Origin of the sequence: Amycolatopsis plumensis (assembly GCF_042652605.1) — a bacterium.
GTDB lineage: Bacteria > Actinomycetota > Actinomycetes > Mycobacteriales > Pseudonocardiaceae > Amycolatopsis > Amycolatopsis plumensis.
Map to the genome: position 1 here is coordinate 8,487,772 of NZ_JBHSJY010000001.1, position 111,751 is coordinate 8,599,522.

Below are 111,751 nucleotides of genomic sequence, written 5' to 3' on the forward strand. Positions count from 1 at the left end.
GGCTGCGTGATCGCCCGGAACTGCGTCCACCAGCCGGCGCCGTCGATCGAGGCCGCTTCGTAGAGCTCGCCGGGGATGTTCTGCAGCCCCGCCATGACGATGAGGAACGCGAACGGCCAGTTCCGCCACACCGACACGGTCAGCAGCGACCAGAAGCTGTTGTCGCCGATCAGCCAGAACGAGTGGGTGCCGAGCAGGCTGTTCACCAGGCCGGTGTCGCGCTGGAACATGAACGACCAGGTGATGACGGCGGCGTACATCGGCAACGCGTACGGAACGAGGAACAACGTCCGCAGCAGCCCGCGCCCGCGGAAGCTGCGCTGCATCAGGACGGCGGCGGACGTGCCGAAGAGCCAGCAGAACCCCACCGACAGCACCGTGTACTCGACGGTGATCCCGAACGAGTGCGCCAGCGCCTTGCCCGTGGCGGTGTCGAAGTCGAGGACGAACTTGTAGTTGTCTAGCCCGGCGCCCGGGGCCGCCGACCAGTTGCGGATGTAGTACTGGGTCAGCTTGACGAAGCTCATCACGACGCCGACGACCATCGGGACGACGTGGATGAGCAGCTCGAGCAGCAGGGCGGGCAGCAGCAGGAGGTACGGGAGGGCCGGCCGGCGGCGGGTGCGCCGCGGGCTCCCGGGCCGGGGGGCACCGGACGCCTTCGCGGCCGGCGCCCCCCGCACAGCGGTCGTCATCTCGGGTTAGCTCCCGGCCGCGATCTGCTGGTCGGCCTGAGCCAGCTGATCCTTGATCTTGCCGGGCTCGACCGTCCGGCCCGCCGCGACGTCGGCGAACATCGTCTTCATGGCGGTGCCGATCAGTGTCTCGAACTGCGACTCCTGGGGGACCTGCGGCATGGGCTCGGCCGTGGTGCTCAGGACGGACTGGAACACCTTGACGTCCTCGGTCTGGAAAGCCGGGTCACCGTAGGCGTCCTGGACGGTGGGCAGCGAGCCGTAGGTCTTGTTCAGCTGGGCCTGCTCGGGTGCCGACACCATGAACTTCACGAAATCCAGCGCGGCTTGCTGGTTCTTGGTGGACTTGAAGACCGCCAGGTTGATGCCCGCGACGAAGCTGGTGACCTTCCGGCTGTTCGCGGGCGGATTGGCCGGCAGCGGGATCGGCGCGACACCGATGTTGGCCAGGTCCGCGCCGATGTTCTTGAACGAACCGGCGGACGCCTGGTTCATGAACATCGCGGCCTTGCCGTCCGCCAGGTCCTTGAGGGACTTGGCCGTGTCGGCGTACTCCGCGTTCGACGGGTTGACGATCTTGTCCTTCTGCATGAGGTCGACGAACTGCTGGACGGCCGCGACGGCCGGATCCGACGCCAGCTGCGGCTTGCCGTCCGGGGTGAAGAAGTTCGCCCCGTGCTGGGCGCCGAGGATCGCGGCGTGGTGGCTGTTTTCGGTCACCTGGCCCGCCTGCAGCGACAGCCCCCACTGCCCCTTCTGCGGATCGGTGAGCTTCTTGCCGTCCGCGACGAGCTCTTCCCACGTCGCCGGAGGCGCGGAGATACCGGCGTCGGAGAACAGCTTCTTGTTGTAGTAGAGACCGTAGGCCTGGCCGTAGAGCGGAACGCCCACGGGAGGCTGGCCGCTCGCGCCGGTCGCGGCCAGCGAAGGTCCGAGGAACCGGGACTTGCCGCCCACCTTCTCGAGGGCGGCGTCGTCGAAGGGCAGGAACGCGCCGGTCGCCTGGAGCGAAGCCGACCACGTGTTGCCGATGTTGAGGACGTCGGGCCCCTGGCCGGAGGTCGTGGCGGCCAGGATCCGGTTGAGCAGATCCGACCAGGGCACGACCTCGAGCTTGACCTTGACGCCGGTGGCCTTCTCGAACTTGTCGAGCTCGGGCTGCAGGACCGCTTTGTCGTTGTCGAGGCTCGTGCCCTGGTTGGAGGCCCAGTAGGTGAGTTCCTTGGGGCCGTCGGCCGACGTGGAGTCACCGCCACCACAGGCGGCGGTGGTGGCGGCGGCCAGCGCCAGGACGAGCGCTGACGCGGTGGTTCTCATTCGCATCTGAAGTCCTCGGGGTGCGTGGACGAGCCACGAAGGGTCTCTGTGACTCAGGACACAGCTTAATTCGCGCCTTGATTTAACTCGTGTGACCAACAGGAGTCAAGGGTGTGAACGGTCTTCGTTCACGCCGGGGAAGAAGTGGTTACCGGGAGAGTCCAAGTCATGACGCAGCGCCAGCCGAGCACGGTGGGCGCTGCCGGCTCGCTGGACTCCGACGGCGGCCGGCCGCGCAAGCTGTTGCGCATCGACCCTCGCCGGCACGGTCCGGAAATCGACCTGTGCGGCCTCGGCCCGGACGCCACCACCCGTGGTGCCGCCACCCTCCCCCTCGAGCACTTCCTGAACGGCTGACGTCCGGCCGGATCGACTTCGGCCTGTCCGCGCGAAAACCATTGGTGCTCGGCATGCTCCGCTGGTGGACTGACGTCCCGCCGGGAGCCTGCTGCGTGACGGAGGTCGTGGTTGTGACGGATTATGACGTGCTCGCCGACGTGTACGAATGGCTCATCTCGGACGCGAAGTTGCCTCCGGCCGAGTTCGCTGCGTCGTTCGAGGACGTCCTCCGTCTCCTGCCGTCGAACGCCCACGTGCTCGACTGTTCGTGCGGAACCGGACAGTTGGCGGTGGGCCTCGCCGGTCGTGGCATCCAGGTTGTCGCCACTGACGCCAGCGACGCGATGGTTCGACGGACTGCCGAGCTGGCCGAGGAGTTCGGGGCCTCCGTCCGGGCCGTGCGGGCGAGCTGGGAAGAGTTGCCCGGCCATTTCGAGGACGGCACGTTCGACATGGTGTTCTGCGTGGGCAACTCGCTGCACCATGCCGAGGGCGCGAGAGGCAGGGTTGCCGCTCTGGAGTCGATGTCCCGGCTCTTGCGCCCTGGCGGGCGTTTGGTGCTCACCTCTCGCACGTGGGAACTCGTGCGGGCCAGAGGTTCCCGGTTGGACATCGGTGACCGGCTCGTCCGCAGGAACGGTCGCGATGCCCTCGTGGTCTACCGCTGGGACATTGCGCCGAACTGGGAGGACGAGCACCACATCGAGATTGCGATCGCCCAGGTTGATGCGGCCGGGTCGGTTCTTGTCCGCTCGGAACTGCTGTCCTGCTGGCCCTACCGGTACGAGGAACTCGAAGTCGAGCTGCACCGGGCCGGACTCCGGCCGGAGGTGAGCACCTTCGATCGTGAGGCCGAGAACTACCTGGTGGTCTCGAGCAAGGTCTAGACACCAGGCTTCCAGCCTCCGGTCAGGCGGCGGACGGGACGAGGACGACTTTGCCGCGCACCGAACCTTCGGCGGCTCGAGCGTGCAGCGCCGGCAGTTCCGGCAGCGGCACCCGCTCGGCGACCTCGACCCGCAGCTCACCGGACTCGACCAGCGCCACCAGCGTCGCCAGCTGCCCGGCGTCGCTGCGGACGAACAGGTCGATGCCCCGCACGCCGCGGTCCTCATCGGACGGTGCGGGCATCCACACCGTGGTGTTCACCAGCGCCCCGCCCGGCCGCACCAGCGCGCCGAGCGCGGCCAGCTGCTCCGGGGCGACCGGCGCGAGGTTGAGCGCCAGGTCGACGGGCTCGGTCACCGCGTCGGTCACGCTCGTGGCCGTGTGGTCGAGCACCTCGTCGGCACCGGCGGACTTCACCGCGTCGGCGCTGCGGGGGCTCGCGGTGGCGATGACGTGCGCGCCGGCCCGCTTGGCCAGCTGCACCGCGTAGCCGCCGACCGCGCCGCCGGCCCCGTTGACCAGCACACGCTGGCCCGCGGTCAGCTTGCCGTGGTCGAACAGCGCCTGGTACGCCGTCAGCCCCACCAGCGGCAACGCGGCCGCGTCGGCCAGCGGGACGTTCGTCGGCGCGGCGGTCAGCACCTCGGCCGGGGCGATCACGTACTCGGCCGCCGCGCCGGTCTTGTCCATCGGCAGGAAGCCGACGACCCGGTCACCGACCGCGAAGCCGTCGACACCCGCGCCCAGAGCGTCGACGACGCCGGCGACGTCGAGACCGGGGGTGTGCGGCAGCGCCACCGGGATGGGGCCCCGCATGAAACCGCCGCGGATGTTGCCGTCGACGGAGTTGAACGACGTCGCCGCCACCCGGACCCGGACCTGCCCCGCCCCGGGAACCGGCACCGCCACCTCCTCGTAGCGCAGGACCTCGGGGTTGCCGTACTCGTGGAATCGCACTGCCTTCATCGGACTCTCTCCTCGTCTTGCTTCGATTTCGAAGCAACTGGTGACAACCGTACATCCGCTTCGAATTCGAAGCAAGCGAGGTGGCTCACCCCACGCCGCGACCAGGCAGACCCGGCATTTCGAATTCGAAGCAGTAGACTGCGGACATGCCCGCTTCCCTCGATCCCGTGCAGCTCGGTACCTACTTCGACCTGATCGAGGTGACCAGCCTGCTGCGCCACGCGGTCGAGCAGCAGCTGAAGGAGGCCGGGGACCTCAGCTACGTGCAGTTCCAGCTCCTGGCCCGGCTCGGCGACTCCCCCACCGGCAGCCACCGCATGACCGACCTCGCCGACGGCGTCGTCTACAGCCGCAGCGGCCTGACCTACCAGGCCGGCCTGCTGGAGAAGGCGGGCCTGGTCGAGCGGTCCCCTTCCCCGGACGACGAACGCAGCGTCACGGTGACCATCACCGACGCCGGACGCGCGCTGCTCGCGAAGGTGCTGCCAGGGCACGTCGAGGTGGTCAGCGGCCTGCTGTTCGAGCCGCTCTCCCGTTCCGACGTCGAAACCCTCGCGGCGTTGCTCGCCCCGGTACGCGACCACATGCGCTCGTCACCACCCCGGTCGGCCGCACCGCGGCGCCGCAAGACCGGAGCCTGACGGACCCGCCGAAGCCAGGTTCCCTGCCGCCCGCGACAACCCCCGGCCCGAAGGCCGGGGAACCGCGGCGGCCGAGGGCGATCACGCCGGCCTGACGTCCTCGACGTGCTCGGCCAGCCAGGCGCGGAAGGTCTGCAGCCGCGGGTTGAGCGACCGCACCACGTCCAGGTCGCGGGCCGCCACGAAGTCACGCTCGCCCTCGACGTAGAACTGGAACATGTTGCCGAACTCCTCGCCCGCCGGAAGCCCGAGCGAGCGGAACCGGTCGTGCGTGAGCGGCCGGTACTCGACCGGTTCGCCCAGTGCGTCGGCGAACGCGGCGGCGTACTCGGCGCCGGTCAGGTGCTCACCCGCGATGCTCACCGTCTCCCCCACGTACTGCTCGCCCGCGGCGAACACCCCGTAGGCGCTGCGGCCGATGTCCTCGGCCGCGATGCCCGACAGCCGGGCCTGCCCGATGGGCAGCGTGAGCACGAGCCGGCCGTCTTCGCCCCGCATCGGCCCGGTGCCCTGGGTGAACCCTTCCCAGTAGAACGTGCTCCGCAGGTAGGTCGTCGGGACACCCGCATCGCGGAAGAACGCGTCCGCCTCGGCCTTGGCGTCGAAGTGCGGGACCGTGTAGCGCTCCTGCAGGACCGGAACCCGGTGGTCGGACACGGGAAGCACCTCGCGGGTGTCCTCCAGGGTCGACCAGACGACGTGGGCGACACCGGCCGCCTTCGCGGCCCGGGCGGCGGCCGCGGCCTGGGCCAGTTCGACGTCGGCGGACATGGACTCCCAGAAGTTGGTCACCACGTAGGCGCCGTGCGCGCCCGCGAAGGCCTGGCGCAGGGACTCCTCGTCGTCCAGGGTCGCCTCCACCACCTCGGCGCCCCGCTCGGCCAGCGCGCGGGCTTTCGCCGAGCCCGCGTTCCTGGTGACGGCGCGCGCGGCGAACGGGCCGTCGGGATCGTCCAGGATCGCCCGGACGAGACCGCCGCCCTGCGCACCCGTCGCCCCCAGCACCACGATGATCTTCTTGTCGCTCATGACTTTCCTCTGCGATCGACATATGCTTCGAAGTTGAAGCATCTACCGACGACAGTACAACCGCTTCGAATTCGAAGCAAGTGAGGCCGCTCACCCTGCGGCGCGGGTGACCGTCTCCAGGACGAATCCGCGGGGCGGCCCCAACAGCGCGGCCTTCGCTTCCGCGCCGAACCGGTCGGCGATGATCTCGGTCGTGCCCGCCTCGATCCCGTCGAGCGCGGTCCGGACGATGTCCACCGGGTCGTTCATCACCGCGTCGCTCGCGTGCGTGCGCATGGTCTCGGTCGCGGTGGGGCCGAAGACCAGCCCGCTGACGAGCGTGCCCTGGCCGGCCAGCTCGAGCCGGACGCCGTTCGTCAGGCTCCACTCCGCGGACTTGGCGACGGCGTAGGCGTTGTTCCCGTCGTAGCTCAGCCACGACAGGTTCGACAGCACGTTGAGGATCGCGCCGCCGCCGTTGCCGCCCAGCACCGGCGCGAACGCCCGGATCATCGCCAGGGTGCCGTAGAAGTGGACGTCGAGGGTGGCCCGGATCTTGCTCAGATCCCCGTCGACGAGGTTGACTCCGTGGGAAACTCCGGCGTTGTTGACCAGCAGGGTGACGTCCCCGGCCACGGCAGCGGCCGCCGCGACCGACGCGGGGTCGGTGACGTCCAGCGGCAGCACCTCGACGCCCGGAAGATCGACCAGCTCCGGCCGGCGTGCGGTGGCGTAGACCTTGGCCGCGCCCCGGTCCAGCAGTTCCCGGGCGAAGTGCCTGCCGAGGTCCCGGTTGGCTCCGGTGACGAGTGCGGTGGCTCCGCTCAGTTGCATTGTTCCCTCTTTTCGCAGTGGTGCCGTATCGCCAACGTAGGGGCCTGCGAAGCGGCGAACGATGCCTGATCGAGTCAGATTGTTAGCCGTCTGCCTCACCTTGCGAGAGTCATCCGTACAGTGCGGGTCATGGACGTACTGGCCGACGTGCTCGCCGTTTCCGGGGTCCGGGGCACGATCGGTACCCGGATCGAGGCCGGTGGCACGTGGGGCATCCGCCTGGAGGACTGCCCCGGTGAAACGATGCACGCCATCACGTCCGGCAGCGCGTGGCTGATCGTGGACGGCGCCCAGCCGCGCGAGCTCGCCACCGGCGATGTCGTGCTGCTGGCGGCCGGAACCGTGCACACGCTCGCGAGCGCGCCCGGCGCCACGGCCCAGGTCTGCGACGCGGCGGGTGCCGCTCGTGCCCGCGGGTCCGGCGAGACGGTCACGATCGGGTCGGCGCCGGCGCGGACCCGGCTGGTGACCATGCACTACGACCACGACCCGGCGGTGCGCACCCAGGTGCTCCGCGCGCTTCCGCCACTGGTCCACGTGCGCACCGATGCCGGCGCGGCGTGCTTCGACGACGCGGTGCGCCTGCTCGGCCGCGAACTCGCCCACCCGCAGCTGGCGACGGCCGCGGTGCTGAACAGCCTCACCGACATCATGCTCATCCAGGTGCTGCGGGCCTGGCTGGCGACCCGGCCCGCCGAGCAGCACGGGACGTGGCTCGGCATGCTGGCCGATCCGGTCGTCGGAGAGGCGCTGGAACGCATCCACCGCGAGCCGTCCCGCCCCTGGACCGCGACCACGTTGGCCTCGGCGATCTCGGTGTCCCGCGCGACGCTCGCCCGCCGGTTCCCGGCGGCGATCGGGCAGAGTCCCGGGGCCTACCTGACGCAGTGGCGGATGGACCTCGCCGCGGTCCGGCTGCGCGACACCGACGACACGGTCGAAAGCGTCGCCGCCGGAGTTGGTTACACCTCGCTTCCCGCGTTCAGCAGGGCCTTCAGCCGCGCCCACGGCAACGCGCCGGGCCGGTACCGCGCGCGGGCGCGCGAGACCTCGGCCTGAAGCCCGCGGGCGTGACCGGCCGCGCCTGCATTGCCGAAGTCGCAGTGCAGTCCGCGCAGGACCTATTTCTTCCCTTTCACGACGCGCGCGGCCCGCGAAAACGATCTTCGGAGCGACTCATCACGTCACACTGTCGGAACTTTCACAACAAGTAGGCTATAAACGAAAAGGTGACGGGACGGTCCGAGGTACCCCCGGGAGGGCGACACCGATCGCACGCCGAGCAGCGAGGCCGCCGCGGATTCAAGTGCACGACGGTAAACCCACCCATCAGAACCATGCACTTGTCGTCAACAATGGGCGATCGTATGTTTGAGGGCAGCGGCCGGGCCGACCCGAGAGAAACCGGCGCTCACCAGGAGAAACGTCCCTGCACCGGGGAGCACCCGTCATGAGCACGACCGGCGTCCACCGCACCGGCCGCTCGTTCGGCCGCGCCCTCGCCCGTCCCGGGCTTTCCGCCATTCGCGGCGGCCGCGTCACCAAGAGAGCGGTTTCCGACGACCATCGCCGCTTCACAACGGCCTTTGACATCGTTGTCAATGTGACTTCACCGCGCCTTCCCCCTGCTTTCCGCGAACGGATCCCCGTAAAGATCACCCAACTGGACCAGACCATTGACATCTGGCTGCCCAGTGTCACGTCAGCATTTCCGGCGCCACGAATTCCGGCCGCTCGCCGTCCCGTTGGCGGGCTGACGACCGCACACGAGGAAGGATTCCACGATGGTCCAGGAACAGACCCGGGAACGGGACCTGGCGAAACACGTGCTGACGGTGGATCAGCGGGTGAGCAGCGGCGGCAGCGACACCCTGCTGTACCAGCCCTCGGGCGACTGGTTCACCATCCTGACGCTCTTGCGAGGATCGTGCCGGATCGAAGGCCAGGACTCGCGCGGCCAGCGAAGCAGCACCCTTGCGCCCGGCGACATTTCCCGGATCGCGCCCAACAACCTGGTCCGGCTCAGCCCGGCCTCGCCGGGGCTGCGCCCCTTCGAAGTCGCCAACATCCGGCTGCCCGTGAAGCTGCTCCGCTCGGAGATCGGCACCCGCTCCGGCACCACCGCCCAGGATCTGACCGCGCTGCACAGCCTCCGTTCCTTCGACCCTCATGTCGCATCGATGGCTTCCGCCCTGCTGCACGCTCGAGGATTGAGCGAAGCCGATCCGTACACGACCAGCGCAACTCGTTACCTGGCCGCGTACCTGCTCCTGCCGCAACGCGCCACTCGTTCACGCAGCGGCTGCCTGAGCCCGAAACAGCTGCGCGCGGTGACCGGGTACATGCACGAGCACCTGGCTTCCGCGATCACCCTCGACCAGTTGGCCAGGGAAGCCGGACTGAGCCGCTACCACTTCATCCGCCGGTTCGCTGCCTCGACGGAGAAAACTCCGTTGCAGTACCTGGCGGAGCTGCGCATCGACACCGCACGTCAGCACCTCGCCGTCGGCACCGAGCCGATATCGCAGGTCGGGCGGCGATGCGGCTTTCCCACCCCGGAGAACTTCGCCCGGGTGTTCCGACGGCACGTGGGGTGCTCGCCATCGCAGTACCGGCGGCGTGCGGCGCACGACCGATGTCCGCCGATCAGCTCGTCGACGACGAGTTGATCGCGATTGCCCAGTCGATGTCCGATGTTGCGGAAGCCGCTTTCTCACCCGCTTCCGGGGATGTTCGTTCGGATATGGTCAATTGATCAATCGGTGACTGGACGGTGAGGGTCGCCGCGGGGAGGGAGCGTCCGTGTTCGGTTCGTCAAGTGCAGCGACGTGACCGGGAAGAACATCATCAGAGTGGTCGTCGCCGACCGCCAGGAATTCGCTCGCGCGGGGGTCAGGGAGATCCTCGGCCGGGACGACGACGTGGCGGTGGTCGGGGAGGCCGACAACGTTCCTCAAGTACTCGACACCGTCCGCGGTGAACAGCCGCACGTGGTGCTGGTCGATTCCGCGTTTCCCCCGCTCGGTGGCCTGGACCTCTGCCGGAAGCTGCTCGAACGGCCGCCGGCGTCGCTGGCGGGCGTGGTCATCACCACCGAAACGCACACCGACGAACTTCTGCTGCGGGCGGTGCGGGCGGGGGCACGGGGCTACATCCTCAAGGATTCGCCGGCGTGGTCGTGGTCGACGGCGCTGCGCGCGGTGGCCTCGGGTGAAGCCTTTCTCGCCGCGCAGATCACCAGCCGGGTGTTCAGCAGTTTCACCCTGCTGCCGGGTTACGACCCCGGCAACCTGCCCAGTGAGCTGGACCGGCTCAACGACCGGGAGATCCAGGTCCTCAAGGCCATCGCCAAGGGGTTGTACAACCGGGAGATCGCGCAGCTGCTCGCCGTCTCGGAGAGCACGGTGAAGGCGTGCGCGTCCAGCATCATCGGCAAGCTCGGGGTGCGCAACCGGGTGGAGGTCGCCCTGGTCGCGGTCCGCCTCGGTCTCGCCACGCCGATCCGCCCGGCCGACTCCGGCCGGCGGCCCGGCCGGAAAACCGGTCGGGCGCGCCAGGAAATCGGATAGGAGCAGCTCTGTGGCACCGCTGTGGACGACTCCCCTCCTCGGGCAGCGACGTCTCTGGATCGCGGAGGAAATGACCCCTGACGGCGTCTACCACGTTCCCATCGGGCTGCGTGTCCGGGGAAACCTCGACGAGCAGGCGATGGTCAGGGCGATCCGGGGCATCGTCGCCCGGCACGAATCGCTCCGCTGCTCGCTACTGCTGGCCGACGACGGGGAATTGACCTGTGTGGTCCGGGAGCCGGACTCCTTCGCCGTCGAACGCGTCGACCTGACCGGGACCGGCGCGGCGGCGGACCGGCTGGCGGACTTCGCGGTCTCGTTCTCCCGGCGTCGGTTCGACCTGGCCGAAGAGGTCCTCCGGATCGCGCTGGTCAAGCTGGCCGAGCAGGAACACGTCCTGCTGGTCGTCGGTCACCACGTCGTCTTCGACGACTGGGCGGTGGCGCAGTTCCTCCGAGAGCTGGAGATCGGCTACGCGGCTGCCCGCCACGGGCGCGATCCGGATCGCTTGCTCCCGCCGCTGGACTTCGGCTACGCGGATCTCGCCGCCGCGGAGCAGGCGGCCGCCGACAGCGGTCACCTGGAAAAGCAGACCGCGTACTGGGCGGACCAGCTCGCCGGCGCCCTGCCGTGCGAACTGCCCCCGGACCGGCCACGGCCGGCCGCGCCGAGCGGATCGGGCGCCTCGCTGGGCTTCTCCGTCCCGGACCCGTACGCGGCGCAGCTGATGCAGATCGGCCGGGCACACGGGGCCACCGGCTTCATGACCGCGGTCGCGGTCTTCCACGCCCTGCTCCGCCGCCGGACCGGGCGCGCGGACATCACGGTCGGAATTCCGGTGTCCGGGCGTACCTCGGCCGAACGCGAGCGGTTGATCATCAACCTGATGAACGTGCTCGCCATCCGGTCACGGCTCCCCGGACGCCCGCGATTCGCCGATCTGCTGGGCGAGGTCCGCACCTCGGTGCTGGGGGCTTTCGCCAACCAGGACGCCACCCTGAGCGACGCACTCGGCCGGCTGCGGGCGCAGCACCCGCAGGAAAAGCCGCCGCACATCGGCATTCTCTTCGAACTGCAGAACACCGGCTCCCACATCGGGGCTTTCCTCGGGGTCACCGACGACGGCCTCCCGGCGTTTCCCGGGTTGGACACTTCGGCGTACCCGATCCCCGACGTGACGATCCGGTACGACCTGGAGCTGAAGATCGCCGCCGGCGAGCCGGGCCGGCTCGCCGGGGTGCTGGTCTATTCGCCGGACCTGTTCGAGGAGGCCACGATGCGGGCGATGCTCGACGAGTTCCAGGCGATCATCCGTGCCGTCGTGCGCGACCCGTTCGTCGTGCTCGACGACGCGCACCTGCTGTCGGAAAGGGCGCACTCGTGACCGATCGGCCGCCCCACCCGGAAACCACGGCGTCGGGCACCGGCGCCTGGCTGCGGCGATACCGCGCCGCGCCCACCGCCCACGTCCGGCTGATCTGCTTCCCCCACGCGGGCGGCTCGGCCTCCTACTTCATGCGGGTGGCCCGGCAGCTGCCGCCGAAGATCGACGTCCTGGCGGTCCAGTACCCCGGCCGTCAGGACCGTCGCCACGAGCCGTGCGTCGAGGACATCGGCGGCCTCGCCGACCGGATCCTCCCGGAACTGCTGCCGCTCGCGGACCGGCCCCTGGCCCTGTTCGGGCACAGCATGGGAGCCGCGGTCGCGTTCGAGACGGCGAGGCGGCTGGAGGAGAACGGAGTCGAACCGAAGGTCCTGTTCGCCTCGAGCCGGCCCTCCCCCGCGACCGTCCTCGGCGGCAACCTGCACCGATCCGGCGACCAGGCCCTCATCGCCGAGATGCGCCGCCTGAACGCCACCGCCGCGGACGTGCTCGAGGACCCGGCGTTCCTCGACATGGTCCTCCCCGTCCTCCGCAGCGACTACACGGCGGTGGAGACCTACCGGTGCCGCCCGACGCACGCCGCGGTCGCCTGCCCGGTGGTCGCCCTGGCCGGCGACGACGATCCTCAGGCGCCCCAAGCGGACTGCCTGCGCTGGAAGGAGCACACGCGCGGCCAGTTCGACCTGCACGTCTTCGCGGGCGGCCACTTCTACCTCGACGACCACGCCGACGCCGTCCTGCGCATCGTCACCGAACGCCTCACTTAGCGCTGGAGACCGCGATGAGACGTCCGATGCCGAGCGCGGGCAGCGCGGTGAGCACGGATCCGACACCCCCGATCCACAGCGCGGGTACCACCCCGAGCAGCGAGGACAGCCAGCCCGCCAGCAGCGCGGAAACCGGAATACTGCCCCACACGACGAATCTGATCGACGCGTTCATCCGGCCGAGCAGGCGCCGGGGGCACAACCGCTGGCGGAGGCTGACCTGCGTGACGTTGTAGGCCAGCGCCGCCGCCGTCATGCCGAACTCCGCGGTCGTCAGCAGCGCCGTGGCCAGGGCCCGGTGCTGCGGCAGCAGGCCGGCCACCGGATTGACGGCGACGAACAGGGCCGCGGTGAGGAGACCGCCCGCGATGACGGTCCCCTCGGAAAGCCGGCGCCGCAGCAGCGGGACGACTCCCGCTCCGAGTACCCCGCCGATCGAGCCACCGGTCATCACCACCCCGAGCACGAAGGCGTCGAGGCCGAGCGTGCGCAGCACCAGGATGGGCATCAGCGTCACGACCATGCCCATGAAGAGGTTGGAGAACCCCATCGCGAGGACGAGCCGCCTGATGACCGGCTGGTCACGCACGAAGCGGAGCCCTTCACCGATCTCCGTGACCAGGGACCGCCGCCGTCCCGCCGTCCGCGGCGGCCGGACTTCCGAGTCCTCGACCAGAGCCAGGCAGCAGAAGCTGACGACGTAGGAAAGCGCATCCGCGAGCAGGAGCACAGGCACGCTCACCACCCGCAGCAGCAGGCCGCTCAGCGCCGGTCCCCCGGTGGCCGCGAGCTGCGCCGTGGCCTCCAGCCGGGCGTTGGCCCTTCCGACGTCGCGCTCCCGCACCAGGAAGGGCACGTACGACTGGTAGGCCACGTCGAAGAAGACCGTCGCCAGGCCGACGAGCGCCGCGACCACGTAGAGGTGCCAGATCGCGAGCCGGCCGGCGAACCACAGGCACGGGATCGCCAGGACGACCAGTGACCGCAGCAGCGCCGCCACCATCATCGTCCGGCGTTTGGGCCATCGATCGACCCAGGTTCCGGCCGGCAGGCCGATCAGCAGGAAACTCACGGTGGAAGCGGCGCCGAGGATGCCGACCTGCGTGCTGCCGGCGTGCAGGGTGTCGACCGCGACGACCGGCATGGCCAGCGTTCCGACGCGCGCGCCGAACTGGGAGAACGTCTGGCCGCACCAGAATCGCCGGAAGCCGCGGCTCGGCACCGCAACGGTGCCGTCCGCGGCTTCTGCCGGTGCCGTCATGCCGGACCGGAGTCCCGGACGGCCGCCGCGGGGTTCACGCGGAGACGACGGCGCCCTTGCGGCGCAGCAACTCGGCCAGCTCGTCCACAGTGGTCTGCGGGGTCACCTCTTCGTCGTCGATCGTCACCTTGAACCTGTCCTCGAGGTTGGCGCAGATCTCGGCGGTGGTCAGCGAGTCGATGTCGAGATCGGCGAAGCTCTTGCCCGGCTCGACTTCGCCGTCGACCCGGAACGTCTCCTGGAACAGTTCGCGCAGGTAGTCGTACATGACGTGGTTTCCTCTCAGAGTTCGGAACGTACGGTCGTGATATCGGGCCAGACCAGTCCGGCCGAGGCCCACGCGAGCCCGGCGCCGAAGGCGGTGAGCACCACCCGGTCACCGGCTCCGAGCGTGCCGGCTTCCTGCCCGTGCGCCAGTGCGAGGGGAATCGACGCGGCCGCGGTGTTCCCGGTCCGTTCCAGCGCGCACACCGCCTTGCGCTCGGGCAACGACAGCCGCTGCGCCACGGCCTGGATGATCCGCTTGTTGGCCTGGTGCGGGACGAGGGCGTCGACGTCGCCGATCGCCCAGCCGCACCGGTCGAGCACCCGCAGCGTCGAACCCGCCATGTGCTCGACCGCTTTGAGGTAGACCCGTTTGCCGGCCATGGCAAGAAAACCGTCGTACCGCTCGGGCACGCTGATCAGCTCGCGGCCGGTTCCGTCGCTTCCCCAGTCGACGCCGAGCAGTGCGCCGGGGTCGCCGCGCCGGCCGCTCCGCAGCACGGCCGCTCCGGCGCCGTCGCCGAAGAGCACGGCCGTCGCCCGGTCCGCCGGATCGACGATGTCCGAGTACTTCTCCGTGGCCACCAGCAGAACGTCGCCGGCTACGCCGGTCGCGACCAGGCCGGCCGACACCGCCAGCGCGTAGAGGAACCCGCTGCACGCGGCGGACACGTCGAACGCCGGTACGGCACCGAGCCCGAGCGTGGTGGCGATCCGCGGGGCCACGGCCGGCAGCGGGCGATCGGGCGTCGACGTCGCCACCACGACCGCGTCGACCGTGGCGAGCCCGGCGGCCTTCAGGGCGTTCTCCCCCGCCGCGTGGCCCAGGTCGCCCACCGACACGTCGGCGCCGGCGATCCGCCGTGCCGCGATGCCGGTCCGCTCGCGGATCCAGGAATCGCTGGTGTCCAGGCGCGCGAGCAGAGCCGCGTTGTCCACTTCCTGCCGGGGCAGGCAGGTGCCGAGCCCCGCGAGCACCGCTGTCCGTTCTCCGCCGTTCATCGGTCACCTCCTGCCGCGGCCGGCTCGGCGAGATCCCCGGCACAGTTCGCCTCGATGAAGGCGAAGCACCGGTCCCGGCTGTCCGGCCCCTCGGCCACCCGCCACCCGGCTGGCACGTCCAGGGTGTCCGGCCACAGCGAGTACCGCTTTTCGTCGTTCACCAGCACCAGGAATGCGCCGTCCGGGTCGTCGAAACAGTTCATGCGCACCGCACCTCCCGCGTCATGTCCGGCTCAGCAGGAACTCGCCGACCAGCTCCCCGGCGAGTTCGGCCACGGTCGGATGTCCCATGAGGACCGTCATCGGCACGTCCATCGTCAACTCGGTCAGGATCGACTTCCGGATCCGGATCAGGTCCATGGAACTGCCGCCCAAGGCGTAGAAGTTGTCGTCGCGCCGCACCGCCGGGACGTTCAGCGTGCTCGCCCAGATCTCGGCGAGCCGCCGCTCCAGCAGAGCGGCCTCGTCGTCCGGGGCTTCGGGCGGTGCGTGGCCGCCGCCGGGAAGCGGCCGCGGATCACCGGGCAGCCGCGAACGGTCGATCTTCCCGTTCGTGGTCAGGGGAAGCTCGTCGAGCAGCGCGTACCGGGCCGGCCACAGCGCACTCGGCAGCTTGGCCTCGACGTGCGCGCTCAGCTCGGCGGCCGTCGGCGGCCTCCGGTGATCGGCGGGCCAGAGGTGGGCCAGCAGGAACTGCGCCGGTTCGGCGCCGGCCACCACCACCGCGGCCGCCGCCACCGACGGGTGGCTCATCAGCACCTGCTCGATCTCGTTGAGCTCGATCCGCACCCCGCGGAGTTTGACCTGGTGATCGCGCCGTCCGACGAACTCCAGGCGGCCGTCTTCGGTGCGCCGCGCGTGGTCCCCGGTGCGGTACACGCGGGCCCCCGGTCTCCCGGAGAACGGGTCGGCGACGAACCTGGCGGCGGTCAGGGCCGGCAGCCGGGGGTAGCCGTTGCTGACGCCGGCGCCGCCGATGATCAGCTCACCGACGGTCCCGTCCGGTACCGGCCGGAAGCTGTCGTCGACCAGGTAAATGTCGACTCCGGACACGGGGTCTCCGAGCGAGACCACCCGATCGGTGTCGGCCCGGGTGAGGTAGGCGGAGGTGGCGACCACGGTGGTCTCGGTCGGCCCGTACACGTTGCGCAGCAGCGGGACGCCGCTGTCGAGCAGCCTCGCGACCAGGCTGGGTGGCACGGGTTCGCCGCCGAGGGTCACCAGCCGCACGCTGCTCGGCAGCGGCCGGTCGCGGATGACGTCGCTCAGCACGCTGGGCACCCCGTTCACCTGCGTCGGCCGCAGGTGCTCCGGCAGGTCCAGGACCTCCACGTGGTTGTCCAGCACCAGCACCGAGCCGCCGGCGACCAGCGCCGGCAGGATTTCGGCGACGGAGAAGTCGAAGCAGAGCGAGGTCGCGGCCACGCTGCACGCGAACGTCTCACGCGGGCAGTGGCCGACGGTCCACCGGACGAAGTTGTCCAGGCTCCGGTGGGTGATCCAGCACCCCTTCGGCAGGCCGGTGGTGCCCGAGGTGTAGATGACGAGCGCCGCCGACGCCGGATCCGTCGGGCGGAAGGGCGGTTCGCCCTCGTGCTCGTCCAGGCACGCGCCGGTGTCGATCGGCGTCCACGGCCCCGGTGGCAGCACCGCGGCGCAGTCCTCGTCGACCAGCACGCGCCGCGCGCCCGAATCCGTCAGCAGGAAGGTGATCCGGTCCGCGGGGTGGGCGGGATCCAGGGGGAGGTAGGTCCGGCCGGACAGCAGCACCGCGAGCAGGGCCGCGATCAGGTTGGGCGTGCGCCGCAGCAGCAGGCCGACGGGTTCGCCGGCCGGTACGCCCAGCACGTCCAGCCGCCGGGCGATCGCACCCGCCCGGGCCAGCAGTTCACGGTAGGTGAGCTCGCTGTCCAGCGAGCGGACCGCGACCGCGCCGGGCTCGCGGGCCGCCGCCGACCTCAGCAGGCTGCCGATGCTCTCGTCGCTCCGCCGGGCCATCAGGACGCTCCGTCGGCGTAGGCGATCTCGCGCACCAGCTCCAGCCAGCACTTCCAGAGCCGCTCGACGTCTTCGGCGGGCACCTGGTCGCGGTGCACGATTTCCACGTACACCTTGTCTTCCATGGGGACGACGTCGAAGAGCAGATCGAACATCGCGTCCACAGTGGACGGCAGATGCACGCGGACGTCCAAGTCGCCCATCGCCGGCGGGAGCATCGGACGGTTCAGGTTGAAGACCACCGAGGTGAGCCGCTGCCGGGCGAGCCAGGCGTCGTCGATCGCTCCCCGGTCGGCGAGCTCGCCGAGGACGTCTTCCAGCGGCAGCGTCCCGTGGGACAGGTCGTCGCCGAGGAGCCGGCTGAACCGCTCGCGGTGCGCCGGGAAGCCGCCGTCGGTGAGCCGGCTGCGCACCGGGACGTAACTGACGTAGTGCCCCACCAGGCCCTGGTCCGTCGCACCCCGGGACTGGTCGACCGGAGTGCTGACCACGAGGTCGTCGCGCCGGGTGACGTCGTGCAGCGCCGCGGTGAACGCGCTGAAGGCCGCCATGAACGGCGTGCAGCGCAGGTGCGCGCACCGCTTCACCAGCGTCGCCCAGAGATCCGTGTCGAACTCCAGCGCCCGCCGGACCCCCGGAGCTTCGGCCGGCCGGCCGGGGGTGTCCCACGCCGCCGCGGGAGGTGCTTGCAGCCGCCGCTGCCAGTGGTCGAGCGCCGCCTGCCGGTCACCGGGCGGCAGGTCCCGGGACGTCGGCTGCCACCGCGCACCCCGCATCGTCACCGGGGCCAGTCCCCGCGCCGCCCGGGTGTAGCCCTCGGCGAGGTCGTCGAGCACCGCGACCATCGAGGTGCCGTCGAACACCACGTGGTGCGCGGAGACGAGCAGGTGGTGGTGGGTGTCCGAGTGCCGCAGCACCGTGGGCCGGAACAGCGGCCCCGCGGTGAGGTCGAACGGGGTGTTGGCGTACTCGTCGATCACGGCCTGCAGGCCGGGTCCGGCGGGCACCTCGTGCACCGGGGTGGTGGTCTCGACGCCGTCCTCGAGGACCAGCTCGCGCCCGTCGGCGGAGCAGACCGCGCGCAGGGCGGGGTGCCGTTCCCGCACCGCCGCCAACGCGGCTTCCAGGGCCGGCAGGTTCAGCGCTCCGGTCAGCTCCAGCACCGCGGTCTCGTTGTACACGGCCGAATCCGGCCGGAGCCGCCGGTCGATCCGCCACACTTCGCGCTGCTGGGCGGACATCGGGTGGCGGGGCGCCGACCGCACCGGCGGCGGCGTGGCGACGGGGTCCAGGAACTCCGCCTCCCGCAGCGCGTGCAGGCCGCGGTCCACCGCGTCGAGCAGGTGCTCGGCGTCGCCGTCGGTGTGCGCGGCGGACATGAAGAACGTCCGGCCCTCCCACATGAAGATCCCGTCCGCCAGCAGGTTGTGGTAGAGCATTTCCAGCGGCAGCGGGTGGTACAGGTTGGACATCCCGCGGTACTGGAACCGCCACAGGGACCCGATGGAGGCCAGCGAGTACGGCACCTCGTGCCGTCCGAACAGGTCGGAGAGCGCGCCGACCAGCCGCGCGGTCCGGTCGTTCACTTCGGCGTACACGGTGTCCTGGTGCTCTTCCAGGTAGCCGAGGGTGGCGTTGGCCGCCGCCATCGCCAGCGGGTGCTTCTGGAACGTGCCCCCGAAGAACGTGGTCTCCGCGGTGGGAGCGCTGCGGTCGCCGTAGGTCCAGCTGCCGCCGTCGAGCCCGTCCATCAGCGCCTGCTTGCCGGCGATCGCCGCCACCGGGAGGCCGCCGCCCAGCACCTTCCCGTAGGTGGCCAGGTCCGGCATCACCCCGAGCAGTCCCTGCGCGCCGCGGATGTGCATCCGGAACCCGGTGATCATCTCGTCGAAGATCAGCACCGTCCCGGTGTCCTCGGTCAGCCGGCGCAGCTTGCGCAGGAATTCGGCCGGCCGCGAGACCGGGTTCCGCGCCTGGATCGGTTCGCTCACCACAGCGGCGATCTCGTGGCTGTTGGCCGCCAGGTAGTCCAACGCGGCCTGGTCGTCGTAGGGCAGGACGACCACGTCGTGCAGCGCGCCGGGCGGGAGCCCGTCCACCATCGCCGTCACACTGCCGAGTTCCTCACCGCGCCGGGCGAGCATCCCGTCGGTGATGCCGTGGTAGGACTTCTCGAAGTAGGCCACCTTCCGCCGTCCGGTCGCGAGCCGGGCCAGGCGCACCGCGCCCATCACCGCCTCCGATCCGGTGTTGCAGAAGGAAACCCGGTCGTGCCCGGTGATCCGGCAGAACGTCTCGGCGACCTGGTAGGTGAGTTCCACCTGCGGTCCCAGGGTGAACGAACGCGACAGCTGCGCGGCGATCGCGTCCTGGACGAACGGCGGGTTGTGGCCGAGGAAGTGCACGCCGAAACCGACGCAATAGTCGATGTACTCGCTGCCGTCGGGATCCCAGAAGTGCGAGCCCCGGCCCCGGTCGATGACGATGGGGAAGTTGAGCTCCTTCGTCTCGGCGCGGAAGTTGGCCCACGGACGGCTTTCCACCATGCGGCGGCGGTGCCGGCCGGCGAGCTTCTTCGACTGCGGGCTGCGCTCCTCCATGCGCCGCACCAGAGCGTCCACGTGGGACTTCTGCCGCTCGGTCAGCCTGGCGGCGGCCGCGGCCGGGCCGGGCGCGGCGGCCGTGGGGACCGTGGCCGCGGTGACGGGCGCGGCGCGCTGCGGGGCCGGTTCCTCGACGGCCGGGGAATCCTGCGCCGGGGCTTCGACGGCGGGCGTCCCGCCGAGCAGGGCCAGCTGCTGCTGCATGATCGCGAGCTGGTTCTGCACCACCGCGTCGAGCCCGGTCCGAGCGGCTTCGGGGACCGGCGACCGCACCGCGTCGACGACGACGGGTGCGGTGACCGGTGCGGCCGGGGCTTCGGGCGCACCCGCGTCGTCCGGGAAGGTACCGGTCTGCGCCAGCGCGTCGGCGAGGTCACCGACGGACTGGTACTTCTCGAACAGGTCGGTCGCCTTGAAGGCCGTCCCGTGCCGTTTGTTCAGCTTGTTGACCAGCTGGAGCAACAGGATGCTGTCCGCGCCCAGCTCGAGGAAGAACGCGTGCGGGGTGATCTGCTCGCGCGGGTACTTCAGGACCGCGGCGACCTCGTCGGCCACCGCCGTCAGGGCCTGTTCCGGTGCTGCTGGCATTGCACGACTCCTGACTGTTTCCGGTGGAAGTTCGGCCGGGTCCTGGCCGTCCAGCGCCCAGTGGCGGACGCGCTGCCAGGGATAGGTCGGCGTGCCCGGCAGGAACCGGCCGCCCGGGTAAACCGCCTCCCAGTCGAGGTCGGCGCGGCGCCGGTACAACTCGGGCAGCACCGCTCGCGGGCTCGCGGTGCCGGCCCCGTCGTCGCCGAGCGCGTGCACCACGCTCGCCCGCACGCCGACGGCGGCCGCGCTCGTGTGCACCGGGCCGAGCAGCACCTGCTGCGGGCTGATTTCGAGGAAGCTGGTGAAGCCCATGGTGGCGGCCTGCTGCACGGCTTCCCGGAACCGGACCCGCTCGACCACGCCCCGGCCCCAGTGCCGGGCGTCCATCTGCGCGGGGTCGAGCAGCGCACCGGTGATCGAGGAGAACAGCGGGAGGGACCCGGGACCGGTCGCGACACCGGCGCCGCGGCGCGCCAGCTCCTCGCCCACCGGGGCGAGATCGGGGTGGTGGGAACCGAACCGGATGGACAGCAGCCGGGCCCGGTGGCCGTCGGCCTGCAGCCGGGCGGCCAGCTGCTCGACCGACGCGGTCGGGCCGGACAGCGTCACGTTGCGCGGGCCGTTGTCCACCGCCAGCACGACGTCCTCCGGGCAGCGGGCGAGCAGGTCGGCGATCTCGTCCGGGGCGGCGGCGACGGCGACCATGCGACGGTCCGCGGCGGCGTGCTGCATGACCGCCCCGCGGGTGGCGACCAGCGCCACCGCGGCGTCGAAGTCCAGCATGCCGGAGACGTACGCGGCGGTCGGCTCCCCCGCGCTGTGCCCGATCACGGCGGCCGGGCGGAGGCCGAACGACGACCACAGTGCCGCGAGCCCGCTCTGCACCGTGAAGTGCAGCGCCTGGGCGATGTCCGTCCGGGTCAGCGTCACCTCGCCGGCCTCGGGACGGCCGTCGTCCAGCAGCTCGAGGAGGGAGACGCCCAGGAACGGTTCGAACGCGGCGGAACAGCGGTGGACGTGCTCGGCCAGGGTGGGCTCCGAGCGCAGGAGCTGCGCGCCCAGCTCGCTCGTCTGCGGCCCCAGTCCCGGGAACACGAGAACGGTGTCGCGCCAGACCGGGGTGTCCTGCGGGCCGGGCGTTCCTCCGCCGGACAGGAACGATTCCAGCGTTTGACGCAGCTCGGCGCCGTCTCGTCCGCTGAACGCCACGCGCGCCGGGTGGTGGGCCCGCCGCGCGGACGCGCTGTAGCACAGGTCCCCCGCCGTCGCGCCGTCGTCCTCGGCCAGCCGGGACAGGTACCGGCCGGCCAGCTCCCGCAGCGGCACCTCGCCCTTGGCCGACAGCGGAAGCACCAGCACCGGTGGGGCTGGCGTGGCGGGCCGGGCCGGGCGGGGTTCGGCCTGCTGCACGATCACGTGCGCGTTGGTGCCGCCGAACCCGAAGGAACTGACCCCGCCCGTCCGGCGGCCGAGCTCGTCGGACCAGGTCGTGTTCTGCTGGGCGACCACCAACCGCGTCCGGTACGCGGCCAGGCGCGGGTTGAGGTCCTCGGTGTGCAGGGAGGCCGGGACGGACCCGGCTCGCAGGCACGCCGTCAGCCGGATGAGGCCGGCCATGCCCGCCGCCGCCTCGGTGTGCCCGATGGTGGACTTCACCGAACCGACGTAGCAGGGCGGGCTTCCCGCCGGCACCTGCCCGTACGTGGCGGCGAGCGCACCGAACTCGATCGGATCTCCGAGCGGCGTGCCGGACCCGTGCGCTTCCACGAAGCCGACTTCTTCGGGGCGTACCCCGGCGTCGGCCAGCGCGGCACGGATGACCGCTTCTTGAGCCGGGCCGTTGGGCGCGGTGAGCCCGTTGCTGGTCCCGTCCTGGTTCGTCGCGCTGCCCCGGATCACGGCGAGGACCTCGTCGCCGTCTTCCCGGGCCCGGGCCAGGGTCTTGAGCACCACGACGCCGCAGCCGTCCGCGCGGACGAACCCGTCGGCCGCCGCGCCGAAGGCCCGGCAGCGCCCGGTCGGCGACAGCATCCCGGCCTGGGACGCGGACACCCAGTTGTCGGGCGCGAGCACCAGGTTCACGCCGGCGGCCAGCGCGACCGGGCAGTCCCCGTCCCGCAGCGCCCGGACCGCGAGGTGCACGGCCACCAGCGAGGACGAGCAGGCGGTGTCGACGGCCATGCTGGGGCCGCCCATGTCCAGCAGGTACGACACGCGGTTGGCCACGATCGACGCGGCGTGCCCGGTGATGAAGTGCCCGCCGAGTTCGGTCAGCCGCCGGCCGAGCAGCCGTCCGTAGTCGCTACCGCTGACGCCGACGTACACCCCGCCGCGCGCCAGCTGACGGCTCCCCGGTGCCACCCCGGCCGACTCGAGCGCCTCGTACGCCGTCTCCAGCAGGATTCGCTGCTGGGGATCCATCTGCTCGGCCTCGCGGGCGGTGATCCCGAAGAACTCCGCGTCGAACCGGTCGATCCCGTCGACGGCGCCGACCCAGCGGGTGCTGATCCGGCCCGGTTCGGTCATGTCGGGCGAGAAGAGCTCGCCGAGCCGCCGGTCCTCCGGCATCTCGGTGATCGCGTCGACACCGTCGACCGAGAGCTTCAGGAGGTCCTCGGCGGTGCGCACCGAGCCGGGGAACCGGCAGGCGGTGCCGATGATCGCGATGTCGCGGCCGTCCCGGCCGCCGGCGGTCGAATCATCCATTCCTACACCGTCTCTTCCGCACGGCCCAGCGCCTGGGTGAGCTCCTCGACGGTGGGGTGGTTGAGCACCAGGGTGACGTCGATCGGCCGGCCGACGATCACCTCCGCCGCGGCGGCGAGCTGGTGCGCGCCCCGGGAGGTCAGCCCGTAGTGCGCGAACGGCTGGTCGTCGGTGATCTGCTCGGCGGGGACGCCGACGATCCGGGACAGCGTCAGCCGCACCATTGGCCGGACCAGGCTCGCCGCCGGGGCCGGCTGGGCGTCGGGGACGCCCGGCACGGCCTGAGGCCGTTCGGCGCGCAGGTGAGCCAGGAGGTCGCCGTCGAAGGCACCGGTCTCCAGCAGGCGCCGGTTCTCGGAGCGCTGGATCTTGCCGCTGGAGGTCTTGGCCAGCGATCCCCTGCGGACCACCGCCACCTCGGCGACCGGCAACCGGCACCGGTCCCAGACCACTTCCCTGACCCGTTCGGCGAACCTCTCGGCGGTGGTCGCGGCCAGGGTGCGCGGCGTGATCTCGACGACCACCGCGGCCTGCTCCGCGCCGTCCCGGTCGACGGCGAAGGCGGCGCAGGACACGGTGGCCAGTGATGGATCGCAGGTCTCCACGGCGGACTCGACGTCCTCGGGGTGGTGGTTCTCCCCGTCCACGATGATCAGGTCCTTCATCCGGCCGGCCACGTACAGTTCCCCGTCGCTGAGGAACGCCAGGTCGCCGGTACGCAGGAAGACGCCGTCGCGCTCCCGGCCGGCGATACGCGCCTCGAAGGTCTCGCGGGTCGCGTCCGGCCGGTTCCAGTAGCCCTGCGCGACGCACGAACCCCGCACCCACACCTCGCCGATCTCGTCGCCCGGCCGCTCGCGCCGGGTCTCCGGATCCACGACGCGGACGTCGACGCCCGTCAACGGTGCCCCGCAGCTCACGACCGGTACGGCGTCGGGATCGTCCTGGTCGATCGCGAGGACCTCGCCTTTGCGCAGCGCCGGCGCGGACAGCCACCGGACCCGGGGTGGTTCGTCGCCCCGCGAGCCGCAGACCACCAGGGTCGACTCGGCCATGCCGTAGCCCGCGCACATCGCCCTCGGGTCGAACCCGGCGGCCGCGAACTGGCCGGCGAAGCGCCGCACGGTGTGCTCGCGCACCACTTCGGCGCCGTTGAGCGCCACCCGCAGTGCGGACAGGTCCAGCTGGTCCAGGTCGGTCCCGGTGTCGCGCAGGCACAGTTCGAAGCCGAAGTTGGGACTGCACGTGTGCGTGGCCCGGTACCGGGAAACGGCCTGCAGCAACCGCCGGGGACGTCGGACGAACAGCTCCGGTGGCAGCAGGTACGCCGGAACGCCGAGGACCATCGGGACGATGACGCTGTAGACCAGGCCAAGGTCGTGGTGGAACGGGACCCAGGAGGCCACCACTCCGTCGTCGCGCACGGGCCAGGTCCGGTCGATGAGCCGGGCCTCGGCGATCAGGTTGCGGTGGGAGACCATCACCCCTTTCGGCCGTCCGGTGGAACCGGAGGTGAACTGGAGGATCGCGGTGTGCTGCGGGTCGATGTCCGGACGCGTCCACTCCTCGGCCGGCTCGGCCGCGATGTCGTCCGTCTCGATCAGGATCAGGTCCCGCAGTTCCTCCGCGCCGGGAAACCGGGAGCGCAGTTCCCGGAGGTCCCGACCGGTCATCAGCACGACCCGGGTCCCGGCCGCGTCGGCGATGCGACGCAACCGTTCGAGGTCGCGCCGGCCTCGCGGCACCTTCACGGGTGCGACCGGCGCCCCCGCGTAAAGGCAGCCGGCGAAGGCCTTGATGAAATCGAGCCCGTAAGGGCAGGCGAGCACGACATTGCGGCCGGCGAAGCCGCGTTTCCGGAGCAGCGCGGCGCAGGCGCGGGCCGAGCGATCGAGATCCGCGCAGCTCGCCTGTTCCGCGATTTCCACACTGCCGGACAGGAATGCGCAGAACAGGTCGTCCGGCGACTCGGCCGCCCGCCTTCTCAGAATGTCGACCAGCGTTCCCGGGAAAGACCCGGTTCCCTCGTCGAAGTCGTCGATATCGTTCATACCCGGGGAACTCCTCACCTGGCAGACACCCAGCGAGGCCCAGCTAAAGGTCGTCGACTGTCAAGAGTCAACCAGGTGGAACCATCGGCGGGAACAAACCCACCATTGGTACCCGGGCTCCTAGACGAAGGGACAACAGTCGACGGTACGAACCGCCAGTTCCCTTGACCGCCCCGTGCACCGGACGTGACGGTGGGTCAGGTCCGGCGTGGCCGGCGGGCCGGGCGGAAGCCGGCGAACCGATCCCGGGAGGTGGGCGTGATCAGGCGTTCCGGCGTGAGCGGCTCCTGGTTCTCCATCCCCCGTCCGAGGCAGGCGCCCCGCTTCCGGCTGGTGTGCTTCGCGCATGCGGGCGGTTCGGCGGCGTCCTTTTCCGCCTTGAGCGCCGCCCTTCCGCCGGACGCGGAACTGTGGGCCGTCCAGCTGCCCGGCCGGTTCGGCCGGATCGGCGAGCCGGCCGTGACCGACCTGCGGGACCTGGCCGCCGGGATCGCGGACGCGCTCCGGGCGGCCGCCGGAGCGGAACCCCCGATCGCATTGCTGGGACAGAGTTTCGGAGGTCTGCTCGCGGTCGAGGTCGCGAGGCGGCTCGAAGCCGACCGGCCCGCACTGGCCGTGGTGCTGCTGTCCGCGTGCCCGCCGCACCTGCTGCCGCCGTCGCCCGTAATCTCCCGTGAGCAGCTGCCGGATCTGCTGCTCCGCACCGACGAAAGCGCGAAAGACGTCCTCGGCTGTGACGAGCTCAGGGAAATCGTGCTCGACGCGGTCTGGGCCGACATCGAGCTGGTGCACCAGGTTCCGCGGTCCGAGCGGCCCGCGCTGGGCTGCCCGGTGCACGCGATCGCCGGTGCCGCGGACCGCGAGATCGGCACGGCGGAGATGGCGCAGTGGCGCCGCTACACGGAGTCGGTCTTCACCCTCGACGAGCTGCCGGCACCCCACCTGATCGCCTCGGCGGTCCCGGACGGCCTCGGCGACATCGTCACCGAACTCCTTCGATCGGACTTGACGCGGTGCCGGAGTACCTCTCCGGCCCGCCGGACTGGAGGGCGATAGCGTGCACCCGAACACCACCCGCGTCCTGGCCCCCCTGCGCGAGTTCCGCGAGGACGACCCGCGGCCGGCGATCATCACCGCCGACGGCGTGTGTTCCTACGGCGACCTGCGCCGCCGGGTCGCCCAGTACGCGGAAGTGCTGGCCTGCTTGGGACTGCGCCCGCACGACGCCGTGGCGATCAGCATCGAGCACGGACCGGACGCGGTGGCGGCCATCTTCGCCACGCTGGAGGTCGGCGCGGCCTTCGTGTGGCTGGACGCCGCCCAGCCGGCGGCGCGGAACCGGAACGTGGTCCGTGACTGCGCGGCCAAGTACCTGATGACCGACAGCGGTCCGGCCGGTCGGCGGCTGGTCGCCGAACTCGCCGGGCTGAACCTGGGCCTGCTGCGGATCGGGGACTCCTCGACGGCGTTCATCGAGCGCGTCAGCCGCGACCGCGGTGCGACGGCACTGCCGTCCGACACCGCCACGGTCGTCTACACCTCCGGCTCGACCGGCACCCCCAAGGGGATCGTGCTGACGCGCAGCAACATCGACCAGCTCACCGAGTGGTACGCCGGCCAGGTCGGCCTGTCGCCGGAGGCGCGGCAGTTCCAGTGGGCGCAGTTCAGCTACGACGCCGCCTGCGTGGAGATCTTCTCCGCGGTCCGCAGCGGCGCGGCCCTCGTCATGCCGCCGCCGGAGGGCAAGTCGGACGTGCGCGCGGTCGTGGAATGGATCCGCCGCGAAGCGGTGACTCACCTGGTGACCGCCCCCAGTCTCTACCGCGCGCTCACCGACGCCCTGGACAGCACCGGGGCGGCGCCGCTGGACCAGGTGCGGGTGCTCACCGTCTCCGGTGAGGAACTGCGGCCTTCGCTCGTCACCAAGATGCGCACCGCCTTCCCGCGGGCCGACATCTACAACATGTACGGGCAGACCGAGAACATCCTGGCCACCTTCTACCTGGTCACGCCCGAGGACGAGCGCGCGCCCGCGGTGCCGGTCGGGCGGCCGCTGCCGGGCCGCGAAGTGTGGTTGCGCACCCCCGACGGCGAGGAGGTGGGCGACGGCGAGGCCGGCGAGGTGTGGGTGCGCAGCCGCTTCCTGGCGCCCGGTTACCTCAACGACCCCGAGTCGACCGGCGCGGCCTTCTTCCCCGACCCGCACGGCGAACCGGGGTTTCGCGTGTACCGGACGGGCGATCTGGCCAGCAGGCGGCCCGGCGGTGACCTGGTGTTCCACCGCAGGCTCGACAACCAGGTCAAGCTGCACGGCGTGCGGGTGGAGCTGGGCGAGATCGAAGCCGCGCTCCTCGACATCGCGGACGTCGTGCACGCCGGCGTGGTCCTGCGGGAGGCCGGCGAAGGCCGCTCCCAGCTGGTGGCCTACGTCCAGCTCAGCGCCGGTGCCGAAGGGGGACCCGACCGGCTGAAGGCGGCGCTCGCGGACCGGTTGCCGCGCAACATGGTGCCGGCGCGCATCGTCGTGCTCGACGAGATGCCGCTGACGACGTTCGGGAAGATCGACCGACGGCGGCTGCCCGCCGTGACGTCCGATTCCGGCGAAGCCGATGCCGTGGTCGGCAGCGCGACCGAGCGGAGGCTGGCCCTCATCTGGTCGCGGATCCTCGCCGTGCGGCCGCCGGGCCAGGAGGCGGACTTCTTCGCGCTCGGCGGGGATTCCCTCACCGTACCCCGGGTCCGTGAGGCCGTTCTGGCCAGTTTCGGCGTCGACGTCCCGCTGAACGCCTTCTACGAGTGCCCGCGGCTGCACCAGCTGGCCGCGCAGGTCGACGTGCTGGGGCGGCGAGTGCCGGCGGAATCACCTTGAGGCCGTCTCCCGCCCCTACGAGAAAGCCCACCGAATTGCCTCGCACCATCCGTCACGGATGCGAAAAGAGTGATGTCCGATGCCCGAGGGAAAGATTCACGTCTACGTCGGTCCGACGTGCCCGGCCGAGGAAATACTCCGGAGATTTCCGGACACGGTGATCCATCCGCCCGCGGTGCACGGAGACTTCTTTTCCCCGGAATTCTCCGCCGGTGACGTGGCGGTCGTCGTCGACGGTTTCTACCACCACCGGCTGGGCCTGCGGCACAAGGAATACCTGTACGCGCTGGACCGGGGCGTGACCGTGCTCGGCGCGGCGAGCATCGGCGCCCTCCGGGCCCTGGAACTGGACGCCTTCGGCATGCGGGGCGTCGGGGAAGTCTACGAGCTTTACCGGGCGGGGGTGTTCGACGGCGACGACGCGGTGGCCGTAGCCCACGAGGGCACGGCGCCGTACTCGAGCCTGAGTGTTCCCCTCGTGAACCTCCACGCGGCGGCGCAGGCCGCAAGCGTCGCGGGAGTCCTGCCGGCCACGGACGTCGACAACGTTGTCTCCGTCCTCCGCGCCGAGTACTACCCCTCGCGGACGCCGGCTCGCGTCCTGCGGATCCTGCGCGGGTCCGGCCGGCCCGAACTGGCGGACTGGTACGAGCGGCAGCTGGCCGTCGATCCGCACGTCTTCGACCGGAAGCGCCGGGACTGCCTCTCCGCGGTGGCCGCGGCGCACGACCTCATCACCGCCGGCGCCGTCGGCCGGGTGACCGGAGCGGGCGACAGCGACTGGAAGACCGTGTTCCTCCGCACCTGGGGCAACCACTTCGCCGGCCGGGCCGGCGATCCGCCGCTGGGCCGGCGGATCGCCTACCAGCAGCTCTTCAACCCCGATTATCCGCGCGTCTGGGAACGCTATCTGGAGGAGACCTACCAGCGGGACCACCGGGCTTCGACCGGAGAACCCGCGGGCAGCTTCGCGGACTCCGTGGCCCGTCGGATCGGCGTGACCGGCTTCCCCCTCTCGGCGGAGCGAGAGAAGAAGGACTGGCTGTTCGACTTCGTCTGCCCGATGCCCGACCTGACCGACCCGTTCGAAGTGGAGCTCCTGCTGCGCGCGGAGGAGCCGTCAGACGTCGAAGCCGTTTCCTGGCACCTCCGGCAGACGCGGGAGTTCACCCGCCGGAACCCCGGTTCCGCGCAGCAGGACCCCCCGGCCGTGCTGCCCCCGGACGCCAGCAAGATTCTGCTGGGCGAGCTCTGGAAGGTGCCGCCAGGGCAGCTGGCGCGCGAGTACCGCAGCCGGGGCATCCCCAACATCAAGACGGCGGTCGCGATCCTCCAGCCGTTCATCGTCGGAGCCATCAAGGAGCAGAAATTCCTGCACTCGGAAACAGCATGACGAAGAAAATCGTCCTCAGGGGAACGCACCGGGCCGCGTCGGCGGAAGCGACCTGGTCGCGCATCGAGCCGATGCTCGGCGACTTCGGCATCACCCGGGTCGCGGACGTGACCCACCTGGACCACATCGGCATCCCCGTGATGGTCGCGGTCCGGCCGCTGTCGGAGACCTACGGCACGTCCCAGGGCAAGGGCGCGACTCCGCTCCTGGCCCGGATCTCCGCGGCGATGGAGTCGATCGAGATGTGGCACGCGGAAAATTTCGAGTGTCCCGCCTTCGAAGCGACCGCACACGACCTCGCCCTGCCGTATCCGATCCGGGCCCTGAACGTGTCCCGGCTGCACCAGCCGCTCGAACGGGTGCGGCTCGGCTGGACGTACGGCCGCACGGTGTCCGGCGGTGAACCGGTGCCGCTGCCCGTCCAGTTGCTGCGCCTGTCGTCGGTCGGCGGCAGCCTGTGGGAACCACGCGTGTTCAAGACCACGTCCAACGGTCTCGCGTCGGGCAACACCTTCCCGGAAGCCTGCCTGCACGGCATCTACGAGGTGATCGAACGCCACGCGCTGGCCGGTCTCAGCTCCACCCGCGCCGACGCCCGCGTGCAGGTCGACCTGTCCTCGGTCGAGGACGAGCACCTCGTGTCGCTGCTCGACCGGCTGGCCGACGCGGACACGCGGTGCGAGGTGGCCATGGTCCGCAACGCCCTGTCGATCCCCGTGTTCGTGGCCTTCATCTGGTCACCGCTCTACCCGCTCGTCGCGGCCGGTTCCGGCGCCCACATGGACGTCTCGGTCGCCATGAGCCGCGCGATCACCGAAGCGGTCCAGACCCGCCTGACGCGGATCTGTACGACGCGGGACAACCTGCCCTCCGACTACCGGCCACCCCACGTGTCCGATCCCCTGTTGTCCCAGGCCGCCGGGCAGCCCCTCGACGACGTGACCGAAGGGTACGGCGGTGCCCACGACGATCTCGACACGGAACTGCGGGACGTCGCCGCCCGGGTCGAAAAGCTCACCGGGATGCCACCGGTCGTGGCCGAAATGGCCACCCGGCCCGAGGTCTTCTCGGTGGTCAGGGTGGTCTGCCCCGGTCTCGACTACCCCGGCAAGGGCGGGAACAGCATTCCGCGAGCCATGCCCGCCAGGACTCCGGCCTGAGCCCGGAGGCTGCCAGTCACATCCGCGTTCCAGCTGTCCGAGGTGATCCCGTGAGTGACGTCCACATTGCCCTCCCCTCGTCTTTGGCGCAGTTCACCGGAGGCGTCCGAAACTTTTCCGTGCCGGGGGAAACGGTGCGGCAGGTGCTGGAAAACATGCACGAGGCGTTTCCGCTCCTCACCGGGCGCGTCGTCAACGACAGCTTCCAGCCCCTGCCGTTCGTCCGCGTCTACGTCGGCGAGGAAGACGTACGCGACCTGGGACCGGTGGATTCCGCCGTGGCGCCCGGAAGCACCGTGATGATCCTGGCCGCCGTCGCCGGCGGCTGAAGCCCCACGACGAAGGGAGCCCGCCAGGAGAAACCCGGAAGACAACATCGGTCCCAGAGCCCGACACACAGAAAGAGACACGCATGGAAACAGCACCACAGGTCATGGCCGGCCACCTGCTGAGCGAAGTGGAGCCGATCCACGGCACCCTGGACGTCCTCGCGGACGAAAACGCCCGGAAGCAGCTCGACCGGCTCGTCGAGTACCTGATGCTGCCGGAGTCGGACGAGTCGTTCCTGACGATCGGCATGTCCACTCAGACCCACACCGGCACCGACACGGGTCCCTCGACCACCAACACCGTTCCCGACGCCGACAGCGACAGCGAATGGCAGTGGGACGACGAGTGATGTGACCCGTCCGGAATCGTCCTGAGCAAGTCGGGGTGGGCCGCCTCGCGAACCGACGGCCCACCCCGATCCGCCTACCCGACAGTGCCAGCCTTCATCCAGGAGAAAAGGAAGACGTCTTGGGCAACGCGACGATTTTGATTGTCACGTCCAGGTGGGACACGACGGCCTACGCCGCGGCCGAGGTCCTGCGCAGGAACGGCCGGGAGGCGGCGTTCTTCTACCCCGAGGACATCCCGCAGCGAGCGCAGATCGAAATGCAGTACCAGCAGGGGAAGTGGGCGAACCGGCTGTACACGGAGGACGGATCGATCGACCTCGACGACATCAAGGCCGTCTGGTGGCGCAAGCCCTACGTTTCCCGCCCTTCGGAGTCGCTCTCCCGCGTGCAGTTCCCCTACGCCCGGCGAGAGAGCGAATACGCGATGAAAGGGCTGTGGGAGCTGCTGCTCGACAAGCCCGACGTCTACTGGATGAGCAACCCGCACAACATCCGCCGGGCCGGCAACAAGGTCATCCAGATGAAGAAGGGCGCCGCCCACGGCCTGGTGTCGCCGAAGACCCTCATCACCAACGACCCCGAGGACGTGCGCAAGTTCTACGACGAGACCTCCCAGCGGATGGTCTTCAAGTCCATGACCGGACCGTTCCTGCTGCCCGGGGAGGTGGAAGAGCCCTACACCGCCGAAACCTTCGTCCCCGGCCTCCCGCTCGTCCGGCCGTTCACCGACGAGGACATGAAGAACGTCGACAGCGTGCGGCAGAGCGCCTGCATGTTCCAGGAACTCGTCGAGAAGAAGTACGAGCTGCGCGTCACCGTCTTCGAGGACCAGGTGTTCACCTGCCGGATCGACTCCCAGAAGAACGAGCTCACCCGGTACGACTGGCGCCGGCAGGACGTACTGCACCAAGCGAGCGTCGGCGAGCTCCCCGACTCCATCGCGGACGCGTGCCTCAAGCTGCTCGCCGAGTTCGACCTGCGCTTCGGGGCGTTCGACTTCATCGTCACGCCGGACGACGAGCACATCTTCCTGGAGGTGAACCCGAACGGCCAGTGGCTGTTCGTCCAGGAGTGGGTGCCACAGCTGAGGCTCATGCAGACCTTCGTGGACATCATGGTGCGCAACACCTGATCCCGGCCCGCTGCCCCGCCGACGTCGTGAGGTCCCCTGTGAAGTCTCGGCCATCGTCCGGCACGTCCGCCTCGGAGCAGCTCCTCTTCGGCGGCCCGTTGCTCTACCTCAACGGTTCGAGCACCCACGACGGCGCCTTCGGCCGGCTCGGCCTGTGGTCGGTGGTGCGGACCATGCCGCCGCTCATCCGCACCACCGTCCGGCTCGCGCGTGGCGCCGACGCGGCGGCGGTGCAGCTGGTCGCCGCCGCCGAGCTGGGACGCGGTGTCGCGCAGGGCGTCGGCCTGGTCGCGGTCAACTCCGCCCTCGCGGCCGTGCTGGCCACCGGCGACGCGGCCGAGCGGCTGGGCCACGCCTTGCCGTCACTCGTGCTGGTCGCGGTGACCGCGGTGCTGGGTGCGGTGTTCTCGGCCGCCTCGACCTACGGGGCGGGGCGGCTCGAACCCAAGATGGAACGGGCCGCCACCGAGCAGTACCTGACGGCGGCCGCGCGCGTGGAACTGGCCGCCCTCGAGGACGACCGTTTCCGCAGGCTGCTCGACACCGCCCAGTACGGCGCGCCGGCCGCCCGCCGGATGGTCAGCCACGGCACCCGGGTCATCACCGCGCTGCTGTCCCTGGCCACCGCCGCGGGCGTGCTGACCGTGCTGCACCCGGTGCTGCTGCCGCTGCTGGCGCTGATGGTCATCCCGCGTTCGTGGGGAACGCTGGTCACCACCCGCCGCCGTTACGACAGTTTCCAAACCTGGGTGCAGCACACCCGCGCCAGCCGGGTGCTGAGCACCGAACTCACCGCCGTCGAAGCCGCTCCCGAAATCCGGGTCCACCAGGTCGGCCCCTTCCTCCTCAAGCACTTCCGCAGCATGTCGGCCAACTCCGAGGCCGAACAGACCCGGCTGGCCACGCTCGACGCGCGCACCGGGCTGTGGGTGGCGGTCTGGACCGGTCTCGCCGCCGCCACCACCTACTGCACGCTGGGCGCCCTCGCCTGGGGCGGTGCCATGGCGATGTCCGTCGCGGGAACGGCCGTGCTCGCCCTGCGCACCGGCACGGCCAGTCTCGGCGGCATGGTGCAGGCGATCAACAACCTGTACGACGAGAGCCTGTTCGTCGGCGACCTCGACCGCCTGCGCGTCGAGGCCGACGGCTGGGCGATCCCGGCGGGCGGCCTCGACGTCCCCCGGCGCCCGCACCACATCACCTTCGACCAGGTCACCTTCCGCTACCCCGGCACCGACGCGAACGCCCGGCCCACACTCGACGACGTCTCGCTCGGCATCCCCACCGGGCGGATCACCGCCCTGGTCGGGGAGAACGGCTCGGGCAAGTCCACCCTCGTCAAGCTGCTCGCCGGGCTCTACCTCCCGGACACCGGCAGCGTGCGGTGGGACGGCATCCCCACCGCGCAGGCCGACCGGGAGCAGCTGTTCGGCCGGATCGCCATGGTGGGCCAGGACTTCAAGCGCTGGCCGTTCACCGCGCGCGTCAACGTTGTCATCGGCGACTCCCACGCGCCCGCCGACGACCGGCGGTTGCGGGAGGCCGCCGACCAGGCGGGCGCCGCCCCGGTGATCCAGGGTCTCCCCCGTGGCTGGGCCACGCTCCTGGCCCTCGGGTACCAGGGCGGCCACCAGCTCAGCGGCGGCCAGTGGCAGCGCCTGGGCATCGCCCGGTCCCACTACCGCGTCGCGCCGATCCTCATCGTCGACGAGCCCACCGCCGCGCTCGACGCCCGTGAGGAACAGCGGGTGTTCGACCAGATCCGCGAGCGGGCCGAGGGCGGGCAGACGGTCATCCTCATCACCCACCGGATGGCGTCCGTGCGCCACGCGGACCTCGTGCACGTGCTCGACCGGGGCCGGCTCGTCGAATCCGGGCCGCCCGGCGAGCTGCTGGACCTGGACCAGGGGCATTTTCGCGCCCTGTACGAGATCCAGGCCGCCCAGTTCGACCGGCCGGCCGGCTCGGCGACGAGCGCGAGCCCGCCCCCGGCGGCGGCGGACCACCGCTGACGAGAAAGGATCTTCGTGGTACTCGCCCACGTCCCGCAGCCGGTGAGCGCGGCGGCCGAGCCCGTCCGGGTGGTGCTCGCCGACCACCAGGAATTCGCCCGGGTCGGCATCAGATCACTGCTGGAACGCGGCCCGGAGATCCGGGTCGTCGGAACGGCCGAGGACGCCGAAGAAGCCGTGCGCCTGGTGGAAGCCGAGGAACCGGACGTGCTGCTGGTGGACGACACTCTCCCCCCGGCAGGCTGGCCGGAGGTCACCCGCGGCATCCGCCGGCTCGGTGGCCCGGCCCGTGGCACCAGGACGATGCTCATGGCGCAGGAGCTCACCGAGGACACCCTGCTGGGTGCCGTCCGCGCCGGTGTCCACGGCTATGTGCTCAAGGATTCACCGGATTGGGTGTTTTCCACCGCGATCCGCTCGGTCGCGGACGGAGAGCCCTTCCTCGCCGGAGCGGCGATCCGGCACCTGCTCTCCCGTTTCACGCTCCTGCCGAACCACGACCCGGCCACCGTGCCCGGCGAACTGTCCGACCTCAGTTCCCGAGAGCTGGAAGTGGTCCGCGGTATCGGCTACGGACTGTCGAATCGCGAGATCGCGCGTCGGCTGGTGGTCGCCGAGACCACGATCAAGTCGTGCATGTCCAGCATCCTGGCCAAACTGGACGTCCGCAACCGGGTCGAGGTGGCGCTGGTGGCCTGCCGGGTCGGGCTCGTACCCCTGCACCACCCGCCGGGTCCCGCCTGAGGACGGTGCCCCGTGGTTTGACGGACCGGGTTCGGGGTACTTGCGCAGTCCGCTCATCGATCACCCCAGACCACCGAGGACGAGCATGCCTGAGCCGACCACGCCCGAGCCCCTGCCGGCCGAGCTGCGTGCGCTGGCCGCCGACGCCGAAGCGCTCGCGGCGCGGACCGCGGAGGTGGCCGCCCGGCTGCAGACCGCGCCCGACGGCCACCTGCAGCGCCTCGCCCGGCCCATCGCGAAGGCCACCCACGACCTGAGCGACTACACCGCCGAGGTTTCCCGGACGGCCGAAGACCTGGCCCGGGTCCGGGTGGCCCGCGACCCCAACCTGTGCGACGTCCCGTGGGGCGTGTGCCCCGCCCACGGCGTCACGCTGCACTCGAGCGGAGGACGCGCCTGGTGCACCGATCCCGGCTGCGCCGCCGCGTGGGACTACGACCGGCTGCACACACCCTGCGCGGAGCCGGTCACCGCGGTGGTGACCGATCAGGACGGCGTGACCGCGAGGCTGTGCGAAGCCCACGCCCGGGACGCGAGCGACCGGCTGTCGGGCTGCACCGTCTCCCGTCTGGACCACCAGGACTCCGGCGGCTGAACCGGCGTCGCCACCGCAGCCGACGGCGTTCCGCTGCCCGGCCGCCACCGCACTTCACCGATCAGGTGAGGTCCAAGATGGTCTTGCCCCGGCCGTGCCCGGAATCGAGCCGCTCGTGCGCTTTGCGCACCTGATCCAGCGGCAGGACCTCTTCGACGACCGGCCGGGCCTGGCCACGCTCGAACACCGGCGTCAGCTCCTCCAGCCGGCGGCGTTCCCGGGTCAGCATGATCCCGTGCAGCTGCTGGTTGCGCTGGTACAGCGCGCTCAGCTCGCCCTTCGGTGGCAGCACCGTCGCGATCCGGCCGAACGGGCGGGTCGCCGCGCAGCTCTTGACCAGGTTCTCGCCGCCGACGAGGTCCAGCACGGCGTCGACGCCCGTGCCGCCGGTGTGCTCCAGCGCCACCTCGACCGGGTCGGCTTCGTGGTAGTCGATCGGCTCGGCGCCGAGGTCCCGCAGCAGGTCCTGGTTGTCCGGCCCCGCCGTGGCCAGCACCCCGGCACCCGCCGCGGTCGCGAACTGCACGGCGAACGTGCCCACCCCGCCGGCTCCGGCGTGCACCAGCACCGTCTCCCCGGGACGCACCGCCAGCCGCCGGACGATCGCCTCCCACGCCGTGCCCCCGGCCAGCGGGATCGCCGCCGCTTCGACGTGACTCAGGCCGCGGGGCTTCGGCGCGACAATGGTTGCCGCCACGACGTTCAGCTCGGTGTAGCTCCCTGCCCGCGACGCCATTTCCGGCGTGTAGAACACCTCGTCACCCCGGGCGAAATCGGTCACGCCGGGGCCCACCGCCTCCACAACGCCGGAGACGTCACCGCCGAGGACCGCGGGCAGCTCGAGGTCCGGGATCGCCACCCCCTGCCGGATCTTCGCCTCCACCGGGTTCGTCCCCGACGCGAACACCCGGACCAGGAGCTCTCCCGGCCCCGGCTCGGGCCGCTCGACCTCCTTCAGCGTCAGGACATCAGGGCCACCGAATTCCGTCATCACCACGGCTTGCACAGACATCCCGTCCGCGTACCCGGCGGCGGCCCGGGGAAACCACCTCCGTTTGTCCCCCACTCGCCCGGGTAGCCGATCACTGTGACGCACTGCGCGCCGCGCCCGACCGGAAGGAGCCCGCCGTGCCCGCACGCACCGCCGACGGCCCGAAGCTGCTGCCCGAAACCGAAGAACTGGCCACCGGCAAGAACTTCGCCGCGGTCACCACCGTCCTGCCCAGCGGACGGCTGCAGACCCAGATGATCTGGGTCGACGTCGAAGACGGCGAGATCGTGCTCAACACCGAAACCCACCGCGCGAAGGCCCACAACGTCGCCCGCGACCCGCGGATCACCGTGCTCATCCGCGACGAGGCGAATCCCTACCGCTACGCCGAAGTCCGCGGAAAGGTCACCGGCGTCGAGAACGGCGAACGGGCCCGCCGCCAGGTCGACCGGCTCTCCCGCAAGTACACCGGCGAGGACTACCCGCCGGACAACATCAAGTCCGAGCGCGTCATCCTGCGCGTGACCCCGGAGCGGCAGACCTACATCGACCAGGCCAAGGGCATCGGCGACTGAGGGGACCGGACGTGGGACTGCTCGACGAACGCGAACGCTGGGCCGGCCGGGTCTTCACCGGCGCATGGACGCCCACCGGCGGAACGGCCGCCTCGACCGAACCCGCCACCGGCGACGAGCTCGGCCGGGTCGGCACCGCCACCGCCGTCGAACTCGAGCTGAACCTCACCCTCGACGAGCTGCACGAAGCCGCCTCGCTGGCCAGCGCGCCGTGGGGCACGCTCCTGCCCACCACCAAGGAGGGCCGCACCAGCATCGCCCGGCGCGTCCCGTTCGGCGTGGTCGCGGTCATCGCGCCCTGGAACTTCCCGCTCATCCTCGCCATGCGGTCGGTCGCCCCGGCCCTGGCGACCGGCAACGCGGTCGTGCTCAAACCCGCCAGCGACACCGCGATCTGCTGCGGCGTCGTCATCGCCCGCCTCTTCGAAGAAGCCGGGTTGCCCGCGGGCGTGCTGCACATGCTGCCCGGCAAGGGCAGCGAACTCGGCAACGCCGTCGCCGAAGACCCGAACATCGCCATGATCTCCTTCACCGGCTCGACCCCGGTCGGGCGGGAACTGGCGAAGGCGGCGGCCGGCAGCTTCAAGAAGTTCGTTTCGGAGCTCGGCGGCAACAACGCGTTCGTGGTCCTCGACGACGCTGACGTATCGGCGGCCGCGGCCGCGGGCGCGTTCGGCAGTTTCGTGCACCAGGGCCAGGTCTGCATGGCCGTGGGCCGCCACCTGGTCGCCGAAAAGATCGCCGACGCCTACGTCGAGGAGCTCACGCGCATCGCCGACGGCCTGCGGGTCGGCGATCCCCGGGAAGACGTCGACCTCGGCCCCGTCATCAACTCCAATCAGGCCGAGCACATCGAATCCGTCGTCCAGCGGTCGGTCGACGCGGGCGCGAAGGTCACCGCCGGCGGCCGCCACGACGGGCTGTTCGTCCGCCCGACCGTGCTCGCCGGCGTCGCCCCCGACATGCCCGCCTTCACCGAGGAGATCTTCGGCCCGGTCGCCGTCGTCACCACGTTCGGCGACGACGACGAAGCCGTCCGCCTGGCCAACGCCACCCCCTACGGGCTCGTCGCCGGTGTCCACAGTGGATCCGCCGCCCGCGCCCGCGCGGTGGGCGATCGTCTGCACGCCGGGATGGTGCACGTCAACGACCAGACCGTCAACGACGAAACCATCGCCCCCTTCGGCGGCATCGGCGAATCCGGCGGGAGCAGCCGGTTCGGCTCGTTCGTCAACCTCGACGAGTTCACCCGCTGGCAGTGGGTCACGGTCCGGGAGGAGCAAAGCCGGCCGCAGCTGTGACCAGCCCGTCGAACTCCGGCGCGCACGTCACGCCGACACGTCCAGGACGGTCTTGAGCCAGCCTTCCTCGCGCCGGTCGAACGTCTCGTAGGCGTCGATCGCGTTCGCCGTCTCCTCGTGCTGGGTGATGAACGCCAGCGGATCGACCGCCCCCGAAGCGACCATGCCCAGCAGCCGCGGCACGTACCGGCGGTGGTTGCAGTTGCCCATCTTGATCGTGAGGTTGCGGTTCATCGCCTCCCCCAGCGGGAACCGGTCGAACCCCGGCGGGTACACCCCGATCACGCCGATCGAGCCCGCCTTCGCGACGGCCTCCACCGCCCACCGCACGGCGAGACTGGGCGCGTTCCCGGGCACCCACTGCTCCCCCGACGGCGACGCGTCCGGCGCGGCCAGCTGCCGCTCCTGCTCGAACTGCTTTGCTTGCTGCGCGAGCTGCTCGGCCACCGGCCCGCTCGACGGCCGCTGCGCGTCCACGCCGACCGCGTCGATCACCCGGTCCACCCCGATCCCGCCGGTCAGCTCCTTCACCAGCGCCACCGGGTCTTCGCGGTTGAAGTCGACGGTCTCGGCGTTCTGCCCGCGAGCCTTGTCCAGCCGCGACGGCAGCCCGTCGACGACGAACACCCGCCCCGCGCCCTGCCGCTTGGCCGAGGCGATCGCGAACTGCCCGACCACGCCGGCGCCCAGCACCAGCACGCTGTCCCCCTGGCCGACTTCGGCCAGCCGCGCCCCGAACCACGCCGTCGGGAAGATGTCCGAGACCAGGATCGCCTGGTCGTCGCTCACCGCGTCGGGGATCCGCACCAGCGTGGTCATCGCGAACGGGATCCGCGCGTACTCCGCCTGCAGCCCGTCCACCGGGCCGGTCGTCTCCGGGCCGCCGAAGAAAGACGTCCCCGCCGACGGCCCGTTCGGATTGGCGGTGTCGCACTGCGCGAAGTACCCCGCCCGGCAGTACGAGCACGTGCCACACCCGATCGTGGACGTGACGACCACCCGGTCACCGGGCGACAACCCGCGCACCGCCGGGCCCACCTCCTCGACCACGCCGACGGCTTCGTGGCCCAGGATCGTGCCGGGCTGCATGCCGGGCATCGTGCCGCGGACCAGGTGCAGGTCGGTGCCGCAGATGGCACTGCGGGTGATGCGGATGATCGCGTCGCTGGGTTCGAGGATCTTGGGATCGGGCACCTCGTCGATGCGGATGTCCCCGATGCCGTGCCAGACCACTGCCTTCACTGTTCCTCCTTCGGCCGGAAGCCACCGGCGTACCCGCCTCGGTGGCCGGTACGCCTTCGGCGGCGAAGTCGATCGCAGCGCGAAGCCGCTGACACAGCGCAAGCGGATTTCCCCAACGAGGGATCGTCCCTCGGCGGTGCGGGGAAATCGGTTGTCCCGGATCGGCTTCGCCTCAACGCTGAGGAACATGACTCGACGTCGATATCCGGCGGCCGCACTGGCCGCGCTGCTGCTGGTGGCCGCCGCACCCGCCGCGCAGGGACGCCCGTTGGATGATGTGCTGCCGCCGATCGGCCAGGAAATCGAACTGACCGGAGACGCGCCGGACACCCCGCTGCAGATCCGGGACTCGGCGGAATCGGTGCACTTCACCGGTGGCCTGCGGGTCAAGGTGGAAGCCGACCCGGACGACCCGCTCACCTCCCGGCGCCTGCAGGTCTCCGGAATGCGGTTCACCGGCAACCTCGCCGACGGCGGCGGCGACGGACGCGCTCGCCAGGGCGGCACGATCACCATCGAGCAGAACGACGTCGACGTCGACGCGAAAAGCCTGCTGAAGCTGACCCAGAAGTTCCCGCCCAGGTACGAGCAGATCATGGTGCTCAACTTCACCATGACCATCGACCAGCCCGACCGCGCCGAGCCCCTCGTCCTGACGACCAAAGACCCGGCGAAGCTGATCGGGCAGCTCACCCAGTTCCCCCCGTCGGGCGACATCTACCAGCTGCAGAACCCGGTCGACCTGGTGCTGCCGGACAACCCGGACGACACCGTCGCCACCCTCCAGCAGTTCCCCGTCAAGGTCGGCGGCCTGTGAACCACCGCGGCCGTCATCGAAGGGACTGCTGCGAGGCCATGGCGGCGTAATTCACGCTCTCCGGACGGAACCGGCGGCGAAGCTAGCCCTTACCCGCCGTGTGGTGCCGCTGTTCGGCGAGACCGTCGAGGAACACCCGCACCAATCGCTCCGCCGGTTCCGCCGGCTCCCGCGTGACCAGTCCCGACCCCAGTGCCGCCTCGTGCATCTCGAACAGCAGGGCCAGGTCCGCGGGTTCGATGTCCGCCCGCACGCTGCCTTCGCGTTGCGCCTCCTCGAGAGCCGGGCGCAGCAGCGACACGACGGCGTTGGCGTGCTGGCGTTGGCTGCGCTCCGGCAGCTCCCGGAACAGCCGCACGAGCGGGCGGCGCCGGGCCTGCATGGCGAGCATTGATCGCAGCAGCTCCCGGAACGGCTCGCGGCTGCGCACCTGGTCCTTGAGCACGGCGAGGTGATGGGCGGCGACGGCGAGGGCCAGCGCCCCGCGGTCGGGGAAGTGGCGGTAGACGGTCGCGCGGCCGAGGCCGGCTCGGCGGGCCACCTCGTCCAGGCCGACGTCGGCGTCTTCGCTGAACGCCTCGTCGGCCGCGCGGAGGATCGCGTCGCGGTTGCGCCGGGCGTCGACGCGCCGGGGCGCAGCCGCGGACGGTCGCACTGCGCGCATGGAACGGCACCCTACTCGCCAGTAGTGAGACGGGTAATCCATTTAATCTCTCGTTTCGGGTTCCTACAGTCACCCAGGGTCACGACCACTGCCCGGAGGAACCCGCCCATGCGCACCTTGAACCGCCGAACCGTCCTGCAGGGCGCCGTGGCCGCTGCGGGCGTCGCCGCGCTCGGCGCGGGCCGCGTGCCGGTCACCCGGGAGGAGCACCGGGTCGTGGTCATCGGGTCCGGGTTCGGCGGCGGGGTCACCGCGCTGCGGCTCGCTCAGGCCGGGGTGCCGGTGCTGGTGCTCGAACGCGGCCGGCGCTGGCCGACCGGGCCGGACGCCGAGACGTTCCCCCACCCGACGTCGGCGCCCGACAAGCGGATCTTCTGGCTGGGCTCGGCGCCCGCGCTGCCGGGCCTGCCGTCACTGCCGCCGTTCGAGCGCTACACCGGGCTCCTGGAGCAGGTGAGCGGCCAGGGCATGAACATCATGTGCGCGGCGGGCGTCGGCGGCGGGTCCCTGGTCTACCAGGGCATGACGCTGCAGCCGACGGCCGAGCTGTTCCACGCGTGCTTTCCCGAGCAGCTCGACTACGCGCGGCTGGACGCCGAGTACTACCCACGGGTTGCCGCCATGCTCGGCATCGCCACCGCCCCGGACACCCTCGTCGCGAGCAAGCCGTACCAGGCGGCCCGCATCTTCGCCCGCAACGCACGCAGCGCCGGCTACGCCGTCGAGAAGATCCCGATGCCGATCGACTGGGACTACGCGCTGCGCGAGCTCGACGGGGAAATGAAACCGTCCTACACCAACGGCGACTGCGCGCTCGGGGTGAACAACGGCGGCAAGCACTCGGTCGACGTCACCTACCTCGCGGCCGCCGAGGCCACCGGCCGCTGCACCGTCGCGAGCCTGCACAACGTCACCGGCGTCGCGCTGGCCAAGGACGGCCGGTGGGAGGTCCGCGCCGACCGCATCGACACCGCCGGAACCGTGCTCGAGCGGAAGGTCCTGACCGCGAAGGCGCTCGTCATGGCGGCCGGGACGGCGAACACGACGCGGCTGCTGATGCGGGCGGGCGCGAAGGGCGACATCCCCGACCTGCCCGACGGGCTGGGCGCCGGCTGGGGCAGCAACGGCGACCGCATCTACACCTGGACGAACCTCGCCGACGACTTCGGCGCCCCGCAGGGCGGCCCGGTCGTCTACGGCAGCAAGGAATGGGACGATCCCGCGACGGCCAACACCGTCATCCAGGCGTCGCTGCCGCCGCTGCCGGACCTGCGGACCACCATGCTCGTCGGGTACGGCATCAGCGAAGGCCGCGGCCGGTTCGTCTACGACGCGGCGAAGGACGACGCCGTCCTGCACTGGCCCTCCGGCGCCGACGCGAAGCTGAGCGCCCGCATCCACGAGCGGATCACCCGCATCGCCGGCCCGCTCGGCGTGCTGCTCGACACCACCGCCCTCGTGCCGAGCACCTGGCACCCGCTCGGCGGTGCCGCGATGGGCTCGGTGTGCGACCTGGACGGCCGCGTGCTCGGCCACCGCGGCCTCTACGTGCTCGACGGCGCCTTGATGCCCGGCACGACCGCCGCCTGCAACCCGTCGATGACCATCGCCGCCCTCGCCGAGCGCGCGCTGGACCACCTGATCGCCGAAGACGTCGACCGCGTCTTCTGAACCCCGAATCGGACTCAACGAGGAGTTCCTGTGCGCACGAAGTCCCTCTGGACGGTTCTGCTGGCCGTCGTCGTCACCCTGCTGTCCACGGTGTCCGCGAGCGCCGCGGCCGCCGACCCGCCCCGCGGCCCGGACGGCGACGCCTTCTACACGCCGCCGAGCCCGCTGCCGGACGGCGCGGACGGCGACGTCGTCTGGTGGCGGCCGCTGCCGGACTCCGGCGGCGCCAAGGGCTACCTCGTGCTGTACCGGTCGCGGTCCGCGGCGGACACGCCGATCGCGGTGTCGGGCCGGGTCCTGGTGCCGACGGCGCCGTGGACTGGCCCGGGGCCGCGTCCGATCGTCTCGGTGGCCAGCGGCACCCGCGGGATCGGCGACCGCTGCGCGCCGTCGAAGTTCCAGCCGGACTACGAGAAACCGCTGTTCGTCGACGCCATGCTGGGCCGCGGCTGGGCCGTCGCGATCACCGACTACGAGGGCCTCGGCACGCCCGGCCTGCACACCTACGTCGTCGGGCGTTCGGAAGGCCACACGGTGATCGACGCCGCCCGGACGGCCACCCGGCTCCCCGCGGCCGGACTCGCCGCCGGCGGCCCGGTCGCGTTCTCCGGGTACTCCCAAGGCGGCGGCGGAGCGGCCTGGGCGGGCGAGCTGGCGCCGACGTACGCGCCGGAACTGCACGTCGCCGCGATCACGGCCGGTGGCACCCCCGCGGACCTGAACGTGGTGGCCAAGAGCCTCGACGGCGGCGTCGGCTTCGGGTTCCTGCTGCTCGCGTCGCTCGGCCTGGACGCGGCGTACCCGGAGCTGGACCTGCCGGCCTACCTCAACGACCGCGGCCGGACGCTGTACGCGACCCAGCAGGACGCGTGCGTCGACGCGGTGTTCGGCTACGCCTTCGGCCACATCGCCGACTACACGACGTCGAACCCGCTCACCACCGCGAAGTGGCAGGCCCGGCTGGCCGAAAACGAACTGGGTGCCCACCCGCCGCAGGCGCCGGTCTTCCTGTTCCACGGCAGCTTCGACGAAATCATCCCGCTCTCCCAGGCCCAAACCCTGCGGCGCGAGTACTGCGCGGCCGGCGTCGACGTCACCTGGCGCACGTACGTCGGCGAGCACGTCACGACGCTGGCGTTCTCCGCGGGCGATGTCGTGCACTACCTGGGCGACCGGTTCGCGGGCAAGCCGGTGTACTCCGACTGCTGAGCGGCCACCGAACGCAGGCCCACGGGAGCCGGCCGCGACCGGCTCCCGTGGGCCTGCGCCGCGATCCGCCGGAGTTCGTCGCGTTTCCGCCGAGCGCCCCAGGCCTTGCCGGTCAGGCGGGGGACGGCGCGGATTTCGCGGGCTCCGGCTCGGCCGCGTCCTCCCCCTCGGCCTCGCCGCCGTATCGGACGCGCAGGTCCTCGACCCCTTCGGCGATCTGGCTCAGCTGGGTCAGCACCGCTCGGTGGGCGGCCCGGATGACCGCGGCTTCTTCTTCGGCGCGGGAGACGACGAGTTGCGCCTCCCGCTGCGCGGCGCGTTCGGTTTCTTCGCGCGCACTCTCCGCCTCGGCGGCCTTCTTCTCCGCGGCCGCCACGATCGCCTCGGCTTCCCGGCGAGCCTGTTCTTTGATCTCCGCGGCCTCGGATTTCGCGACCTGGAGAATCTTTTCGATCCGCCGCCCCAGCCCGGCGGCACCGTCCGGTTCCGCGGCCCGCGGCGCGGGCACCTGGGCCTTGGCCAGCCGCCGTTCGGCGACCCGCCGCGCCTTCTCGTGCCGGTCCACGCGCTTCTCCACGAGCCGCACGTATTCGTCCACCTGCCTGCGGTCGTACCCTCGCAGGACGATCGGGAACCGGACGTCGGACTCCGGCGGTGCCTCGGGTTCGGAAACCGTGTTCTCCATGCACCGAGTGTCGGCAAGAACGAGACGACCGGCAATCCGAAATCCCCGTCGATACGCCCACGGCGCACTTTAGGGGGAACCTCGCCGATCGATGTTTCCGGCGACACAAACCGGTGCCGCCTCCGCGTCCGAGGCGGCACCAGCCGGCCGGCTCAGGTCACCGGGTTCTCGACCAGGTAAACCTCCGGTGAAGGCGCGCCGCACGTGATCGGCAGCTCGCCCGCGTTGCCGTTGAACGTGATCGTCGCCGCCGCCGAGCCCAGGGACACCGCGACGCTGCTCGCGCCGGCGTCCGGCCGGAACGGTCCCGCCGAAAGCGTGCCTGTGGTGGGCAGCGGCAGCACGATGTCCTTGTCCCGCACCAAGGGCGTCGGCGGGATCACCACGTTCGCCGCGACGTTCTGCACCGCCGGTGTACCACCGCGCACGACCAGGTTCAGTTCCGTGACCCGGCCGGAGAAACTGCCGGAGAGTCCCTTGTCCAGCAGCTTGTTCACCGTCGCCTTCGGAATCGTCAACGCGCCGGAAGCGTCGGTGAAGGACATCGATCCCGCGCGGGACACGGTGAGCGGGATGGTGCCGCCGACCGCGATCCCGGCGTCGAGCTGCTCGCCGCCGAAGGAACACTTGTAGGGCGCGTTGATGATGCCGTTCAGGTACCCCGGCGCCACCGGCGGGAAGTTCAGCGGCGCGCCGTGGATCAGCGACGGCGGCTGCCCGGCCGCGCCGCCGACGGCGATCGTCAGCAGTGCGTTGCCCGCGGTCGACTTGCACGTGGCGTCGACCTTGAGCTGCAGTCCCCACGACGCCTTGAGCGTGACGTGCGCGACCGCCTGCTCGAACTTCAGCGTCACCGTGCCACTTTGCGGCGCGGTGTACGGGCCGACGTCGAAGGTGCCCTGCAGCGGCAGCCCCACGGTGAGCGGCTCGCCGGGCTTGATGACGATGTCCTTGATGACCTGCGGGGTTTCGGTGACGTTGATGCTCGGCGGGGTCGCGTTGGTGGCCCCGATGGACAACTCCGAGACGGTGGCGTCGGCGCGGTCGATGCCCACGGTGCCGGCGAGTCCGGTCAGCCACGCCGGGAACGTGATGGCACCCGATCCCTGTGACAGGAAGAACTGCTGGCCCGGGCCGAGACTGGTGGCGACCACACCTTGGACGTCGACGCTGGTGCCGAGGTCGAAGACCTTCACGCCACCGACGTCGGGCAACGTGATCGCGCAGCTGATGGGCAGGTCGAAGCGGCCGGTGTCGACGCCGACGGCGGGCACGTCCGCCGGCGCGAGCGCCTCGGCGGGAGTCACCACCATGGCCAGTAATGCCGCGGAAACCGCGGCGAGCACACCGATCCGCCGCAGCGGATGTCCGAACATGGCTTGCCTCCGGGAAAACGAGGAACGAGGACGGCCCATGGGACACCCGAAGGTAGCGGCGGCCACCGCGGAGATCCAGAGCGGATCGGGTTTTCCTCACCACCGAAAGGATTGCCGGGGGAAATCCGCTCACGCGGGGAATGACGCGAATGCCCGGCCCGCGGGCCCGATGGGTGGCGCTCGTCACCGACCAGGACGATCCGGCCGTCGAACCCTTTTTCCCGCAACGCTTCGCCGGCCTGCGCACCCCCCAAGCCGACTCCGGTGATCACGAACGTCGGCGGTACCACCGATGAGCTTCTCGATGGGATTTCGGTTGGTGCGCAGGCCGACGGGGTCAGCTGCCGATGCCCAGGGCCGCGAGCAGGACGAGCACGACGGTGGCGACGGCGACCAGCCCGTGCGCGGCGACCACCACGACCGGGAAGTGCTGCTCGGGCGCCGCGTCCGAGGCCGAGGCGGCCGCGGTGCGGTTGCGGTAGCCGGGGATCCACCGGGCCAGCATGGTGAAGCCCAGCAAGGCGACCGGCACCAGCAGGACGAACGCGATCCACGCGAGTGTCTTGCCGCCGGCGATCAGGTAGATGATCCACAGGACCAGCCCGGCCGCGGCGAGGGCGAAGTGCCCGAAGATCAGCCCCGGCGAGAACCGGCTGCGTCCCGGTTCGCGGGTGCCGCCCTTGGCGATCCAGGTGCCCAGCATGACGAAGCCGCCGACGGCGGTGACCAGCCAGGCGATCAGCGCGGCGATGTCCATGAGAATTCTCCTCGGTGTAGTGGGAAGGGAACGGTTCAGGAGGTGTGGCGGGTCGCGTAGCCCTCGGCCTGGGTGGTCTCGGCGGCGACGCGGACGCCGTAGTGGTAGGCCAGCTTGCCGCCGAGGTAGCCGGACGCGGCGAGGACGACGAGCGCGGCCGCGGACAGCACCAGCGGGCCGATGCCGACCGGGCCGGGTCCGTCCGAAGCCGCGCGGCGCCAGAAGAACCCGGCGACGTAGGCCGCGGTGACCACGAGGTTGAGGCTCATGTGCGTCAGCCCGGTGCGGAACGCCGGCGTGCCGGTGGGGATGGCCAGCAGGTCGAGGGTGCCGATCAGCGCCGCGGCCAGCGCGCCGACGACGCCGATCGCGATGAGCCAGACCGAGCCGCGCGCCAGGAAACCGGGGTCGTCGACGATCCGCGAGCCGATGTCGAACACCAGGCTGGAAACCCAGGCGCCGATCGGGACGGTGACCAGGATCGGGTGGAAGGGGTGCCCGTAGGGGCCGGCGAGCACGGCGCTCACCGGCTGCTTCGCCTGTTCGAGTTCGTGGGTCATGGTGAGTACTCCTTTTCGCCAGCGAAGTTTGGTCTTATTAGCGACGGCGGTCAAGTCGCGCAGGTGAGCGCTACCCGATCGGAGTTACAACCATGACTATCGGTGTTAGCCTGCTGCCATGGACCAGGAGCCGATCAGTGCGCTCGCCGCGCTGGACGATCCGCTGCGCAGCGGCATGTACACCCACATCCGGCACGCCCGGCACCCGGTCACCCGCGACGAAGCCGCCGAAGCGGTCGGCATCTCCCGCAAGCTCGCGGCCTTCCACCTCGACAAGCTCGTCGCCGCCGGACTCCTGCGCACGCGCTACGAGTTCGTCGGCGGCATCCGCAAGGTCGGGCGCGCCCCCAAGGTCTACGAGCCGTCCGACCTCGAAGTGCAGGTCAGCATCCCGCCCCGCCAGCACGACGTGCTGGCCGAGATCCTGCTGGACGCCGTCCTCGAGGAAGGCGACGGCGAAACCGCGCGCGACTCGGCCCTGCGTGCCGCCCACCGCCACGGCGAAGCGCTGGGCTCGACAGAACGGGAACAGCTCCGCCCGGGACGCCTCGGCACCGAGCGGGCGCTGACGCTCACCTCGGCCGTCGTCGAGCGCCACGGCTTCGAGCCGGACCGGGAGACCGCGACCTGCCTGCGGCTGCGCAACTGCCCGTTCCACCCGCTGGCCGCGAAGGCGCCGGACCTGGTGTGCGGCATCAACCAGGCGTTCCTCGGCGGCCTGCTTGACGGACTCCAGGCTTCCACCGTCGAAGCCGTCCTCGATCCTCGTGCCGGCGAATGCTGCGTGGAACTGAGGCCCGCGACATCCCGACACGACGACGGCCGTGGTCCGGAATCAGCGACCACCTGAGCCACGCCTCGTACCCGTGGCCGCCCAGAACGTATTTCGAGCCGCATGCCACTTGCGTGCCGTCGTGGAGCCTGCGAATGACCACGCTGGGTGCGATAGGGTGCCCTGTTCGCCGGGAGGCAAACCGCCGAAGGCGGGAAGATCATTTCGAGCAGCGTTGCCAAGGGGAGGGTCTCAGATGGCGCGGCTGGACCGGGATCGAACGCCGGCGCTGTTCACGGTGACGACCTCCGTCATCAGCGGCCTCGTCTTGGCCATTCTCACCAAAGCGCTGCAAGCAGGCCTTTCGGCAGGGGCTACAGTCGCGTGGTCCGCCCTGGTTTCCGTCGTCGTTGCGATTTCCTGCCTGGCGGGATTCACGGCAATCCGACCGAACCGAAAACGGTCGAACACCGCCTTCCTGATAACGTCAGCCTTCAACCAGAAGTAATTCCCAGCGCCGCCGCGCCCGCGTAGAGGACGGGACCGGCCACCGCGACGGCGGCCAGGCTGGTGCGCACCGTCGTCATGGCCGCGACGCTGTAGAGCGCCAGCACCGGCCCCCACAGGTGCAGGCCCGGCAGGTGACCCCGCGCGAGGTAGCCGAGGTAGGCGGCCGAGGTCAGCACCAGGACGAGCACCGGCGCCGTCCGGCGGGCGGCCAGCGGCAGGCAGACCGCGGCGGTGAGCAGGTAGGCCCAGCCGTCGAACCAGCGCCACGGCTGTTCGCGGAACCCGCCGCCGACGAGGCTCATCATGGCGAAGATCAGCACGGCGACCCCGGCGTCGACGGCCCACCGCGGGACCCGGCGCGTCACGAGCCTGCGGGCGCCTTCCACGGTCCGAGCCTAACCAGCCATCGAGCCCGGGACGTCATACCGAGGGAGTGCCCGCGCCTGCTGCCAGGGTTGACCCCCTGGATGCGGCCTTCGTGCGCGCCGCCGACCGACCGAACTCGCGCTTGATGCGCGCCAGGGCTGCCTATGCGTCATGCCACCAAGGCACGTCCGACTCACCGAAGAGCATCACGAACGTGGACACCGGGAACCGACCGTCCGGCGGGTGGAACTCCACGGTCCGACCGGCTCCGGCGATGTGGCTGCAGGGTATACGAAACGCTGACGTCCAGTGCCGTTTACCGTTTCGACAGGGTACGGCAGCCGAAGTTTCCGGATATGCGGCTGGTTTACCGCGGGCTTCCGCTGCCGCACCCGGGGCCCCTGCTCGCCCCGTCGGCCACATAGGACGCCGGCGCCACCGGCTCGTCGGTGAAGAACCGGACTGCCAGGTCCGCGACGTCGGCCGCGCGCTCCAGGACCACCCAGTGGTCGGCATCCCTGATGCTCACGAACCGGCTGCCCGCGATCGTGGCCGCGAACTCCCGCTGCCGGTCCGGGCAGGTGATCGAGTCGTGCTCACCGGTGAACACCAGCGTCGGCACGCCGGTCAGGCCGCCGTCGAAGGCCGGGCCGCTGATCAAGGACCGGCGCAGGTACTCCATCACGTTGGGCACGTTCACGGCGACGTGCAGCATCGACCGCTTGACGTAGCGGTACACCAGGGACCGCCGGGGGATGTGGCGGCCGGGGTCGAGGCACAACTGCATCCGCGCGGCCACCGTGGCGAAGGCTTCGGCGTCGCCGACGGCGAGGTGGTCGGCCGCTTCGCGCAACGACGCCTGCTGCGCGGCACTGGTGTGCGAGACCACGCCGCCGAGCACCAGCCGCGCGATCCGGTCCGGGTTGCGCTGGGCGCACCCGAAAGCGAGTTCGGCGCCGTAGGAATAGCCGAACAGGTTGATCCGCGGTACGCCGAGGTCGTCGATGATCCGGTCGATCGCCTGGCCCATGAACGTGGTGCCCGATCCCGCCGGCAGCGGGTCCGAAGTCCCCATCCCGGGCAGGTCCGCGGTCACCAGGTCCGTCAGCGGCGTGATCCGGTCCTCCATGTGGGGCCAGCCGTAACTGCCCTGGAACCCGCCGCCGAGCACGACCACCGGCTCGGTCCGCGGAGCGGGCTGCCGCAGCCGCCGGTAGCTGAACCGCGTCCCGTCGACCGCCAGCGCGCGGACAACTTCCTCGTACATGCTCTGCCTTCTGCTTCCGGCCACCGCCGGGTGATCAGCTGCTCTTCGTGAGGACCAACGCGGCGTTGTGGCCACCGAAGCCCATCGACGTCTTTACGGCGCACTCGAACGCCGCGGGCCGCGCTTCCTTGGCGACGACGTCGATCGGGATCCGGAGGTCGCGGGTCCGGAGGTTGCCGGTGGGCGGCACCAGCTGCTTCTCCAGCGCCAGGACGGTCAGCGCGGCCTCGATCCCGCCGGCCGCGCCGAGCGCGTGCCCGGTCATGGCCTTGGTGGAGGTGACCAGGGGGCCTTCGCCGAGAACCCGGTGCAGCATCCTGGCTTCGATGAGGTCGTTCATCACGGTGGAGGTTCCGTGGGCGTTGACGTGGCCGACGTCGGCCGGCGCCATGTCCGCGTCCGCCAGAGCCGTCCGCAGTGCCCGCTCGATCCCGGCGCCTTCGGGATCCGGTGCCACCGCCGCGTAGGCGTCGCTGGAGGCGCCGTAGCCCGCGATGCCGGCCCGGACCCGCGCGCCCCGCGCCGCCGCGTGCTCGGCTCGCTCCAGGACGACGAGGCCGGCGCCCTCGCCGACGACGAACCCGTCGCGGTCGGCGTCGAACGGGCGGCACGCCGTCGACGGATCGTCGCGGCGCGTCGACACCGCCCGCATCTGGCAGGCGCTGGAGATCAGCAGCCGGGAACACACCGATTCGGCGCCGCCGGCGATGGCGATGTCGCACGCCCCGGAGCGCAGCAGCTGCAGAGCGGTACCGATTGCGACCGTGCCCGAGGAACAGGCCGTGGAGACGCTCAGGCTCGGCCCCCGGGCGCCGAGGTCCATGCAGACGCTGCTGGCGGCGCTGTTCACCGTGGTCATCGGCGCCAGCTTCGGCGACACCCGGCGCGCCCCCTTTTCCGCGAGGACGGCGCTCTGCTCGTCGTAGAACGGAAGCCCGCCGTGGGCCGAGCCGATGACCACCGCGACCCGGTCGGTGTCCCACCCGGCGGTGTCGAGCCCCGCGTCCGCCACCGCTTCCCGGGCCGCGATCACCGCGAGCTGGGAAAACCGGTCCATCATCCGCATGGCCGGCACCCCCAGCCGGTCTTCCGCGTCGAGGTCGTCGATGGTGTACATGAAGTCGCAGGACAGTCCCTGCAATTCGTCGCGGTGCCGGACACCCCGCGCGGGACCGGACCGGGTCACCCCGTGCCACGCGGCGTCGGCTCCGATGCCCGCGGCGGTGACCAGCCCCAGGCCGGTCACCGCCGCGGTGAGCCCGGGCGCCGTCACGCCGCGGTCTTTTCGCCGACCACGGTGGCCAGCTGCCCCACGGTTTCGCGGGTGGTCAGCTGGACGTCTTCGAGGTCGATGCGCAGGCGTTCCTCGAGGAGCACGCGCAATTCTTCCAGGGCGAGAGAATCCATGCCGAGCTCACGCAGCGACGCCTCGGGCCGGACTTCAACCGGTTCCACGCCGAAGGTTCCGGTCAGGAGGGTGGCGATTTCTTGTTCAGCGGTCACGCTGCTCTGGACTCCCATTCACATTCGCGCGACCCACCTTGCTGCGGTCGCGACACGGCACATCGGCAGTTACCCCGCGACCGACAGTTATATCCGCCCCCGTGGCAAACGGGAGCCACTTAGCTCGATGGAGTGAATTTTCGGTCGAGGTGAAAAATGCTGGCCGAAGCCACGCCGCCGGGTGGGGTTTCGAGGCGCGTCGCTCAGTTGCCGGTGCCGGTGCCGCCGTCGGACACGCCGGTGCCCGCGCAGCTGTCCGGTGACTCGCCGTTGCCCACGCCAACGCCGTTCGCGACATCGTGGATCGGCACCTGAACGAGCAGGACGTTGATCTCGTTCTCGCAGAACCCGACCGTGCCGCCGACGTTGTGCAGCGCGTCGGTGTTTTCGAGGTTGACCAGGCTGAACTGGCTGGTCGAATCGGAGTCGTCTTCATACCCGTAACCGCCCCAGGTGTCGGCGGCGGCGACGCCACCGGTCAGGAACGCACCGGCACCGAGCGCACTGGTCACGACGAGGAACTTCTTCAGCATGCGGGGACTCCTTGAATTCGGAAAGCTTGACCGGGCGACGGTGGTCCGTCGCGCGCGAGCAGAAAATACTGGGGTATGCGTCCGGCCCACCACGTCAGAACCCATCGTGTGACACTCGCGGGCCGCCGAGCGCGGTGTCGTTAACCCGGTCGTGAACCCCGGCTCCCCCGCTTCCGATCAGACAGGGGCACGGCTACGTCCGGGAAGAGCACTTGCTCGAGGTGGCCGCCGAGCCGCGTGCCACGCGCCCGCGGGTCGCCGCTCCCGTGAGCCCTCAGTGCGGTCCGCTGCCGACAAGTGCGCATCACGTTCCGAGAGCTGCCAAGAGGTCGCGTGCGCAGGCTCGTGCCGCGTAGACCGCGGAACCGCGGTAGCCGGGACCGGTGTGCTGCGCCGGGTCGAGGAGGTCACGCGCTCGCGTGGCGGCCGCGATCGCGCGGTCCCGGCTGCCGTCGCCCGCCAGTGCGTCGCAGGCCCGGGCGAGTTCGGCGACCGCCTCGCCCAGCGGGCGCGGCAGCTCCTCTCCGGCGTCGACGGCGGCGCGGGTGACCCGGACCAGGGTGAGGACCGCGTTGGCCTGCAACGTCAAGTGCCGGCTGCGGGCGATGGCCCGGTGGACACTCGCCCGCGACTTCCAGCGGCGCGGGGCGATGAGCACCACCTGCCCCGCCGTTCCCTGGGCCTGGGCGAGCGCGGCCAGCCGCGCGTGAATCCGCTGGCCGGCCGCCAGTTCGCGGTCGACGTCGTCGCCGGCCGAGGGCGGCCCCTCGAGCCGGAGGCCGGTCAGCGCGTCGCGCAACTCGGCGAACAGGTCGCCGGTGGCTTGCCCGAGCAGCCGGTGCGGGTCGGCCGGCAGCAGCAGGACCCCGATCACCACCACGACGCCGCCGCCGATCAGCGCGTCCACCAGCCGTTCGGTGCCGGAGCCCGGCCGGTGCAGCGCGAGGATCAGGATGGCCGACGCCGCGGTCTGGTTGACGAACATCAGGCCCTGGCCGAACGGGCCGCCACCGAAGGCCAAGGCGCTGTACACCGCCAGGAGCGCGGCCAGCGCGAACGCCGCGGCGCCGGTGCCGGCCAGCGCTTCCACGCCGGTGCCCAGCACGATGCCCAACGCGACACCGGTCATCAGCTGCACCGCCCGCTGACCCCGCAGGACATCGCTCGCCGACAACGAGACGGCCGCCGCGATCGGCGCGAAGAACGGCTGGGGATGACCGAGCAGGTCATGGGCGATGAACCAGGAGGCACCGACCGCGACGGCGGTCTGCGCGACCGACCACCGGGCCCGCCGGAACCGCCCGGCGACCGCCGCGGCCGTCGCCCGCAGCCGCTCACGCCATCGCGTCGTCACCGACCTCGGTTACCCGCCCCGCGGCACGCCGAAGCCGGACACCGGCGGTCTGGTGGCTCCGGCAAGCCGGGCTCGGCGCGCTGCACTGCCCCGGCGCTCGTCCTCGTCCGGTGCGGTCGGATCGGGTTCACTTGTCCCGGGTGCCTGGGGTTTCGCCCCCACCCGCGCGGGCACCCGAATCCCATGGAGGTGCACCGGCCGGGCCCGCTGCGATGGCTCCAGTACGTCTACGGACGGCGGCTGCCGGACGAGTACCGCGGCTGGGTCCTGCACGACGCAACCGCCCGCACCTGGCTGCTGCGGTTCGCCGTCCGGATCTCGTCGAGGCGCTGCCGTGGCTGGCCGTGACCAGCGCGGACGAGCTCGCCGAAGTCCGCCTCGGCAAGCACGGCTTCCCGTACGGCACCGGCAAACGGGTCCGGGCCGAGCACGGCCGCGCCGCCACCTGGCCGTGACGGCGATCGACAGCTGCGACGCCAAGCCGAGAGCGCCGGTCCCGACGCGGTGGCGCGGGCGGCCGGGACACCGTGCCGGCCCCGGCCGCACCGGCTCGTGCTGTCACGGCCGCAGCAGGACCTTCGTCCAGCCGTCTTCGCGGTGGTCGAACCGCTCGTACCCCTCGGCCGCCTGCTCCAGCGGCAGCTCGTGCGACACCAGGAACGACGGGTTCGCCCGGCCCGTGATGATCAGGTCACGCAACCGCCGGTTGTACCGCTTGACCGGGCACTGCCCGGTCCCCATCCGCTGGCCCTTCGTGAACAACGTGCCGTAGTCGAACCCGATCCGGCCCTGCTTGGCCCCTTCGGTCGCCGCGCCCGGGTCCTGCGGGACGTAGACGCCGACGACCCCGATCCCGCCCGTCGACCGCACCGACTTCACCAGGTTGTCGAGGACCAGCTCGGGGTGTTCCCGGCCGGAGTGGTCGTGCGCCTGGTAGCCGACGGCTTCGACCCCGCAGTCCGCGCCCTGCCCGCCGGTGGCCGCCATGATCTGCTCCACCGGGTCCGCCTCGCTGAAGTCCACCGGCAGCACCCCGATCTTCTCGGCCATCGCCAGCCGGTCGCGTTCCTTGTCGACCACGTACACCTCGGCCGCGCCGCGGATCACCGCGCTGTGCGCGGCCAGCAAGCCCACCGGGCCGGCCCCGAACACGACCACCCGGTCGCCCGGGCGCATCCCGGCCAGCTCCGTGCCGTGCCAGCCGGTCGGGAAGATGTCCGACAGCATCGTGAAATCGTTCTCGTACTCCGTGCCCGCCGGCAGGTCGAGCAGGTTGAAATCGGCGTACGGAACGCGCAGGTACTCGGCCTGGCCACCGTCGTACGGCCCCATGTTCGCGTAGCCGTACGCGGCGCCGTCCATGCCCTCGGCAGGATTGACCCGCAGGCAGAACGACGTCCAGCCCTCCAGGCAGTTCCGGCACGCCCCGCAGGCGATGTTGAACGGCACCGAGACGCGGTCGCCGACCTTCACCCGCGTCACACCGGCGCCGATCTCGACGACGATGCCCATGTTCTCGTGGCCGAGGACCTTGCCCTCCTCGACCGCGGTCCGGCCCTCGTACATGTGCAGATCCGACCCGCAGATGTTCGTCGTCGTGATCTTCACGATGGCGTCCGTCGGCTGGTCGATCACCGGGTCGGGCACCTCGCGCACCTCGACTCGACGCGGGCCCTGGTACACCACTGCCTTCATCTCGACTCCCATCGGTCACCGTGTGTCCGGCGCGGCTACCCGACGCACGCCGCGGTAACCCCGTCGATCCGGTGCCGCCGGGCGAGGCGGGTTTCCCGGCTTCGACGGCGGGAACCCGGTGTGCAGCCGCACCCGAACCCGAGGAGACCTCCCGTGGCCATCGCGACCGTCAACCCGGCGACCGGAGAAACCCTGCGCACCTTCGACGAGCTCACCGACGCCGAGGTCGACCGCAAGATCGCCCGCGCGGTGACGGCCTTCCACGAGCACCGCCGGACCTCGTTCGCCGAACGGGCCGAACGGATGCGGCGGGCCGCGGACATCCTCGAGGCCGAAACCGACGAGCTGGCGCGCCTGGCGACGCTCGAAATGGGCAAGACGCTCGCCTCGGCGAAAGCCGAGGTCGCCAAGTCCGCGAAAGGCTGCCGCTGGTTCGCCGAGCACACCGAAGCCCTGCTCGCCGACGAACCCCACGACGTCGACGACGACAGCGGCGCGAACGTCTTCACCCGCTACGAACCGCTCGGGCCGGTCCTCGCGGTCATGCCGTGGAACTTCCCCTACTGGCAGGTCTTCCGGTTCGCGTGCCCGGCCCTGATGGCCGGCAACGTCGGGCTGCTCAAGCACGCGTCGAACGTCCCGCAGGTGGCCCTGGCCATCGAGGACGTCCTGCGCCGCGCCGGTTTCGCCGAAGGCGTCTTCCAGACGCTGCTCGTCGGCTCGAAGAAGATCGAAGCGATCATCGACGACGACCGCGTCCGCGCGGTCACGCTCACCGGCAGCGAGCCCGCCGGACGGCAGGTCGGCGCCCGGGCGGGCCAGAACGTCAAGCCCAGCGTTCTGGAACTGGGCGGCAGCGACGCCTTCATCGTCATGCCCTCGGCCGACCTCGACGACGCGGTCGACAACGCGGTCGCGTCACGGATGCTCAACAACGCCCAGTCGTGCATCAACGCCAAACGCTTCATCGTCCACGAAGACGTCGCCGAGGAGTTCACCCGCCGCCTCGTGTCCCAATTGGAGGGACTGCGCATCGGCGACCCGATGGCCGACGACACCGACCTCGGCCCGCTGGCCTCCCCCGACGCGGTCGAGACACTGGCCAAGCAGGTCTCGGACACCGTCGCCGCCGGCGCGCGCCTGCTCACCGGCGGCCACCCGATCGAACGACCCGGCAACTACTTCGAGCCCACCGCGCTCACCGACATCCCAGAAGGCTCCCCCGGCCACCGCGAAGAGTTCTTCGGCCCGGTCGCCCTGATCTGGACGGCGCGAGACGTCGACGACGCCATCCGCATCGCCAACGACTCGACCTTCGGCCTCGGCGGCAGCGCCTGGACCCGCGACGAGGCCGAGCAACAGCGGTTCGTCACCGAGGTCGAGACCGGGATGATCTACATCAACAAGTTCACCGCGTCGACACCGGAGGTTCCCTTCGGCGGAACCAAGAACTCCGGCTACGGCCGCGAACTCGCCGGCTTCGGGCCGCGTGCTTTCGTCAACGCCAAGACCGTGTGGATCGCCTGAACGGGCTACCGGTTTTCGCGCCCGGACGGCGGCGCCGGTCGGTCTCGGTGCCGGCCCGGGCCGCCAGGGCCACCGCGGTGCCCTACGACGGGCCGGTGGGGGCGGACATGACCTGGGCACCTACCTCCGCGGTGAAGCCGGCGGGGGCCTGCTCGTCGGCGGAGCGGAACCGGCGTGCGACCCACTGCAGTGGGTCGACGACCCGGACGCCGTCGACATCCACCCGACGGCCGAGGTCTTCGAGGCCCAGGTGACGCGGGCCGCGCGGCGACTGCCCGACCTGGCGGTGCCCCGGTCGTGGGGCAGCTGATGACGGAGCTGATCAACCAGATCGAGAACGGCGCCGCGCACCGGCTTGGAGATCGACCTGGGTGCGTTCTCCCGCAAGCGCAACCGGAACAGCGCGAACTCGGGCACGGTGATGGGCTGATGTCCGCCGAGTCAGATGTGGAGGCCGAAGAGGGTGGCGGCGTTGGCCGAAGAGAACTTGCGCCGGTCCTCTTCGGACGGGAAGTGGCCGAGGAAGGCGGTGATCTCGTCTCGGGTGGGCTGCTGGAAGGGGTAGTCGGTGGAGAAGATCAACCGGTCGGCGGTGGTCACCGTCAGGACGTGATCGAGCAGCGCGGGGTTGACCATGCCGGAGTTGGTGATGTGGAAGTTCGACCGGATGTAGTCGGTCAGCGGCCGTTGCAGGTGGGCGACACGGGAGAGGCTGTTGGCCCGGTCCAGCCAGAACAGCAGCATCTCGCCCCAGTGGCCGAGCACGACCTGCAACCGCGGGTGCCGGTCGAAGGTACCGCGCAGGATGAGGCGCAGTGCCGCGGTGGCGGTGTCCAGGTGCCATCCCCAGCCGAAGGTGGCCAGGCCGAGTTCGGTCATTTCGTCGAAACCCCGGTAGGAAGCGTCGCGCAGCGTGGACAACGGGATCTGGGGGTGGATGAAGACCGGTTGACCGAGCTCCGCGGCTGCGGCGAAGAAGTCTTCGTAGACGGGATCGTCGAGGAAGCGGTCGCCGGATCGGCCGTAGACCATGGTGCCGACGTGGCCCAGTCCGGCCGCCCGGGCCAGTTCGCCGGCGACGCGTTCGGGAGCGGCCAGGGGCAACGTCGACAGCGCGCGGAACCGGGCCGGGTTGCCGTTGACCGCAGCGGGGGCCATGTCGTTGGCGGCGCGGCTGAGCCGAACAGCCTGGTCGGGGTCCAGCGGGTGGGTTCCCGGCGGGGTCAGCGCGAGGATCGACACGTCGATGCCTTGGGCGTCCATGGCCGCGATCCGGCCGTCGCCGAGGTCTTCCAGGCGCTGCCCGTGGTCGCCCATCTCGTTGAAGAACAGGCTTTCGTCCGGATGCGGCGCGGCTTTGAGAGCGGCGGTGAGCTCCGGCATGATCCAGTGCTCTTCGATGGCGATGAGGGTCATGGGAGTCCTTGCGGGGTCGGCGGTCTTGCCCGGCAGGTGGTTGCGGGGGGGCGCGCGGGACTACGCCGGGTTCTCCGCGACGGCGAGGTAGTCCGTGTAGATCTGCGGTGAGCCGGAGAACGAGGCCAGCTGCTTCCACTCCTCGTACATCTGCTTGGTGTCGCGGTGGGCGGCCGCGAACTCCGCGGCCTCGCCGGTGGCGATGTCGGGCTCGGGGTAGAAGACGTCCAGCGCGTCCAGGCTCGCGATCTCCATCATCATCACGTACTGGTCGAGGCGGTTGCCGCGCTCGCCCTTGAGCACGTGGAACCGCCAGTCCGGGTAGTCGTCGATCCGGTGGTGGTTCTCGGCGATGAAGCGGTCGAACATCTCCTCGGTCACCCCGGCGCGCAAGGCCAGGTTGTGGATTCCGACGACCCGGGCGACGGGCTCCTCCCCCGGGCGGTCGCGGTAGCGGGGGCCGGGCGTGACCGTGCTCCGCGGATTGTCGGCCAGCAGCCGGTAGTCGGTGAACAGCGTCGGCAGCTCGGCGAACGTGCCCAGCCGCCGCCACCGCGCCAGCACCGCCTCCGCCTCCGGGTGCTCTGCCCAGAACAGCCGGGCCTGCTCGGTCTGCTCACCCCGGGCCGTGACATAGCGGTCGCGCTGCTCGGCACTGTCGATTTCGAACAACATCAGGTACTGCCCGGTCCGCTCCCCGCGCAACCCGCGCAGCAGAGTCCACCGCCACCCCGGGTACAACGGCAGGTGAACGCCCTCGGCACGCACGAAGTCCTCGAACTCCGCCGGCGTCACACCGGCCTCCGTGTCGATGGCGATGTACTGGAAGGTGAACACCGACGAGCGTCCCATGCACCCATCCTGCCCGCTCCGGCACAACGGCGCCCGCGAACCGTCCCCACAGGTCGCCGGATGTGGCGCGATGGAGATGGCGTTGCCACTGATTTCCTCTGCCGGTGCCGTTCAGTGGCCGGTGGAGTAGAGGTTGATGAGGTTGCCGTCGGAGTCGCGCAAGAGCATCGACCGGTTTCCCCATGGCTGGTCGGTGGGTTCCTGAACCCAGTCGGTGACCTGGTCGCCCAGGCGGGCGCGTTCGGCGTCGACGTCGTCGACCTCGAACTCGATGATGGCGGATCGGTTGGCGGCGGCCACGGCGGCGTTGTTGTTGAACCGCTTGACCGCCGCGCTGTCGGCCAGCGCGATGATGCCGCCTTCGGTGTGCAGTTCGGCGTAGTCGCCGGACCCGAAGGGGGTCACCGGCTCGGTGTCCGTGAGCGTGGAGTAGAAAGCGGTCAGGGCGGGCAGGTCGTCGGTGACGAGGCGGACTGAGGCGAACTTCATGGCGTTCTCCTGGCTGCTCCCGGCGAGCCGGTCGACGCTCGAGTCCAGCGGTCCAAAGCGGCGGTGCTTGCCCAGACGTACGAGCTGCTCTCGGCGGGCGGCATCGGCGGTGTCAGCATCGACGAGGTGTCACGACGCTCCGGCGTCTCCAAGACCACGATCTACCGCCACTGGCCGTCGCGGGCCGCGCTGCTGATCGAGGCGTGCTCGACGATTGGATCGGCGCCTCCGGTTCCCGACACGGGCAGCTTCGACGGGGATCTCGCCGCCTTGACCGAAGCGCTGGCCGAGCAGCTGCGGAGCGCCCGCTGGGCGGCCGTCCTGCCCTCCATCGTGGACGCCGCCGAGCGCGAGCCCGAGCTGGCCGGGCTCCACGCGGATCTGCACGCCCGGTTGATGGCCCCGTTCGGTGTGGTGACCGAACGCGCGCGAGCCCGCGGCGAGCTCGCCGCGGATCGCGGGCCGGCCGACGTCACCGCCGCCGTCGCCGGCCGCTGTTCTACCGCCGCTGGTTCTCCCGCGAGCCGCTCGACGCCGCGTTCGTCGCGCGCGTGGCCGAGGACGCCCTCGGCCGTCTCGGCGTCTGAAACCCGTTCGTCCTCAGAGCCTGTTTTTGATGCCGTCTGTGGGTATGGGTCGGGCCTCTGCTAATGATCTTGACACCACATCATGATCACGACCAGCAGAGGCCCGGTCTTCTTTGTACCCTGCCGCCGGTAAGGCCACGTCAGCGGGCTGTCGTCCGCGTCGCTACCCCTCCGACACCAGCGATGCCGAGTGGGCGCTGCTGGAGTCGCTGCTGCCCACGCCCGCGTGCGAGACCGCGGCAGGTGGCCGTCCGGAGAAACATCCCCGCCGCGCGATCGTCGACGCCTTGCGTTATGTCACCGACAACGGCATCAAATGGCGGGCGTTGCCGCCGGACTTCCCGCCGTGGCAGACGGTGCATGGGTTCTTCACCCGCTGGTCCAAGGCCGGGGTGTTCGAGCGGATCCGGGACCGGCTGCGGGAGAGGATCCGGGTGAAAGCGGGACGCAATCCCGCCCCGAGCGCGGCGGTGATCGACTCCCAGTCGGTCAAGGCCGCCGAGACCGTCGCCCGCGCCGGCCGGGGTTATGACGGCGGGAAGAAGATCGACGGCCGCAAACGCCACATCGCCACCGACACCCAAGGATTGCTGCTGGTCGTGCTGGTCACCGCGGCCAACCTGCAAGACCGCACTGCCGCCCGGTTGCTGCTGCCCGCGCTGCACGCCGCCCACCGCGGCGTGCGATGGGTGTGGGCCGACGGCGGCTACACCAGCGCCGACCTCGTCGACTGGGCCAGGAAAACCCTGCGGATGACACTCGACATCGTCAAGAAAATCGTCGGTCAGAAAACCTTCGTCATCCTGCCCCGGCGCTGGGTGGTCGAACGCACCTTTTCCTGGATCACCCAAGCCCGCCGCAACGTCCGCGACTACGAACGCCTGCCCGAGCACTCCGCAGCCTTCATCAACCTCTCCATGATCACTATCATGACCAGGCGCCTGACCCGCCAGAAACAGCGGGCCAGGACCACCTAACCAAGATCCAAGACAGGCTCTCAGAGGAGGGCTCGGCCGCCCAGCGGAATAGCGCGGTCACGCCGCACGTCTGTACACCTGCACGTCCAGGTGCGGTTCGCCCGCCCGGATCGAGGAGACCCATGCCCGACACGATCTCGACACCGGTGGAGATCGTCGCGCTCCTGGTGTCTCCGGTGCACGCCTTCGAAGGCCGCCCGGCGGACGGTCCGCGGCCCGGCCCCGAACCCGTCGAGCGCGACGAGGTGACCGTGCGCGCCGGGCTCGGGCTCGTCGGTGACCGGTACTTCAACCAGCCCGCCCACCGCCGGGCCGCCGTCACCCTCTTCGCCGCCGAATCACTCGACGTTCTCGCACGGGACCTCGGCCTCGCCGCCGTGCCGGACCCGCACCTGCCGCGACGCAACATCGTCGTGCGCGGATTTCCCGTCGACGAGCTCGCCGCCCCGCGTGGCGGGACCGGCACCGTCTTCGCCCTCGACTCCGGGACGAGCGAAGTCCGGTTCCAGGCCTACCGCCCGGCCCACCCCTGCGCCTGGATGGACGTGGTACTGGCGCCAGGCGCATTCCGCGCGCTCCGCGGACACGGCGGCGTCCGCTGCACCCCGCTCGATGACGGAGTTCTGCGAGTCGGTCCCGCGACCCTCACGGTGGTGCGCTCGCCGTAGCCTGACGCCGCTCCCACTGGTCATTGTGCGGCGGCGTATTCCGCGCTGGGAGACGTCGTGTCGTCGTCGGACTGGGCTGGTTGGGCCCGCCACAGAGAGATGCCCAAGCCGATCAGGGCGACTCCGGTCGGAACGGCCAGCGGCCGGTTGAACGACTCCGGCAGCACTGCGAGCGCGAGCGTGGCGACAGTGCCTGCGGCGAGCAGCGCCGAGGCCCACCGGGCGAGGACACGCGCCCGGAACAACGCGATGCCGAACAGGCACCCGCCCGCGAGATAACCGACGGAGCTGACCACGAAGACCGTCTGCATGGCGCCGATGCCATGGGATGCGATGCCGCCGAAGGCCACGGCGAGGACGTCTGCGACGTAGCCGGGCGCCGTGTGCGCCAGCGCGGGCAGAACGGCGGCGGCGACGATCTCGACGCTCAGCATGGACAGGTAGCCGACGGCGAACAACACGTAACCGAGGAAGCCGAGGATGCCCGCCTGCCGCACTTGGCGCAGGTACATGCCGGTGATGCCGGCGAGCGCCAGCGCGGCCATCAGCGCTTTCGCCGCGCTGCGCACGGCCCAGTCGGTGGTGGTGACCAGCGAGACGTCCATGGCCGGGTGGCCGATCTGGACCGCGATGAACAGTGCCCCCGCGATCGCGGCCGCGACTCCGGTGGCCCGCGACAGGCTCCTCGTGCTGGGTGCCATGGAGAACTGCGTTGTCTTGCCGGATCTTCGCGTCGCGCTCATGCCTTGCTCCTCCGAGAGGGATATGACTGAGGTGTACGCCGTACACCTCTACCGCGCCCAAGCTAGGCGTACGATGTACACCTGTCAAGACCGGCGCGAGAGGGAGGACCCCGATGCAGGACACCGCCACGACCGGCGGCCGGGAGCGGCTCAACCGCGCCAAGGTGCTGCGTGCCGCCGTCGAACTGGCGGATGAAGGCGGCTTCGAGGCGTTGACCATGCGCAGGCTTGCCGACCGGCTCAGCGTCGTGCCCATGGCGCTCTACAAGCACGTGGCGGACAAGCGCGAGCTCCTCGACGGCATGGTCGACCTCGTCTTCGCCGAGGTCGAGGTCCCGGTGGACGTCGAATGGCGGACCGCCATGCGCCTCCGCGCGGCGTCGATGCGGCAGGCATTGCTCCGGCACCCGTGGGCGGTCGGCCGGATGGAGACGGGTACTCCGGGACCGGCGAACCTGCACCACCACAACGCGGTGATGCGGTGCCTCCGCCGTGACGCGGGCTTTCCCTTCCGCATGGCCGTGCACGCGTACAACCTGATGGACGCCTACGTCTACGGGTTCGCCCTCCAGGAGAAAACCCTCGCCGGCGACATCCCGGCGGAAGCGGCGCGACGGCAGGAAGCCGTCGTGAACCGGCAACCGTCGGGACTCGAGGACTACCCCTACCTCGCCGAAGTGGCCACCGAACTGGCGAAAACGGGGTTCGCCTTCGCCGACGAATTCGAGTTCGGGCTCGACCTCATCCTCGACGGCCTGAGCCGGATGCCTCAGTAAGCCTCCCGCGCAGCCGCCATCGAGCCGGACCCACCGCTGTGGCCGTCAGGCCAGTGAAGCTTCGCCCCTACACCAACGAACGATCACGCAGGAGTTCGGCGGCCCGCACACACCAGTCGTGGTGTTCCTGCTCGAACCGCCGACCGCGCAGGCACGTCAGGTAGGGCCCGATCGGCGATCCGTGACGCAGGTAGGTCTCCTCGTCGAGGTCCCCGCGGTAACGCCGCAGGATCTTGTCGAGGATCTCCACCTTCGCCGTGGCTGCCGCGGCTCGCTGCTCCAATTGCGCGATCACCGGCGCCGCGTCGACGTGGTCGACGGCTTGGACCTTCACCAGCAGGTCATCGCGGATGAACGACGGCTTGCTCGCGGCGGCGGCGAAGTCCGCCAGCTCGGCCAGACCGGCGTCGGTGACCATGAACAGCCGCTTGGTGGGGCGGGTTCGCTGGACCACCTCCCGGCCGCTGATCAACCCGTCCTTCTCCAGCTTGGACAGCTCCAGGTAGAGCTGCTGCGGCCGGGCGTACCAGAAGTTGGCGACGCCCACGTCGAACGCCTTGGCCAGCTCGTAGCCGCTGTACTCGCCGGACAGCAACGCCGCCAGCACAGCATGCCGCAGACTCACCGGCGCATCTCCTCGTCGTCGACCATGAGCAAGCTCATCATAGCCCCGGTTATGATTAGTCAACATTATGACTAGGAGGACCGCGTGACAGTCAACGGCAGGTACCTGCGCTACGTCGCCTTGGGTGACAGCCAGACGGAAGGCGTCGGTGACGGTGACGACCTCGTCGGCCTGCGGGGATGGGCCGACCGGCTCGCCGAACGCCTCACCATCGACAACCCCGATCTCCAGTACGCCAACCTCGCCGTCCGTGGCCGCCGCGCCAGCGAAGTCCGGTCCGAGCAACTGGGACCGGCTCTGGCGCTGCGGCCCGACCTGGCCACCGTCGTCGCCGGTGTCAACGACCTGCTCCGGCTCCGGGTCAAGACCTCCACGGTGGCCGATGACCTCGAAGCGATGTTCGCCGCGCTCACCGGTTCCGGAGCCCGCGTGGCGACCGTGACCTTTCCCGACCTCACCAGGGTCATCCCCCTCGCCCGGCCGGTCCGCTCCCGCATCCTCGACATCAACGACCGGATCCGCGCCGCAGCCGCCCGCCACGGAGTCGCCGTCGCGGAGATCGCCCTCCACCCCTCCGTCGCCGACCGTCGCTTCTGGAGCGAAGACCGGTTGCACTGCAGCCCCCTGGGACACCAACTGATCGCCGACGCGGTCGCGCACGCCCTGCAATTGCCCGGCAGCAACAATTCTTGGACCGAACCCGCAGCATCGTCGCCCATCCCACCGTCAAGGCAAGGGCGCGCCACCGCCGAACTGCGCTGGGCAACCAGCTTTCTCGGCCCTTGGCTCGGCAGGCGCCTGCGCGGCCAGTCCTCCGGAGACCAGCGCACGGCCAAACATCCTCAACTCCACCGCATCGAGGGACCGCAGAGCTGAGTGTCGCTGACCGCTCACCTTCTCGCAGCACTCAGCACCGAACGCCCCGGAATCGCTGCCAGCAGCTCCTTCGTGTACTCCGACTCCGGTTGCTCCAGCACCCGGGCGGCCGGGCCCAGCTCCACCAGCTCGCCCGCGCGCATGACGCCGACGTGGTCCGCGAGCTGCCGGACCACCGCCAAGTCGTGCGAGATGAACAGGTACGACAGGCCCAGTGAGGACTGCAGCTCGGCGAGCAGCCGCAGGATCTGGGCCTGTACCGCGACGTCCAGCGCGGACACCGGTTCGTCGCACACCACCAGATCCGGCTTCAGCGCCAGTGCCCGCGCGATCGCCACCCGCTGCCGTTGGCCGCCCGAGAGCTCCGCCGGCTTCCGGCGCGCCACCGACGACGGCAGTGCCACCTGCTCCAGCAGCTCCGAGACGCGGGCACGGCGGTCCGACACCCCGAACGCCCGCAGCGGTTCCGCCACCACGTCCTCGATCGAGAACTTCGGGTTCAGCGACGCGTACGGGTTCTGGTAGACGATCTGCATCCGCCGCCGCAACCGCCGGAGTTCGTCGCCACCGAGCGCAGTGATGTCCTGGCCGTCGAACAGCACCGAACCCGCCGACGGCCGCTGCAGCCGCAGGACCATCCGCGCGGTCGTCGACTTGCCCGAGCCGGACTCGCCGACCAGGGCCAGCGTCTGCCCGCGCGGGATGTCGAACGAGACGCCGCCGACCGCGCGAATGCCGCCGTCGAACGTCTTCGCCAGGTCGCGCACCGAAACCAGCGGATCCGCGGGCGGTGCGGCCGGGCGCAGGGCGCTCGACATGCTCGGCGCTGCCGCGAGCAGTTGCCGCGTGTACGGGTGGGCCGGAGCGCTGACGACCGACGAACCCTCCTCCACGACCGAACCTTGTGAGAGCACCACGATCCGCGACGCCCGGTCGGCCGCGACGCCGAGGTCGTGGGTGATGAGCAGGATCGCCGTGCCCGATTCGGCGGCGAGCGACGTCAGGTGGTCGAGGATCCGCCGCTGCACGGTGACGTCGAGGGCGCTGGTCGGCTCGTCGGCGATGATCAGCTTCGGCCGCCCGGCCAGCGCGGCGGCGATCAGCACGCGCTGGCGCAGCCCGCCCGACAGCTGGTGCGGGTACTGGCGCGCCCGCAGCTCCGGCTGCGGCACGCCTGCGCGTTCCAACAAGGAGATCGCCTCCAGGGAGGCGGACCGCCGATCCGCGAGGCCGTGGATCTTCAGCACCTCGGCGACCTGGTCGCCGATCCGGTGCACCGGGTTGAGCGACACCGCCGGGTCCTGCGGTACCAGTGCGATCTCGCGCCCGCGCACCCCGCGCCACTGCTTGTCCGAGAGTGCGAGCAGGTTCCGGCCGTCGAAGGTGATCGTGCCGCCGTCGACCCGGCCGCCGCGGGGCAGCAGACCGATCGCCGCGTGCGCGGTGGTCGACTTGCCCGAGCCCGATTCGCCGACGACCGCGACCACTTCACCGGCGCCGACGTCCAGGCTGACGTCACGGACGGCCGGGACCGTCTTGTACGACACGGCCAGCCGGGCTATCCGCAGCAGGGTCATCGGTCTCCTCCGTCCAGTGCTCGGGACAGCCGGTTCGCGGACAGCACCACCGCCGCGACCGTCAGCCCCGGAAACGTCGTCATCCACCAGGCGGTGGCCAGGAAGCTGCGTCCGCCGGCGACGAGCGCACCCCACTCCGGTGTCGGCGGTGTCGCACCGAAACCGAGGAAGCTCAGCGCCGACACCTCGAGCACCGCCGTGCCGAGCGTGAGGGTCGCCAGCGCCAGCACCGGTCCCGCCGCGTTGGGCAGGACGTGCCGCAGCAACACGCCCGACCAGCGGACACCGGAGGCTCGCGCGGCTTCCACGAACACGCCGCTACGCACGCGAAGCACCTCCGCGCGCATGACCCGCGCGAAGGACGCGAGGTTCGCGATGCCGACGGCGATCGCGACGTTCGTCGTGCCGAAACCCAGCGCCGTGACCAGGGCCAACGAGAGCAGGATCGGCGGGATGGCCAGGAAGACGTCGACGATCCGCATGATCACCGTGTCGGCCCATCCGCCGCGGAACCCGGCCAGCAGGCCCAGCGCGGTACCCGCAACCAAGGCCACGAGCACGGCGATCGCGGTGGCCCGCAGCGAGAGCGCCGCGCCGTGGATGACCCGTGCGTAGACGTCCCGGCCGGTCTCGTCGGTGCCGAAGAGGTGCTGCGGCGACGGGCCCTGCAGCCGTTCCTTCGGGACGCCGGTGATCGGGTCGTACCCGGTCAGCAGCGCCGGGACGAAGGCCGCCAGCAGCACGAACGCCAGCACCGCGATGGCGAGCACGAGACCGGGGCGGCGCACCACGCGCGCCGGGGTGGCGAGGTCAACCACGGGCCACCTCCGGCGTCCGGGCGATGCGGGGATCGAGCAGCGGGTAGAGCAGGTCGACGACCAGGTTGAGGACCACGAACACCAGCGCGGCCAGCACGATCACCGCCTGCACCACCGGGACGTCCTGCGCGGTGACCGCGGCCGCGGTGATGCGGCCGACGCCGTCACGCGAAAACACCGTCTCGGTGATCACCGAACCCGCGACGAGGTTGCCCGCCACGACCCCGGCGATGGTCAGCGTCGGCACGGCCGCGTTGCGCAGCAGGTGTCCGAAATGGACGCGCCAGCGGCTCGCGCCCTTGGCCGCCGCGATCTCCGCGTACGGCTGGTCCTGCTGGGTCGCGAGGCTCTTCGCCAGCACCTGCCCGATGATCGCGCCGGTCGGCAGGGCCAGCGTGATCGCGGGCAGGATCAGCGCGGAGAACCCCTGCGTGCCGAGCGCAGGCAACACCCGCAAGCGGAACGAGAAGAACTGGATGAGCAGTAGCCCGACCCAGAACGGCGGCAGCGAGATGGCCAGCGACGGCAGGGACAGCAGCGCCTGCCGCAGCCAGCGGAACCGCGTGAACGTGCCCAGGAACGCCGAGCCGCCGCCGAACAGGACCGCGAAGACCAGGGCCAGCCCGGTCACCGCGAGCGTCGGCGGCAGCGCCGTGACGACCATGTGCGTGGCATCGTCGCCGGTGGCGACGCTGCGGCCGAAGTCACCGTGCAGCGCCGAGACCAGCCGTTTCAGGTACTGGATCGGCAACGGCGAGTCGAGGCCGTACTCCGCGCGGGCGGCGGCGAGCTGTTCAGGCGTCGCCGACGAACCCGCCTCCCCACCGGCGAGCTTCGCCGACACGGCGTCGCCCGGCAGCAGGTAGAGGATCAGGAACGACAGCGTGAACGCCGCCCACAGGACGAACACCGCCTGCCCGAAGCGGCGGAGCAGGTAGCGCCTCACGAGAGCCACGCGTCGAACAGCTGCAGCCGCGACGACGCCTCGAAGCCGACGTTGTGCGCCTTCGAGCTGACCGCGACGACCTGGGTCAGCTCGAACACCGGGACCGCGTAGGCGTGGTCGATGATGAGCCTCTGCACCTCGTCAGCGGAGGGCTTCCGCTTGGCCGTGTCCACCGTGGACGACTGCGCGTCCAGGGCGGCATCCAGGGGGTTGCCCGGCGTCAGCTTGCTGCGGTTGCCGGCCTTGGTGGAGAACTGGCCGCGCAGGATGTCGGGGTCGGCGCGGGTCACGTTGTACCAGAGGAAGTCGTAGTTCCCGCTCAGCTGGATCTGCGTGGTTTCGGCCGTGGTGTGCTGCTCGATCCGCAGGTCGAAGCCGATCTTGCGCAGCTGCTGCTGGATCAGCTCCAGCACGCTGCGGTTCTGGTTGAACACCGGCGAGAACACGACCGACGCGCTCAGCTTCTGCCCGTCCTTGACGCGGATACCGTCGGGTCCGGGCACCCAGCCGTCTCCGTCCAGTAGCGCGGCCGCGCCCTTCCGGTCGTGGGCGAGCTGCTGCGAGAGGTCGCTGACCAGCGGTGTCGCCGAGCCGAGGATGCTCGTGGCGGCCTTGTAGCTGGGCGTCAGCACCGTGTTGACGACTTCGGCGCGGTCGACGCCCTTGAGCACGGCTTGGCGCACCTTCTCGTCGGTGAGCACTCCGCGGGTGGTGTTGGCGTGCAGGTTGAACACGACGCCCGGGTTGGGCCGGATGTTTTCGCTGAAGCCGTTGCCGGTGAACTGCGGCTCGTCGACCGGCTGGATGTCGGTGGCGGCGTCGAGCTGGCCGGAGGCGAGGCTGCCGGTGCGGACGCCGGGCTCGGGCACGATCTTGTAGTCGACCTTGTCGAGATAGGCCTCACCGGAGTGCTTGAACAGCGACGAGCCCCACGCGTAACCCCTGCGCTTGACCAGGACGATCTCCTGGTTCTGCTTCAGGCTCTCGAAGACGAACGGCCCGGAGCCGATCAGGCCGGTGCCCTGGCAGCGCTGCTCCGGGGTCTGCTTGAACGCGGCCGGTGCGAGGAGACCGAGCGACATCGTCGAGCTGGCCTGGAGGAACTGGGCGCTGGGCGCGGAGAACTCGAGGCGTACGGTCTGCGGGTCGACCACCGTCGCCGCCTTGTACGCGGCCAGGTAGCCGTAGCCGAGCTGGGCCTTCGTGCCGAGGGCCTTGATGCCGTCGAAACTGGTCTTCACGGCGGCCGCGTCGACCGGGCTGCCGTCGTTGAACGTCGCGCCGGACCGCAGGTGGAAGGTGAAGGCCGTCGAATCGGGGCTGATCTCCCACTTTTCGGCCAGCCACGGCTTGATCTCGCCGGTCTTCGGGTCCTGGTCGGTCAGCGAATCGACCAGCTGGCGGCCGACGTTGATCGACGCGTTCGTGGCGGCCTGCTGCGGGTCGATGCAGTCGGGCGCGGACGAGATGCCCAGCCGCAGCGTGCCGCCGGGCTTCGGCGGACCGGCGTCGGCGGCCTGTTCGGTGCCCGCGGCGGAGCAGGCGGTCAGCAGCACGGGCAAGGCGAGCACGGCCGCGGCGTTGCGGGCGGAGGAAAGGGGGAACACCGGACGGCCTCCAGCGGGGAACGGTTGCGTCTTCGAGTGCGACGCTAGCCAAGCGTTCGAGGCCGTCCCACTGTGCGAACCGGAGTCTCATTCCCTGGCACCGTTGCGACGGACCCTTGACACACAAGCGAAAACAGTCACGCGACCTGCGGCTCGAGCGCGACCGGTCGCGACCGGTCGCGCTCGGCCCAGCGGATCACTTCCGGGGCAGGCCCTGCGGGTTGATCTCCGAGGCCGGCAGGGCCTCCGAAGTGAGGTTCCAGCGCTTGAGGACCTCCGCGTACTGGCCGTTCTTGATCACCGTGTCCAGCGCCTGCTGCAGCGCCTTGACCAGGCCGTCGTCCTTTTTGGTCATCGCCGCGATGTCCGCCGGAATGGTACCGCCGCCGGAGACCGTGCCGACGATCTTGGTCTTGCCGTCGACGGCGACGTGGTAGGCCGAGGTCGGGTTCGGGCCGACGTAGGCGTCGATACGGCCGGACTGCAGCGCCAGGTAGTAGTCGGAGGTCGCCTGGTAGTACTGGAACTTCACCGGCGCCAGTCCGGCGGCCTTGTTCTGCTGGTCCCAGCGCAGCAGGATCTGCTCCTGGTTCGTCCCGGCGCCGACGCCCACGGTGAGCCCGGCGATGTCCTTCGGCTCGCGTACCGAAGTGTTCTTCTCCTTCTTCACCTCGAACGCGATGGTGTCCTTGCGGTAGGTCGCGAAGTCGTACTTGTCCTTGCGCTCCTCGGTCACCGTGATGTTGGAGAACCCGGCGTCGAACTGCCGGTTCTCCACCGACAGGAACAGGTTCTCCCACGACGACGCCTGCAGATCGAGCTTGAGACCGAGGACGTCGGCGACCAGCTGCGCGAGGTCGGGCTCGACCCCGATCACCGTCTTGTCGTCGTCGGCGCGGAAGGACAGCGGCGGGGTGCCGTTGCCGGTGGTTCCGACGACCAGGGTGCCGCGGTTCCGGATGCCGGCCGGCACGAGCGCGGCGATCGCGTCCACCTTCTGCGCCCGGACGCGGTTCTGGTTCGCGGTGATGTTGACGCCGCCGGGCTGGTCGGCTGCCGGCGCGGTCGCTGCTTCGGGGCTGCCGCAGGCGGCGAGCACGAACACCGAAGCGAGCAGGAGTGTTCTCAGTCTCATGACTCTCCTCAAAGGACTTTGTCGACAAAGGCCCGGGTCCGGGCGTGACGGGGGTTGTCGAGAACGTCGGCGGGCGGGCCCTGTTCGACCACGCGGCCTTCGTCGAGGAACACGACGGTGTCGGCGACTTCGCGGGCGAACCCCAGCTCGTGGGTGACGACGACCATCGTCGTCCCGGTCCGCGCCAGGTCGCGGATGACCGCGAGGACCTCTCCGACCAGCTCGGGGTCGAGCGCCGAGGTGGGTTCGTCGAAGAGCAGGACGTCCGGCTCGAGCGCCAATGCCCGGGCGATCGCGACTCGCTGCTGCTGCCCGCCGGACAGCCGCCGCGGGTACTGGCCCGCCTTCTCGGCGAGCCCCACGCGGATGAGCAGCTCACGGGCTTTGGCCTCGGCTTCGGCGCGCGGACGGCGTTGCGCGGAAATCGGCGCCTCGACGACGTTCTCGAGCACGGTCAGATGCCCGAACAGGTTGAAGTTCTGGAACACGAAGCCGATCCGGGTGCGCTGCTTGAGGATCTCGCGTTCCTTGAGTTCGTGCAGCCGGTTGCCGGAGCGGCGGTAGCCCATCAGCTCACCGCCGACGCTGATGAAGCCGCGGTCGGCGCGTTCGAGGTGGTTGATCAGCCGCAGCAGCGTCGACTTCCCGGACCCGGATGGTCCCAAGAGGACGGTCACCTCTCCCTGGCGGACCTGGAGGTCCACGCCGTCCAGGACGGTCAGCGCGCCGAAACTCTTGTGAACGCCTCGAACGTCCACCATGTACTCGGCACTCATACGCCACGCCCCAGCCGACGTTCGACGGAGAACTGCGCGATCGACAGCACGGTGGTCAGTGCGAGGTACCAGGCGGTGGCCACCAGCAGCAGCGGGATCACCCGGCCGCTGCGGGTGTAGATCACCTGCACCTGGTAGAACAGCTCCGGCAAGGCCATGACGTAGACCTGGGACGTCGCCTTGAGAAGGCCGACGATCTCGTTGGCCGCGGTCGGCACGATCGTGCGCATCGCCTGCGGCAGCATGATCCGGCGGAACTGCCGCCCGGCCGGGATTCCCAGCGCCGCGGCCGCCTCCCGCTGCCCCGCGTCCACCGACAGGAACCCCGCACGCACGATCTCCGCGGCATAGGCACCCTGGTGCAGAGCGAGCCCGAGGCCGGCGGCGAAGAACGGCGGGATCAGGCTCATCGTCCCGACCGACACGAACGACGGCCCGAACGGGACACCGAACGAGATTTCGTTGTAGAGGATGGCGAGGTTGTACCAGAACAGCAGCTGCAGGATGAGCGGGACCGACCGGAAGATCCACGTGTAGGTCCAGCTGACCGCGCGCAGCAACGGATTCCGGGAAATCCGCATCAACGCCAGCACAGTACCGAGCAAGAAACCCGCCGCAACACCGAACAGCGTCAGCTCGAGCGTCAGCGCGACCGCTTCCAAGATCGATTTCTGGAAGACGAACCGGGCGAACGTCGGCCAGTCGAACGCTTTGTTGGTCACCAGCGCATGACCGGCCATCGCGACGAGCACCGCCACGACGGCGGCGGCGATCCAGGTCAGCGGATGGCGTGCGGGAACGATCTTGAGCGCTTCTTCCGGCGTCGCGGCGGGAGCGGGCCGTGTCCCGAGGTCGCTGGTCATCTGGCCCCCACCACGGCGGGAAGTGCTTTCGAAAAGGACAATCGCGTCCGGGGCACGGCGTTGACGTCGAAGTGCGGCGTGTATCCGGTGGCCAGGTAGAGCCCGCGAGCCTCGGGCTGGTTCGGGCCGGTGGTGAGGAAGATCCGGGTGTACCCACGACGGCCGGCTTCGGCCTCCAGTTCGGCGACGACACGGCGGCCGAGGCCGTGGCCGCGGTGCGCGCGATGCGTCCAGATCCGCTTGAGCTCTGCGGTTTCTTCGTCGTAGCGCTGGAAGGCGCCGCCCGCGACGGCGGCGCCGTCCGTCAAGAGCAGCAACAATCCGCCGTGTGGCTGAGCGAACCGCTCGGGTGGGTACTCGCGGAGTTCGAAGTGGACGTCGTTGAGCACGCGGTGGTAGCGCGACGAATACTCGCGGGCCAGGTCGGCGAGCAACGGCCGGACCCGCGGATCAGACTGGGCGACCCAGACGGATTCGGGCATGGGGTACCTGTTCCGGAAAAGGAAAGGAAAAGAAAGCGCTGACGCTTTCCGCTGACACCGACGAACCCTAGGAAGCGCGCCGGGCCCGGTCAACGAGCCGGCCGCGGATTCCACATCCTGAACGTCCGTGCGTCGCGGCGGCGCACCGGATACCTGTGGAGACATGACTTCTCGCAGTCTGCATCTCGCCGCGGAGCTGGACGGCGAGCTGTCGCCCGGCGCGTTGGCGGGCATCGTCGTCACCGCCGAACGGGCGGGGTTCACCTTCGCCACCTTCGACGACTCGCCGCTGCCACCTCCTGGCGGTCTACGGCTCGACGCGACCACACGCGCGGCGTACGTCGCGACGCTGACCGACCGGCTCGGGCTCGCCCCGGCCTCGAACGTCACCACGGCCGAGCCGTTCCACCTGGCCGCGCAGCTGGCCAGTCTCGACCACGCCTCGCACGGACGGGCGGCCTGGGTGGTCGGCGCCGACGGCTCGGCCGAAGCCCTGGCCACCGTCGGCGGATCCCGGCTCGACCCGGACGCGCTGCACCACGAAGTCGCCGACGTCGTCGAAGTCGTGCGCAAACTGTGGGATTCCTGGGATGACGACGCCGTCATCAAGGACGTCGCCACCGGGCGGTACCTCGACCCGGACAAGGTCCACCACGTCGACTTCACCGGCACGCGGTTCTCCGTCAAAGGCCCTCTGATCACCCCGAGACCACCTCAAGGCAGACCGGTGGTGCTCGCCTCCGACGCCTTGGCCGAAGCCGCCCGTCCGGACATCGTGCTCGTGGGTGGCGCCGGGCTCGACGACGTCCGCAACCGCGCCGCGCGAGCGCGGGAGACGGGCGCTCCCCTCGTCTTCGCGGAGGTCGAGGTCCAGCTCGGCGACACCGGACGTCGGACACACCACGACCGCCTGCGCTACACCGGGTCCGCGCTCGGCCTCACCGAACTGCTGGGCTGGCTGGCCACGAGCGTCGACGGCGTCCGCCTGCACCTCGCGGACCAGGCCGCCGATCTGCCGACGCTGGCCGGCGAGGTACTGCCGGCGCTGCGCGGCGAAGGCCTGCTCATCCCGCCGCGACCCGGCGACACGCTGCGTACGTCTCTCGGCCTGCCGCGCGCGGAAAGCGTGTTCGCATGAGCACGCGACTGCACCTCGGCGTGTTCTACACCGGCGTCGGCCCGCAGTTCCTCTGGGACGACCCGTCGAACGCCGACCACACCGCGATCGAGACGTACGTGTCGGTGGCGCGGACCCTCGAGCGCGGTCTGTTCGACGCGTTCTTCCTCGGCGAGGGCCTGCGGGTGCGGGAGAACCGCGGGCGCGTCCACGCCCTCGACGTCGCCGGCCGCCCGGACGCGATCACCCACCTGAGCGCACTGGCCGCCGCCACCACCCGGATCGGGCTGGTCGCCACCCAGAACACCACCTACAACTTCCCGGCCGACCTCGCCCGCCGCTTGTCCTCTTTGGACTTCCTGTCCGGCGGCCGGGCGGGCTGGAACATCGTCACCACCGACAACGCCTGGACCGGCGCCAACTTCCGCCGTGGCGGCTGGCTGGCCCACGAGCGCCGGTACGAACGGGCTTCGCAGTTCGTCGAGGCCGCCCTGGCGCTGTGGTCCGGTGGCGGGTTGGTGGACCGGCACACCGACCTGGTGAACATGCGGGCGGCCACGACCGTGCCGCCCAGCCCGCAGGGCCGTCCGGTGCTGTTCCAGGCCGGTGACTCCTCCGGCGGCCGTGAACTGGCGGCGAAGTACGCGGACGTCGTCTTCTCGGCCAACACCGCCTACGACAAGGCCCTCGCCTACGCCGAAGACCTGCGCGCCCGCCTCGCCCGCCACGGCCGGCCCGCCGACGCCGTCCGCATCCTGCCCGGCGCGACCGTCGTCCTCGGCGACACGCCCGCCGACGCGGCCGAGCGCGCGGAGGACATCCGGCGGCGCCAGATCACGCCGCAGCGCGCGCTGGCGTTCCTCGAGCAGTACTGGGGCCGGGACCTGTCGGCGTACGACCCGCGCGGCCCGCTGCCGGACATCGACCCCGTCGAGGGGGAGCTCGACCCGTCACGCGGGACGATTTCGATCGCCGACCGGACCGGGAAGCTGGACCGGATCCAGCGGTGGCGGGAGCTGGCCGAGGCGAAGAAGCTGTCCATCCATCAGCTGGTCCTGGAGGTCCAGCCGCGCCAGCACGGCTTCGTCGGCACACCGGGGCAGGTCGCCGACGAGTGGGCGCACTACGTCCGCACCCGCGCGGCGGACGGGTTCAACATCAGCCCGCACCTGGTCCCGGCGGCGCTCGACGACATCGTCGACCGGCTGGTGCCGGAACTGCAGGACCGCGGTGTCTACCGCACCGAGTACGAGGGCACGACGTTGCGCGAGCACCTGGAGCTGCCTTAGCTCAGCGGCCGCCCGGACTCGTCGGTGGCCGGCAGACTAATGCCACCTTCGTGCCGCCGGGGCCGAGCGTCAGTCACCGAAGGCCGCCCGGTGCGCCGTCGCGCAGTGGGACGGCAGGTCGGCCGGGACGACGACGCTGCCGGTGACCGTCGTGCGGGGGTCGAGCGGGATCGCGCGCACCCGGGTCGAGCGGAGCTCCGCCACCTGGTCGGCGGGCAGTACCGTCCAGCTGCGCGGGTCGGAGCCGACCTCCACGATCGTGTCGCCGACCGTGGCCGCGCGGTGCCCCATCGGGGCCGGCGCGCCGGCCTCCCGCAGCGCGGTGACCACGGATGGGTCGTGGTCCTGGGAAGTCCGGAAGGGACCGTAGGCCAGTTCCGCCACGCCGACAGCCGCGCGACCGGCGGCGGCGTGCCGCGCGGACACGACCGCGAACAGCGACTCGGTCCACGTCGGCAGCACCGACAGCCCGGGCGCCGCCCCCACGCCCCGCGCGAGCGCCATGTCGAGCTCACCCTGCCGCAGGGCGTTCAGGCGCGCGGGCAGCGGCAGGTCGACGAGCACCACGTCGAAGGCCGGGGCCTGCTCGCGCAACGCGTCGATCCCCCGTTCCAGCCGGGCGGTGAACTGCCCCGTGCCGGTCCCGATGCGCATCACGCCCGCCCGCGGGCTCGCCGCGACCCGGACGCGGTCGGCGGCCGCCAGCGCCTCGCGCGCCGCGTCGAGCACCCGGTGCCCGGCCGCGGTGAGCCGGACCCGGCGCGGTGACCGGTCGAACAGCCGGACCCCCAATTCGCGTTCCAGCTGCGCGATCTGCCTGCTGACCGCGGGCTGGGCGATGTGCAGCCGGTCGGCGGCCCGGCCGAAGTGCAGCTCGTCGGCGACCGTGACGAAGTACCGCAACGCCCGTAGTTCCACCGGCCCTCCCCTGCGACGATGCCTTCAGGTTATCGCTGCGCGTCCACCTTGGTCCTGGTTCGCGACGCGCCGTCGTGCTGAAGTCGAGGGCATGAACATCGATCTCGGCCTGTTCGGCGCCCACCTGCGCGAGCACGAAGTGACCCCGGCAAGCGCGGCGGAAGTCGAGCGGGCCGGCTACGGCACGCTCTGGCTGGACGCCTCACCGCCGGCCGACCTCGCCCTCGCCGAGCAGCTGCTCGACGCGACCACCCGGCTGGTCGTCGGCACGAGCGTGGTGAACGTCTGGACGGCCGACGCGGACACCGTCGCGGCCTCCTACCACCGGATCGAAGCCAAGCACCCCGGCCGGTTCCTGCTCGGTATCGGCATCGGGCACCGCGAGGTCCACGCCGAATGGGCATCGCCCCACGACACGCTGGTGTCCTATCTGGACCGGCTCGATCGTGCGGGCGTCCCGGCCGGCCAAGTGGTGGTGGCCGCGCTCGGGCCGAGGATGCTGCGCCTGGCCCGCGACCGCACCGCCGGCACCATCCCGTGCATGGTGCCGGCCGAGCACACCCGGCGGGCGCGTTCCGCCATCGGCGCCGGAAAGCTGTTGCTGCCCGGGCATTTCGCACTCATCGAGCCGGACGCCGAGCGGGCGCGCGCGATCGCCCGGTCCGCCCCACCCGGGATGGCGCTGGCCGTCACCAACTACGCGAACAGCCTCCGGCGGCTCGGGTACACCGACGACGACCTCGCCCACGCGGGCAGCGACCGCCTCATCGACGCGCTCGTCGCCCACGGCGACCCGGCCACCGTGGCGACACGGCTGCTGGCCCATCGGGACGCGGGCGCCGACCAGGTCGGCGTCTACCCCCTCGGCGACGACCCGATCGCCACCCTCCTCTCGGTCGCCGAAGCGGTGCACGCCGCCGAGGCCGGCTGATCGGGAAACGGTGTTCAGGCAGAGGACCTCCGCTCCGGTGATCCCCCCGGCGCCGGTCTGGATTCGGCAGGGTGGACACGGCTTGCCGAGTTGCCCGGCACCGACACCGCAGCGCACTCGGGGGCGGTCCCGTGGACAGTGGCGGTGATCGTCGCCGGGCTCGTCCGACGCCGCCGACGGGTACCGGAGTCCTCGAGCAGCGCGTGAATTTTCACTGTTCACCTCGGGTTCATCTCGCGGTCGTCTCATGGGGCATGTTGTCCGTACCACTGCCGACCGGAAGGTGAACGATGAGCACGTTGGACACGATGGCCTCCGAGCAGCTCGACACCCACCTCGCCCAGCTCGAAGACCGCTTGGGCCGCGACTACGCGAACGTCACCCGCACCCGGCTGCACGCCATGATCGACCGCGAGCGCGCCCGGTTCGCCGGCGCCCGCATCCACGCCTTCGTCCCGATCCTGGTCGAGCGGGCGGTCCGGACCGCACTGGCCGCTGCTTGAAGATCGCGATGGGGTGCACGAGGAGCTCCCCGCGGTGCGGGTCCCAGTCCTCGACGCGGCCGAGGCACTGGGCGTGGAAGGTGCCGTCCGGGACCTCGTCGGCGTCGCGGAAGCCGCGGATGCCGCACCGGAAGCGATGGGAAACCGGCCGCACCGCTCGACGCCGTCTCCCGCTTCTCAGGTCCCGGCGAGCAACCGCGCCGCGCGCAGTACCAAGTCGTCCTGCCCGGAGCAGCTCGAGAGCTGAACGCTTGCCGGCTGCTCGCCGGTACCGGTGGGAATGACCAGGCTCGGCGCGTCGAGGTAGCTCAGCACCATGGTCATGGTCAAAGCACGCCCGTTCCGTTCGTCGTGCGTCTGCGGCGACGTGCGGACGTCCTCGTACGCGGGAGCGTCGATCTCGACCGCCGGGCTCAGCAGCAGTGCCTCCCCCAGTTCCCGGCGGAACTGACGCCGCAGCGACGGCATGGCCTGGTAGAGCACGTCGGCAGAGCCCGCGCGCAGACGGGAACGCGCTCGCTCGAGGCGGCGCCGCACCGCCGGTCCGAGCAGGTCCGGTTGCTCCAGGTACGCCCCGAACGCCGCGAACGCCTCCGCTTCCACGATGTGCACGTGACGCTGGTGAAGCCCGCGCGCCGCGTCGAGGGAGTCGATCTTCCGCTCGGCGATCCGGTGCCCTGCCGCGCGCAGCCGGGACACGTCGGCGTGGAACCGTTCCAGGACATCCGGGTCACAGCTCGCGAGGTATGCCTCGTGCGGGACCACGAACGCCGGGGCCCGCACATCCCTCGCCGGAGGCGGAACGTCCGCGAGGATCCGGTCGACGGTCTCGACGTACTCGAGGCTGTCCGCGATGAGACCGACCGTGTCGAGCGTGGGGGCGAGCGCGGTCATCCCGGCGCTCGGGTACCGCCCCCGGCTGGGGCGGAACCCGAACAGGCCGGTCCACGCCGCCGGGATCCGCGCGGACCCGGACGTGTCACTCGCGAGCGCGAACGGGACGACGCCGGCGCGGACGGCCGCGGCCGACCCCGACGACGATCCGCCGAGGACGTGGTCGCGGCCGGCGCGGCACAGCGTCGGCGTGCCGAACCCTTCGTTCACCCCCAGCCCGGAGAACGCCAGCTCGCTCATGGTGGTCTTGCCGATCAGGACGGCCCCGGCGGCGGTGACGCGCCGCACCGCTTCCGCGTCCTCGCGTGCGGGCGGCCGGTGCTCGAACACACGCGACGCCGCCGTGGTGCGCGTCCCACGCACGTCGAAGATGTCCTTCACCGCGAACGGCACGCCGTCGAGCGGCCCGGTGGCTTCCTCATTCCGTGCGGCGGGCATGAGCTGGAGGAACGTGTCCGGTGTCCGTCGCGCCGCCATCAGCGCCTCGTCCGGGGTCACCGGCCGGCCTCGATCGCCCGCGCGTTCGGCGAACGCGTCTTCTGCAACAGGTAGTACAGCCCGCCGGCGACCAGCGAGCCGGACAGCCACGAGAAGTCCGTGTGGTTCATCGCGGTCGCCAGCGGCCCCTGCATCACCGGCGTGAGCCCGTACTGCCACGTCCACGCGGCGAACACACCCAGCCCGAGGCTCAGCAGCCCGCGCCAGCTCACCGAGGCGGTACCTGTGTAGAGCGAGGAGACGTCCAGCCTGCCGCGACGCAGCACGAAGTAGTCGATCAGCACGATGGCCGCCCACGGGCTGATCCAGACGAGGATCGAAGTCATCCAGTTGTCGAAGGCGTGCGCGAAGCTCTCCGCCTCCATCAACGTCAGCAGGACCACCGACGCGACCACGCCCGCGAAGAGGGTGAGCTTCCACCGCGCGACCTTCACGCCGACGCTCAGCGCGGCCAGTGACGACGAATAGAGGTTGAGGATGTTCGTCGCGATGGGTCCGTGCATGATCAACAGCAGCACCGGCAGCGCCATCGAGCCGAACGCGCTCACCACGAGAGCCGACGGATCACTGCTCCCGCCCGCGCTGGCCAGGCACGCGCCCAGCGCCGCGAGCCACACGGTCGGCAGGTACATGCCCAGCGCCGAGGCCCAGAACACCGAACGCGAGGAGGCGCCACGACGGACGAACCGGCTGTAGTCCGCCGAATAGGGCACCCACGTGACACCCCAGCCCACCCCGATCGCGGTGAGCAGCTGGGTCACGGCGGTGACCTTGTCGGGCACGGAGGCCGCGGTCGACGACGTCCAGTCCACCTTCGCCCGGCTGAGCGCGAGCGCCGTCATCACCACCATCACCAGGACCGTGACCGGCACGGTGTACTTCTCGAACGTGCGGATGGCGTAGAAGCCGTACAGGGCCAGCCACAGCTGCACCGCCATGATCACGCCGGCGACGACGTACCGCAGCCACGGTCCGCCCTCGATGCCGAGCTGCCGCAACGCTGCCAGCATCAAGTCCAGCACCACCCACGTGTTGACGCCCACCCACGCCATCGCCAGCAACCCCTGGACGACACCGGGCACCTTGGCGCCACGGCGGCCGAAGGACGCCCGGCCGAGCACCATCTGGTTCACGCCGGTGCGGTGGCCCATCACGTTGCACAGGCCGAAGACCGCGCACCCGACCAGGTTGCCGAGGGCCACCACCGCCAGCGTCTCGAGCAGGCTCAGCCCGAGGGTGATCCCGAGCGCGCCGAGCACCCAGTTGATCGGCGCGATGTTGGCGCCGGACCAGATCCAGAACTGTTCCCACGGCGTGGAGTCACGCCCGTGGTCGGGGATCGGCTCGATTCCGTGTGCGTCGAAGCGCACACCGTCCGCCGTGTCCTGTGCCATCGCTACCTCCTGGGGGCCGCCGGGTGACTGGCCTCACCGAAGCACCCGGGACCCCACCATGACCAGTAGAGGAAACTCCAGCTTGTGGCCCGATCACTGTATTAAGCTCACAACGTGTTCACGATCCGATCGTTGGTGGAGAACGCCGATCTCGGCCTGCACCTGCTCGTGGAGGGCCGGCCCGGGGCGCTCGACGAGGCTGTCGTGTGGGTGCACAACACCGAACTTCCCGATCCGTCGCCGTACCTGGGCGAGCGGGAACTGGTGCTCACGAACGGCATGTGGCTCGAGCACGCCGAGGCGGCGGAGTTCGTCGGCAATGTGGTGCACGCGGGTGCCGCCGGGATCGTGTTCGGCCTGCGTCGGCAGATGCCGCGGACGCCGCGGGCGATGATCGACGCGTGCGCCGCGGCCGCGCTGCCTCTGGTGGAGATCGGCGCGGGAGTGCCGTTCACGGCGGTGACGCGAGCGGCCGCCGGCCACTACGCCGCGATGCGTCAGTCCAGCCTGCTCGGCATGGTGCGGCGCGGCGACGCACTGGCGACCGCGCTGTCACGGGGAGCAGGGGCCTCCGGGGTGCTGGAGGTGCTGCGCCGCGACTACGACGTACCGCTGGCCGTGGTCGACCGGGCCGGACGGTCGGTGGCCTCGGCCGGAGCGGACCTGACGGAGGAGCAGCGCGCCGCCGTGGCCGAACGCCTCGGTGACCACCCACCGCCGCTGGAGATCGACCTCGGGGACGAGGAAGTGGCGAGTGTCTTCCTCGTCGGCGCGATCGGGGACCTCGACGCGGCGCTGCTGTGCCCGCGTCCCCTGCGCGACCTCGGCGACGGGGAGCGCGCCGCGCTGGAGCAAGCCGCCCGGTTCCTCAGCCTGGAAGCGGCCAAACAGCAGGCGGTGCACGCGATCGAGCTGCGGTTCGCCAGTGAGCTGCTGGACATGATCCTCTCCGGTCCGCAGCGCAGCGGTGAGGTGCCGGGCAGGCTCCGCGCGTTCGGCGTCGATCCCAGCGGCTCGCTCGCGGTGCTGGCCCTGGCCTTCACGGGCGCCGGGGCGCCGACCCTGCCCGGCTTGACGGAGGCGGTCATGGAGTTCTTCCTGGCCGAGAACTCTCCGGCGGCGGTGGCCGGGGGTACCGGGGACGTCGTGGCGGTGGTGCCGTGGCGGCGGCCCGATGCCGATCTCCACGACCTCGCCACCCGGCTGGCAGGCGCCGTCGGCACCCGGTTCCCCGGCCGCGCCGCGGTGGTCGGTATCGGTGGGAGCGCCGAGAACGCCGCCGGGCTCAAGCAGCCGTTGGTGCGCTCGCGGGAGGCCTGCCACGTCCTTCGGCGCCGGGGTGGTCCCCCGGTCGCGACGTTCGCCGAACTGGGCACGCACCGCCTGCTGCTCGGCTTGCACGACGCCGACACGTTGCGGAACTTCGCCGACGTGGTGCTGGGCCCGCTGCGGGAGCACGACGCCCAGCGCGGCAGCGAGCTGGTCCGCACCATCCGGACGTTCCTCGAGCACGGCGGGCACTGGACGGCGACGGCCGAGGCCATGTTCGTCCACGTCAACACCCTGCGGAACCGGCTCGTCAAGATCACCGAGCTGACCGGGCGGGACGTGGCCCGCACCGAGGACCGGGTCGACCTCTACCTCGCGCTCGAAGCAGCCGAGTTCTACGGGTAGACCGGTGGTTCCGGCACCGGCCGGGCGGTGAGCGCCGGGTCGGCGAGCACGGCGTCCGCGAGGTCGCGGCAACGCCGGAACGTGACGTCGCCGCACTCCAGGGCGTATTCCACGAGCCTGCGCAGCGCCATGATCCGGCCGGGCCGCCCGGACAGGAACGGGTGGCAACAGAGGTTGAACAGGCAGCCGTAGTGCCGCATCCCGTCCAGCTCGGCACGCCACAGCTCCAGGACCTTCGACGGCGACTCGATCACCGACCCGATGTGCGGTTCCGGCAGGAAGGCGTACTGCTCCCAATCGTCCAGCGACCAGTGCACGGGCAGTTCGGCGATCTCGCCACCGGCCGTGGCGATCCGGTAGGGGCGGTCGTCGGCCATCAGCGAGGAGTCGTAGGACAGGCCGTGCTCGGCGACCAGGTCCGGGGTCTGCCACCGCGCGCCCCACAGCGCCGCGCGGTGGCCCCGGATCTCGATCCCCTGCGCGGAGAAGACCTCCATCGCCTTGGCGAAGTCGTCGCGTTCTTCCTGCTCGCTCATCGAAGTCGGGGCACGGTGGGCGTAGGAGTGGTGGGCGACCTCGTGACCACGCTCCACGATGGAAGCCGCGAGCCCCGGGCGGTTCCGCGCCACCCAGCCCGGAACGAAGAACGTCGCCGGCACACCCAGCTCGTCGAGCATGTCCAGGATGCGCGGCACGCCGACGTCCGGCCCGTAGGACTGGTGCGACATCGTCATCTGATGCCCGGCGTAGTGCGCCCCCGCCGCCAGTACCGGGGTTTCCGCGTCCACGTCGAACGTGAGGGTGGCGACCGCGGCGCCGCCACCCAGCCACGAACCGGCGGTCATCCTCGTTCGCCCGCTCGCCGTCGGCGCGCGTTGTCCAGGGTGACCGTCGGGTCGAGCATGCCGTGGTCGAACCGGTCCAGCTCAACTCCTTTGGCCACCCGGTGCGGCAGGTCCGGGTTGGCCAGCGCAGCCCTCGCGATCGACAGCAAGTCCCCATGCCCCTCGTCCAGCACCCGCTCGGCGAGCACCACGTCGTGCATGCCGCCGTTGACGATCACGGGCAGACCGGTGACCTCGCGGGCGACGCTGGTGAGCGTACGCCCGCTGACGAGCCGCGCGGTATCGAGCCAGTTGCGCCCCTCGCTCGCGATGTGCAGGTAATCCGCTCCCGCCGCGGCCAGTGCCGTGTAGGCGGTCTCGGCGTCGCGTTCCCCGCCCGGCCAGCGGTAGGTGAAGTCGTTGACCTTCGTCTGCGACAGCCGGACGCCGACCACGAACTCCCGCGGCACCACGGCCTTGATCGCCCGCGTGACGTCGGCGGTCAACCTGATCCGGTTGGCCATCGGCCCGCCGTAGGAGTCCGTGCGCTTGTTGGTGTAGTCGGTGATGAACTGATCGAGCAGGTATCCGTTGGCCGCGTGCACCTCGACCCCGTCGAAGCCGGCGGCGACCGCGTTGCCCGCCGCGGCCGCGAAACCGTCGACGACGTCTTCGATGTCCTGTGCGGACATCTCCCTGGGCACCGGCCACGGGCCGCTCCCGCCGTATTCGGGCATCATCTCGCCACGCGGCTGGACCGCGGACGGCCCGATCCGCTCGCTGGTGTACCGGTTGCCCTGCGACAGCGCGCCCGCGTGCATGAGCTGGGCGATCACCACTCCGCCCGCCGCGTGCACGGCGCCGGTGACCGCGCGCCACGCCTCGACGTGCTCGGCGCGGGCCAGGCCGGGCTGATTGAGGTAGCCCTGGCTGTACGCGGCGTCGGGGTAGACGCCCTCGGTGATCACCAGGGGGAACCCGCCGGCGGCGAACTCGGCGTAGTAGTCGGCCATGTCCGCGGTGGGGACGCCCTCCGGGGAGGCGGAGACGCGGGTCATCGGTGCGACGGCGTACCGCGAGGAGAGCTCGTGCTTCCCCAGACGGATCGGGGTGAGTGCGGGGTGGGTGGTGCTCATCGAGCTACCTTTCGTGGGAGTCGGTTCGGTGGACCTCGATGACCAGCGGGCCGGGTTCGTGCCCGTTGATGCCGACGAGGTCCTGGGGGCACGCGGACACGACGACGACACAGTCCAGCTCCGCGCGGAAGGACACGGCGGCCCCGGGAGCGGCGGGCGACGACCGCCACTCGAGATCGCCGCCGGCGTTCGGGGAGATGTCCATGAACAGGTTGACCGGCTGTGGCACCGTCGTGATCTCGATGTCCAGTCCGCGCAAGGCGGTCACGAGATTCTCCGCGCACGACGCGTGCTCGCCGTGGTGACCCAGGTTCCGGTAGCGCGCCGGGTCGCAGGCGGGGATCAGCATGTCGTGCCGGCCCGGCGAGGTGTCCTCGACCAGGGTCAGGACGGGTCGCCTGCGTGTGGTGACGAACTGTTCGCGCACGTGCGGGAACAGCCGGTCGACGTGGCCACGGGTGTGCGCGGCACTCAGGTGCTCCGCGGCGTCGGCCGAGACGAACGCGAAGAGGTCGCCCACCTGAGCCCCTTCAGGGGTGCTGACCCGTATGAGGTCCCCGGCGCCGACTCGAACGGCCCGGCCCTCTCTGGCGGGCACGTCCACCCGCGTGATCACCGAGGTCGGTTTCATGAGGCCAGTCCATCACCCCGGGTTGCGGGGTGGCTATGGCGGATCATCCAGCAATCGCGGCTGAGATTGGGTGATCCGCCAGGACGGGACGCCGCGCGCCGTACGGGCGATTTCCCTGCGTGCCGGGCCACTGACCGGAATTCTTGCCCACCACCACCCGCTGCCCGGCTCGACCGAATCATCGACCTTCGTCAGCAAGCTCGTGTCATCCGGCTCGGTGCAGGACATGAACTCGCCATCGAGGACATCGACCACCGCCAGTGTGGACGGCTCCAGGCGGACGAGATCGAGACCTTCGGCAACCGCGTCACGGGTGAACAGGGCGGCCACGTAGTCATGAGCTCCCCACACCGTCCGGTCGCTGTCCGGACGGGACAGATCCCCTCGCAACTTCGCGATCTGCCGCCGCCAGAAGACAATCAAGCTGTACAGGTCCGCCTCACGCTCAGGAGAGACGACGACTCGGAGGTCGCGCAACACTCCGGCCTGCTCCGGACTCAGCCGGCTGTCCAGCCACTCGTCCCGCTCCACTACCGTCACCTAATTCGCTTCCGTGGAAATCCTCACCGCCTCGGTGGTCACCAGGCTTGCCGCCGGTCGGGGTCCGGCAGCCCACGGGTCTCATGAATCTAGGAAGCCTCGGTTTGTCCCGCTCCGGACCGTTGCGGCCCGGTGGTCCTCCAGCCCCCTCAGCACGGCCGCGAAAGCGTCGCCGTCTACGCGCAGCCCGCCGAGCATTGTCGCCGGTGATCGTATCGCTTATCGTATACGACGCTTCCCCCTCCCGACGCTGCGAGGTGACCGTGCCTGCCCCGACGACTCTCATCGCCCGCGACTTCACCGAATTCCGCGCCGCCGTCTCCCAGTCCTTCGTGCCGCTGCACGTGACCGCGGGCGGTGACGGCTTCCGCGGCCGGATCCGCTCCTCGGCGGCCGATGACGTGCAGGTTTCCGAGGTAACCGCCTCACCCCACGTCGTGGAGCGCACGCCGGAGCTGATTGCGCGCGGTGAGCGCCGGTACTACAAGCTGAGCCTGATCCTGGCCGGCACCGGGCTGCTGGTGCAGGACGACCGGCAGGCCGTGCTGCGCCCCGGCGACGTCGCCCTCTACGACACGCACCGGCCGTACTCGCTGGTGTTCGAAGAGGACTTCCGGACCCTCGTCGTGATGTTCCCGCAGCGGCTGATCGACCTGCCCGCCGAGCTGGTCGGGCGGCTGACCGCGGTGCGGATGTCGGGCAAGGAGGGCGTCGGCAACGTCGTCGTGCCGTTCCTCGCCCAGCTCGGCGGCAACCTCGAGCAGCTGGGCGGCCCCGCGGGCGCGCGGCTGGCGCACAGCGCCGTCGACCTGCTGTCCACCCTGGTCGCCACCGAACTGGACCTCGCGCGCGCGAACGCCGACCCGCACCACGAGCTGATGCGCCGGATCCGCGCCCACATCGACGCGAACCTGCAGTCGACCGACCTCACCCCGGCGCGGATCGCCGCCGAGCACTTCATCTCGACCCGCCACCTGCACGGGCTGTTCCAGGAGCAGGGCACCACGGTGTCCGGCTGGATCCGCACCCGGCGGCTGGAGCACTGCCGCCGCGACCTGCTGGACCCGGTGCACGCCGGCCGCCCGGTCGCGGCCATCGCCGCCCGCTGGGGGTTCGTCGACGCCGCGCACTTCAGCCGGGTGTTCAAGAGCGCGTTCGGCCGGGCGCCGAGCGAGGTGCGCCGGGAGTTGACCGTCAGCGTCCGGTAGTTGCCCGCCAGCGCGTGACCGCTCGCCCGGACCTCGGGGCCGCCCGACGATGAGGCCATGCCCGAAGCCCCCTCCGACGACTGGCGCACCTACGACGAGTTCGCGGCCGGCATCGCCACCTACCGGCTGCCGAACGCCGACCTCACCGGCCGGGACGTCACGATCACCCTCGACGACGGCGAAGTCCTCGCCCTGAGCTTCACCGACGCCAAGCACGTCCGGTGCAACGGCGTCGAAGACCCGTACGACGCCGTCGCCGTGCGCGACGACGTCTTCTTCGTGAACCTGCCGCTCGCCGGCGTCGATGGCGAAGCGCTGACCGTCGTGTACTCGACGGCCACGCACCGAGCCCTCGCCGTCCGCTCGGTGATCGGCGCCGAGGACGTCGAGGGCGTTCCCCGCGTTTCGCAGACTTTCCGGGCCGGTGTCACCGACGGCGGCGAGCCGTCCGGGGCCGTGCCCGGGCCATCGCGCGACCTGATCGGCAAGCGGAACCTCTACCGCTACAGCCCCGACCACCTCTACGAGCACGTCTACGTCTCTTCGCAGCGCTACGCCTGGCAGTGCCTGGAAGGCGTGCAGCGCGGGCACGGCGACATGGACCTGTCGACGGTGTGGAAGTTCGCCGACGGGCTCTACCTGTTCTGCTTCCGCGAGTTCCGGATCGCCGTGGCCAGCGTCTGGCTGCACGACCTCGGCTACGCCCTGCGCACCACCGGCGTCTTCCTCGGCCTGACCGGCGACGGGCGGTCCGAGCACTCCCGCGCCGGCGGGCACATCTACCCACTGGGCGCGGTGGCCTACCCCGACGCCCAGCCTGTCTGAAGGAGTCCACAGTGTCCAACGTGCCCAAGGCGTCCAATGTGGACACCATCCGCGCGCACTACGCCGCCAGCGACCGCGGCGACCTGCCCGGCATGCTCGCCCCGCTCGGCCCGGAGACGACGTGGACGGAGGCGGCCGGGTTCCCCTACGCCGGCACGTACACCGGCCCGGACGAGGTGCGCGAGCACGTGTTCGAGGCCATCGGCCGGGACTGGGACGGCTACCGCTTCACCCTCGGCGACCTGCTCGACGCCGGGGACGCGGTGGTCGGCGTCGGCACCTACACCGGCACCCACCGCCGGACCGGCCGGTCGTTCACCGCCCGCGTCGCGCACCTGTGGCGCTTCGCGAGCGGCGAGGTCGTGTCCTTCGAGCAGATCGTCGACTCCGCGCCCGTCGTGGCCGCCCTCCGGGAGCAGCAATGAGAAAATTCCTCCCCGCCCTGTCCGCGGCCGTGCTCCTGGCCACCGCGGGCTGCGCCGGCTCCGACGCCGGCTCGAACGGCCCGATCGTGGTCGGGTCGGTCAACGCGCTGTCCGGCGCGGCCACCTTCCCGGAGGCCTCCGCGGCCGCGAAAGCCGTGTTCGACGCGGCCAACGCGGCCGGCGGTGTCAACGGCCGCAAGATCGAGTACAAGGCGATCGACGACAAGGGCGACCCGGCGGCCGCCGCGGCGGCGGCCCGCGAAGTGGTCGGCGGTGACCAGGCCGTCGCGCTCGTCGGCTCATCGAGCCTGATCGAGTGCGAAATCAACGAGAAGTACTACGAGCAGCAGAAGATCCTGTCGATGCCGGGCATCGGCGTCGACCCGGCGTGCTTCTCCAGCCCGAACATCGCGCCGGTCAACGTCGGCCCGTTCCACGACATGACGCTCACCCTGCTCTACGGCTCGGAAGTGCTGAAGCAGGACGACATCTGCGCGTTGCTGGAGATCGCCGGCAACACGCTGCCGGCGTACCAGGCGGCCATCGGCGAGTGGACGAAGATCACCGGCAAGAAGCTGAAGTACCTCGACTCGACCGTGCCCTACGGCGGATCGGACTACACGCCCTACATCGTCAAGGCGCGCGCGGCGGGCTGCAAGGCGATCACGGTCAACCCGGTGGAACCGGACTCGATCGGCCAGCTCAAGGCCGCGCAGGCGCAGGGCTGGACCGACGTCACCTGGCTGCTGCTGACCAGCGTCTACAGCGAGAACTACGCCAAGGCGATCTCGAACGCGGGCGCCGGCGTGTACGTCCCGGCCGAGTTCTACCCGTTCACCGACGCGGCCGCCCCGGCCAACAAGGACTGGCGGGAGCTGATGGCGAAGAACAAGATCCCGCTGACGTCGTTCAGCCAGGGCGGCTACCTGGCGGCGAAGTACTTCCTCGCCGTGCTGCGCGGGATGAAGGGCGACATCACGCGCGAGACGGTGTCGAAGGCGCTGCGCGAGATGAAGCCGATCAGCGATCCGATGGTCGGCACCCCGTACGTGTTCGGGCCCGCGCAGGCGCACCACGACAACACCGCGGGCTGGCCGATCAAGCTGGCCACCGGCGCCGGCAAGTGGGACCTGGCCGCGCAGGACTGGCTCCGGATCCCGAAGCAGTAGGAGGACGTCGATGCTGCAGGGCGCTTTGGCCGGTCTGGCCGCCGGCGGGCTCTACGCGGTGCTCGCGGTGTGCCTGACCCTGATGTCGCGGCTGGTGCGAGTGGTCAACTTCGCCCAGTCGGCGACCGGGATGTTCGGCTGCTACGTCGCCGTCTTCCTCGCCGTCCACCTCGGTGTCCCGTCGTGGCTGGCGACCCTGGCCGGCATCCTGCTCGGCGGCGCGCTGAGCGCGGTGCTCGGCTGGATCGTCTCCACCTGGCTGGCCGAGGCCGACACCGGCACGCGCTCGGCGACGACGGTCGCGGTGCTCCTGCTGCTGATTTCGCTGGCGTTCATCCTCTTCGGGAACAAGCCGCAGCCGTTCCACCCGCTGCTGGCCGGCCCGGCGTTCACGATCGGGGGTGTGGTGGTCAGCCAGGTCACGGTGCTCACGGTCGCGCTGGCGGTCCTGGTCGCGCTGGGCTGCCGGGCGGTGCTGGCCCGGACGGCGCTGGGCGTTCGCCTGCGGGCGCTGTCGGAGCGCCCGACGACGGCGGAGCTGCTGGGCATCCCGGCCCGGCCGCTGTCGGTCGGGGTGTGGACGGCGACCGGGGTGATCGCGACCCTGGCGGTGTCGATCGTGGCGCCGTCGCAGTCGAACGACCCGACGTCGCTGGCGATGCTGGTGGTCCCGGCCGCGGCGGCGGCCCTGCTGGGCGGCTTCCGCCGGCTGGATTTGGCGGTGCTCGGCGGCTTGGTGCTAGGCATGGCGCAGGGCGCGGTGGCGCAGAGTGACCGGCTGTCGGTCCTGCGGTACTTCCTGCCGTTCCTGGTGATCGTGGCGCTGCTGCTGTGGACGCAGCGCAAGGAGGTGTGGGATGCGGCTCGCTGAGAGTCCACTCGGGTGGCCCCTGGCGGCAGCGCGGCTCGCCGACCGGTCGCCGCTCGCCGAGGAGGTGCGCCGTGCGGCTCGCTGAACACCGTCTCGCGCGAGCGGGCCTGCCCTTCCTCGTCGCGGCCGCGGCCGTCGGCATCGGCTACGCGCTCAGCGTCGGGCTCGCCGGGTACTTCGTCTACCTCGGGGTCAGTGCCGTCGTCGCGGCCATCGCGCTGCTCGGGCTGGGAGTCGTCACCGGGACCGCCGGGATGATCTCGCTCTGCCAGCTGACCTTCGCCGCCGTCGGGGCGTTCGTCGTCTCCGCCTGCAACGTCGCCGGCGTGCCCGGCGGGTTCGGCACCTGGCTGCTGCTCGGCGGCCTCGCCGCCGCCGTGGCCGGAGTGCTCGTCGGGCTGCCCGCGCTGCGGCTGCGGGGCATCACCCTCGCCGTCGTCACCCTCGGGCTGGCCGCGGCCGCCGACCACACGCTCGTGCAGATCCAGTTCCCCGGCGCCACCGAAGGTCTCTCCGTCGAGCGGCCCGAAGCGTTCTCCGACGACCGGTCCTACTTCCTGTTCGCCGTGCTGGTGCTCGTCGCCTGCGGGCTGGTCGTGCACTTCCTGCGCCGCGGGCGGTGGGGCAGCAGCTGGCACCTCGTCGCCTTCTCCGAGCGCGGGACCGCGGCGGTCGGCGCGGGCGTGCGGACGTCGAAGCTCACCGCCTTCGCGGTCAGCGCCGCCCTCGGCGGGATCAGCGGCGGCCTGCTCACCGGGCAGGTCGGTCTGGCCTTCCCGGCCAGTTTCACCGCCATCCAGTCCCTCGCCCTGTACGTGCTGGCCATCATGTCCGGCGCGCACCTGATCGACATGGCCGTGTTCGGCGCGCTGCTCTGGGTCGCCGTGCCCGAGCTGCTCAAACGCTGGGGCGTGCCGCAGGACTGGGGCTTCGTCGTCTTCGGCGTGCTCGGCGTCCAGGCTCTCACCGGCCGCGGCAACCTCGGCACCGCCGTGCGGGCCCTCTGGTACCGCCGCCGCTCCGGCCGGACCGCCGGGGTCGGGCTCACCGAAGCCGTGACCGACGTCGAGCCGCTGCCTCCCGGCGGCCCGGTGCTCGAGGTCCGCGGGCTGAGCGTCTCGTTCGGACACGTCACCGCGCTGTCCGAAGTGGACATCACGGTGCCGGAACACGGGATCCTCGGCGTGATCGGCCCGAACGGCGCCGGGAAGTCCACTTTGGTCGACGCGATCAGCGGCTTCCTGCCCCGGGCCACGGGCACCGCCACCCTCGGCGGACGGCCGCTCACCGGCTCGCCCACCCGGCGGGCCCGTGCCGGCCTGCGGCGGACGTTCCAGCAGGACCGCGTCCCGCCCGGCCTCACCGTCGGCGCCTACGTCCGGTTCGTCGCCCGGCGGCGGCTCACCGGCCGCGAGCTCGACGGCGCGCTGGAGTTCTTCGGCTGCCCGGCGGCGCGGACGCCGCTGTCGCGGGTCGACGCGGGCGCGCGGCGGCTCGTCGAGGTCGTCGGGCACCTGCTCGCGAAACCCCGGGTGCTGCTGCTCGACGAGCCGGCCGCCGGCCTGCCGCACGAGGAGCACGTGGCGTTCGGGCGGCGGCTGCGGCAGGTGCCCGCGCGGTTCGGGGTGTCGGTGCTGCTCATCGAGCACGACCTCGACCTCGTCCGGTCGGTCTGCGACACGCTCACCGTGCTCGACTTCGGCCGGGTGCTGGCGAGCGGGCCGCAGGCCGACGTCCTGGCCGACCCGGCCGTGCTGAAGGCGTACATGGGTGAAACGGAGCTGCTGTGAACGCGTTGCGAGTCCACGGGCTGACGGTGAAGCGCGGAGCCGGCCCGGTCATCCGCGACGTCGACCTGGTCCTCGAACCGGGCCGGATCACGGCGCTGGTCGGGCCCAACGGCGCCGGGAAGACGAGCCTGCTGGAGGCGGTGTCGGGCGTGGTGCCGCCGTCGGCGGGCAGCGTCCACCTGGGCGGGGTGAACGTCACGCGGCACTCCCGGGTGGCGCGGGCCCGGCTCGGGCTGGCCCACATCGAACAGGGCCGCGCGGTGTTCCCCGGGTTGACGGTGCTGGAGAACCTCCGCCTGACCGCCCGCACGCCCGCGGTCGTCGACGAGGTCCTCGGGCTGTTCCCCGAGCTGGAGAAGCGGCGCGACTCCCCCGCGGCCCTGCTCTCCGGCGGCGAGCAGCAGATGGTCGTGCTGGCGCGGGCGTTCGCCGCGCGCCCGGCGTTCCTGCTCATCGACGAGATGTCGCTGGGCCTGGCCCCGGTGGTCTTCACCCGCCTGCTGCCGGTCGTGACGCGGTTCGCGGCCGAGGGTGCGGCGATCCTGCTGGTGGAGCAGTTCACGCACCTGGCCCTCGGCGTCGCGCAGGAGGCGGTGGTGGTCTCGTCGGGCCGCGTCACCTACACCGGTGACGCCCAGACTCTCCTCGACTCCCCCGCCACCCTGCACTCCGCCTACCTGGGCTCGTGAGTGCGTAACAGTGTTAGAACACTGTTACGCACTCACGAGCCGTGGTGTCACATCCCGGCGCGCTCGAAGGCCAGGGTCGGCAGGTCCACGGCGTGGGCCCCGCCGTCGGCGACGAGCACCGCGCCGGTGATGTACGACGACTCCGCCGAGCCCAGGAACCGGACGATCGCCGCGATCTCCTCCGGCTCGGCGGGGCGGCGCAGCGGGACCTCGGCCGTCACGCGGCGGTAGCCCTCCTCGTGGCCGCCGGTGAAGCCCGCCGCCGCGGCGAACTGGTCCATCTCGCCGTCCGCCATCGGGGTGCGGACCCAGCCGGGGCACACCGCGTTCGCCCGCACCCCGCGCGGCCCGAAGTCGCGGGCGATCGAGCGGGTCAGGCCGATCAGCGCGTGCTTGGCGACCGTGTAGCCGGCGACGTTCGGCCCGGCGAACAGCCCGGCCAGCGACGACACCACGACCACCTGCCCGCCCGTCTCGACCAGCGACGGCAGCGCGGCCCGGCAGAACACGAACGCGCTGGAGAGGTTCGAGCGCAGGGCCAGTTCCCACTCGTCGTCGCCGGTGTCGACCACCGACGACAGGCCGTGGCCGCCGGCGTTGGCGACCACGACGTCCAGCCGTCCGTACTTGCCGATGATCTCGGCGATGGCGCTTTCGGCGTCCTCGCGCACGCTCGCGTCGCCGGTGATGACGTGCGCGCCGGTTTCCGCGGCCACCTTCTCGAGGGGCTCGCGACGCCGTCCCAGCACGACCACGCGCGCGCCTTCGCCCGCGTACCGGCGGGCCACCGCCGCGCCGATGCCGGTGCCGCCGCCGGTGATCGCGACGACCTTGCCTGATGAGTCCACTGTGGATCCTTTCCTATGCGGGGAACGCGGAACGCGCCGACATCCCGAAGTCGGCCAGCAGGGCCTGGCCGTTGACCGGCCGCGAAGCCGGGGACGCGAGGAACAGCACCTGCCGGGCGACGTCTTCGGCCGCCTGCACCGGGAACGCCGGATCGTCCAGGAGGGCGCCGAGGTCGGCGCGCGCCATCGGCGTGTCCACCACCGACGGGCAGACGCAGTTGACCCGGATGCCCGGCACCTCGACGGCCAGCGCGCGGGTCATCGCGACCACCGCGCCCTTGGACGCGCAGTAGGGCACCATGCCCGGCGCCGCCGTGAACGCCGAGTCGCTGCCGAGCAGGACCACCGCGCCGCCGTCGGCCAGCCACGGCAGCGCGTGCTTGACCAGCAGGAACTGCCCGGTGACGTTGACCGCGAGGACCCGGGCGACGTCGTCGGCCGTGGTCGCGGACAGCGGCGTGCCGACCGGACCGGAGATCCCGGCGCAGCCGACCACGGCGTCGAGGCCGCCGAAGCCGCGGGCCACGGCGTCGACCGCGGCGGCCAGCGCGGGTTCGTCGGTGACGTCCGCCTCGACGACGCCGGGACCGGCCCTGCGGTCGATGACGCCGACGCGCGCACCCTCGGCGCGGAACGCTTCGGCGCAGGCCAGGCCGATGCCGGACGCGCCGCCGGTCACCAGCACCGCCTTCCCGGCGAGTTCGGTTCGCATGCGCCCATCCTCACCGCGGGCGGCCGCCGGGCGGTTGGCCGCGAGCGCAGCGTTGTTGTCCGGCGCCGCAAGGTCGATGGCGCCCGCGGCGACCGGGGCCGAGACTCGTCAGGGTGAGCACGCCGCACCCCCTCGACCCGCTGACCGCCGCCGAGCTGTCCGCCGGCCGCGCGATCCTCGCCGCGGCCGGGCTGACCGGCGACACGATCCGGGTCCCGCAGGTCCTGCCGGTCGAACCCGCCAAGGCGGAGGTGCGCGCGGGCGGCGGCGACCGCCGGATCCGCTACACGCTCCTCGACACCGCCACCGGCCGCGCCGGCGAGGCCGTCGTCTCGGTGACCAAGGGCGAACTCCTGTCCTGGGACGACTGGGCCGAGGCCGACGGGCAGCCGTCGTACCTGTTCGAGGAATACGCGCTGGCCGAGCAGCTGACGAAGGCGTCGGAGCAGTGGCAGGCCGCGATGGCCCGGCGCGGCCTCGCCGACCGGATCGAGCACGCCTTCTGCGCGCCGCTCGCGCCCGGCTACTTCGGGCGCGAAGACGAGACCGGCCGCGTCCTGCGGTCCCTGACCTTCCTGCGGGAAGACGCCGACGACAGCCCGTGGGCGCACCCGGTCGAAGGCCTGGTCGTGCACCTGAACCTCACCGAGCAGCGCGTGCTGCGCGTCGAGGACGAGGGGGACGTCCCGGTGCCCGCCGAGAGCGGGCGGTACACCGGCGTCCCGGCGCGGACGACGCTCAAGCCGGTCGAAATCACCCAGCCCGCCGGGCCGAGCTTCACCGTTGAAGGCTCCGAAGTGAGCTGGGAGGGCTGGCGGCTGCGCGTCGGCTTCAACGCCCGCGAAGGGCTGACGCTGCACCAGGTGAGCTTCCAGGGCCGGCCGGTCCTGTACCGGGCCTCCGTCCCGGAGATGGTGGTCCCGTACGGGGACGTCGCGCCCGGCCGGTTCTGGATCAGCTACTTCGACGCCGGCGAGTACCAGTTCGGCAAGAACGGCAACGACCTGCGCCTGGGCTGCGACTGCGTCGGCGAAATCCACTACTTCCCGGCCTGGGTGGCCGACGACCGCGGCGAGCCGGTGGAGATCCCGCGCGCGGTCTGCCTGCACGAGGAGGACGACGGGATCCTCTGGAAGCACACCGACCTGGCCGGGCGGCCCGAGGTCCGGCGGTCACGGCGGCTGGTGGTGTCGTCGATCTCCACCATCGGCAACTACGACTACGGCCACTACTGGTACTTCCACCTCGACGGCTCGATCGAGTTCGAGGCGAAGGCCACCGGCATCGTCTTCTGCGGCGCCGGGACACCGGGTGCGGACCAGCCGCACGCCACCGAGCTGGCACCCGGCCTGTTCGCGCCGGTCCACCAGCACCTGTTCTGCGCGCGCCTCGACGTCGAGGTCGACGGCGACCGCACCAGCCTGCACGAAGTCGACGTCGAAGGCGTGCCGACCGGCCCGCGCAACCCGTACGGCAACGCGTTCACCTGGAAGACCACACCGCTGCGGACCGAACGCGAGGCGATGCGCCGGGCCGATCCGGCCCGCGCCCGCGTCTGGGAGGTCCGCAGCGCGTCGCGGGTCAACCGGCTCGGCAAGCCGACCGCCTACCAGCTGGTGCCGCGGCCCTCGGCGACGCTGATGGCGCAGCCGGAGGCGACCGTGCACGCCCGCGCCACCTTCGCCACGCAGCACCTGTGGGCGACGCCGTACCGCGCGGACGAGCGGTTCCCGGCCGGCGAGCGCCCCAACGCCCATCCCGGCGGCGCGGGCCTGCCGGCGTGGACGGCCGCCGACCGCGACCTCGTCGACACCGACCTCGTGCTGTGGCACGTCTTCGGCCCGACCCACGTACCCCGCCCCGAGGACTGGCCGGTGATGCCGGTCGACCGCTCGGGGTTCCTGTTCCGGCCGGCCGGGTTCCTCGACCGCAACCCCGCGCTCGACCTCCCGTCCGGCGACCACTGCGCACACTGAGGACAAGATGACAATCTCCGACACCTCGACCTGGCTGCCGCTCGACGACCCGGCGGAGAGCTGACCATGGCCGCCGACCTGGTGTTGACGAACGCCGTCGTGTACACATTGGACAAGGCGCGACCGTGGGCGTCCTCGTTGGCCGTGGGCGGTGGCAAGGTCGTCGACGACGTCGCCGGCCCGGACACGGAGGTGCTCGACCTCGGCGGTGCGTTCGTCATGCCCGGGCTCGTCGACGTGCACAACCACCACGCGATGGCCGGGCGGGCGGAGCTGTTCGAGCTCACCTTCGGCGCGGACGCCGGGATCGAGGACATCCTGGCCGCCGTCCGCGCGCGAGCCGCGTCGCTGGGACCGGACGAATGGCTCACCGGCGGTGCCTGGGCGTCCACTTTGGTCGCGGAGCTGTCGGTTCCGGCGGCCCGGCGGGCGCTGGACGAGGCCGCGGGCGGACGGCCGGTGTCGTTGTCGGACGACAGCAGGCACAACCGCTGGGTGAGCAGCCGGGCCCTGGAGCTGGCCGGGATCACCGCCGCGACGCCGGACCCGCCCGGCGGGGTCGTCGTCCGCGACGGCGGCGAGCCGAGCGGGCTGCTGCTGGAGGCCGCCGGGGTGCTGGTCGAGCGCGTGATCGCCGGGCTGACCCCGGAGCAGCACCGGCGGGCGTCCCGGCGGGCGATCGAGGTGCTGCACGGCTTCGGGGTCACCGCGTTCCAGGACGCCGGGGTCTCGACCGACATCCTGGGTGCACTCCGCTCGCTGGACCTGGCCGACGAGCTCGACGCCTGGGTGGTGTCGTCGCTGCTGGTCAACGACCCGATCTTCGGCTTCGACCCGATCGGGGCGCCCCTGCTGGAGCTCGCCGTCGAGTACCGCACCGAGCACCACCGGCCGGACTTCGTGAAGATCTTCCTCGACGGCGTTCCACCGACCCGCACGGCGGCGTTCCTGGAGCCGTACCTGCCCGACGACACCCACGGCAGATGCTTCCACGGCGCCACCACGATGCCCCCGGCCGAACTGACCGAGTGGCTCCTCACGGCGGCCGCCGCGGGCTTCTCGGCGAAGGTCCACTGCACGGGCGACGCGTCGGTGCGGCAGTTCCTGGACGCGGTCGAGGAGGTGCGCGCGGCGGGGTACGCCGACACGCGGTTCCAGGTGGCGCACGGGCAGTTCGTGCACCCGGACGACCTGCCGCGGTTCGCCGCGCTGGGCGTGGCGGCGGACATCTCGCCGTTCCTGTGGGTGCCGGGGGTCATCCCGGAGGCGATCGCGGAGGTGCTCCCGGCCGCCCGGGCGGCGCGGATGCAGCCGAACCGGACGTTGCTGGACACCGGCGCCCTGGTGGCCGGTGGCTCGGACTGGCCGGTGAGCGAGTCGCCGAACGCCTGGGAGGGGATCGCGGGCCTGGTGACGCGTGCGGACCCGCACGGCCGCCGCCCGGGGGCGCTCTGGCCGGAGCAGGCGATCACCCTGGCCGAGGCGATCGAGGTGTTCACCCTGGGCGGCGCCCGGGCGTGCGGCCTGGACGACGTGACGGGCGCGTTAACACCGGGGCGATCGGCGGACTTCGTGGTCCTGGACCGCAATCCCTTCCGGACGGCGGAGGTCGCGGAGACGAAGGTCGTGGAGACGTGGTTCGCGGGGCGGCGCGTCTTCCGCCGCTGACCCCCGGCGCCGTCCTCACGCACACTTTCTCCTACACTGGTAGAGAAAACAGTGCGGGAGGTGCCGGGTGCCCAAGATCATCGACCACGACCAGCGGCGCAGCGACATCGTCGACGTCACCTGGGACCTGATCGTGCGGGGCGGGATCGAAGCCGCCACCATGCGGGAGATCGCCGCCGCCGCCGGATTCGCCAACGGGGCCCTGAAGCTCTACTTCCCCAGCAAAGAAGACATCATCGCGGCCACCTACGAGCGAGCCCTCGACATGATGCGCCAGTACGTCGAGCTCGACGGGCTGCGGGGGCTCACCGCGCTGCGCGAGATCTGCGTTTCGTCCATGCCGATCGACGAAGAGCGGATCACCGCCGGGCGGGTGCTGCTCATCTTCTGGCAGATGTCGCTGGGCAACCGGACCATGCACGACAAGTACCTCGAGCACGTCCGCGAGTGGCGCGGGCTGCTGCACCGCTTCCTCGCCGAGGGCCGCGAAGACGGCGACATCGTCACCGCGACCCCCGACGAGCAGATCGTCGACGAGATCGTGCTGCTCAACGCCGGCGCCAACGTGATGAGCCTGGTGGCGGGCGAGTTCTCCACGATCGACCTCCAGCACCGGCACCTGGAGTCCCTCCTGGACCGCCTCACCCGCCCCTGACCTCAGGCGAAGATCCCCCGCAGGTACGCGGCCACCTCGGCGTGCGACCGCGCGGACGCGGGCAGGCCGGTGTACAGGCCGTAGAAACCGTGGATCTGCCCGGCGTACCGGTGCAGGTCCACCGCCACCCCGGCCTCCGCCAGCCGGCGGGCGAACGCCTCCCCCTCGTCACGCAGGACGTCGTACTCCGCCGTCAGCACCAGCGCCGGCGGCAGGCTCGTGAGGTCACCGGCCCGCGACGGCAGCACGTAGGGGTCGTCCAGCGAAGGCGGAGCGTATTGGGCGAAGAAGAACCGCATGGCGTCGGCGGTCATGCCGTAACCCGTCGCGAAGTCCACATAGGACGCATGGCCGTCGTCGGGGTGGCCGAACACCGGGCAGATCAGCACCTGCGCCGCGATCGGCGGGCCGCCGCGGTCGCGGGCCATCAGGGAGACCACTGTGGACAGGTTGCCGCCGGCGCTCTCGCCGCCGACCGCGATCCGGGACGGCGAAACCGCCGGTCCCCCGCCGCCCGCCGCCAGCCATTCCAGCACGGCGTAGCAGTCCTCGGGCGCCGCCGGGTACGGGTCCTCCGGTGCGAGGCGGTACTCGACGGCCGCGACCGCGACCGACGCCGCCGCGCACACCGCGCGGGAGGCGACCTCGTTCTCGTCGATCGAGCCGATCGTCCAGCCGCCGCCGTGGATCCACACGAACACCGGCACCGGGCCCGGCGCGTCCGGCAGGTACAGCCGGACGCGCAGGTCGCCGCCCGGGCCGGGCACGGACACCTCGGTCACCGAAGCCACCGGCGCCAGCGGGCCCGGCTCCGGCCGCGACGCCGCGAACGCCGCCCGCAGCTCGACAGCCGTCATCGGGCGGACGGGCGCGTCGGGGCTGCGGGCCAGCAGCTCCCGCACCGCGGGGTCGAGCCCCATGCTCACACCGCCTCCGCGACGAGGACCCGCGGCGAACCCGGCAGCGTCAGCCGGTTCACCGGCCGCCACCCGGCCCCGGCCAGCCAGCCCCGGACGTCCCGCTCGGGGTACACGACCGTGCCGTCGATGACCAGGTACTCCCCCGCGTGCAGCGCGTCCAGCGCCCGCGGCGAGTCGTCCTCGTCCAGGAAGAAGTCCAGCAGCAGCAGCCGGGCACCCGGCGCCGCCGCCGCCCGCGCGTGCCGCAGGATGGCCCGGTTCTCCTCGACGGAGAACCGGTGGACCACGTGGTTGACCATGACGAGGTCGAACTCGCCCTCGGGTTCGGCGCCCGGGGTCGGTGCGCCGACGACGGTCGTCCGGCCGGCGAACTCCGCGACGGCCGCGGTGACCGAGTCCACCGACCGCGGGTCGTAGACGAAGGTCGCCCGCAGGACGTCGTTCGCATGGAGGGCCTGGAGCGCGAACTCGGCGGAAAGGCCGCCCAGATCCAAGAGGTTCTTGTACCCGCCGAAGTCGAATTCGCGTGCCAGCATGCGCGCGTGCAGGGCGTTATACACCATGACCCCGCCGAGGAAGGTGGTCCAGCGGTCGCCGCCGAGGTCGAGTTCGCCGGGCTCGCCGGTGTCGGTGGTGTGCGCGAACTGCAGCCAGTGCGGGTAGCTGATCGTCTCGAGAAAGGTCAGGAACGGCGCGAGGTCCAGACCTCCTCCGCCGAGGTACTCGGTGGTGTCGGGCGTGAGCGCGTAGCGACCGTCCACGCGGGACAGCAGGCCGCGCGCGGCCAGGGCGTCGCCGAGGATCCGGACGATGTTCTCCGGCTTGCCGGTGCGCTCCGCCAGCTCGGCCGGGCCGAGCGGCCCGGCCGCCAGCGCCGGGAACAGGCCGATCCGGTTGGCGGCGAAGAGCTGCTGGGCGGCCATGTAACCGATGGCGGTTTCCACGATCCGGTCGGGCGCGGCGGGGGTGGGCGTCACGTCGTCCTCCTTGTGTTCGACCCGGACACTCTACATGCGTAGATAAAAGATTCCAGAGACGAATTTTCCCCGTGCAGCAACAAAAAGCCGTGATGTTTCAACTTCCTACGTTCGTAGAATAAAACCATTGACATGGTCCCCGGCCAGTGTCAACATGCGTAGAACTACCCCTGCCGGTGCCCGGCAGTCCGGCCCGCCCCCTCGCGGCGGGCACGAGGAAGGGGAATCCATGACGCTGCTCGAAATCCGGGAGCTCACCGTCGGCGTCGTCACCGACGACACCGAACGCGAACTCGTGCGGGAGCTCTCCCTCGATCTCGGGCAAGGGCGGACGCTCTGCGTGGTCGGCGAGTCCGGCAGCGGCAAGACCGTGACCGCCCTGTCGATCATCCGCCTGCTCGAGTTCGTCGCCCCCGTGCGCACCCGCGGCGAAATCGCCTTCGACGGCGTGGACGTGACGAAGCTGCCCGCCGACGCGATGCGTGCCTACCGCGGACCGCGGATCGGCATGATCTTCCAGGAGGCCCTCGATTCGCTGAACCCGAGCCGCCGCGTCGGCCACCAGCTGGCCGAGGCCTACCGCGAGCCGGGATCGCCGCCCGGGCGGGCGGCCCGCCGCGGCAGCCCGCTGCGCAAGCGGGCCGAGGCCAAGGCGAAGCGGCTGCTGACCGAAGTCGGGCTGACCGACACCGACCGGATCCTGCGGCTGTACCCGCACCAGATGTCCGGCGGCATGCAGCAGCGCGTGATGATCGCGCTGGCCCTGATGGCCGACCCGGACCTGCTCATCGCCGACGAGCCGACGACCGCGCTCGACGTCACCACGCAGGCGGAGATCCTCACGCTGTTCGACCGGGTCCGCCGCGACCACGGCACCGCCTGCGTGTTCATCACCCACGACATGGGCGTCGCCGCGCAGGTCGCCGACCGGATCGCGGTGATGTACCGCGGGCGCCTGGTCGAGGTGGGCTCGCGCGACGAGGTCCTGACGCGACCGAAGCACCCGTACACCCGGGCGCTGCTCGGGTGCGTGCCGCAGCTCGGCGTCGACCGCCGCGACGGGTTCCCCACGATTTCGGCCGCCCTCCTCGAATCGGCCATGGCGGGCGAAGCGACCGAAGCCGTCGAAACCCGGACGCTCAAGGCGCGTCCGGAAAGGAACCACGAAGGGCCCGCGCTGAGCATCACCGCGGTGTCCAAAGTGTACGGACGAAAAGGACGCCGGGTCGAAGCGGTGCGGGACGTCTCCCTGGAGATCCCGCCCGGGGAGTTCTTCGGGCTGGTCGGCGAATCCGGCTCCGGCAAGTCGACCCTCGGCCGGCTGGTGAGCGCGCTGGAACCGCCGACGTCCGGCACGGTCGCCTTCGGCGCGCACGGGATCACCCCGGCCGGGCTCGCCGGTGACGAACGGGCGTTCCGCCGCCGCGTCCAGCTCATCTTCCAGGACCCGCAGAGCTCCCTGGACCCCCGGCACACCGCCGCCCGGATCATCGCCGAGCCGCTCAAGGAGCTCACCCCGTTGCGCGGTGCCGAGCTCGACCGGCGGGTCGCCGACCTGATCGACGAGGTCGGGCTGCCGAAGGACACCGCGGGGAAGCTGCCGTCGCAGCTGTCCGGCGGGCAGCGGCAGCGCGTCTCCATCGCGCGGGCGATCGCCGCCGGGCCCGAGCTGATCGTCGCCGACGAGCCGACGTCGGCCCTCGACGTCTCGGTGCAGGGCCAGGTGATGAACCTGCTGCTGGACCTGCGCCGCACCCGCACGCTGAGCCTGCTGTTCATCACCCACAACCTCAGCCTCGTGCTCTCGGTCGCCGACCGCGTCGGCGTCATGTACCGCGGAGAGCTGATCGAGACCGGCACCCCCGACGAGATCCGCCTCTCCCCGCGGCACGACTACACCCGGCGGCTGCTCGCCGCCAACCCCGACCTGCCCGCCCTCCCCCACACAGGATCGACGCGCCCATGAAGAGAACTCCCCTGCTCGCCGCCCTCGCCGCCGCGGCCACCCTGCTCGCCGGCTGCATGGGCAGCGCCGGAACGGCCCCGGCCGCCGACGGGCCGCCGGTCCGCGGCGGCAACCTCACCGTCGCCGTCCCGACCGATCCGCAGTCGCTCGACATGGTCGCCAACCCCGGCCAGGTGACCGCGCAGATCGGCAACATGATGTACGAGAAGCTGTTCGAGGTCGACCAGCACTTCGTCGCCCGGCCGATGCTCGTCGACACCTACACGACCAGCCCGGACCGGCTCGCCTACACGTTCAAGCTGCGCCAGGGCGTCACGTTCCAGGACGGCAACCCGCTGACCGCGAACGACGTCGTGGCGAGCCTGCAGCGCTGGCAGAAGAGCCACCGCACCGGGCAGCTCGTCACCCCGGACATCGACGCGATCACCGCGCCCGACCCGGCGACGGTGGCCATCAAGCTCAAGCGGCCGCGCTACCCGCTGATCGACGAACTGGCCGGTGCGGGCACCGAGATCTACGAGGCGAAGAACCTGGCAGGCCTGCCCGCCACCGGGTTCGGCCAGGACAAGGCCGTCGGCACCGGCCCGTACAAGCTGAAGAGCTGGGACATCGGCCAGCAGCTGGTGCTCCAGCGCTACGACGGCTACAAGTCGCGGCCCGAAGAGGACTGGGGCGGCCAGGCCGGCGCCAAGCACGCCTACCTCGACACGGTCACCTACAAGGTCGTCGGTGATCAGGACGCGCTGATCAACGGCCTGCAGACCGGCCAGTGGGACCACGCGATGCCGGCCAACGACCAGTACGAACAGCTCAAGGCCAACCCGAACCTGGTGGTGCACAACCTGCCCGGCGGCAACGAGAACGTCGTCATCCCCAACTTCAACCCCGGTTCGAAGTTCGCCGACCCCCGGGCCCGCCAGGCGCTGAACCTCCTGCTGGACAAGCCCGCCATCAACGCGGCGACCGGGGGCAGCAAGGACCTGACCATCGAGACGGGCGCGTTCGCCTCGCCGGACAACAAGGCGTCCTACTCGACGGCCGGTGAGTCGGTCTACCGGCAGTACGACCCGGCGCGCGCGAAGGAACTGCTCGCCGAGGCCGGGATCACGACCGGCGCGACGATCCACATCGTCACCACGAACTCCTACCCCGAGTTCGGCAAGTGGGCCGTGCTCATCCAGGACGCGCTGGGCAAGATCGGGCTGCAGACCAAGATCGACACCTTCGACTTCGCCACCATGCTCGGCACCCTGACCAAGGACCCGGGCGGCTGGGACATCACCACGCTGTTCTTCGACTCGTCGCTGACCTCCCCCGCCCAGATGCCGGCGCTCACCCTCGGCACGCTGAATGGCTCGTCGTCGCCGGAGCTCGACGGGCTGCTGGCCGAGTTCAACGCCTCGACCACACCCGAGCAGGCCAAGGCCGTCATCGACAAGCTCCAGGCGTTCACCTGGAAGCAGCTGTCGGTGATCACGCTGAGCCAGTCGAAGCTCTGGGCGGCCTACACCCCGCGGCTCAAGGGCTACGGCGACTTCTACCGGGTGTTCTGGAACTCCTGGCTGGCCGCATGACCGGGGTCCTGCTGCGCCGGCTGCGCGACCTGGCGATCATCCTGGTCATCGTCGGCACCATGATGTTCTTCGTCATCCGGCTGATCCCGGGCGACCCGGCCCAGGCCATCCTCGGCCCGACCGCGCGCCCGGCCGACGTCGCCGCGCTGCGCACGAGCCTGGGCCTCGACGGCTCGCTCTGGCAGCAGTACCTGAGCTGGGCCGGGCACGTGCTGCGCGGCGACTTCGGCACGTCGATCACCTACCACCAGCCGGTGCTCGACGTCGTCGCCGCGCACATCGTGCCGACGCTGACGCTCGCCGTGCTGTCGACGATCATCAGCTTCGTCCTGTCGGTGGCGATCACGGCGTGGCAGGCGGTGTCGCCGCGCAACCTCGTGGCCCGCGCGCTCGACCGGCTGTCCTCGCTCGGGATGGCGATGCCGGACTTCTGGATCTCGCTGGTGCTGGTGCTGGTGTTCTCGGTGACGCTGCGGTGGTTCCCCTCCAGCGGCTACCACGACCTGCTCACCGACCCGGTGGCCGCGGTGCCGGCGCTGGTGCTGCCGGTGGCCGTGCTCGTCATCGGGCAGACGGCGCTGTTCGTGCTCACCCTGCGCGAGAGCGTGCTCGGCGAGCTGCCGCTCGCCTACCTGCGGACCGCCCGCGTCAAGGGCCTGCCGGAGCGGCGGGTCATGCTCGAGCACGTCCTGCCGAACGCGCTGATGCCGCTGGTGACGCAGCTGGGGAGCAACTTCGCCATGCTCGTCGGCGGCATCGTGATCATCGAGTCGATCTTCGTGGTACCCGGCCTCGGGCACCTGCTCATGGGTGCGGTGTCCACCCGCGACTTCCCGCTCATCCAGGGCGTGACGTTGTTCGTCGCGGTGCTGTTCGTGGTGGTCAACCTGCTGGTCGACCTCTCGTACGCGCTGCTCGACCCGAAGGTGCGTGTCGCATGAGCCTCGCCGTCGCCGAACCCGCCACCGCGGTGGACGCTCCCCCGCCGGGGCGCGCGGCCCGGGTGTTCCGGCGCAACCGGACCCTCGTCGTGTGCTCGGTCCTGCTCGGCCTGATCGTGCTGACCGTGGTCGTGCTGCCGTTCTTCCTGCCGAGCGTCAGCGCGACCGATCCGGTGCACCGCCTGCTGCCGCCTTCGGGCGCGCATCCGCTCGGCACCGACTCGTTCGGCCGGGACGTGCTGGCCCGGCTGGTGTCCGGCGGCCGCGCGTCGCTGGGGCTGTCGGCGCTGATCACGGTGTGCGCGGCCTTCTCGGGGATGCTGATCGGCCTGGTGAGCGGGTTCTACCGGGCCGCCGACGCGGTACTGATGCGGCTGATGGACGCGTGGATGTCGTTCCCGGCGATCATCCTGGCGATGGCACTGGCCATCGCGCTGGGCGCGAGCATCTGGACCGAGCTGATCGCGCTGACGGTGATCTTCACGCCGTTCACCGCCCGGGTGATCCGCAGCCGCGTGCTCGGCATCGCCGGGCGGCAGTACATCGGCGCCGCCCGCGTGTCCGGGATGAGCCGCGGCAAGATCCTGCTGGTGCACGTGTTCCCCAACGTGCTGCCGCTGGCGCTGGTCCAGGTGGTGATCCTGGCCGCGGCCGCGATGCTCGTCGACGGCGCCATGAGCTTCCTCGGCCTCGGCATCGCCCCGCCCACGCCGACCTGGGGCAACATGATCGCCGAGGGCCGGTCGTACCTGGTCACCGCGCCGTGGCTGGTCGTCGTGCCCGGCGTGACGATCATGGTCTGCGTGCTGCTGCTCAACCTCGCCGGCTCCGCGCTGCGGATCGCCGTCGACACCCGTGCCCGGACGCTCGGCGAGCTGCAGCGCCTGCGCCGGGCTTCGTGAGAAAGGACCTCCTTGACGCTCACCTCCCTTGCCGTCCGCCGGTTCGCCCCCGAAGGCCCGCCCGTCGGGCCGCCGGTGCTGCTGCTGCACGGGTTCGCCTCCGACGGGCCCACCGACTGGATCAGCACGGGCTGGCCGTCGGCGCTCACCGCCGCGGGCCGTCCGGTGCTGGTGCCCGACCTGCCCGGCCACGGCTCCAGTCCGGCGCTCGCCGACACGACTCCGAAGGCGATCGCCGGGGAACTCGCGGCCGCGGTGGGCCATGTGTCCGAAGTGGACGTCGTCGGCTACTCGCTCGGGGCGCGGCTGGCGTGGGAACTGCCCGCGGTGCTGCCGGTCCGGCGGCTGGTGCTGGGCGGGATCAGCCCGCACGAGCCGTTCGGCGCGGTCGACGTCGAGGCCGCGCTGGCCTTCGCCGGCGGCGGGCGGCTGCCGGCCGACCCGCTGACGGCGGCGATCGCCCGGATGATCACCGCGCCCGGCCGCGACCCGGCCGCCCTCGCCCGGTGCATCGAGGGTTTGCGGCGAGAGCCGTTCGCGCCGGAGGCGGGCACCCTCACCGTGCCGACGCGGTTCGTCGCGGGCCGGGACGACCCGGTCAGCCAGGGCATCGAAACCCTCGTCGCCCTGGTGCCGGGCAGCGACCTCCTGACGGTCCCCGGCGACCACGGCGGCGCCCTGCGCGGCGCCCCCTTCCGCACCGCGGCCCTCACCTTCCTCACCACCCCTGACCGCCCTCGTGAGTGAGAAACAGTGTTAGAACACTGTTTCTCACTCACGAGGGTTCACCAGGAGCCGTCGGGATTGACGGCTTGGTCGAGACGGAGGTGGTCGAGGGCCGCGCGGATTTCGGGGCCGTGTTCGCGAGCCAGGAGGAGCGCGCCGAGGTTGTCGGTCAGCTGCTCCACGCGGCTCACTCCGAACAGGACGTTCGCCACCGGTTCGTACGCCAGGCAGAAGGCCAGCGCGAGCTGGGCGCGGGTGGCGCCGAAGTCCGCCGCGACGCGGCCGACCTCCGCGGACGCGTCCACGATGGCCGACCGGATGCCGCCGACGTCCGCGCCGATCTTCCGGCTCGGGGACGCATTGCCCAGCAGCACTCCGCCTTCGAAGACGTCGGAGGCCTGCAGCGCCAGCCGCCCACTCGTGAAGTGCTTGCGGTAGGGCTCGCCTTCGGCCATCGAGCGGCGGGCGATCGAGTACTTCAGCTGGGCGAACTCCGGCCCCGGGAGACCTTCGCGATCCGCGAACTCCAGTGCCGCGTCCAGGTCCGCGGCGAGCCAGTTGTTGACGCCCCAGCCGCCGATCCGCCCGGCCCGGATCTGCTCCGCGACCTCGGTGACGACCCGCGGGACGTCCGGCCGCTCCCGGTAGTCGCCCACCACGACCAGATCCGCGTACCCCGTGCCGATCCGGCCCAGCGACGTCCGGAGCTGCTCGGCGAAGCCGCTGCGGGGGTAGTCCCAGAGCCAGAGCTTGCCGCACAGCACGTAGTCCTCGCGCGCGATCCCGGCTTGCCGCACGGCCTCGCCGAAAAGGATGTCGGTGCGCGAGTTCTCCGCGTGCGGGCCGAAGTCGTAGTGGGCGACGTCGAACAGGGTCACGCCGGCGTCGACGGCCGTCCTGAGCAGCCGGACGGCGTCGCCGAAGTCCATCCGGTCCCAGGTGTTCCACGAGCCGAGGCCGAAGGCCGATCTTCCGAGCACGGGTTTTCCTTTCGCCGCAGCACATCTTTCATCTACGATTGTAGAATGAAAACACGGGTTGTGGTGGTCACGGGTGGCGCGAGCGGAATCGGCCGCGGGGTCGCCGAAGGATTTCTCGCCGCGGGCGACCGGGTGGTCCTGGCCGATGTGGACGCCCGGGCCGCGCACGACGCCGGTCGCGAGATCGGCGCCGAGCACGTCGAACTGGACATCGCGGACCCGGCGTCGGTCGAGGCGGCGGCCGCCCTGGTGGCGGACCGGTTCGGGCCGGTGGACGTGCTGGTCAACAACGCCGGGCTGGCCGGGGGCGGTGGTCCGCTGACCGGCCTGGACGTCGAGGTCTTCGACCGCTGCCTGCGGGTCAACTTCCGCGGCACGTTCCTGATGACCCGCGCAGTGGGCGCGCACATGGCCGCGGCCGGGACGCGCGGGGCGATCGTGAACATCTCCTCGATCGGCGCCCGGCAGCCGACGCCCGGGCTCGGCCACTACGAAGCCACCAAGGCGGCCGTCGACGCCCTGACCCGGTCCGCCGCCCTGGAACTGGCTCCACACGGGATTCGCGTCAACGCGGTCGCACCCGGACCGGTGCTGACGCCGATGACGGCGGGGTTCGCCGCGGACCCCGCCGCCCGCGCGGCCTGGGAGGCCCGGATCCCGCTGGGCCGCATCGCCGCCGTCGGCGACATCGTCCCGGCGGTGGTGTTCCTGGCCTCGCCCGCCGCCGGGCACATCACCGGGGTGAGCCTGGCGGTGGACGGCGGCCAGCTGCTCACCTGACTATCCCTTGTGGACGATCCGGCCGCCGGTCACGGTCAGCTCGACGGTGACCGACGGCAGGTCCGCCAGGGCGACACCCAGCGGATCGGCACCGAGGACGCAGAAGTCGGCCACCTTGCCCGGTTCCAGGGACCCCTTCCACGCCGCGGATCCGTCCTGTGCCGCGGCTTCGGTCGTGTAGCAGCGGAGCAGGCGCGCGGTGAGCCCGGGCGTGACACCTCGCGCGCCCAGCAGCTCCCCCGCGGCCGCGAGGTGGACGCGCCAGTCGGGCGTGACGACGGGCGCGTCGCTGCTCAGCGTGAGCGGCACGCCGAGGTCGAGGATGTCCCGCAACGGCCACGCCTTCGCGGCGACGTCCTCGCCGAGCGCGGTGGCGACCATCGGCCGCATCGCGGTGGCGATGGCCGGTTGCGTGGTCAGCCCGACGCCCCGGGCGGCCATCCGCCGCAGCTGGGCCGGGGTGACGAGGTCGCCGTGCACGAGGTGGTCGCCGGCCCGCAGGTGCTCGAGGGCGGCTTCGATGCTGCGTTCGCCGGTGGCGTGGACGCCGACCACCAGACCGGCTTCGTGGGCCAGCGAGATCATCTTCGCCAGGTTGGCCGCGCGCCCGTCGTCGTCGGGACCGTCGACGAGCAGGGTTCCGCGCGTGCCGTCGGCGTAGCAGTGGTGGGTCCAGGCCGTGCGCATCGGCGGGATGCCGTCGGCGAAGATCTTGACGCCGGTGACGGCCAGCCATTCCGGGTCCGCCGTCGGCACCGGCGTGGCCAGGCCACGCTCGAAGTCCCCCAGCGAACTGGCGCCGTCGAGGAGACCGAACAGGCGCAGCACGGTGACCCGGGCCCGCAGCCGCCCTTCGCGGTGCAGGGCCGCGTACTCGTCGAGGACGTCCGCCGAGAAGCAGCCGGTCTCGCCCGGGCCGAGGCCGGGCTCGGTGTAGCTGGTGATGCCGAGCGCCGCACAGACGTCACCGGCCCGCAGGATCGCGGCCCGCCGGTCTTCCGCGGTGACGACCGGGGTTTCCTCGTACGGCACGCCGAGCAGCGGGTGCGGCCACCGGGCGCCGAGCCAGGTCGCGTGCAGGTGGGCGTCGTTGATGCCCGGCAGCACCGTGCGGCCGACGAGGTCCAGCACCTCGGTGCCCGGTCCGATGTGGCCGGTCAGGTCGCCGCCGGTCGCGGCGATCCGGCCGTCGCGCACCGCGAGACCGGTGACCGTGCCCGCGGGGCCGAAGGTGTGCACCACCCCGCCGTGGACGACCAGGTCCGCCGGGTGGTTCCGTTGCGCCGTCATGGTTTCCTCCCGGCCCTGGACTTTTTCTTCCACGACTGTAGACTAAAAAGATGGCCCTGCCCACCCACACGGAGGCCGCCGTTCTCACCGGCCACCGCGCTCCCCTCGAACTGCGCGAGCTCCCGCTGCCCGAAGAGCCCGAGCCCGGTGCCGCGCTCGTGCGGCTCACCTGCACCACGTTGTGCGGCACCGACGTCCACCTGTGGTCGGGGCAGATGAGCCTGCCCGGCATGCTCCCGATGGTGCTGGGCCACGAGATGGTCGGCGAAGTCGTCACCACCGGGCCGGGTACCACCGACACCCTCGGCCGGGAGATCAAGCCGGGCGACCGCATCGGCTGGTCCGAGTCGACGTGCGGGAGGTGTTACGGCTGCGCGGTTCTGCGCGAGCCGGTCGCCTGCGAGCACCGCGGCTACGGCTTCCTCCAGCGCGCCGACCGGTTCCCGTACGCCACCGGCGGCCTGGCCCGGTACTGCTACGTGACGCCCGGCGCGGCGAAGCTGCTGTTGCCGGACGACGTCCCGGACACGTGGGCGTCGATGTCCGGCTGCGCGGGCAAGACCGTGCTGCGCGCGGTCGCCCGGTCCGGCGGCATCCGTCCGAACGCGACAGTCGTGGTCCAGGGCGCGGGCGCGCTCGGCGTGTTCGCCACGGCGGTCGCCCGTCTCTGCGGCGCCGGGGTGGTGATCACCGTCGGCGGCCCGCAGTCGCGGCTGGCCGTGGCCGAACGGTTCGGCGCCACCGCGACCGTCTCCGTCGAGTCCACTCCGGACGAACGCGTCGAGCGGGTGCGCGAGCTGACCGGCGGCCGCGGCGCCGACCACGTCTTCGACTTCGCGGGCGGCCCGACGATCGGCGAGGAGGCCGTCGCCTTCGCCGCCCAGCGCGGGACGGTCGCCCTCGTCGGGTCGACCGGTCCGGTGCCCGTCCCGGTGCCGCTGGGCACGGTGATGGGCAAGGAGCTGACCCTCGCCGGTTCCCTCAACGGCGACATCGCCGACTACCACCGTTCGGTCGGGTTCTTCCGCGCCTTCGCCGATCGGATGCCGTGGGACGAGCTGTTCAGTCCGCCGGTCGGGCTGGCCGGCGCGTCCGCCGCCGTCGAGTCGATGTCCCGGCTCGGCGAGCTCAAAGCCGTCATCGACCCCCGACTGCCCTAGGAGGGTTCCCCGTGCCCATCCCCCAGCGCCGCATCGGCCGCGACGGCCCGCGCACCGGCGTGCTGTCCCTCGGCTCGTGGCACACCTACGACCGGATGGACTTCCGCGAAGCCGTTTCGCTGCTGCGGACCGCCGTCGACGCCGGGATCACGCTTTTCGACGTCGGGGTGTACGGCCTGCCCGGCAGCCCGCCGGTGTTCACCGACGTGCTGTTCTCGGCCATGGTCCGGGCCGCCGGCCTGCGCCGGGACGACTACCTGCTCTCGGCCAAGCTGTGGCTGGAGGGCTATCCGGAGCACAGCCTGCGCGCCCAGCTGGAGAACGCGTTCTTCCGCGCCGGTGTCACCCACGCCGACCTGGTGATCCTCGGCGACCTCCGGCGCGCCGACACCGACCTGCACGCCCTCGTCACCGACCTCGCCGAGTTGCACGACGCGGGGCTGATCGGGCAGTGGGGCGTCAACAATTGGTCGGCGTCGGCGATCAAGGCCGTGCACGGCTTCGCGGCCGCGGACGGTGTCCCGGGCCCCGCGATCGCCCAGCTGAAGTACAGCGTCGCCCGGCGGTCCATTCCGGACGGTGCCCCGTTCGCCTCGGTCTTCGAGCTCGGGGTGTCGCTGCAGGCGTCCGACGTCTTCGAGGGCGGGGTGCTGCTCGGGAAGGGCGGGCGCCAGGTCGGCCGCGACCCCGGTGACGTCCGGCAGCGGATCGCGGACTCGGCCGGGGAGCTCGCGAAGGTGGCCGAGAGCGTCGGAGCGACCCCGGCCCAGCTGTGCCTGGCGTTCACCCTGACGCACCCGGCGAACACGACGACGTTGTTCGGCGCCACGAGTGTGCGGCAGCTCGAGGACAACCTGAAGGCGGTCGCGCTGGCCGAGCGGGTGGGCGCGGCGGCGCTGCGGGCGCTGGTGGAACCGTTCTGGGCGGATCGGGACGCCGTCGATCCGGAGGGGCCGTGAACCTCTCCGCCGAGACGCTCCCCGCGATCCGCGCGTCCTTTCGCAACCCCACCCCGCCGGAGGCCATCGGCGACCGGGACATCACCTGGTCGGACCACACGCTGGACGGCGGGGTCGTGGTCACGGTGCTGCAGCCCCGGCACCCGCGGCCGGACGCACCGGGCCTGTACAGCATCCACGGCGGCGGGATGGTGATGGACGACCGGTTCGCCGACCTGCCGCGCCTGGTGCCGTTGATCGAGGAGTTCGGGTTCGTCTGCGCGACCGTCGAGTACCGGCTCGCGCCCGAGCACCCGCACCCGGCGCCGCTCGAAGACTGCTACGCGGGCCTCGT

The 111,751-nt window shown here is 71.2% G+C and carries 111 protein-coding genes (2 of these 111 running past the window's edge); 59 read left to right on the plus strand and 52 right to left on the minus strand.

All coding sequences use genetic code 11. The features are described from left to right. Both ACFPLC_RS40820 and ACFPLC_RS40825 read right to left on the minus strand, forming a co-directional pair. A protein-coding gene (locus ACFPLC_RS40820) for a carbohydrate ABC transporter permease (RefSeq protein ID WP_378203253.1) crosses the window boundary here: on the minus strand, positions 1 to 695 show its 5' portion. Its footprint begins 265 nt before the window's first position; 695 of the gene's 960 nt are visible here — the first part of the coding sequence; it begins with the start codon at positions 693 to 695; its stop codon lies beyond the left edge, outside the window. 6 nt (positions 696 to 701) lie between these two features. After that, a complete protein-coding gene (locus ACFPLC_RS40825) occupies positions 702 to 2,018 on the minus strand; it encodes an ABC transporter substrate-binding protein (protein WP_378203256.1) in 1,317 nt (438 codons plus the stop codon). A 162-nt stretch (positions 2,019 to 2,180) separates the two neighbouring features. Here ACFPLC_RS40825 and ACFPLC_RS40830 point away from each other — a divergent pair, with 162 nt between their 5' ends. Together ACFPLC_RS40830 and ACFPLC_RS40835 are read left to right on the plus strand one after the other, a co-directional pair. After that, entirely contained in the window at positions 2,181 to 2,369 is a 189-nt protein-coding gene (locus ACFPLC_RS40830; protein ID WP_378203259.1) for a hypothetical protein, read from the plus strand. Between the two features lie 95 nt (positions 2,370 to 2,464). Further along, complete coding sequence (locus tag ACFPLC_RS40835; protein WP_378203261.1) at positions 2,465 to 3,238, plus strand: class I SAM-dependent methyltransferase; 774 nt, start codon at positions 2,465 to 2,467, stop codon at positions 3,236 to 3,238. A gap of 22 nt (positions 3,239 to 3,260) precedes the next feature. On the opposite strand, the gene ACFPLC_RS40840 is transcribed toward ACFPLC_RS40835, so the two are convergent. Beyond that, a complete protein-coding gene (locus tag ACFPLC_RS40840) occupies positions 3,261 to 4,205 on the minus strand; it encodes an NADP-dependent oxidoreductase (RefSeq protein ID WP_378203264.1) in 945 nt (314 codons plus the stop codon). A gap of 146 nt (positions 4,206 to 4,351) precedes the next feature. Between ACFPLC_RS40840 and ACFPLC_RS40845 the strand changes: the two genes are divergently transcribed. Then, on the plus strand, positions 4,352 to 4,846 hold the full coding sequence (locus ACFPLC_RS40845; RefSeq protein WP_378203268.1) for a MarR family winged helix-turn-helix transcriptional regulator: 495 nt from the start codon (positions 4,352 to 4,354) through the stop codon (positions 4,844 to 4,846). Positions 4,847 to 4,927: 81 nt separating this feature from the next. On the opposite strand, the gene ACFPLC_RS40850 is transcribed toward ACFPLC_RS40845, so the two are convergent. Both ACFPLC_RS40850 and ACFPLC_RS40855 read right to left on the minus strand, forming a co-directional pair. Then, a complete protein-coding gene (locus tag ACFPLC_RS40850; protein ID WP_378203271.1) occupies positions 4,928 to 5,875 on the minus strand; it encodes an NmrA/HSCARG family protein in 948 nt (315 codons plus the stop codon). Between the two features lie 90 nt (positions 5,876 to 5,965). After that, entirely contained in the window at positions 5,966 to 6,688 is a 723-nt protein-coding gene (locus ACFPLC_RS40855) for an SDR family oxidoreductase (RefSeq protein WP_378203274.1), read from the minus strand. Between the two features lie 129 nt (positions 6,689 to 6,817). On the opposite strand from ACFPLC_RS40855, the gene ACFPLC_RS40860 reads away from it, so the two are divergent. From ACFPLC_RS40860 to ACFPLC_RS40880, 5 genes are all read left to right on the plus strand, one after another. Further along, on the plus strand, positions 6,818 to 7,747 hold the full coding sequence (locus tag ACFPLC_RS40860) for an AraC family transcriptional regulator (protein ID WP_378203277.1): 930 nt from the start codon (positions 6,818 to 6,820) through the stop codon (positions 7,745 to 7,747). A 725-nt stretch (positions 7,748 to 8,472) separates the two neighbouring features. After that, a complete protein-coding gene (locus ACFPLC_RS40865) occupies positions 8,473 to 9,357 on the plus strand; it encodes a helix-turn-helix domain-containing protein (RefSeq protein WP_378236110.1) in 885 nt (294 codons plus the stop codon). A gap of 159 nt (positions 9,358 to 9,516) precedes the next feature. Beyond that, positions 9,517 to 10,257 carry a response regulator gene (locus ACFPLC_RS40870; protein WP_378236111.1) on the plus strand — a complete coding sequence of 247 codons (741 nt, stop codon included), beginning with the start codon at positions 9,517 to 9,519 and terminating at the stop codon, positions 10,255 to 10,257. 10 nt (positions 10,258 to 10,267) lie between these two features. After that, positions 10,268 to 11,641 carry a condensation domain-containing protein gene (locus ACFPLC_RS40875; protein WP_378236112.1) on the plus strand — a complete coding sequence of 458 codons (1,374 nt, stop codon included), beginning with the start codon at positions 10,268 to 10,270 and terminating at the stop codon, positions 11,639 to 11,641. Then, entirely contained in the window at positions 11,638 to 12,408 is a 771-nt protein-coding gene (locus tag ACFPLC_RS40880) for a thioesterase II family protein (protein WP_378203288.1), read from the plus strand. The genes ACFPLC_RS40875 and ACFPLC_RS40880 overlap by 4 nt, the downstream gene beginning before the upstream one ends. On the opposite strand, the gene ACFPLC_RS40885 is transcribed toward ACFPLC_RS40880, so the two are convergent. The 7 genes from ACFPLC_RS40885 to ACFPLC_RS40915 are packed head-to-tail and all read right to left on the minus strand — an operon-like array spanning position 12,401 to position 24,884. Next, complete coding sequence (locus ACFPLC_RS40885) at positions 12,401 to 13,669, minus strand: MFS transporter (RefSeq protein WP_378203291.1); 1,269 nt, start codon at positions 13,667 to 13,669, stop codon at positions 12,401 to 12,403. The two genes, ACFPLC_RS40880 and ACFPLC_RS40885, sit on opposite strands and share 8 nt — an antisense overlap. A gap of 34 nt (positions 13,670 to 13,703) precedes the next feature. Beyond that, entirely contained in the window at positions 13,704 to 13,937 is a 234-nt protein-coding gene (locus ACFPLC_RS40890) for an acyl carrier protein (RefSeq protein ID WP_378203294.1), read from the minus strand. A 14-nt stretch (positions 13,938 to 13,951) separates the two neighbouring features. Continuing rightward, a complete protein-coding gene (locus tag ACFPLC_RS40895) occupies positions 13,952 to 14,935 on the minus strand; it encodes a beta-ketoacyl-ACP synthase III (protein ID WP_378203297.1) in 984 nt (327 codons plus the stop codon). Next, positions 14,932 to 15,138 (minus strand): MbtH family protein, encoded by a 207-nt coding sequence (locus ACFPLC_RS40900; RefSeq protein ID WP_378203300.1) that lies wholly within the window; start codon positions 15,136 to 15,138, stop codon positions 14,932 to 14,934. Before ACFPLC_RS40900 ends, ACFPLC_RS40895 begins: the two co-directional genes overlap by 4 nt. A 19-nt stretch (positions 15,139 to 15,157) precedes the next feature. Beyond that, entirely contained in the window at positions 15,158 to 16,933 is a 1,776-nt protein-coding gene (locus ACFPLC_RS40905; RefSeq protein ID WP_378203303.1) for a non-ribosomal peptide synthetase, read from the minus strand. Then, positions 16,933 to 22,833 (minus strand): aminotransferase class III-fold pyridoxal phosphate-dependent enzyme, encoded by a 5,901-nt coding sequence (locus tag ACFPLC_RS40910; protein ID WP_378203306.1) that lies wholly within the window; start codon positions 22,831 to 22,833, stop codon positions 16,933 to 16,935. Before ACFPLC_RS40910 ends, ACFPLC_RS40905 begins: the two co-directional genes overlap by 1 nt. 2 nt (positions 22,834 to 22,835) lie before the next feature. Next, positions 22,836 to 24,884, minus strand: coding sequence for an AMP-binding protein (locus ACFPLC_RS40915; RefSeq protein ID WP_378203309.1), 2,049 nt, complete (start codon positions 24,882 to 24,884; stop codon positions 22,836 to 22,838). A gap of 258 nt (positions 24,885 to 25,142) precedes the next feature. Here ACFPLC_RS40915 and ACFPLC_RS40920 point away from each other — a divergent pair, with 258 nt between their 5' ends. The 10 genes from ACFPLC_RS40920 (at position 25,143) to ACFPLC_RS40965 (ending at position 35,469) form a co-directional block, all read left to right on the plus strand. After that, positions 25,143 to 25,940: a thioesterase II family protein gene (locus ACFPLC_RS40920; RefSeq protein WP_378203313.1), complete on the plus strand. Its 798-nt coding sequence runs from the start codon at positions 25,143 to 25,145 to the stop codon at positions 25,938 to 25,940. Between the two features lies 1 nt (position 25,941). Then, positions 25,942 to 27,753, plus strand: coding sequence for a non-ribosomal peptide synthetase (locus ACFPLC_RS40925; protein WP_378203316.1), 1,812 nt, complete (start codon positions 25,942 to 25,944; stop codon positions 27,751 to 27,753). A 79-nt stretch (positions 27,754 to 27,832) separates the two neighbouring features. Next, positions 27,833 to 29,146: a TfuA-like protein gene (locus tag ACFPLC_RS40930; RefSeq protein ID WP_378236113.1), complete on the plus strand. Its 1,314-nt coding sequence runs from the start codon at positions 27,833 to 27,835 to the stop codon at positions 29,144 to 29,146. Then, positions 29,143 to 30,306: a YcaO-like family protein gene (locus ACFPLC_RS40935; RefSeq protein ID WP_378203323.1), complete on the plus strand. Its 1,164-nt coding sequence runs from the start codon at positions 29,143 to 29,145 to the stop codon at positions 30,304 to 30,306. Before ACFPLC_RS40930 ends, ACFPLC_RS40935 begins: the two co-directional genes overlap by 4 nt. 119 nt (positions 30,307 to 30,425) lie before the next feature. Continuing rightward, entirely contained in the window at positions 30,426 to 30,635 is a 210-nt protein-coding gene (locus ACFPLC_RS40940; protein ID WP_378236114.1) for a MoaD/ThiS family protein, read from the plus strand. 83 nt (positions 30,636 to 30,718) lie between these two features. Continuing rightward, positions 30,719 to 30,985 (plus strand): hypothetical protein, encoded by a 267-nt coding sequence (locus tag ACFPLC_RS40945; RefSeq protein ID WP_378203329.1) that lies wholly within the window; start codon positions 30,719 to 30,721, stop codon positions 30,983 to 30,985. A 119-nt stretch (positions 30,986 to 31,104) separates the two neighbouring features. Beyond that, positions 31,105 to 32,118, plus strand: a complete 1,014-nt coding sequence (locus ACFPLC_RS40950; RefSeq protein WP_378203332.1) for an MvdC/MvdD family ATP grasp protein — start codon at positions 31,105 to 31,107, stop codon at positions 32,116 to 32,118. A gap of 38 nt (positions 32,119 to 32,156) precedes the next feature. Continuing rightward, complete coding sequence (locus ACFPLC_RS40955) at positions 32,157 to 34,130, plus strand: ABC transporter ATP-binding protein (protein WP_378203335.1); 1,974 nt, start codon at positions 32,157 to 32,159, stop codon at positions 34,128 to 34,130. Positions 34,131 to 34,145: 15 nt separating this feature from the next. Beyond that, positions 34,146 to 34,874 (plus strand): LuxR C-terminal-related transcriptional regulator, encoded by a 729-nt coding sequence (locus ACFPLC_RS40960; protein ID WP_378203338.1) that lies wholly within the window; start codon positions 34,146 to 34,148, stop codon positions 34,872 to 34,874. Between the two features lie 85 nt (positions 34,875 to 34,959). Beyond that, on the plus strand, positions 34,960 to 35,469 hold the full coding sequence (locus tag ACFPLC_RS40965; protein ID WP_378203341.1) for a hypothetical protein: 510 nt from the start codon (positions 34,960 to 34,962) through the stop codon (positions 35,467 to 35,469). A 61-nt stretch (positions 35,470 to 35,530) separates the two neighbouring features. Here ACFPLC_RS40965 and ACFPLC_RS40970 read toward each other — a convergent pair whose 3' ends face one another. Then, the gene (locus ACFPLC_RS40970) at positions 35,531 to 36,481 is read right to left on the minus strand and encodes a zinc-binding dehydrogenase (RefSeq protein WP_378203344.1); all 951 of its coding nucleotides are present in this window, start codon (positions 36,479 to 36,481) and stop codon (positions 35,531 to 35,533) included. A gap of 116 nt (positions 36,482 to 36,597) precedes the next feature. Between ACFPLC_RS40970 and ACFPLC_RS40975 the strand changes: the two genes are divergently transcribed. Next, entirely contained in the window at positions 36,598 to 37,035 is a 438-nt protein-coding gene (locus tag ACFPLC_RS40975; RefSeq protein WP_378203348.1) for a PPOX class F420-dependent oxidoreductase, read from the plus strand. A gap of 11 nt (positions 37,036 to 37,046) precedes the next feature. After that, positions 37,047 to 38,336: an aldehyde dehydrogenase family protein gene (locus tag ACFPLC_RS40980; protein WP_378203351.1), complete on the plus strand. Its 1,290-nt coding sequence runs from the start codon at positions 37,047 to 37,049 to the stop codon at positions 38,334 to 38,336. Positions 38,337 to 38,363: 27 nt separating this feature from the next. Here the strand turns inward: ACFPLC_RS40980 and ACFPLC_RS40985 are convergent, their stop codons facing one another. Then, a complete protein-coding gene (locus tag ACFPLC_RS40985; protein WP_378203354.1) occupies positions 38,364 to 39,578 on the minus strand; it encodes a zinc-dependent alcohol dehydrogenase in 1,215 nt (404 codons plus the stop codon). A gap of 187 nt (positions 39,579 to 39,765) precedes the next feature. On the opposite strand from ACFPLC_RS40985, the gene ACFPLC_RS40990 reads away from it, so the two are divergent. After that, positions 39,766 to 40,395 carry a hypothetical protein gene (locus ACFPLC_RS40990; protein WP_378203357.1) on the plus strand — a complete coding sequence of 210 codons (630 nt, stop codon included), beginning with the start codon at positions 39,766 to 39,768 and terminating at the stop codon, positions 40,393 to 40,395. Positions 40,396 to 40,477: 82 nt separating this feature from the next. On the opposite strand, the gene ACFPLC_RS40995 is transcribed toward ACFPLC_RS40990, so the two are convergent. Beyond that, positions 40,478 to 41,059 carry a TetR/AcrR family transcriptional regulator gene (locus ACFPLC_RS40995; RefSeq protein WP_378203360.1) on the minus strand — a complete coding sequence of 194 codons (582 nt, stop codon included), beginning with the start codon at positions 41,057 to 41,059 and terminating at the stop codon, positions 40,478 to 40,480. A gap of 108 nt (positions 41,060 to 41,167) precedes the next feature. Here ACFPLC_RS40995 and ACFPLC_RS41000 point away from each other — a divergent pair, with 108 nt between their 5' ends. After that, the gene (locus tag ACFPLC_RS41000) at positions 41,168 to 42,730 is read left to right on the plus strand and encodes a GMC oxidoreductase (RefSeq protein WP_378203364.1); all 1,563 of its coding nucleotides are present in this window, start codon (positions 41,168 to 41,170) and stop codon (positions 42,728 to 42,730) included. Positions 42,731 to 42,760: 30 nt separating this feature from the next. After that, entirely contained in the window at positions 42,761 to 43,939 is a 1,179-nt protein-coding gene (locus ACFPLC_RS41005) for a lipase family protein (protein ID WP_378203367.1), read from the plus strand. A gap of 112 nt (positions 43,940 to 44,051) precedes the next feature. Here ACFPLC_RS41005 and ACFPLC_RS41010 read toward each other — a convergent pair whose 3' ends face one another. Both ACFPLC_RS41010 and ACFPLC_RS41015 read right to left on the minus strand, forming a co-directional pair. Next, positions 44,052 to 44,624 (minus strand): DivIVA domain-containing protein, encoded by a 573-nt coding sequence (locus ACFPLC_RS41010; RefSeq protein ID WP_378203370.1) that lies wholly within the window; start codon positions 44,622 to 44,624, stop codon positions 44,052 to 44,054. 152 nt (positions 44,625 to 44,776) lie between these two features. Continuing rightward, positions 44,777 to 46,000 (minus strand): hypothetical protein, encoded by a 1,224-nt coding sequence (locus ACFPLC_RS41015; RefSeq protein ID WP_378203373.1) that lies wholly within the window; start codon positions 45,998 to 46,000, stop codon positions 44,777 to 44,779. 149 nt (positions 46,001 to 46,149) lie between these two features. Here ACFPLC_RS41015 and ACFPLC_RS41020 point away from each other — a divergent pair, with 149 nt between their 5' ends. Continuing rightward, positions 46,150 to 46,296, plus strand: coding sequence for a hypothetical protein (locus tag ACFPLC_RS41020; protein WP_378236115.1), 147 nt, complete (start codon positions 46,150 to 46,152; stop codon positions 46,294 to 46,296). A gap of 41 nt (positions 46,297 to 46,337) precedes the next feature. Here the strand turns inward: ACFPLC_RS41020 and ACFPLC_RS41025 are convergent, their stop codons facing one another. Together ACFPLC_RS41025 and ACFPLC_RS41030 are read right to left on the minus strand one after the other, a co-directional pair. After that, positions 46,338 to 46,757 (minus strand): hypothetical protein, encoded by a 420-nt coding sequence (locus tag ACFPLC_RS41025; protein ID WP_378203375.1) that lies wholly within the window; start codon positions 46,755 to 46,757, stop codon positions 46,338 to 46,340. A 35-nt stretch (positions 46,758 to 46,792) separates the two neighbouring features. Further along, positions 46,793 to 47,317 (minus strand): DUF2231 domain-containing protein, encoded by a 525-nt coding sequence (locus tag ACFPLC_RS41030; RefSeq protein ID WP_191308188.1) that lies wholly within the window; start codon positions 47,315 to 47,317, stop codon positions 46,793 to 46,795. A 118-nt stretch (positions 47,318 to 47,435) separates the two neighbouring features. On the opposite strand from ACFPLC_RS41030, the gene ACFPLC_RS41035 reads away from it, so the two are divergent. Together ACFPLC_RS41035 and ACFPLC_RS41040 are read left to right on the plus strand one after the other, a co-directional pair. Next, on the plus strand, positions 47,436 to 48,167 hold the full coding sequence (locus tag ACFPLC_RS41035; RefSeq protein WP_378203378.1) for a helix-turn-helix transcriptional regulator: 732 nt from the start codon (positions 47,436 to 47,438) through the stop codon (positions 48,165 to 48,167). A 178-nt stretch (positions 48,168 to 48,345) separates the two neighbouring features. After that, complete coding sequence (locus ACFPLC_RS41040) at positions 48,346 to 48,597, plus strand: hypothetical protein (RefSeq protein ID WP_378203382.1); 252 nt, start codon at positions 48,346 to 48,348, stop codon at positions 48,595 to 48,597. On the opposite strand, the gene ACFPLC_RS41045 is transcribed toward ACFPLC_RS41040, so the two are convergent. The 6 genes from ACFPLC_RS41045 to ACFPLC_RS41070 form a co-directional block, all read right to left on the minus strand. After that, positions 48,584 to 48,985 carry a DUF7134 domain-containing protein gene (locus ACFPLC_RS41045; protein ID WP_378203384.1) on the minus strand — a complete coding sequence of 134 codons (402 nt, stop codon included), beginning with the start codon at positions 48,983 to 48,985 and terminating at the stop codon, positions 48,584 to 48,586. The genes ACFPLC_RS41040 and ACFPLC_RS41045 overlap by 14 nt on opposite strands. Positions 48,986 to 49,332: 347 nt before the next feature. Next, on the minus strand, positions 49,333 to 50,232 hold the full coding sequence (locus tag ACFPLC_RS41050; RefSeq protein ID WP_378203387.1) for an alpha/beta fold hydrolase: 900 nt from the start codon (positions 50,230 to 50,232) through the stop codon (positions 49,333 to 49,335). 34 nt (positions 50,233 to 50,266) lie between these two features. Then, positions 50,267 to 51,505 (minus strand): beta-ketoacyl-[acyl-carrier-protein] synthase family protein, encoded by a 1,239-nt coding sequence (locus ACFPLC_RS41055; RefSeq protein WP_378203390.1) that lies wholly within the window; start codon positions 51,503 to 51,505, stop codon positions 50,267 to 50,269. Beyond that, positions 51,502 to 51,735 carry a phosphopantetheine-binding protein gene (locus tag ACFPLC_RS41060; RefSeq protein WP_378203393.1) on the minus strand — a complete coding sequence of 78 codons (234 nt, stop codon included), beginning with the start codon at positions 51,733 to 51,735 and terminating at the stop codon, positions 51,502 to 51,504. Before ACFPLC_RS41060 ends, ACFPLC_RS41055 begins: the two co-directional genes overlap by 4 nt. 203 nt (positions 51,736 to 51,938) lie before the next feature. Next, the gene (locus tag ACFPLC_RS41065; RefSeq protein WP_378203396.1) at positions 51,939 to 52,268 is read right to left on the minus strand and encodes a hypothetical protein; all 330 of its coding nucleotides are present in this window, start codon (positions 52,266 to 52,268) and stop codon (positions 51,939 to 51,941) included. Between the two features lie 304 nt (positions 52,269 to 52,572). Further along, the gene (locus ACFPLC_RS41070) at positions 52,573 to 53,622 is read right to left on the minus strand and encodes an FUSC family protein (RefSeq protein ID WP_378203399.1); all 1,050 of its coding nucleotides are present in this window, start codon (positions 53,620 to 53,622) and stop codon (positions 52,573 to 52,575) included. Positions 53,623 to 53,805: 183 nt separating this feature from the next. Between ACFPLC_RS41070 and ACFPLC_RS41075 the strand changes: the two genes are divergently transcribed. Further along, positions 53,806 to 53,970 carry a DUF5313 family protein gene (locus ACFPLC_RS41075; protein WP_378203401.1) on the plus strand — a complete coding sequence of 55 codons (165 nt, stop codon included), beginning with the start codon at positions 53,806 to 53,808 and terminating at the stop codon, positions 53,968 to 53,970. A gap of 210 nt (positions 53,971 to 54,180) precedes the next feature. Here the strand turns inward: ACFPLC_RS41075 and ACFPLC_RS41080 are convergent, their stop codons facing one another. Continuing rightward, positions 54,181 to 55,317 (minus strand): glutathione-independent formaldehyde dehydrogenase, encoded by a 1,137-nt coding sequence (locus ACFPLC_RS41080; RefSeq protein WP_378203403.1) that lies wholly within the window; start codon positions 55,315 to 55,317, stop codon positions 54,181 to 54,183. Between the two features lie 153 nt (positions 55,318 to 55,470). On the opposite strand from ACFPLC_RS41080, the gene ACFPLC_RS41085 reads away from it, so the two are divergent. Further along, a complete protein-coding gene (locus ACFPLC_RS41085) occupies positions 55,471 to 56,844 on the plus strand; it encodes an NAD-dependent succinate-semialdehyde dehydrogenase (protein ID WP_378203405.1) in 1,374 nt (457 codons plus the stop codon). Continuing rightward, positions 56,807 to 57,154: a hypothetical protein gene (locus ACFPLC_RS41090; RefSeq protein ID WP_378236116.1), complete on the plus strand. Its 348-nt coding sequence runs from the start codon at positions 56,807 to 56,809 to the stop codon at positions 57,152 to 57,154. The genes ACFPLC_RS41085 and ACFPLC_RS41090 overlap by 38 nt, the downstream gene beginning before the upstream one ends. A gap of 131 nt (positions 57,155 to 57,285) precedes the next feature. On the opposite strand, the gene ACFPLC_RS41095 is transcribed toward ACFPLC_RS41090, so the two are convergent. From ACFPLC_RS41095 to ACFPLC_RS41105, 3 genes are all read right to left on the minus strand, one after another. Then, positions 57,286 to 58,260 carry an amidohydrolase family protein gene (locus ACFPLC_RS41095; protein WP_378203407.1) on the minus strand — a complete coding sequence of 325 codons (975 nt, stop codon included), beginning with the start codon at positions 58,258 to 58,260 and terminating at the stop codon, positions 57,286 to 57,288. Between the two features lie 60 nt (positions 58,261 to 58,320). Beyond that, complete coding sequence (locus ACFPLC_RS41100) at positions 58,321 to 59,112, minus strand: hypothetical protein (protein WP_378203409.1); 792 nt, start codon at positions 59,110 to 59,112, stop codon at positions 58,321 to 58,323. Between the two features lie 111 nt (positions 59,113 to 59,223). Then, positions 59,224 to 59,601 (minus strand): VOC family protein, encoded by a 378-nt coding sequence (locus ACFPLC_RS41105; RefSeq protein ID WP_378203412.1) that lies wholly within the window; start codon positions 59,599 to 59,601, stop codon positions 59,224 to 59,226. A gap of 63 nt (positions 59,602 to 59,664) precedes the next feature. Here ACFPLC_RS41105 and ACFPLC_RS41110 point away from each other — a divergent pair, with 63 nt between their 5' ends. From ACFPLC_RS41110 to ACFPLC_RS41120, 3 genes are all read left to right on the plus strand, one after another. Then, positions 59,665 to 60,252 carry a TetR/AcrR family transcriptional regulator gene (locus tag ACFPLC_RS41110; RefSeq protein ID WP_378203415.1) on the plus strand — a complete coding sequence of 196 codons (588 nt, stop codon included), beginning with the start codon at positions 59,665 to 59,667 and terminating at the stop codon, positions 60,250 to 60,252. A 49-nt stretch (positions 60,253 to 60,301) separates the two neighbouring features. Continuing rightward, the gene (locus ACFPLC_RS41115) at positions 60,302 to 61,165 is read left to right on the plus strand and encodes an IS5 family transposase (protein WP_378235762.1); all 864 of its coding nucleotides are present in this window, start codon (positions 60,302 to 60,304) and stop codon (positions 61,163 to 61,165) included. 122 nt (positions 61,166 to 61,287) lie between these two features. Beyond that, positions 61,288 to 61,833 carry an MOSC domain-containing protein gene (locus tag ACFPLC_RS41120; protein WP_378205860.1) on the plus strand — a complete coding sequence of 182 codons (546 nt, stop codon included), beginning with the start codon at positions 61,288 to 61,290 and terminating at the stop codon, positions 61,831 to 61,833. Between the two features lie 20 nt (positions 61,834 to 61,853). Here ACFPLC_RS41120 and ACFPLC_RS41125 read toward each other — a convergent pair whose 3' ends face one another. Further along, a complete protein-coding gene (locus ACFPLC_RS41125; RefSeq protein WP_378205863.1) occupies positions 61,854 to 62,576 on the minus strand; it encodes a hypothetical protein in 723 nt (240 codons plus the stop codon). A gap of 113 nt (positions 62,577 to 62,689) precedes the next feature. On the opposite strand from ACFPLC_RS41125, the gene ACFPLC_RS41130 reads away from it, so the two are divergent. Continuing rightward, positions 62,690 to 63,352, plus strand: a complete 663-nt coding sequence (locus tag ACFPLC_RS41130) for a TetR/AcrR family transcriptional regulator C-terminal domain-containing protein (RefSeq protein ID WP_378205866.1) — start codon at positions 62,690 to 62,692, stop codon at positions 63,350 to 63,352. Between the two features lie 67 nt (positions 63,353 to 63,419). Here the strand turns inward: ACFPLC_RS41130 and ACFPLC_RS41135 are convergent, their stop codons facing one another. Next, complete coding sequence (locus ACFPLC_RS41135; RefSeq protein ID WP_378205869.1) at positions 63,420 to 63,977, minus strand: PadR family transcriptional regulator; 558 nt, start codon at positions 63,975 to 63,977, stop codon at positions 63,420 to 63,422. 84 nt (positions 63,978 to 64,061) lie between these two features. On the opposite strand from ACFPLC_RS41135, the gene ACFPLC_RS41140 reads away from it, so the two are divergent. Beyond that, on the plus strand, positions 64,062 to 64,853 hold the full coding sequence (locus ACFPLC_RS41140) for an SGNH/GDSL hydrolase family protein (RefSeq protein WP_378205872.1): 792 nt from the start codon (positions 64,062 to 64,064) through the stop codon (positions 64,851 to 64,853). A gap of 14 nt (positions 64,854 to 64,867) precedes the next feature. Here ACFPLC_RS41140 and ACFPLC_RS41145 read toward each other — a convergent pair whose 3' ends face one another. From ACFPLC_RS41145 to ACFPLC_RS41180, 8 genes are all read right to left on the minus strand, one after another. Then, complete coding sequence (locus ACFPLC_RS41145) at positions 64,868 to 66,430, minus strand: dipeptide ABC transporter ATP-binding protein (RefSeq protein WP_378205875.1); 1,563 nt, start codon at positions 66,428 to 66,430, stop codon at positions 64,868 to 64,870. Continuing rightward, positions 66,427 to 67,248, minus strand: a complete 822-nt coding sequence (locus ACFPLC_RS41150) for an ABC transporter permease (protein ID WP_378205878.1) — start codon at positions 67,246 to 67,248, stop codon at positions 66,427 to 66,429. Before ACFPLC_RS41150 ends, ACFPLC_RS41145 begins: the two co-directional genes overlap by 4 nt. Then, on the minus strand, positions 67,241 to 68,194 hold the full coding sequence (locus ACFPLC_RS41155) for an ABC transporter permease (RefSeq protein WP_378205993.1): 954 nt from the start codon (positions 68,192 to 68,194) through the stop codon (positions 67,241 to 67,243). Before ACFPLC_RS41155 ends, ACFPLC_RS41150 begins: the two co-directional genes overlap by 8 nt. After that, on the minus strand, positions 68,191 to 69,801 hold the full coding sequence (locus ACFPLC_RS41160) for an ABC transporter substrate-binding protein (RefSeq protein WP_378205881.1): 1,611 nt from the start codon (positions 69,799 to 69,801) through the stop codon (positions 68,191 to 68,193). The genes ACFPLC_RS41155 and ACFPLC_RS41160 overlap by 4 nt, the downstream gene beginning before the upstream one ends. A 196-nt stretch (positions 69,802 to 69,997) precedes the next feature. Then, complete coding sequence (locus tag ACFPLC_RS41165) at positions 69,998 to 70,936, minus strand: ABC transporter substrate-binding protein (protein WP_378205883.1); 939 nt, start codon at positions 70,934 to 70,936, stop codon at positions 69,998 to 70,000. 8 nt (positions 70,937 to 70,944) lie between these two features. Further along, entirely contained in the window at positions 70,945 to 71,712 is a 768-nt protein-coding gene (locus ACFPLC_RS41170; protein WP_378205886.1) for an amino acid ABC transporter ATP-binding protein, read from the minus strand. Further along, entirely contained in the window at positions 71,709 to 72,575 is an 867-nt protein-coding gene (locus tag ACFPLC_RS41175; RefSeq protein WP_378205889.1) for an amino acid ABC transporter permease, read from the minus strand. The genes ACFPLC_RS41170 and ACFPLC_RS41175 overlap by 4 nt, the downstream gene beginning before the upstream one ends. After that, complete coding sequence (locus ACFPLC_RS41180; RefSeq protein ID WP_378205892.1) at positions 72,572 to 73,057, minus strand: GNAT family N-acetyltransferase; 486 nt, start codon at positions 73,055 to 73,057, stop codon at positions 72,572 to 72,574. The genes ACFPLC_RS41175 and ACFPLC_RS41180 overlap by 4 nt, the downstream gene beginning before the upstream one ends. 163 nt (positions 73,058 to 73,220) lie before the next feature. Here ACFPLC_RS41180 and ACFPLC_RS41185 point away from each other — a divergent pair, with 163 nt between their 5' ends. Both ACFPLC_RS41185 and ACFPLC_RS41190 read left to right on the plus strand, forming a co-directional pair. After that, the gene (locus ACFPLC_RS41185) at positions 73,221 to 74,195 is read left to right on the plus strand and encodes an LLM class flavin-dependent oxidoreductase (protein WP_378205895.1); all 975 of its coding nucleotides are present in this window, start codon (positions 73,221 to 73,223) and stop codon (positions 74,193 to 74,195) included. Then, on the plus strand, positions 74,192 to 75,463 hold the full coding sequence (locus ACFPLC_RS41190; protein ID WP_378205898.1) for an LLM class flavin-dependent oxidoreductase: 1,272 nt from the start codon (positions 74,192 to 74,194) through the stop codon (positions 75,461 to 75,463). The genes ACFPLC_RS41185 and ACFPLC_RS41190 overlap by 4 nt, the downstream gene beginning before the upstream one ends. A gap of 69 nt (positions 75,464 to 75,532) precedes the next feature. Here the strand turns inward: ACFPLC_RS41190 and ACFPLC_RS41195 are convergent, their stop codons facing one another. After that, complete coding sequence (locus ACFPLC_RS41195) at positions 75,533 to 76,381, minus strand: LysR family transcriptional regulator (RefSeq protein WP_378205901.1); 849 nt, start codon at positions 76,379 to 76,381, stop codon at positions 75,533 to 75,535. A gap of 91 nt (positions 76,382 to 76,472) precedes the next feature. Between ACFPLC_RS41195 and ACFPLC_RS41200 the strand changes: the two genes are divergently transcribed. The 3 genes from ACFPLC_RS41200 (at position 76,473) to ACFPLC_RS41210 (ending at position 78,062) form a co-directional block, all read left to right on the plus strand. After that, positions 76,473 to 77,312 (plus strand): TIGR03620 family F420-dependent LLM class oxidoreductase, encoded by an 840-nt coding sequence (locus ACFPLC_RS41200; RefSeq protein WP_378205904.1) that lies wholly within the window; start codon positions 76,473 to 76,475, stop codon positions 77,310 to 77,312. Between the two features lie 290 nt (positions 77,313 to 77,602). After that, positions 77,603 to 77,815, plus strand: a complete 213-nt coding sequence (locus ACFPLC_RS41205) for a three-helix bundle dimerization domain-containing protein (protein ID WP_378205907.1) — start codon at positions 77,603 to 77,605, stop codon at positions 77,813 to 77,815. A gap of 34 nt (positions 77,816 to 77,849) precedes the next feature. Beyond that, positions 77,850 to 78,062 (plus strand): hypothetical protein, encoded by a 213-nt coding sequence (locus tag ACFPLC_RS41210; protein WP_378236117.1) that lies wholly within the window; start codon positions 77,850 to 77,852, stop codon positions 78,060 to 78,062. On the opposite strand, the gene ACFPLC_RS41215 is transcribed toward ACFPLC_RS41210, so the two are convergent. After that, positions 77,993 to 79,297, minus strand: a complete 1,305-nt coding sequence (locus tag ACFPLC_RS41215) for an amidase (protein WP_378236118.1) — start codon at positions 79,295 to 79,297, stop codon at positions 77,993 to 77,995. The genes ACFPLC_RS41210 and ACFPLC_RS41215 overlap by 70 nt on opposite strands. After that, positions 79,204 to 80,601, minus strand: a complete 1,398-nt coding sequence (locus tag ACFPLC_RS41220) for a cytosine permease (protein ID WP_378205913.1) — start codon at positions 80,599 to 80,601, stop codon at positions 79,204 to 79,206. The genes ACFPLC_RS41215 and ACFPLC_RS41220 overlap by 94 nt, the downstream gene beginning before the upstream one ends. 114 nt (positions 80,602 to 80,715) lie before the next feature. Here ACFPLC_RS41220 and ACFPLC_RS41225 point away from each other — a divergent pair, with 114 nt between their 5' ends. Beyond that, a complete protein-coding gene (locus ACFPLC_RS41225; protein WP_378205916.1) occupies positions 80,716 to 82,275 on the plus strand; it encodes a PucR family transcriptional regulator in 1,560 nt (519 codons plus the stop codon). On the opposite strand, the gene ACFPLC_RS41230 is transcribed toward ACFPLC_RS41225, so the two are convergent. The 4 genes from ACFPLC_RS41230 to ACFPLC_RS41245 are packed head-to-tail and all read right to left on the minus strand — an operon-like array spanning position 82,266 to position 85,397. Then, positions 82,266 to 83,120: a polysaccharide deacetylase family protein gene (locus ACFPLC_RS41230; protein ID WP_378205919.1), complete on the minus strand. Its 855-nt coding sequence runs from the start codon at positions 83,118 to 83,120 to the stop codon at positions 82,266 to 82,268. The two genes, ACFPLC_RS41225 and ACFPLC_RS41230, sit on opposite strands and share 10 nt — an antisense overlap. Then, positions 83,117 to 84,235 carry an oxidoreductase gene (locus ACFPLC_RS41235; RefSeq protein WP_378205921.1) on the minus strand — a complete coding sequence of 373 codons (1,119 nt, stop codon included), beginning with the start codon at positions 84,233 to 84,235 and terminating at the stop codon, positions 83,117 to 83,119. Before ACFPLC_RS41235 ends, ACFPLC_RS41230 begins: the two co-directional genes overlap by 4 nt. A 4-nt stretch (positions 84,236 to 84,239) precedes the next feature. Continuing rightward, the gene (locus ACFPLC_RS41240) at positions 84,240 to 84,866 is read right to left on the minus strand and encodes a DUF1989 domain-containing protein (RefSeq protein WP_378205924.1); all 627 of its coding nucleotides are present in this window, start codon (positions 84,864 to 84,866) and stop codon (positions 84,240 to 84,242) included. Between the two features lie 33 nt (positions 84,867 to 84,899). Beyond that, a complete protein-coding gene (locus ACFPLC_RS41245) occupies positions 84,900 to 85,397 on the minus strand; it encodes a hypothetical protein (RefSeq protein WP_378205927.1) in 498 nt (165 codons plus the stop codon). Positions 85,398 to 85,669: 272 nt separating this feature from the next. On the opposite strand from ACFPLC_RS41245, the gene ACFPLC_RS41250 reads away from it, so the two are divergent. From ACFPLC_RS41250 to ACFPLC_RS41280, 7 genes are all read left to right on the plus strand, one after another. Then, positions 85,670 to 86,614: an AraC-like ligand-binding domain-containing protein gene (locus ACFPLC_RS41250; RefSeq protein WP_191308296.1), complete on the plus strand. Its 945-nt coding sequence runs from the start codon at positions 85,670 to 85,672 to the stop codon at positions 86,612 to 86,614. A 57-nt stretch (positions 86,615 to 86,671) separates the two neighbouring features. Then, the gene (locus ACFPLC_RS41255; protein WP_191308297.1) at positions 86,672 to 87,439 is read left to right on the plus strand and encodes a MoaF C-terminal domain-containing protein; all 768 of its coding nucleotides are present in this window, start codon (positions 86,672 to 86,674) and stop codon (positions 87,437 to 87,439) included. Positions 87,440 to 87,450: 11 nt separating this feature from the next. Next, on the plus strand, positions 87,451 to 87,864 hold the full coding sequence (locus tag ACFPLC_RS41260) for a nuclear transport factor 2 family protein (protein WP_378205930.1): 414 nt from the start codon (positions 87,451 to 87,453) through the stop codon (positions 87,862 to 87,864). After that, positions 87,861 to 89,033: an ABC transporter substrate-binding protein gene (locus tag ACFPLC_RS41265; RefSeq protein WP_378205933.1), complete on the plus strand. Its 1,173-nt coding sequence runs from the start codon at positions 87,861 to 87,863 to the stop codon at positions 89,031 to 89,033. The genes ACFPLC_RS41260 and ACFPLC_RS41265 overlap by 4 nt, the downstream gene beginning before the upstream one ends. 10 nt (positions 89,034 to 89,043) lie before the next feature. Further along, complete coding sequence (locus ACFPLC_RS41270) at positions 89,044 to 89,904, plus strand: branched-chain amino acid ABC transporter permease (protein WP_378205936.1); 861 nt, start codon at positions 89,044 to 89,046, stop codon at positions 89,902 to 89,904. 71 nt (positions 89,905 to 89,975) lie between these two features. Continuing rightward, entirely contained in the window at positions 89,976 to 91,694 is a 1,719-nt protein-coding gene (locus ACFPLC_RS41275) for a branched-chain amino acid ABC transporter ATP-binding protein/permease (RefSeq protein ID WP_378205939.1), read from the plus strand. Further along, positions 91,691 to 92,383, plus strand: coding sequence for an ABC transporter ATP-binding protein (locus ACFPLC_RS41280; protein WP_378205942.1), 693 nt, complete (start codon positions 91,691 to 91,693; stop codon positions 92,381 to 92,383). Before ACFPLC_RS41275 ends, ACFPLC_RS41280 begins: the two co-directional genes overlap by 4 nt. A 47-nt stretch (positions 92,384 to 92,430) precedes the next feature. Here ACFPLC_RS41280 and ACFPLC_RS41285 read toward each other — a convergent pair whose 3' ends face one another. Together ACFPLC_RS41285 and ACFPLC_RS41290 are read right to left on the minus strand one after the other, a co-directional pair. Next, complete coding sequence (locus tag ACFPLC_RS41285) at positions 92,431 to 93,231, minus strand: SDR family NAD(P)-dependent oxidoreductase (protein ID WP_378205945.1); 801 nt, start codon at positions 93,229 to 93,231, stop codon at positions 92,431 to 92,433. Positions 93,232 to 93,244: 13 nt separating this feature from the next. Beyond that, a complete protein-coding gene (locus ACFPLC_RS41290) occupies positions 93,245 to 93,943 on the minus strand; it encodes an SDR family NAD(P)-dependent oxidoreductase (RefSeq protein ID WP_378205948.1) in 699 nt (232 codons plus the stop codon). A 113-nt stretch (positions 93,944 to 94,056) separates the two neighbouring features. On the opposite strand from ACFPLC_RS41290, the gene ACFPLC_RS41295 reads away from it, so the two are divergent. From ACFPLC_RS41295 to ACFPLC_RS41305, 3 genes are all read left to right on the plus strand, one after another. Beyond that, positions 94,057 to 95,919 (plus strand): primary-amine oxidase, encoded by a 1,863-nt coding sequence (locus tag ACFPLC_RS41295; protein ID WP_378205951.1) that lies wholly within the window; start codon positions 94,057 to 94,059, stop codon positions 95,917 to 95,919. 66 nt (positions 95,920 to 95,985) lie between these two features. Then, on the plus strand, positions 95,986 to 97,587 hold the full coding sequence (locus ACFPLC_RS41300) for an amidohydrolase (protein WP_378205954.1): 1,602 nt from the start codon (positions 95,986 to 95,988) through the stop codon (positions 97,585 to 97,587). A 67-nt stretch (positions 97,588 to 97,654) separates the two neighbouring features. Beyond that, positions 97,655 to 98,242 (plus strand): TetR/AcrR family transcriptional regulator, encoded by a 588-nt coding sequence (locus tag ACFPLC_RS41305; protein ID WP_378205957.1) that lies wholly within the window; start codon positions 97,655 to 97,657, stop codon positions 98,240 to 98,242. 2 nt (positions 98,243 to 98,244) lie between these two features. On the opposite strand, the gene ACFPLC_RS41310 is transcribed toward ACFPLC_RS41305, so the two are convergent. Both ACFPLC_RS41310 and ACFPLC_RS41315 read right to left on the minus strand, forming a co-directional pair. Continuing rightward, entirely contained in the window at positions 98,245 to 99,168 is a 924-nt protein-coding gene (locus ACFPLC_RS41310; RefSeq protein WP_378205960.1) for an alpha/beta hydrolase, read from the minus strand. Continuing rightward, positions 99,165 to 100,139 (minus strand): methyltransferase domain-containing protein, encoded by a 975-nt coding sequence (locus ACFPLC_RS41315; protein ID WP_378205963.1) that lies wholly within the window; start codon positions 100,137 to 100,139, stop codon positions 99,165 to 99,167. Before ACFPLC_RS41315 ends, ACFPLC_RS41310 begins: the two co-directional genes overlap by 4 nt. A gap of 229 nt (positions 100,140 to 100,368) precedes the next feature. Here ACFPLC_RS41315 and ACFPLC_RS41320 point away from each other — a divergent pair, with 229 nt between their 5' ends. From ACFPLC_RS41320 to ACFPLC_RS41340, 5 genes are read left to right on the plus strand one after another with little or no spacing between them, the layout of a single operon-like run. Further along, the gene (locus ACFPLC_RS41320) at positions 100,369 to 102,105 is read left to right on the plus strand and encodes a dipeptide ABC transporter ATP-binding protein (RefSeq protein WP_378205966.1); all 1,737 of its coding nucleotides are present in this window, start codon (positions 100,369 to 100,371) and stop codon (positions 102,103 to 102,105) included. Continuing rightward, a complete protein-coding gene (locus tag ACFPLC_RS41325) occupies positions 102,102 to 103,679 on the plus strand; it encodes an ABC transporter substrate-binding protein (RefSeq protein WP_378205969.1) in 1,578 nt (525 codons plus the stop codon). The genes ACFPLC_RS41320 and ACFPLC_RS41325 overlap by 4 nt, the downstream gene beginning before the upstream one ends. Further along, a complete protein-coding gene (locus ACFPLC_RS41330) occupies positions 103,676 to 104,620 on the plus strand; it encodes an ABC transporter permease (RefSeq protein ID WP_378205972.1) in 945 nt (314 codons plus the stop codon). Before ACFPLC_RS41325 ends, ACFPLC_RS41330 begins: the two co-directional genes overlap by 4 nt. Further along, positions 104,617 to 105,522: an ABC transporter permease gene (locus ACFPLC_RS41335; RefSeq protein ID WP_378205975.1), complete on the plus strand. Its 906-nt coding sequence runs from the start codon at positions 104,617 to 104,619 to the stop codon at positions 105,520 to 105,522. The genes ACFPLC_RS41330 and ACFPLC_RS41335 overlap by 4 nt, the downstream gene beginning before the upstream one ends. A gap of 12 nt (positions 105,523 to 105,534) precedes the next feature. Further along, positions 105,535 to 106,269, plus strand: a complete 735-nt coding sequence (locus ACFPLC_RS41340) for an alpha/beta fold hydrolase (protein WP_446681655.1) — start codon at positions 105,535 to 105,537, stop codon at positions 106,267 to 106,269. A 38-nt stretch (positions 106,270 to 106,307) separates the two neighbouring features. Here the strand turns inward: ACFPLC_RS41340 and ACFPLC_RS41345 are convergent, their stop codons facing one another. Next, positions 106,308 to 107,228, minus strand: a complete 921-nt coding sequence (locus ACFPLC_RS41345; RefSeq protein WP_378205978.1) for an aldo/keto reductase — start codon at positions 107,226 to 107,228, stop codon at positions 106,308 to 106,310. A 45-nt stretch (positions 107,229 to 107,273) separates the two neighbouring features. On the opposite strand from ACFPLC_RS41345, the gene ACFPLC_RS41350 reads away from it, so the two are divergent. Continuing rightward, complete coding sequence (locus tag ACFPLC_RS41350) at positions 107,274 to 108,008, plus strand: SDR family NAD(P)-dependent oxidoreductase (protein WP_378205981.1); 735 nt, start codon at positions 107,274 to 107,276, stop codon at positions 108,006 to 108,008. Here ACFPLC_RS41350 and ACFPLC_RS41355 read toward each other — a convergent pair whose 3' ends face one another. Continuing rightward, positions 108,009 to 109,331 (minus strand): amidohydrolase, encoded by a 1,323-nt coding sequence (locus ACFPLC_RS41355; protein WP_378205984.1) that lies wholly within the window; start codon positions 109,329 to 109,331, stop codon positions 108,009 to 108,011. 23 nt (positions 109,332 to 109,354) lie between these two features. On the opposite strand from ACFPLC_RS41355, the gene ACFPLC_RS41360 reads away from it, so the two are divergent. The 3 genes in view from ACFPLC_RS41360 to ACFPLC_RS41370 are tightly spaced (at most 11 nt apart) and all read left to right on the plus strand, a layout consistent with a single transcriptional unit that may run on beyond the window. After that, the gene (locus ACFPLC_RS41360) at positions 109,355 to 110,458 is read left to right on the plus strand and encodes a zinc-binding dehydrogenase (RefSeq protein ID WP_378205998.1); all 1,104 of its coding nucleotides are present in this window, start codon (positions 109,355 to 109,357) and stop codon (positions 110,456 to 110,458) included. Positions 110,459 to 110,469: 11 nt separating this feature from the next. Further along, positions 110,470 to 111,417, plus strand: coding sequence for an aldo/keto reductase (locus ACFPLC_RS41365; RefSeq protein ID WP_378205987.1), 948 nt, complete (start codon positions 110,470 to 110,472; stop codon positions 111,415 to 111,417). Continuing rightward, positions 111,414 to 111,751 carry the beginning of an alpha/beta hydrolase gene (locus tag ACFPLC_RS41370; protein ID WP_378236120.1) on the plus strand. 517 nt of this gene lie beyond the right edge of the window, so only the first 338 of its 855 coding nucleotides appear in the window; the start codon lies at positions 111,414 to 111,416; the stop codon falls past the right edge of the window. The genes ACFPLC_RS41365 and ACFPLC_RS41370 overlap by 4 nt, the downstream gene beginning before the upstream one ends.

Excerpts from the sequence above, each read along its gene's own strand:
- ACFPLC_RS40825 (WP_378203256.1), bottom strand. The coding sequence starts at position 2,018 with ATGCGAATGAGAACCACCGCGTCAGCGCTCGTCCTGGCGCTGGCCGCC.
- ACFPLC_RS40830 (WP_378203259.1), top strand. The coding sequence starts at position 2,181 with ATGACGCAGCGCCAGCCGAGCACGGTGGGCGCTGCCGGCTCGCTGGAC.
- ACFPLC_RS40840 (WP_378203264.1), bottom strand. The coding sequence starts at position 4,205 with ATGAAGGCAGTGCGATTCCACGAGTACGGCAACCCCGAGGTCCTGCGC.
- ACFPLC_RS40845 (WP_378203268.1), top strand. The coding sequence starts at position 4,352 with ATGCCCGCTTCCCTCGATCCCGTGCAGCTCGGTACCTACTTCGACCTG.
- ACFPLC_RS40850 (WP_378203271.1), bottom strand. The coding sequence starts at position 5,875 with ATGAGCGACAAGAAGATCATCGTGGTGCTGGGGGCGACGGGTGCGCAG.
- ACFPLC_RS40855 (WP_378203274.1), bottom strand. The coding sequence starts at position 6,688 with ATGCAACTGAGCGGAGCCACCGCACTCGTCACCGGAGCCAACCGGGAC.
- ACFPLC_RS40860 (WP_378203277.1), top strand. The coding sequence starts at position 6,818 with ATGGACGTACTGGCCGACGTGCTCGCCGTTTCCGGGGTCCGGGGCACG.
- ACFPLC_RS40865 (WP_378236110.1), top strand. The coding sequence starts at position 8,473 with ATGGTCCAGGAACAGACCCGGGAACGGGACCTGGCGAAACACGTGCTG.
- ACFPLC_RS40885 (WP_378203291.1), bottom strand. The coding sequence starts at position 13,669 with ATGACGGCACCGGCAGAAGCCGCGGACGGCACCGTTGCGGTGCCGAGC.
- ACFPLC_RS40890 (WP_378203294.1), bottom strand. The coding sequence starts at position 13,937 with ATGTACGACTACCTGCGCGAACTGTTCCAGGAGACGTTCCGGGTCGAC.
- ACFPLC_RS40895 (WP_378203297.1), bottom strand. The coding sequence starts at position 14,935 with ATGAACGGCGGAGAACGGACAGCGGTGCTCGCGGGGCTCGGCACCTGC.
- ACFPLC_RS40900 (WP_378203300.1), bottom strand. The coding sequence starts at position 15,138 with ATGAACTGTTTCGACGACCCGGACGGCGCATTCCTGGTGCTGGTGAAC.
- ACFPLC_RS40905 (WP_378203303.1), bottom strand. The coding sequence starts at position 16,933 with ATGGCCCGGCGGAGCGACGAGAGCATCGGCAGCCTGCTGAGGTCGGCG.
- ACFPLC_RS40910 (WP_378203306.1), bottom strand. The coding sequence starts at position 22,833 with ATGGATGATTCGACCGCCGGCGGCCGGGACGGCCGCGACATCGCGATC.
- ACFPLC_RS40915 (WP_378203309.1), bottom strand. The coding sequence starts at position 24,884 with ATGAACGATATCGACGACTTCGACGAGGGAACCGGGTCTTTCCCGGGA.
- ACFPLC_RS40930 (WP_378236113.1), top strand. The coding sequence starts at position 27,833 with ATGCCCGAGGGAAAGATTCACGTCTACGTCGGTCCGACGTGCCCGGCC.
- ACFPLC_RS40935 (WP_378203323.1), top strand. The coding sequence starts at position 29,143 with ATGACGAAGAAAATCGTCCTCAGGGGAACGCACCGGGCCGCGTCGGCG.
- ACFPLC_RS40945 (WP_378203329.1), top strand. The coding sequence starts at position 30,719 with ATGGAAACAGCACCACAGGTCATGGCCGGCCACCTGCTGAGCGAAGTG.
- ACFPLC_RS40965 (WP_378203341.1), top strand. The coding sequence starts at position 34,960 with ATGCCTGAGCCGACCACGCCCGAGCCCCTGCCGGCCGAGCTGCGTGCG.
- ACFPLC_RS40970 (WP_378203344.1), bottom strand. The coding sequence starts at position 36,481 with ATGTCTGTGCAAGCCGTGGTGATGACGGAATTCGGTGGCCCTGATGTC.
- ACFPLC_RS40990 (WP_378203357.1), top strand. The coding sequence starts at position 39,766 with ATGACTCGACGTCGATATCCGGCGGCCGCACTGGCCGCGCTGCTGCTG.
- ACFPLC_RS40995 (WP_378203360.1), bottom strand. The coding sequence starts at position 41,059 with ATGCGCGCAGTGCGACCGTCCGCGGCTGCGCCCCGGCGCGTCGACGCC.
- ACFPLC_RS41000 (WP_378203364.1), top strand. The coding sequence starts at position 41,168 with ATGCGCACCTTGAACCGCCGAACCGTCCTGCAGGGCGCCGTGGCCGCT.
- ACFPLC_RS41010 (WP_378203370.1), bottom strand. The coding sequence starts at position 44,624 with ATGGAGAACACGGTTTCCGAACCCGAGGCACCGCCGGAGTCCGACGTC.
- ACFPLC_RS41015 (WP_378203373.1), bottom strand. The coding sequence starts at position 46,000 with ATGTTCGGACATCCGCTGCGGCGGATCGGTGTGCTCGCCGCGGTTTCC.
- ACFPLC_RS41020 (WP_378236115.1), top strand. The coding sequence starts at position 46,150 with ATGCCCGGCCCGCGGGCCCGATGGGTGGCGCTCGTCACCGACCAGGAC.
- ACFPLC_RS41025 (WP_378203375.1), bottom strand. The coding sequence starts at position 46,757 with ATGGACATCGCCGCGCTGATCGCCTGGCTGGTCACCGCCGTCGGCGGC.
- ACFPLC_RS41030 (WP_191308188.1), bottom strand. The coding sequence starts at position 47,317 with ATGACCCACGAACTCGAACAGGCGAAGCAGCCGGTGAGCGCCGTGCTC.
- ACFPLC_RS41035 (WP_378203378.1), top strand. The coding sequence starts at position 47,436 with ATGGACCAGGAGCCGATCAGTGCGCTCGCCGCGCTGGACGATCCGCTG.
- ACFPLC_RS41040 (WP_378203382.1), top strand. The coding sequence starts at position 48,346 with ATGGCGCGGCTGGACCGGGATCGAACGCCGGCGCTGTTCACGGTGACG.
- ACFPLC_RS41050 (WP_378203387.1), bottom strand. The coding sequence starts at position 50,232 with ATGTACGAGGAAGTTGTCCGCGCGCTGGCGGTCGACGGGACGCGGTTC.
- ACFPLC_RS41065 (WP_378203396.1), bottom strand. The coding sequence starts at position 52,268 with ATGCTGAAGAAGTTCCTCGTCGTGACCAGTGCGCTCGGTGCCGGTGCG.
- ACFPLC_RS41075 (WP_378203401.1), top strand. The coding sequence starts at position 53,806 with ATGGAGGTGCACCGGCCGGGCCCGCTGCGATGGCTCCAGTACGTCTAC.
- ACFPLC_RS41080 (WP_378203403.1), bottom strand. The coding sequence starts at position 55,317 with ATGAAGGCAGTGGTGTACCAGGGCCCGCGTCGAGTCGAGGTGCGCGAG.
- ACFPLC_RS41095 (WP_378203407.1), bottom strand. The coding sequence starts at position 58,260 with ATGACCCTCATCGCCATCGAAGAGCACTGGATCATGCCGGAGCTCACC.
- ACFPLC_RS41100 (WP_378203409.1), bottom strand. The coding sequence starts at position 59,112 with ATGGGACGCTCGTCGGTGTTCACCTTCCAGTACATCGCCATCGACACG.
- ACFPLC_RS41105 (WP_378203412.1), bottom strand. The coding sequence starts at position 59,601 with ATGAAGTTCGCCTCAGTCCGCCTCGTCACCGACGACCTGCCCGCCCTG.
- ACFPLC_RS41120 (WP_378205860.1), top strand. The coding sequence starts at position 61,288 with ATGCCCGACACGATCTCGACACCGGTGGAGATCGTCGCGCTCCTGGTG.
- ACFPLC_RS41125 (WP_378205863.1), bottom strand. The coding sequence starts at position 62,576 with ATGAGCGCGACGCGAAGATCCGGCAAGACAACGCAGTTCTCCATGGCA.
- ACFPLC_RS41130 (WP_378205866.1), top strand. The coding sequence starts at position 62,690 with ATGCAGGACACCGCCACGACCGGCGGCCGGGAGCGGCTCAACCGCGCC.
- ACFPLC_RS41145 (WP_378205875.1), bottom strand. The coding sequence starts at position 66,430 with ATGACCCTGCTGCGGATAGCCCGGCTGGCCGTGTCGTACAAGACGGTC.
- ACFPLC_RS41165 (WP_378205883.1), bottom strand. The coding sequence starts at position 70,936 with ATGAGACTGAGAACACTCCTGCTCGCTTCGGTGTTCGTGCTCGCCGCC.
- ACFPLC_RS41170 (WP_378205886.1), bottom strand. The coding sequence starts at position 71,712 with ATGAGTGCCGAGTACATGGTGGACGTTCGAGGCGTTCACAAGAGTTTC.
- ACFPLC_RS41175 (WP_378205889.1), bottom strand. The coding sequence starts at position 72,575 with ATGACCAGCGACCTCGGGACACGGCCCGCTCCCGCCGCGACGCCGGAA.
- ACFPLC_RS41180 (WP_378205892.1), bottom strand. The coding sequence starts at position 73,057 with ATGCCCGAATCCGTCTGGGTCGCCCAGTCTGATCCGCGGGTCCGGCCG.
- ACFPLC_RS41185 (WP_378205895.1), top strand. The coding sequence starts at position 73,221 with ATGACTTCTCGCAGTCTGCATCTCGCCGCGGAGCTGGACGGCGAGCTG.
- ACFPLC_RS41190 (WP_378205898.1), top strand. The coding sequence starts at position 74,192 with ATGAGCACGCGACTGCACCTCGGCGTGTTCTACACCGGCGTCGGCCCG.
- ACFPLC_RS41200 (WP_378205904.1), top strand. The coding sequence starts at position 76,473 with ATGAACATCGATCTCGGCCTGTTCGGCGCCCACCTGCGCGAGCACGAA.
- ACFPLC_RS41205 (WP_378205907.1), top strand. The coding sequence starts at position 77,603 with ATGAGCACGTTGGACACGATGGCCTCCGAGCAGCTCGACACCCACCTC.
- ACFPLC_RS41220 (WP_378205913.1), bottom strand. The coding sequence starts at position 80,601 with ATGGCACAGGACACGGCGGACGGTGTGCGCTTCGACGCACACGGAATC.
- ACFPLC_RS41230 (WP_378205919.1), bottom strand. The coding sequence starts at position 83,120 with ATGACCGCCGGTTCGTGGCTGGGTGGCGGCGCCGCGGTCGCCACCCTC.
- ACFPLC_RS41235 (WP_378205921.1), bottom strand. The coding sequence starts at position 84,235 with ATGAGCACCACCCACCCCGCACTCACCCCGATCCGTCTGGGGAAGCAC.
- ACFPLC_RS41240 (WP_378205924.1), bottom strand. The coding sequence starts at position 84,866 with ATGAAACCGACCTCGGTGATCACGCGGGTGGACGTGCCCGCCAGAGAG.
- ACFPLC_RS41255 (WP_191308297.1), top strand. The coding sequence starts at position 86,672 with ATGCCCGAAGCCCCCTCCGACGACTGGCGCACCTACGACGAGTTCGCG.
- ACFPLC_RS41265 (WP_378205933.1), top strand. The coding sequence starts at position 87,861 with ATGAGAAAATTCCTCCCCGCCCTGTCCGCGGCCGTGCTCCTGGCCACC.
- ACFPLC_RS41270 (WP_378205936.1), top strand. The coding sequence starts at position 89,044 with ATGCTGCAGGGCGCTTTGGCCGGTCTGGCCGCCGGCGGGCTCTACGCG.
- ACFPLC_RS41290 (WP_378205948.1), bottom strand. The coding sequence starts at position 93,943 with ATGCGAACCGAACTCGCCGGGAAGGCGGTGCTGGTGACCGGCGGCGCG.
- ACFPLC_RS41300 (WP_378205954.1), top strand. The coding sequence starts at position 95,986 with ATGGCCGCCGACCTGGTGTTGACGAACGCCGTCGTGTACACATTGGAC.
- ACFPLC_RS41320 (WP_378205966.1), top strand. The coding sequence starts at position 100,369 with ATGACGCTGCTCGAAATCCGGGAGCTCACCGTCGGCGTCGTCACCGAC.
- ACFPLC_RS41325 (WP_378205969.1), top strand. The coding sequence starts at position 102,102 with ATGAAGAGAACTCCCCTGCTCGCCGCCCTCGCCGCCGCGGCCACCCTG.
- ACFPLC_RS41330 (WP_378205972.1), top strand. The coding sequence starts at position 103,676 with ATGACCGGGGTCCTGCTGCGCCGGCTGCGCGACCTGGCGATCATCCTG.
- ACFPLC_RS41335 (WP_378205975.1), top strand. The coding sequence starts at position 104,617 with ATGAGCCTCGCCGTCGCCGAACCCGCCACCGCGGTGGACGCTCCCCCG.
- ACFPLC_RS41350 (WP_378205981.1), top strand. The coding sequence starts at position 107,274 with ATGAAAACACGGGTTGTGGTGGTCACGGGTGGCGCGAGCGGAATCGGC.